95 protein-coding genes, 1 pseudogene and 1 riboswitch are annotated in these 112,402 nt (G+C 37.3%); of the genes and pseudogenes, 33 read left to right on the forward strand and 63 right to left on the reverse strand.

Features of this window, described 5'->3' with window-relative positions; all coding sequences use genetic code 11:
* Positions 1-1,206: 1,206 nt before the first annotated feature.
* Entirely contained in the window at positions 1,207-2,460 is a 1,254-nt protein-coding gene (locus NAT51_RS14255) for an ABC transporter permease (protein WP_250599770.1), read from the reverse strand.
* 6 nt (positions 2,461-2,466) lie between these two features.
* Between NAT51_RS14255 and NAT51_RS14260 the strand changes: the two genes are divergently transcribed.
* Complete coding sequence (locus NAT51_RS14260; protein ID WP_250599772.1) at positions 2,467-3,702, forward strand: exo-beta-N-acetylmuramidase NamZ family protein; 1,236 nt, start codon at positions 2,467-2,469, stop codon at positions 3,700-3,702.
* 14 nt (positions 3,703-3,716) lie between these two features.
* Here the strand turns inward: NAT51_RS14260 and NAT51_RS14265 are convergent, their stop codons facing one another.
* Positions 3,717-4,214, reverse strand: coding sequence for a YkgJ family cysteine cluster protein (locus tag NAT51_RS14265; RefSeq protein WP_394799704.1), 498 nt, complete (start codon positions 4,212-4,214; stop codon positions 3,717-3,719).
* Between the two features lie 70 nt (positions 4,215-4,284).
* Here NAT51_RS14265 and NAT51_RS14270 point away from each other — a divergent pair, with 70 nt between their 5' ends.
* Positions 4,285-4,986, forward strand: a complete 702-nt coding sequence (locus tag NAT51_RS14270; RefSeq protein WP_250599774.1) for a class I SAM-dependent methyltransferase — start codon at positions 4,285-4,287, stop codon at positions 4,984-4,986.
* A 95-nt stretch (positions 4,987-5,081) separates the two neighbouring features.
* On the opposite strand, the gene NAT51_RS14275 is transcribed toward NAT51_RS14270, so the two are convergent.
* The 11 genes from NAT51_RS14275 to NAT51_RS14330 form a co-directional block, all read right to left on the reverse strand.
* Positions 5,082-6,239: an aminotransferase class V-fold PLP-dependent enzyme gene (locus NAT51_RS14275; RefSeq protein WP_250599776.1), complete on the reverse strand. Its 1,158-nt coding sequence runs from the start codon at positions 6,237-6,239 to the stop codon at positions 5,082-5,084.
* A 52-nt stretch (positions 6,240-6,291) separates the two neighbouring features.
* Positions 6,292-6,684, reverse strand: a complete 393-nt coding sequence (locus NAT51_RS14280; RefSeq protein ID WP_250599778.1) for an energy transducer TonB — start codon at positions 6,682-6,684, stop codon at positions 6,292-6,294.
* A 186-nt stretch (positions 6,685-6,870) separates the two neighbouring features.
* Positions 6,871-7,266: an energy transducer TonB gene (locus NAT51_RS14285; RefSeq protein ID WP_250599780.1), complete on the reverse strand. Its 396-nt coding sequence runs from the start codon at positions 7,264-7,266 to the stop codon at positions 6,871-6,873.
* A gap of 387 nt (positions 7,267-7,653) precedes the next feature.
* A complete protein-coding gene (locus NAT51_RS14290) occupies positions 7,654-7,959 on the reverse strand; it encodes an energy transducer TonB (protein ID WP_250599782.1) in 306 nt (101 codons plus the stop codon).
* Positions 7,959-8,591 (reverse strand): 7-carboxy-7-deazaguanine synthase QueE, encoded by a 633-nt coding sequence (locus tag NAT51_RS14295; protein ID WP_250599784.1) that lies wholly within the window; start codon positions 8,589-8,591, stop codon positions 7,959-7,961. Before NAT51_RS14295 ends, NAT51_RS14290 begins: the two co-directional genes overlap by 1 nt.
* Positions 8,592-8,722: 131 nt before the next feature.
* Positions 8,723-10,411, reverse strand: a complete 1,689-nt coding sequence (locus tag NAT51_RS14300) for a tetratricopeptide repeat protein (RefSeq protein ID WP_250599786.1) — start codon at positions 10,409-10,411, stop codon at positions 8,723-8,725.
* Positions 10,412-10,428: 17 nt separating this feature from the next.
* Positions 10,429-11,340 carry a PstS family phosphate ABC transporter substrate-binding protein gene (locus NAT51_RS14305; protein ID WP_250599788.1) on the reverse strand — a complete coding sequence of 304 codons (912 nt, stop codon included), beginning with the start codon at positions 11,338-11,340 and terminating at the stop codon, positions 10,429-10,431.
* A 223-nt stretch (positions 11,341-11,563) separates the two neighbouring features.
* On the reverse strand, positions 11,564-12,385 hold the full coding sequence (locus tag NAT51_RS14315; RefSeq protein WP_250599792.1) for an energy transducer TonB: 822 nt from the start codon (positions 12,383-12,385) through the stop codon (positions 11,564-11,566).
* Positions 12,386-12,405: 20 nt separating this feature from the next.
* On the reverse strand, positions 12,406-12,951 hold the full coding sequence (locus NAT51_RS14320) for an ExbD/TolR family protein (RefSeq protein ID WP_250599793.1): 546 nt from the start codon (positions 12,949-12,951) through the stop codon (positions 12,406-12,408).
* Between the two features lie 18 nt (positions 12,952-12,969).
* Positions 12,970-13,590, reverse strand: coding sequence for an ExbD/TolR family protein (locus NAT51_RS14325; protein ID WP_250599794.1), 621 nt, complete (start codon positions 13,588-13,590; stop codon positions 12,970-12,972).
* Between the two features lie 53 nt (positions 13,591-13,643).
* Positions 13,644-14,477: a MotA/TolQ/ExbB proton channel family protein gene (locus tag NAT51_RS14330; RefSeq protein WP_250599795.1), complete on the reverse strand. Its 834-nt coding sequence runs from the start codon at positions 14,475-14,477 to the stop codon at positions 13,644-13,646.
* A gap of 365 nt (positions 14,478-14,842) precedes the next feature.
* Here NAT51_RS14330 and NAT51_RS14335 point away from each other — a divergent pair, with 365 nt between their 5' ends.
* From NAT51_RS14335 to NAT51_RS14350, 4 genes are read left to right on the forward strand one after another with little or no spacing between them, the layout of a single operon-like run.
* On the forward strand, positions 14,843-16,348 hold the full coding sequence (locus NAT51_RS14335) for a helicase HerA-like domain-containing protein (protein WP_250599797.1): 1,506 nt from the start codon (positions 14,843-14,845) through the stop codon (positions 16,346-16,348).
* Positions 16,349-16,351: 3 nt separating this feature from the next.
* Complete coding sequence (locus NAT51_RS14340) at positions 16,352-16,720, forward strand: DMT family protein (protein WP_250599800.1); 369 nt, start codon at positions 16,352-16,354, stop codon at positions 16,718-16,720.
* A gap of 4 nt (positions 16,721-16,724) precedes the next feature.
* Positions 16,725-17,159, forward strand: coding sequence for a YybH family protein (locus NAT51_RS14345; protein WP_250599802.1), 435 nt, complete (start codon positions 16,725-16,727; stop codon positions 17,157-17,159).
* A gap of 11 nt (positions 17,160-17,170) precedes the next feature.
* On the forward strand, positions 17,171-17,536 hold the full coding sequence (locus NAT51_RS14350; protein WP_250599804.1) for a cupin domain-containing protein: 366 nt from the start codon (positions 17,171-17,173) through the stop codon (positions 17,534-17,536).
* Here NAT51_RS14350 and NAT51_RS14355 read toward each other — a convergent pair.
* From NAT51_RS14355 to NAT51_RS14450, 21 genes and pseudogenes are all read right to left on the reverse strand, one after another.
* The gene (locus NAT51_RS14355) at positions 17,533-18,756 is read right to left on the reverse strand and encodes a hypothetical protein (RefSeq protein WP_250599806.1); all 1,224 of its coding nucleotides are present in this window, start codon (positions 18,754-18,756) and stop codon (positions 17,533-17,535) included. The two genes, NAT51_RS14350 and NAT51_RS14355, sit on opposite strands and share 4 nt — an antisense overlap.
* Positions 18,740-21,244: a DUF2339 domain-containing protein gene (locus NAT51_RS14360; protein WP_250599808.1), complete on the reverse strand. Its 2,505-nt coding sequence runs from the start codon at positions 21,242-21,244 to the stop codon at positions 18,740-18,742. The genes NAT51_RS14355 and NAT51_RS14360 overlap by 17 nt, the downstream gene beginning before the upstream one ends.
* A gap of 112 nt (positions 21,245-21,356) precedes the next feature.
* Positions 21,357-22,703 (reverse strand): FAD-dependent oxidoreductase, encoded by a 1,347-nt coding sequence (locus NAT51_RS14365; protein WP_250599810.1) that lies wholly within the window; start codon positions 22,701-22,703, stop codon positions 21,357-21,359.
* 62 nt (positions 22,704-22,765) lie between these two features.
* Positions 22,766-25,153: a penicillin acylase family protein gene (locus NAT51_RS14370; protein WP_250599812.1), complete on the reverse strand. Its 2,388-nt coding sequence runs from the start codon at positions 25,151-25,153 to the stop codon at positions 22,766-22,768.
* Between the two features lie 103 nt (positions 25,154-25,256).
* Positions 25,257-25,667, reverse strand: a complete 411-nt coding sequence (locus tag NAT51_RS14375; protein WP_250599814.1) for a glycine zipper family protein — start codon at positions 25,665-25,667, stop codon at positions 25,257-25,259.
* A 146-nt stretch (positions 25,668-25,813) separates the two neighbouring features.
* On the reverse strand, positions 25,814-26,905 hold the full coding sequence (locus NAT51_RS14380; protein ID WP_250599816.1) for an agmatinase family protein: 1,092 nt from the start codon (positions 26,903-26,905) through the stop codon (positions 25,814-25,816).
* Positions 26,906-26,986: 81 nt separating this feature from the next.
* The gene (gene kynU / locus NAT51_RS14385) at positions 26,987-28,273 is read right to left on the reverse strand and encodes a kynureninase (protein ID WP_250599818.1); all 1,287 of its coding nucleotides are present in this window, start codon (positions 28,271-28,273) and stop codon (positions 26,987-26,989) included.
* A 376-nt stretch (positions 28,274-28,649) separates the two neighbouring features.
* Positions 28,650-28,844, reverse strand: a pseudogene (locus NAT51_RS19815) (hypothetical protein); the annotation flags it as partial.
* A gap of 269 nt (positions 28,845-29,113) precedes the next feature.
* A complete protein-coding gene (queA, locus tag NAT51_RS14390; protein ID WP_250599820.1) occupies positions 29,114-30,163 on the reverse strand; it encodes a tRNA preQ1(34) S-adenosylmethionine ribosyltransferase-isomerase QueA in 1,050 nt (349 codons plus the stop codon).
* 176 nt (positions 30,164-30,339) lie between these two features.
* Positions 30,340-31,569 (reverse strand): 3-phosphoshikimate 1-carboxyvinyltransferase, encoded by a 1,230-nt coding sequence (locus NAT51_RS14395; protein ID WP_250599822.1) that lies wholly within the window; start codon positions 31,567-31,569, stop codon positions 30,340-30,342.
* Entirely contained in the window at positions 31,569-31,895 is a 327-nt protein-coding gene (locus NAT51_RS14400) for a DMT family transporter (RefSeq protein ID WP_250599824.1), read from the reverse strand. The genes NAT51_RS14395 and NAT51_RS14400 overlap by 1 nt, the downstream gene beginning before the upstream one ends.
* A gap of 1 nt (position 31,896) precedes the next feature.
* The gene (locus NAT51_RS14405; RefSeq protein ID WP_250599826.1) at positions 31,897-32,223 is read right to left on the reverse strand and encodes a nucleotide pyrophosphohydrolase; all 327 of its coding nucleotides are present in this window, start codon (positions 32,221-32,223) and stop codon (positions 31,897-31,899) included.
* Positions 32,224-32,225: 2 nt separating this feature from the next.
* Positions 32,226-34,208 (reverse strand): DUF3857 domain-containing protein, encoded by a 1,983-nt coding sequence (locus tag NAT51_RS14410; RefSeq protein WP_250599828.1) that lies wholly within the window; start codon positions 34,206-34,208, stop codon positions 32,226-32,228.
* A 1-nt stretch (position 34,209) separates the two neighbouring features.
* Positions 34,210-36,213, reverse strand: coding sequence for a DUF3857 domain-containing protein (locus NAT51_RS14415; protein ID WP_250599830.1), 2,004 nt, complete (start codon positions 36,211-36,213; stop codon positions 34,210-34,212).
* A gap of 1 nt (position 36,214) precedes the next feature.
* Positions 36,215-38,116, reverse strand: a complete 1,902-nt coding sequence (locus NAT51_RS14420) for a DUF3857 domain-containing protein (protein WP_250599832.1) — start codon at positions 38,114-38,116, stop codon at positions 36,215-36,217.
* Between the two features lie 3 nt (positions 38,117-38,119).
* Positions 38,120-38,572, reverse strand: coding sequence for a D-aminoacyl-tRNA deacylase (dtd, locus tag NAT51_RS14425; RefSeq protein WP_250599834.1), 453 nt, complete (start codon positions 38,570-38,572; stop codon positions 38,120-38,122).
* Positions 38,569-39,540 carry a ribosome small subunit-dependent GTPase A gene (gene rsgA, locus NAT51_RS14430; RefSeq protein ID WP_250599836.1) on the reverse strand — a complete coding sequence of 324 codons (972 nt, stop codon included), beginning with the start codon at positions 39,538-39,540 and terminating at the stop codon, positions 38,569-38,571. Before rsgA ends, dtd begins: the two co-directional genes overlap by 4 nt.
* A 58-nt stretch (positions 39,541-39,598) precedes the next feature.
* Positions 39,599-41,242, reverse strand: a complete 1,644-nt coding sequence (locus NAT51_RS14435; RefSeq protein WP_250599838.1) for a hypothetical protein — start codon at positions 41,240-41,242, stop codon at positions 39,599-39,601.
* Positions 41,243-41,300: 58 nt separating this feature from the next.
* Positions 41,301-42,383, reverse strand: a complete 1,083-nt coding sequence (locus NAT51_RS14440) for a bifunctional 3-deoxy-7-phosphoheptulonate synthase/chorismate mutase type II (protein WP_250599840.1) — start codon at positions 42,381-42,383, stop codon at positions 41,301-41,303.
* 32 nt (positions 42,384-42,415) lie between these two features.
* On the reverse strand, positions 42,416-43,561 hold the full coding sequence (locus tag NAT51_RS14445) for a pyridoxal phosphate-dependent aminotransferase (RefSeq protein ID WP_250599842.1): 1,146 nt from the start codon (positions 43,559-43,561) through the stop codon (positions 42,416-42,418).
* Positions 43,558-44,385: a prephenate dehydratase gene (locus NAT51_RS14450; RefSeq protein WP_250599844.1), complete on the reverse strand. Its 828-nt coding sequence runs from the start codon at positions 44,383-44,385 to the stop codon at positions 43,558-43,560. The genes NAT51_RS14445 and NAT51_RS14450 overlap by 4 nt, the downstream gene beginning before the upstream one ends.
* Before the next feature lie 255 nt (positions 44,386-44,640).
* On the opposite strand from NAT51_RS14450, the gene gldA reads away from it, so the two are divergent.
* The gene (gene gldA, locus NAT51_RS14455) at positions 44,641-45,537 is read left to right on the forward strand and encodes a gliding motility-associated ABC transporter ATP-binding subunit GldA (protein ID WP_250599845.1); all 897 of its coding nucleotides are present in this window, start codon (positions 44,641-44,643) and stop codon (positions 45,535-45,537) included.
* A gap of 40 nt (positions 45,538-45,577) precedes the next feature.
* Here gldA and NAT51_RS14460 read toward each other — a convergent pair whose 3' ends face one another.
* The 7 genes from NAT51_RS14460 to NAT51_RS14490 all read right to left on the reverse strand — a co-directional run bounded on the left by NAT51_RS14460 (position 45,578) and on the right by NAT51_RS14490 (position 55,995).
* Positions 45,578-46,057 carry a CHRD domain-containing protein gene (locus NAT51_RS14460; protein ID WP_250599846.1) on the reverse strand — a complete coding sequence of 160 codons (480 nt, stop codon included), beginning with the start codon at positions 46,055-46,057 and terminating at the stop codon, positions 45,578-45,580.
* 211 nt (positions 46,058-46,268) lie between these two features.
* Positions 46,269-47,225 carry a methylenetetrahydrofolate reductase [NAD(P)H] gene (gene metF / locus NAT51_RS14465; protein ID WP_250599847.1) on the reverse strand — a complete coding sequence of 319 codons (957 nt, stop codon included), beginning with the start codon at positions 47,223-47,225 and terminating at the stop codon, positions 46,269-46,271.
* Between the two features lie 68 nt (positions 47,226-47,293).
* Complete coding sequence (gene metH, locus NAT51_RS14470) at positions 47,294-49,966, reverse strand: methionine synthase (protein WP_250599848.1); 2,673 nt, start codon at positions 49,964-49,966, stop codon at positions 47,294-47,296.
* Between the two features lie 4 nt (positions 49,967-49,970).
* Positions 49,971-50,960 (reverse strand): homocysteine S-methyltransferase family protein, encoded by a 990-nt coding sequence (locus NAT51_RS14475; protein ID WP_250599850.1) that lies wholly within the window; start codon positions 50,958-50,960, stop codon positions 49,971-49,973.
* Between the two features lie 82 nt (positions 50,961-51,042).
* Positions 51,043-51,168, reverse strand: a riboswitch (SAM riboswitch).
* A gap of 124 nt (positions 51,169-51,292) precedes the next feature.
* Positions 51,293-52,513: a sterol desaturase family protein gene (locus NAT51_RS14480; RefSeq protein WP_250599852.1), complete on the reverse strand. Its 1,221-nt coding sequence runs from the start codon at positions 52,511-52,513 to the stop codon at positions 51,293-51,295.
* 33 nt (positions 52,514-52,546) lie between these two features.
* Entirely contained in the window at positions 52,547-54,955 is a 2,409-nt protein-coding gene (gene thrA / locus NAT51_RS14485) for a bifunctional aspartate kinase/homoserine dehydrogenase I (RefSeq protein ID WP_250599854.1), read from the reverse strand.
* 65 nt (positions 54,956-55,020) lie between these two features.
* Positions 55,021-55,995 (reverse strand): alpha/beta fold hydrolase, encoded by a 975-nt coding sequence (locus tag NAT51_RS14490; RefSeq protein WP_250599856.1) that lies wholly within the window; start codon positions 55,993-55,995, stop codon positions 55,021-55,023.
* A 707-nt stretch (positions 55,996-56,702) separates the two neighbouring features.
* Between NAT51_RS14490 and NAT51_RS14495 the strand changes: the two genes are divergently transcribed.
* Complete coding sequence (locus NAT51_RS14495; RefSeq protein ID WP_250599858.1) at positions 56,703-57,650, forward strand: hypothetical protein; 948 nt, start codon at positions 56,703-56,705, stop codon at positions 57,648-57,650.
* Between the two features lie 94 nt (positions 57,651-57,744).
* Here NAT51_RS14495 and NAT51_RS14500 read toward each other — a convergent pair whose 3' ends face one another.
* The 12 genes from NAT51_RS14500 to NAT51_RS14555 form a co-directional block, all read right to left on the reverse strand.
* Entirely contained in the window at positions 57,745-59,208 is a 1,464-nt protein-coding gene (locus NAT51_RS14500; protein WP_250599860.1) for a TSUP family transporter, read from the reverse strand.
* A 37-nt stretch (positions 59,209-59,245) separates the two neighbouring features.
* Complete coding sequence (locus NAT51_RS14505; protein ID WP_250599862.1) at positions 59,246-61,819, reverse strand: TonB-dependent receptor; 2,574 nt, start codon at positions 61,817-61,819, stop codon at positions 59,246-59,248.
* A gap of 129 nt (positions 61,820-61,948) precedes the next feature.
* Positions 61,949-63,595, reverse strand: a complete 1,647-nt coding sequence (locus tag NAT51_RS14510) for an NADPH-dependent assimilatory sulfite reductase hemoprotein subunit (RefSeq protein ID WP_250599864.1) — start codon at positions 63,593-63,595, stop codon at positions 61,949-61,951.
* A 78-nt stretch (positions 63,596-63,673) separates the two neighbouring features.
* The gene (locus tag NAT51_RS14515) at positions 63,674-65,368 is read right to left on the reverse strand and encodes a diflavin oxidoreductase (RefSeq protein WP_250599867.1); all 1,695 of its coding nucleotides are present in this window, start codon (positions 65,366-65,368) and stop codon (positions 63,674-63,676) included.
* A complete protein-coding gene (gene cobA, locus NAT51_RS14520; protein WP_250599869.1) occupies positions 65,358-66,179 on the reverse strand; it encodes a uroporphyrinogen-III C-methyltransferase in 822 nt (273 codons plus the stop codon). Before cobA ends, NAT51_RS14515 begins: the two co-directional genes overlap by 11 nt.
* A gap of 113 nt (positions 66,180-66,292) precedes the next feature.
* On the reverse strand, positions 66,293-67,204 hold the full coding sequence (cysK, locus tag NAT51_RS14525; RefSeq protein ID WP_250599871.1) for a cysteine synthase A: 912 nt from the start codon (positions 67,202-67,204) through the stop codon (positions 66,293-66,295).
* A 39-nt stretch (positions 67,205-67,243) separates the two neighbouring features.
* Entirely contained in the window at positions 67,244-68,059 is an 816-nt protein-coding gene (epsC, locus tag NAT51_RS14530) for a serine O-acetyltransferase EpsC (protein WP_250599872.1), read from the reverse strand.
* Between the two features lie 2 nt (positions 68,060-68,061).
* The gene (locus NAT51_RS14535; protein ID WP_250599874.1) at positions 68,062-69,294 is read right to left on the reverse strand and encodes a sulfate adenylyltransferase subunit 1; all 1,233 of its coding nucleotides are present in this window, start codon (positions 69,292-69,294) and stop codon (positions 68,062-68,064) included.
* A 23-nt stretch (positions 69,295-69,317) separates the two neighbouring features.
* Positions 69,318-70,223, reverse strand: coding sequence for a sulfate adenylyltransferase subunit CysD (gene cysD, locus NAT51_RS14540; protein ID WP_250599876.1), 906 nt, complete (start codon positions 70,221-70,223; stop codon positions 69,318-69,320).
* Between the two features lie 27 nt (positions 70,224-70,250).
* Positions 70,251-70,946, reverse strand: coding sequence for a phosphoadenylyl-sulfate reductase (locus NAT51_RS14545; RefSeq protein WP_250599878.1), 696 nt, complete (start codon positions 70,944-70,946; stop codon positions 70,251-70,253).
* Positions 70,947-71,541: 595 nt separating this feature from the next.
* Positions 71,542-73,029, reverse strand: coding sequence for a PLP-dependent transferase (locus tag NAT51_RS14550; protein WP_250599880.1), 1,488 nt, complete (start codon positions 73,027-73,029; stop codon positions 71,542-71,544).
* The gene (locus NAT51_RS14555; RefSeq protein WP_250599882.1) at positions 73,029-74,201 is read right to left on the reverse strand and encodes a trans-sulfuration enzyme family protein; all 1,173 of its coding nucleotides are present in this window, start codon (positions 74,199-74,201) and stop codon (positions 73,029-73,031) included. The genes NAT51_RS14550 and NAT51_RS14555 overlap by 1 nt, the downstream gene beginning before the upstream one ends.
* A 514-nt stretch (positions 74,202-74,715) precedes the next feature.
* Between NAT51_RS14555 and metK the strand changes: the two genes are divergently transcribed.
* The 4 genes from metK (at position 74,716) to NAT51_RS14575 (ending at position 77,971) form a co-directional block, all read left to right on the forward strand.
* Positions 74,716-75,990, forward strand: a complete 1,275-nt coding sequence (gene metK, locus NAT51_RS14560; protein ID WP_250599884.1) for a methionine adenosyltransferase — start codon at positions 74,716-74,718, stop codon at positions 75,988-75,990.
* A gap of 93 nt (positions 75,991-76,083) precedes the next feature.
* A complete protein-coding gene (locus tag NAT51_RS14565; protein ID WP_250599886.1) occupies positions 76,084-76,875 on the forward strand; it encodes a hypothetical protein in 792 nt (263 codons plus the stop codon).
* The gene (locus NAT51_RS14570; RefSeq protein ID WP_250599888.1) at positions 76,875-77,489 is read left to right on the forward strand and encodes a deoxynucleoside kinase; all 615 of its coding nucleotides are present in this window, start codon (positions 76,875-76,877) and stop codon (positions 77,487-77,489) included. Before NAT51_RS14565 ends, NAT51_RS14570 begins: the two co-directional genes overlap by 1 nt.
* A 32-nt stretch (positions 77,490-77,521) precedes the next feature.
* Positions 77,522-77,971, forward strand: coding sequence for a hypothetical protein (locus tag NAT51_RS14575; RefSeq protein ID WP_250599890.1), 450 nt, complete (start codon positions 77,522-77,524; stop codon positions 77,969-77,971).
* A gap of 62 nt (positions 77,972-78,033) precedes the next feature.
* On the opposite strand, the gene NAT51_RS14580 is transcribed toward NAT51_RS14575, so the two are convergent.
* The 7 genes from NAT51_RS14580 to NAT51_RS14610 all read right to left on the reverse strand — a co-directional run bounded on the left by NAT51_RS14580 (position 78,034) and on the right by NAT51_RS14610 (position 87,057).
* The gene (locus NAT51_RS14580) at positions 78,034-80,625 is read right to left on the reverse strand and encodes a sodium-translocating pyrophosphatase (protein WP_250599892.1); all 2,592 of its coding nucleotides are present in this window, start codon (positions 80,623-80,625) and stop codon (positions 78,034-78,036) included.
* A 113-nt stretch (positions 80,626-80,738) separates the two neighbouring features.
* Entirely contained in the window at positions 80,739-81,269 is a 531-nt protein-coding gene (locus NAT51_RS14585) for an inorganic diphosphatase (protein WP_250599893.1), read from the reverse strand.
* Positions 81,270-81,366: 97 nt separating this feature from the next.
* Positions 81,367-81,978 (reverse strand): DNA-3-methyladenine glycosylase family protein, encoded by a 612-nt coding sequence (locus NAT51_RS14590; protein ID WP_250599895.1) that lies wholly within the window; start codon positions 81,976-81,978, stop codon positions 81,367-81,369.
* Positions 81,978-84,446: a DUF5686 family protein gene (locus NAT51_RS14595; RefSeq protein WP_250599897.1), complete on the reverse strand. Its 2,469-nt coding sequence runs from the start codon at positions 84,444-84,446 to the stop codon at positions 81,978-81,980. The genes NAT51_RS14590 and NAT51_RS14595 overlap by 1 nt, the downstream gene beginning before the upstream one ends.
* Positions 84,447-84,590: 144 nt before the next feature.
* Positions 84,591-85,568, reverse strand: coding sequence for a pyruvate dehydrogenase complex E1 component subunit beta (locus NAT51_RS14600; RefSeq protein WP_250599899.1), 978 nt, complete (start codon positions 85,566-85,568; stop codon positions 84,591-84,593).
* Between the two features lie 273 nt (positions 85,569-85,841).
* Positions 85,842-86,576, reverse strand: a complete 735-nt coding sequence (locus tag NAT51_RS14605) for a tetratricopeptide repeat protein (RefSeq protein ID WP_250599901.1) — start codon at positions 86,574-86,576, stop codon at positions 85,842-85,844.
* A complete protein-coding gene (locus NAT51_RS14610) occupies positions 86,542-87,057 on the reverse strand; it encodes an alpha/beta hydrolase (RefSeq protein WP_250599903.1) in 516 nt (171 codons plus the stop codon). The genes NAT51_RS14605 and NAT51_RS14610 overlap by 35 nt, the downstream gene beginning before the upstream one ends.
* A 612-nt stretch (positions 87,058-87,669) precedes the next feature.
* Here NAT51_RS14610 and NAT51_RS14615 point away from each other — a divergent pair.
* From NAT51_RS14615 to porT, 9 genes are all read left to right on the forward strand, one after another.
* Positions 87,670-88,416, forward strand: a complete 747-nt coding sequence (locus NAT51_RS14615) for an electron transfer flavoprotein subunit beta/FixA family protein (RefSeq protein ID WP_250599905.1) — start codon at positions 87,670-87,672, stop codon at positions 88,414-88,416.
* A gap of 94 nt (positions 88,417-88,510) precedes the next feature.
* A complete protein-coding gene (locus NAT51_RS14620) occupies positions 88,511-89,479 on the forward strand; it encodes an electron transfer flavoprotein subunit alpha/FixB family protein (RefSeq protein WP_250599907.1) in 969 nt (322 codons plus the stop codon).
* Positions 89,480-89,583: 104 nt separating this feature from the next.
* The gene (locus tag NAT51_RS14625) at positions 89,584-90,207 is read left to right on the forward strand and encodes a bifunctional nuclease family protein (RefSeq protein WP_250599909.1); all 624 of its coding nucleotides are present in this window, start codon (positions 89,584-89,586) and stop codon (positions 90,205-90,207) included.
* Between the two features lie 84 nt (positions 90,208-90,291).
* On the forward strand, positions 90,292-91,116 hold the full coding sequence (locus NAT51_RS14630) for a thymidylate synthase (protein ID WP_250599911.1): 825 nt from the start codon (positions 90,292-90,294) through the stop codon (positions 91,114-91,116).
* Positions 91,117-91,134: 18 nt separating this feature from the next.
* Positions 91,135-92,154: an energy transducer TonB gene (locus tag NAT51_RS14635; RefSeq protein WP_250599913.1), complete on the forward strand. Its 1,020-nt coding sequence runs from the start codon at positions 91,135-91,137 to the stop codon at positions 92,152-92,154.
* Positions 92,155-92,196: 42 nt separating this feature from the next.
* On the forward strand, positions 92,197-92,520 hold the full coding sequence (locus NAT51_RS14640) for a 2TM domain-containing protein (RefSeq protein WP_250599915.1): 324 nt from the start codon (positions 92,197-92,199) through the stop codon (positions 92,518-92,520).
* 3 nt (positions 92,521-92,523) lie between these two features.
* Positions 92,524-93,009, forward strand: a complete 486-nt coding sequence (locus NAT51_RS14645) for a dihydrofolate reductase (protein ID WP_250599917.1) — start codon at positions 92,524-92,526, stop codon at positions 93,007-93,009.
* 507 nt (positions 93,010-93,516) lie between these two features.
* Positions 93,517-94,248, forward strand: a complete 732-nt coding sequence (ubiE, locus tag NAT51_RS14650) for a bifunctional demethylmenaquinone methyltransferase/2-methoxy-6-polyprenyl-1,4-benzoquinol methylase UbiE (protein WP_250599919.1) — start codon at positions 93,517-93,519, stop codon at positions 94,246-94,248.
* Positions 94,249-94,253: 5 nt separating this feature from the next.
* Positions 94,254-94,964 carry a type IX secretion/gliding motility protein PorT/SprT gene (porT, locus tag NAT51_RS14655; RefSeq protein WP_250599921.1) on the forward strand — a complete coding sequence of 237 codons (711 nt, stop codon included), beginning with the start codon at positions 94,254-94,256 and terminating at the stop codon, positions 94,962-94,964.
* Here the strand turns inward: porT and NAT51_RS14660 are convergent.
* On the reverse strand, positions 94,961-95,689 hold the full coding sequence (locus NAT51_RS14660; protein ID WP_250599923.1) for a TrmH family RNA methyltransferase: 729 nt from the start codon (positions 95,687-95,689) through the stop codon (positions 94,961-94,963). The two genes, porT and NAT51_RS14660, sit on opposite strands and share 4 nt — an antisense overlap.
* Positions 95,690-95,725: 36 nt before the next feature.
* On the opposite strand from NAT51_RS14660, the gene tamL reads away from it, so the two are divergent.
* The 4 genes from tamL (at position 95,726) to NAT51_RS14680 (ending at position 101,475) form a co-directional block, all read left to right on the forward strand.
* Positions 95,726-98,260 carry a translocation and assembly module lipoprotein TamL gene (gene tamL / locus NAT51_RS14665; protein WP_250599925.1) on the forward strand — a complete coding sequence of 845 codons (2,535 nt, stop codon included), beginning with the start codon at positions 95,726-95,728 and terminating at the stop codon, positions 98,258-98,260.
* A 43-nt stretch (positions 98,261-98,303) separates the two neighbouring features.
* Positions 98,304-99,371: a class II fructose-bisphosphate aldolase gene (gene fbaA / locus NAT51_RS14670; protein ID WP_250599927.1), complete on the forward strand. Its 1,068-nt coding sequence runs from the start codon at positions 98,304-98,306 to the stop codon at positions 99,369-99,371.
* A 69-nt stretch (positions 99,372-99,440) separates the two neighbouring features.
* Positions 99,441-100,295 carry an acetyl-CoA carboxylase, carboxyltransferase subunit beta gene (accD, locus tag NAT51_RS14675; protein WP_250599929.1) on the forward strand — a complete coding sequence of 285 codons (855 nt, stop codon included), beginning with the start codon at positions 99,441-99,443 and terminating at the stop codon, positions 100,293-100,295.
* A gap of 73 nt (positions 100,296-100,368) precedes the next feature.
* Complete coding sequence (locus tag NAT51_RS14680) at positions 100,369-101,475, forward strand: M23 family metallopeptidase (protein ID WP_250599931.1); 1,107 nt, start codon at positions 100,369-100,371, stop codon at positions 101,473-101,475.
* A gap of 43 nt (positions 101,476-101,518) precedes the next feature.
* Here the strand turns inward: NAT51_RS14680 and NAT51_RS14685 are convergent, their stop codons facing one another.
* Positions 101,519-102,769, reverse strand: coding sequence for an ABC transporter permease (locus NAT51_RS14685; protein ID WP_250599933.1), 1,251 nt, complete (start codon positions 102,767-102,769; stop codon positions 101,519-101,521).
* A gap of 121 nt (positions 102,770-102,890) precedes the next feature.
* Here NAT51_RS14685 and purH point away from each other — a divergent pair, with 121 nt between their 5' ends.
* The 6 genes from purH to rodA all read left to right on the forward strand — a co-directional run bounded on the left by purH (position 102,891) and on the right by rodA (position 110,208).
* Positions 102,891-104,423: a bifunctional phosphoribosylaminoimidazolecarboxamide formyltransferase/IMP cyclohydrolase gene (gene purH / locus NAT51_RS14690; RefSeq protein WP_250599935.1), complete on the forward strand. Its 1,533-nt coding sequence runs from the start codon at positions 102,891-102,893 to the stop codon at positions 104,421-104,423.
* 143 nt (positions 104,424-104,566) lie between these two features.
* Positions 104,567-105,595, forward strand: coding sequence for a rod shape-determining protein (locus NAT51_RS14695; protein WP_073308847.1), 1,029 nt, complete (start codon positions 104,567-104,569; stop codon positions 105,593-105,595).
* Between the two features lie 80 nt (positions 105,596-105,675).
* A complete protein-coding gene (gene mreC / locus NAT51_RS14700; RefSeq protein WP_250599937.1) occupies positions 105,676-106,500 on the forward strand; it encodes a rod shape-determining protein MreC in 825 nt (274 codons plus the stop codon).
* On the forward strand, positions 106,500-107,006 hold the full coding sequence (locus NAT51_RS14705; RefSeq protein WP_250599939.1) for a rod shape-determining protein MreD: 507 nt from the start codon (positions 106,500-106,502) through the stop codon (positions 107,004-107,006). The genes mreC and NAT51_RS14705 overlap by 1 nt, the downstream gene beginning before the upstream one ends.
* Positions 107,003-108,952: a penicillin-binding protein 2 gene (gene mrdA / locus NAT51_RS14710; protein ID WP_250599941.1), complete on the forward strand. Its 1,950-nt coding sequence runs from the start codon at positions 107,003-107,005 to the stop codon at positions 108,950-108,952. Before NAT51_RS14705 ends, mrdA begins: the two co-directional genes overlap by 4 nt.
* On the forward strand, positions 108,952-110,208 hold the full coding sequence (rodA, locus tag NAT51_RS14715) for a rod shape-determining protein RodA (RefSeq protein WP_250599943.1): 1,257 nt from the start codon (positions 108,952-108,954) through the stop codon (positions 110,206-110,208). Before mrdA ends, rodA begins: the two co-directional genes overlap by 1 nt.
* 3 nt (positions 110,209-110,211) lie before the next feature.
* Here rodA and NAT51_RS14720 read toward each other — a convergent pair whose 3' ends face one another.
* The gene (locus tag NAT51_RS14720) at positions 110,212-111,027 is read right to left on the reverse strand and encodes a DNA/RNA non-specific endonuclease (protein WP_394799705.1); all 816 of its coding nucleotides are present in this window, start codon (positions 111,025-111,027) and stop codon (positions 110,212-110,214) included.
* Between the two features lie 74 nt (positions 111,028-111,101).
* On the opposite strand from NAT51_RS14720, the gene NAT51_RS14725 reads away from it, so the two are divergent.
* Together NAT51_RS14725 and NAT51_RS14730 are read left to right on the forward strand one after the other, a co-directional pair.
* Positions 111,102-111,782, forward strand: coding sequence for a hypothetical protein (locus NAT51_RS14725; protein WP_250599945.1), 681 nt, complete (start codon positions 111,102-111,104; stop codon positions 111,780-111,782).
* A gap of 118 nt (positions 111,783-111,900) precedes the next feature.
* Positions 111,901-112,402 (forward strand): transposase (locus NAT51_RS14730; RefSeq protein ID WP_250599947.1); only part of this gene is annotated, 502 nt, incomplete at its 3' end.

Raw genomic sequence — 112,402 nt, forward strand, 5'->3', positions numbered from 1 at the left:
GCGGGGTGCAAAGATAACATCTTTATTTTCTTCTTTCCAAATCTTTTCGCGATTATTTTTTAAGTTTTTTACTTTCGTTTCAAACCCAATCACTTAGACTTTTTAAGAACATTATGTTAAAGAACTCTGCTTGTTTCACATCTCACTTGTTGTTCAATGCGGGTGCAAAAGTACCACTTATTTTCACTTTTCCTAACCTTTTCTTAATCTTTTTTACCCCTTTTTTACACTTCAACTGAGCCTCAGTAAGTTAGACAGGAAAGTTTTTCCAGAAGAATGCAAGCATGGTCTAAAACAGCTCTCTCCTACTCTTATATATATTGTATAAGCATACCTTCTCTCCTTTACTATATATAAGTATAGACTGAGAAAGCAAGCACACCCGTTGCGGAAGGAAGTGCACACATAGCAGTAACGAGTGTACACTTAGCAGTAACGAGTGCACACTTGGCAGTAACGAGTGTACACTTAGCAGTAACGAGTGTACACTTAGCAGTAACGAGTGTACACATAGCAGTAACAAGTGCACACTTAGCAGTAACGAGTGTACACATAGCAGTAACAAGTGCACACATAGCAGTAACGAGTGCACACATAGCAGTAACGTGTGCGCTTGTTACGAAAGCAAGACTAAACATATACAGGGAAAAATTGAAATATTACTCAATGAATATACTTGCCGGAGCCTGAGAACTACTATGGTAAGCCTCTAGTCACTAAGTACTATGGACTAAGTACTCTCACTAATCACTAGTTACTAATCACTAGTTACTAATCACTAGTTACTAATCACTAGTTACTAATTAACCGCTGTCAGGGTTTGATACTTCGACAAGCTCAGCAACCGCCACTGAAAGGGTTGCTAACAAATAAAGACTTTACTCCTATATATAAGGTATACTATCTTTTGGAGATGTACGCCCGCGTGAGCGGGTGAAGCGGCATCCTTTTATGCAGCGCAGCGGAATAAAAGATATAGCAAAGAGCCCGACCCGGAGGGGCACGCCATTATTTAGACTACTTAGACTACTTAGACTACTTAGACTACTTAGACTACTTAGACTACTTAGACTACTTAGACTACTTAGACTACTTAGACTACTTAGACTACTTAGACTACTTAGATTACTTAGACTCTAATCGCCGGTTGCACTCACTAAGGACTAAGAACTCTTCACTAATCACTAGTTACTAATCACTCATCTATCAAGTGAACTTAATCGCTTTTACCGGCGATATCCTTGTAATAAGGTATGACGGGATTAACAATACCAGCAGACATATCAAGATTGTACCGAGATTGAGTCCTATTATATATAAAGGATTTATTTCGACCGGTGCGGTGGTTACATAATAATTTTCGGGGTTGAGTTTGATGATGCCGTATTGCTTTTGGATAAGCAGCATCCCAATTCCGATGACATTTCCCCAAAGCAGGCCTTTTGCAATGAGATGAAAAGCGTTGTACAAAAAGATTTTGCGGACGGACCAATTCGTTGCACCCATTGATTTGAGTATACCTATTAATTGTGTGCGTTCCAAAATGAGTACCAACAAAGCCACTACCATATTAATGGTGGCCACGATAATCATGACAAACAATATCACCACAATATTAAAATCAAATAATTTTAACCATTCGAAGATGTAGAAATACTTTTCGGCAATGGTTTGTGTGTTGAGCGTTTTTGTTGGGTCCGGTTTGTTTTGTGTGTTATTATACACTTCCGCGCCTTTTTGTTCTATTTGGTCAAAATCATCGAGAAACACTTCGAAAGAGCCCACTTCATCTGCTTTCCATTTATTGATGCGTTGGACATGGCGGATGTCACCAATTAAAAATGTGGCATCGAATTCCTGAAATCCGGAATTGTAAATCCCTACGATTTTAAAAACACGGAGATTGGGCAACTGGTTTCCTCCTTCTTTCATAAAAAAAGTATTGCATTTATCGCCAACTTTCAGTTCGAGTCGGTTTGCCAGGTATTCAGAGATGATGATTTCGTTGTTGAGATCAGCTTTCAGGTCAGGAATTCTTCCTTCCTTAATATATTCCTGCAGATTTTCCCAGTCATAATCCTTACCCACTCCTTTAAAAGCGATTCCTTCGAATGACTTTTCGGTGCGGATAATACCTGCTTTACCGGCTACGGCCTGAATATGTTTGATTCCTTCTACTGAATTGAACTTCGGATAAAAGTCCTGGTTAGTGGAAATAGGCTGGATACTTGCCTGCGATTGATTGTCTTCGAAATTAGAAATGATGATGTGCCCGTTAAAAGCTGAGACTTTCTGGCGTATTTTTTGCTGTAATCCGATACCGGTAGCCACAGAAACTATCATCATCGTGAGTCCGATTGCAATGGCCGCAATAGCGATTTTTATAATTGGCGAAGATATGTTACTTTTATGGTCTTTAGCCTTGGTTAACCGGCTAGCAATAAAATACTCTAAATTCAAAAGACAATGATTTATAAATTGGCCCTCAAAAATACGTTTTTATTCTTGTTTCTGACGATAGTGTCGTGTGGAAATTCTGTTAAGAAAATGGAACAGACAGAAAAGAGCAAAGACAAATCTGAAAAAAACACCATTAAAAACGATGAAATTGTCCCAATACAAACCGGAGCCGATAATCATAAAGCTTATTTACCTTTATTAAAAGGAAAGAAAGTGGGGATTGTAACCAATCAAACAGGAATTTTAACCAACAAAACCCACTTAGTTGATTTCTTATTGGAACAAAAAGTTGACTTACAGAAAATATACGCACCGGAACATGGCTTCAGGGGAACCGCTGATGCCGGTGAACTGATCAAAGACGGAAAAGACACTAAAACAGGTCTACCCATTGTTTCCTTATATGGTAATAACAAAAAGCCAAAACCCGAACAGTTAGTTGGCATAGACGTCATGATTTTTGACCTTCAGGATGTGGGAGCTCGTTTTTACACCTATATATCTTCGTTACATTATGTGATGGAAGCCTGTGCCGAGAACAATATTCCATTATTGGTTTTGGACAGACCTAATCCGAATGGTGGCATTGTTGACGGTCCGGTATTGGAAAAAGAACACAGCAGTTTTGTGGGCATGCACCAGATTCCGGTATTGCATGGAATGACGATTGGAGAATATGCCAAAATGACTAATGGGGAGAAATGGTTAAAAAACGGAGTGCAATGCAAACTGGAAGTGATTCCTTGTTTGAATTACAACCGTAACATGCCCTACAGTTTATTAGCAAAACCTTCTCCGAATTTACCGAATGACCAGTCTATTAATTTATATGCGAGTTTGTGCTTTTTTGAAGGAACCAATGTGAGCGTGGGCCGGGGAACCGAAAAACAGTTCCAAATTTATGGCTCACCTTATTTAGAAAATCATGGTTTTTCGTTTACCCCGAAACCAAATTTAGGAGCTAAAGATCCGGTTTGGAACGGAAAAGAATGCTTTGGAGAAGATTTGACTCAAATCCAAAAGGTGAAACGACTGGAATTACAATGGTTAATTAAGGCGTATCAGGAAAACAGTAAAACGAAAAACGTCTTCTTTAATGACTTTTTTACCAAATTAGCCGGTACCAAAAAACTACAGCAACAAATTGAAAGTGGCGTTTCTGAAACTGAAATCAGAAATTCCTGGACGAAAGGACTGGAAGATTTTAAAACGATGCGAAAGAAATATCTATTATACCAATAACAAAAAATGCCTTTTCACAAAGGCATTTTCTTTTTCATTTCTTCTACTATATTGTAAGCAGCCGGACAGATGGCTACATTTTTTAAGGTCAGATTCGAGATTTGCTGAAACTTCTTTCTGTCGGTGTGCGGAAATTCGCGGCAGGCTTTTGGACGGACATCGTAAATCATACAGTAATTTTCATGGTCCAGAAACGTACACGGAACACTTTTTAACACATAATCATTATCTTCATCAATACGCAGATACTGATCGATGAATTGCTGTGGCTTTTGGCGGAAGTGTTTGGCTATGCGTTCAATATCGGCAGTTGTGAATAACGGTCCGGTTGTTTTACAGCAATTAGCACATTGCAAACAGTCGGTTCTTTTGAATTCGGCATCATGCAATTCCTGCATAACATAATCAATATTCTTCGGAGCTTTCTTTTTCAGCTTGTCGAAATACTTTTTGTTTTCGTTATGCTTATCTTTGGCTAATCTTTGTATTTCTTGTAGTGAAGGCTTCAGCATTTCATTCAGTTTCAGAATGCAAAATTACTCAAATCACATCAAAAAACAATCTAAATAACACATCGTCCCAATGAAAGATCTTTTCGGAAAAGCCATATTAGATTATCAAACCAATAATTCTCCTGAGGATTTAATTACTGAAACCAATATATCGGAAGCCGATGTTATGAGTGTTTCGTATTTGTTCCGTGATTTTTCAGAAATGCCCAAACTGGAACAAAAAGCCTTGCAACTTTGCAAAGGGAAAGTATTGGATGTGGGTTGCGGAGCAGGAAGCCATGCTTTACACCTTCAAAACACAAAACAATTAGAGGTTCAGGCGATCGATATTTCAGCCAATGCTGTTGAAGCCTGTAAATTGAGAGGTGTTAAAAATGTACATGTCCGGAATATTCTGGATGTCCAGGATGAAAAATTCGACACGGTCGTATTATTGATGAACGGTACGGGAATATTCGGTACATTGAAAGAAACCACAAAATACCTTCAGAAGTTAAAATCATTATTGAATCCGGGCGGACAGATTTTAATTGATTCTTCCGATATCATTTATATGTTTGATGAAGATGAAGACGGTGCTTATTTAATTCCGGCCGGTGGCTATTATGGCGAACTTGTTTTTACCGTTTCCTATAAAAACGAAACCGAAAATAGTTTTCCTTGGCTATATTTAGATTACAACACATTGCAAAATGCAGCACATGTCAATGGCTTACAATGTGAGTTAGTCACCGAAGGAGAGCATTTTGATTATTTGGCCCGATTGTTTTAGGAGCTAATCCGGCTATCCGCTACATCTTTTTGGGATGGTTTCGATATCCTCAACCATCCCAAAAAGGATACCGCTTCTATCCGGGCTAGTGTGATTTACTTCCGGATCAAATCAGTCGTAGCAATAATTTCTTCCAGCGCTTTATACAATACATCCAAATCTTCCTGTGAATTATAACCATTAATCGAATAACGGATATAATATTTATCATTCAAAGGCATCACCGGAATCTGGATTTTATATTTATTGTAAAGCATTTCTTTTAATTCCAATGGCTTTTCGGTATGAATAGGTATACTGGCCATCTGTCCCAGAAATTCTAAATTGACCGGACATATCGGTTGTGTATCCACCAAGTCACAAAATTTTTGGTAATTATCCAATACAATCTGTTTCGAAGTGGCTGAAATTTCTTCCCATTTATTTATTTTCAGGAAGTCGATTACTTTTGGCGTACACAGGTAGGCAGAGATCTCATTGGTTCCCTGGTATTCGTGATAATCCAAAAACTGACTTTCTCCCGGCGCCACACTTTCGTAACCCCATGAAACCACTAAAGGTTCAAGATCATTTTGAAATTCTTTTTTTACATATAGAAAAGAACTGCCTTTGGGCGCCAACATCCATTTGTGAAGTGTTCCTGTATAGTAATCCGGATTTAATTCCGCAATATTCAAATCTATATGCCCCGGAACATGCGCACCGTCGATAATGGTAATCAATCCTAATTCCTGTGCTTTGTCGCAAATTTCCTTAACCGGAAAGATTAAAGCGGTAGCACTTGAAATGTGGTTCAGGAAAATCACTTTGGTTTTTGAAGTGTATCCTTTCCAAAATTCGTTTAATAATTCTTCTTTAGATACAATCGGAAGGGTTATTTCCTGACGGATATATTTGGCTCCGGTTTTTTTACAGTAAAAATTCCAGGTTCTGTCCATCGCACCATACTCATGATTGGTACTTAAAATTTCGTCCCCTGGTTGCAGATTCAAACTCCGCATGATAGTATTCACTGCAAAAGTGGGATTTGGGGTAAAATAAATATCCTGTGCTTCACATCCAACAAACTTTGCCAAATGCTCACGGGCCGTTTTTAAATATAAAGGTTGTTTCTTTTGAATAAAAGTTACGGGTTCGTATTCCAATTCATGTTGGAATTTATGGTATTCCTCAAAAATTGGTTTAGGACAGGATCCGAATGAGCCGTGGTTTAGAAAAGTTAGTGAAGGGTCTAACTGGAATAATAATTTCATAGTGTGTAATTTCCCGTAAAAATAAAAAATCCCAACTTACGTTGGGATTAATTTATTTTATAATAATCGGAAAATTGTATTCAACCGAGACATTTTGACCTTTCATCCGGCCGGGTGTCCATTTTGGACATTTAGCCAGAATTCTTTTGATTTCTTTTCCGGCATTGCCCACATCTCTTAAAATATTAATTTGGCTAACGGCACCTTCTGCATTAATGATGATACTTACGTGAACAGTTCCTGTTGGGATGTTTCCTTCTTCATCTTCCTGAATCTGGAAATTCTTCATCACAAACTGCATAAATTCAGACATACCACCCGGGAACAATGGCTTCACTTCAACTGTTTCATATTGAACAGGAACGTCGATACCGTTAATTATAGCTTTTGAAAAACTTAAATTAACACATAACATACTTAAAAGTACTGCAATAATCTTTTTCATAATAATCTCTTTTATGTGTTACTAATTGTGGACAAGTCAAATAGGAAGACAATATTACGAAAACACCGATTAAACAGGTAAAAAATTCGATAAAGTGTTAAAAAAAACACAAAATATAAACAATTACGCACAAAAAAAGCCTTTGAAGAAAATTCAAAGGCTTGATTATCAATTTATTATGCGTGCCTAATAATTTCTAATTGTAATAGGCAAAGTATATGTAACCCTTACAGCTTTACCGTCCTGATCACCAGGTGTCCATTTTGGAGATAACAGCACAACTCTCTTGGCTTCTGCTCCTGTACCGTGACCTAAATCGTTTAAAACTTTCACATCGGTTACAACACCGTTTGTTTCAATTACGAAACTAACTTTGATTACACCACTTACGCCTTCTACATCCGGCATTTGAAAGTTTTTTCCAACGAATTTAATGAACTCATTAATCCCTCCGGGATACATGGGTCTGTTTTCAACTTCTTCATATGGAATTGGTAAATTTTTATTTGCAACGTTGATAGGTGCTTGTGCAAACCCGTATTGGGCCACAAAAAATACTGCGATTAGTAGAATTCTTTTCATATCACTGTGGTATTTTAAAGTTAGTAAAACCAGCCAGTACAGTATCTAAGTTATCTGTTTGGGACAAAAATGCTTTTGAAACTTGGGTAAAAATATATAATTAATTATTTATTAGCAAAATATTAACATTTTAATTTCAAGCTTGTTACATTTTCGAACAAATTTCCTACTATTAGTTATTATTTAAGATCAAAAGCATGATTTTTGTAAATAAATACAGTATTGGAATTGTTTACAGAGTTTTACAGTTTAAAAATATCCAACAAAAAAGGCTGAATTCAACAATTCAACCTTTTGTTTATTTTACATCGACATTGATAGGCAAAGAATACCTGACTCTCACCACTTTTCCATTATGCATTGCGGGTTGCCATAACGGACATTCTTTTAATATTCGTACGCTTCTTCACCTGTACCAAAACCAATATCTCTTATTACCTTAATAAGACCAAGACTCCCGTCTTTTTCCACAACAAACTCAACAATTACTTTACCCTTTAATCCTTTTACATTCGGCAGATTATAGTTTTCACTTATATATAATCCGAATTTTTGCAATCCTCCCGGAAATTCAGGCTGATAATCTAAACCAGCCGAACTATATACGGTATTATCCTCAACAAAAGTATTTTTCTGTGCATAAAAAATTACCGTAAAAAGCAGACAGGAAATAATAAAAACAAATCTCTTCATTATGGTATATTCAGGTATTTATGGGTTTGAAGTGATACTCTCCATTTTGGATTATTCATTACATAATCTACAATTAAAGGAGTCATTTCTTCTTTCTTACTCCATTCAGGCTGCAAAAAAAGTATAGCGTTTGAATTAACTTTTGCAGCTTGTTCTTCTGCGAAAATAAAATCATGCTTGTTATAAATAATAACTTTTAGCTCACTTGCAATATCGTATGCTTCCTGAACTGGTAATTTATTTTTTTTTGGTGAAAGGCAAAACCAATCCCACGAACCTGAAACAGGATATGCTCCCGAAGTTTCGATATGAACCTTAAGGTCTTGAGCTTTCAATCTGCCTGTAAGTTGGCTCATATCCCATGTTAGCGGTTCTCCACCGGTTACAACAACTGTTTCAGCATATTTCTTAGCATTATCAACAATTTTATCAATCCCTGTTGGCGGGTGTAATTCGGCATTCCAGCTTTCTTTCACATCACACCAATGACATCCAACATCGCATCCTCCTATACGGATAAAGTAAGCCGCTGTTCCTGTATGGTAACCTTCCCCCTGAATGGTGTAAAATTCTTCCATCAACGGAAGCATTTCACCTTTCTCAACCGCAATTTGTGTTTCTTTTGTAAGCATAATAATAAAATAGTCTGCAAAGATAATCAAATGATTTTAGTTTTTAGGTCACAGCTAATTGCAAACATGTCTGAAAATAAAAAAGCCGCTCCAAATGAAGCGGCTCCTGAAGTATTCTTGAAATTCAATTATTATTTCAAAGCTTTTTGAAGTGTTAGAGCATCTGCATCTGCAGGATCTAAAAGTAAAGCTTTAGAAACAAAATCCATTGCTTTAACTTTATCCGCTTTACCGAAGTATCTTGCTAACTCATTGTACGCTTCAATCATTTTTCCTTTGTTCTTCTCAATAGTTTCAGGTCCTTTAGTCGTAACAACTTTAGTGAACTCCTCGTAACTTTTTGCCATTTGCTCTTTAGCAGTTGGTTCAGTCAACAAACTATTTACCCTTGCACGGTATAAATGTGCATCCTGTGTTGTTGGTGATGCAGTTGCAACATTCTCAAATGCTTTATCCGCTTTTTGCAATTCAACAACATTCATATCCTTTGGACTCTTCTCAACATTGTTGAAATACAATGAGTATCCTAAGAAGAAATTATCATACAATTTATTTTTCGAATCAGGATTCAACAAGGCAACTTCAATTACAGCTGCAGTTTCAGCATATAATTTCTTTTCGAATAAAGCCTTACCGTTGTCACTTAATTCACCAATTTGGTATTTATCCAAAGTTGAAGCTTTCTTGAAGTTCTCCAAACTCGTTGCGAATAAAGTCTGGTCTACAACCGGCTTATCAGTTTCTTTCGCTCCTGGTTTGATTGCTAACTTTTGCTGTGCGAATCCTAAGTACATGAATGGACGTGGGAATGCTTTAGCAGCAGGATTGGAAATATATTTTTCTAAATCGGCAATTGCTTCCTGATATTTTCCTTTTTCATAAGCAACGTATCCTGAGAACAAATATACTTTAGGATCTGGATTAGCTGATTTTTTTAATTCAGCTGTTTCTTTTTCCAAAGCGTCAAATTCTTTGGTCACATATAAAAAGTCTAACTGACGAAGTTTTGAAGATACTGAATAATCTGTAAGACTCATATACTTTTCATAATTCTCCAAAGCTTTTTTCTTGAATGCAACACTATTTGCCTTGTCAAATGTTGACCAACCAAAATAAGTTTCAGCTAATTCTCTGTAAACCGGACCATAAGAAGGATTTGTCTTAGCAATTTCTTCTAAAGCATTTTTTGCTTCGTTGAATGCTTTTGATTTTTTCAACAAAACACCTTGCTGCATTTTTGCTCTTACGAAAGCGTTATTTGCATCGAAAGAGTTTCTGTAAGAAGCATATGCCTCATTATTATTATTGTCTGCAGCAAAAGCATCTCCCAAAGCAAGTAATGTAGCAGCATCATTCAAGTTAACTGCTTTAGCTTTGTTTAGGACCTCAATTGCCTTTTTATAATTAGGTTTTGAGGAATTAGTGTAAGCTTGACCGATATAAACAAACTGTTCAATATCTTTCTTCTTCATTCCGGCAGTTGCCTGATCGAAATTGAATTGTGCTCCTTGTGCGTTACCATTGTCCAAATCAATTTGACCTAATCCGATATAATTGAAAACTCCACCGTCTTTTGCAGTTATTCCCTTTTGGAAAACCATCTTAGCAGAATCCTGAACACTTTGTTTTAAGTATACGTTACCTAACAGGAAAGCAGCTTTTCCGTTATCCGGTGTATTTTTAACAATCCCTTTTAAAATTGATTTAGCTTTTTCATATTGCTCAGCATCAATTGCTTTTTTTGCCGACTCAACATCTTGTGCAAAAGCAGTATAACCTAACGCTAAAAAAGCGACACTGAAAAATTTTACTTTATTCATTTTTATACTTATTAATTTTATTTATTCTTTTTTTCTATCTCTTTTCGGATGATTATGTTCCGTCCAGGCATTCTTACAGGAACCAAGCCAGACTTAAGAATAATCCGCTGACCAATCTCTCCTGCAACAAAAGAAGCAAATCCCATGCCTAAACCGGAATATCCCTGATAATTTAACATTTTTATTTCCCTTGTCGCCGGATAAATCCCTGATGCAATAAGGTCTTGTGTTGGTTTTGCAAATGTACCATTATTTGCTTTTACATCCAATACACTTACTCTGTCTACGGTTTCCTCAAAATCCGGCATTGGCTGAGTTAACCAATTGACACCTACCACACCGATAGTACCCGGGTTATCAGCAACAAATTTGATAACTTCATTATTTGTATTGAACGAGTAGATATTCTTTGTTGGTAACTTATCAACTTTAGCCAAATCTTTAAAATACTTTACAGTACTGGAATTACCATTATCGAAAACCAAACCGCTAAATTTGTTGCTTTCACCTTTCATAAAAGCAACAACATCTTTCAGATCAATTTTAATATCAGCATCAGATTTGCTTGAAATAAATGCGATACCATCTGTGGCAAACGTAGTTACTTTAGGATTTATTTTCTTCTTAACAAAAAAATAACCTTCTCCTTTCGTTAATTCACGTGTCAGTATAGCTAAATCATTTTTTCCTTCGGAAAGTAGTTTAACGATTTCGGTTTCAGATTTACCGACCAATTTTATTTTTGCATTGTACTGACTTTCGAAAACCATTACCTGATCTTCAATTACCGGCAAAATGGTTTCATCAACCAAAATGGTAACTTTTCCGGTCAAAATAGTATCTGTATTGCTTGCAGTATCTTTTTTATTGCAGCTAAAAACACCAACAAAAAGGGCAATAACGGCAATTACTAAATAAACTTTTTTCATTTTAAGATTTTTGGAAAAAACGGATGAATCTCAGAAAAGCATATACGATTATAACAATTCCCAGACCCATGCGGTAGTTATATGGCATTTTCAAGGGTAGCTTCTCCCAGAATATAATTGCCAATCCCATAGAGAGATAAACTAAAAAAAACAATATACCTATAACGAGAAGAAATCGCTCTTTAAGCGATTTCTTCTCTAATTTATTTGAATAATTATTCATTTATTCAGCTGTAATAGTAACAGAAATTGGTAAGCTAAATCTAGCACGTACTTTCTTTCCGTTTTGTTCTCCCGGTTTTAACTTAGGCATACTTTTCAAAACTCTGATAGCCTCATCACCAGTACCGTAACCTAAATCACGGATTACTTTGATATCTGTTAAACTTCCGTCCTTTTCAACAACGAATTCAACTATTACTCTACCTTTAAGATCTTGACCGGCTCTTTCGGAAATTTCGTCAACTCTATATTTTTGAGCAACATATTGTCCGAATTTACCCCATCCTCCAGGGAATTCAGGTTGAACCTCTAGTCCTGCAGTGCTGTATACTGTATTGTCTTCAACTTCAGCAGGTTTATCAGAGTTTCCTGTTGGCTGATCGATAGAAACTTTTGCATTTTCATCACCTTTTTGGTCTTTCTCTGCAATGTTTTTATCTTTCAATTCATCCATTGTTTTAATCTCTTCGGTAACCTTAGCTGCTTCAACAACTTTCGGTTTTACGAATTTAACCTCGTCCACTTTTGGTTTAGGCGGTTCAGGTTTTTTTTCAGGCGGCGGCGGCGGAACATTTTCTTTTGGTTTATCCAAGTTCATCAATACTACCTTCTCATCAATCGAGTTATCAGCATTATTTCCAGATGGTAATAATTCAATCAATTTAGGCGAACTCACTGCAAAAGCGAAAACAAATCCTCCCAACAACAACGATCTTAACGCCGTTTTAGGATTCTCTTTACGCAATTGGTAAGCTCCGTATTTTTTGTTACGCCCTTCAAATACTAAATCCAACCACTGTGTTCTAAACAAATCTAATTTCATTTCTTTTTCTATTTAGTGGTTTACTTAGACAATAAAGCTTTTTCTTCAGGAGTGATATCAACTAATGCATAAGTAGGCACTTTTGCAATAGCCATCTCATCAAGGATATCAACCATGTTTTTATAATTGGTTTTTTTATCCATTTTAAGGATTACAATCAATCCTTTTTTAGGGTCACCCGTAGCCACTGGAACAGATTGCACTTTTGATAAAATTTCCTGTCTGATACCTGCTTTACCATAAGAAGAATCACTAGGTCCTTCAAGAGGTGTTGCGAACTGTCCCATATACCATTTTACTTTATTGTTTTCTCCCAATAAAATAGTCATGGTACGGTTATCAGCTACTTCAATATCTTCCTCTGGTTTATTTTTATCTTCTTTATCTGGCAACCCCAAATCCATAGACTGAGGCTTTGATAACGAGGTGGTTAACATAAAGAACGTAATCAAAAGGAAAGCTAAGTCAACCATCGCCGTTAAGTCTACCTTAGCGTTCGATTTTTTACTTCTTACCTTCTTTTCGCCTTTTTTGCCACCACCGGCGTCGGTATTTAATTCTGCCATTTCTTAATTTTTATACTGTTAGAAATCTTTACCGCGTAAACCTGTTACTAAATTGAAACTGTTTACGTCCTGTTTCTGTAAAACATCCATCACTCTTTTGATTGCCGGATATTCTAATTTTGCATCACCTTTGATTGCAAATTTCAAGTCATTGTTTGTTAACTCTGCACTTGCAGCACGGGCGTTATAAATCCATCTTGACAATTCGTCTTTCTTTTCATCGATAGAATCCATTGGAATACCTGGCTGAAGACCTTCTTTGTTTCTGTCTGAACTCGTCATTGCAATAACCTGCTTAAGTCCTCCTACCGGAACACCAAAACCATCGATTAATGAGAAACGTGTTTTTTCTTCTTCAGAGAAAGTAATTCCATATTCCTGACCCATTAGTTCAAGAGTTCTCTTTCTAATTGGTCTATCTACCATTCCGAAAAACACTTTACCTTTGCCTACTGTTAAAGTAGCCAGTCCAGCTTCAGGCAATTTTGTCTGAACAGTTGAGCTAGGTGTATCAACAGCTAAAGGCTCCGGTTGTTTTGCTGTAGCAGTCAAGATAAAGAACGTAAGCAATAGGAAAGCTACGTCACACATAGCAGTCATGTCGATTGCACCTGCTTTTTTTTGCGTTTTTACTGCCATATTATTTTTTTTATATCACCGCTATATTACTAACGGTAAAAACTTGTTAATTATTATTTTAAGCTTCCTTTGAAACGTCTGTAAGTATTTACAATCGTGTTTGCTGCCTCATCGATTGAATACGTTAATGTATCAATTTTAGAAGTAAAGAAGTTATAAACAATAATAGCTAAAGCTGAAGTTGAGATACCTGTTGCAGTATTGATAAGTGCTTCAGAGATACCGTTTGCTAACGCTGCCTGGTCAGGAGTACCAGAAGTTGCTAACGCACCGAACGCCTTGATCATACCTGTTACAGTACCTAATAATCCAGCTAACGTTCCTAAAGAAACCATTGTAGAGATGATAGTTAAGTTTTTCTCTAACATTGGCATTTCCAATGAAGTTGCTTCTTCGATTTCTTTGTGGATAGTTTCAGTAGCTTCTTCAGAAGAGAAACCTTCCGCTTTTACTTGGTTATATTTTACTAAACCAGCTTTAATAGCGTTTGCTACTGAACCTTGTTGTTTATCACAAGCTTCAATAGCTGCATCGATATCACCACCGTTAACACTAGCCTGAACTTTTTTCATGAAACCATCTAAATTACCTTTACCAGCTGCTTTATTGATTACAAAGAAACGCTCAAAAGAGAAAACTACTACCATTAATAATAATCCCATTAACACAGGTACGATGATTCCTCCTTTGTAAACCATCCCTAAATAGTTCCCTGGTAGTGGGTGTCCTTCTGGATTACCGCCTTCAAAGTTTGACGGAGCACCCATGATGTATTTCCATACAAGAGCTCCTACAATGATACATGCTACAATTACAACACCAGAGAAAATATCTCCTCCATTTGAACCTTGTTCTTTTTTCTTTTGAACTTTAACGTTGTTTGCCATTTTTACTAAAATTTAATTTTTTTTAATTGATTAATTCTATTGTTAGAAATAGTATAATGGGCAAATTTAACCTAATACTTGTAATAAAAAAATCTTTTTTAAACTTTTATAACACTTCAAATTTTGAATTATTAAACAAAACATACTGCTTTGTTGAGAATAATTAAATTTTTACACTACAAAACAGAGAAAAATAGATTTTTTTACTTTACAAAAACACTATCGCTGAAAATTATTCAACAAAATGTTATTTAAAAACAATACAAATTAAATTTGTTTTATTTCTAAAAACCCGCAATAATCAGGCCATTAAACGCTTGGAAAACAAGAAAAACGCTATATTGCATTCAATATTTATACTATTTATGGAAAGGTTAGAACAATTTAAAGAAGAAATAACAAAAGGCTATACCTGCAAAGGAACATCCATTAATTTAGGCGGTGCTATATTAGACGGTGAAGCCCACAAAATACAAGTAACCATACCCCTAAAAACCATGAACAGACACGGTCTGGTTGCCGGTGCGACAGGAACCGGAAAAACCAAGACGATTCAAGTTCTTTCCGAACAACTTTCACAAAACGGCATACCGGTATTGATGATGGACATAAAAGGCGATTTCTCCGGAATTGCAGCTGCCGGTGAAGAGAAGGATTTCATCACGGAAAGACATTCAAAAATTGACATTCCCTTTTCCCCTAAATCATTCCCGGTAGAATTACTCACATTATCAGAACAAAACGGTGTGCGTTTACGTGCAACAGTTTCTGAATTCGGACCGGTGCTTTTTTCAAGAATTTTAGATTTAAATGAAACCCAGGCTGGTGTTATCGCAGTTATCTTTAAATATTGTGACGATAAGAAAATGCCGCTTCTGGATTTGAAAGACATCAAAAAAGTAATGAATTACATTACCGAAGAAGGAAAAGAAGAAATATCAGAATTATACGGAAAAATATCCACTGCAACCACAGGAACCATTCTGCGCAAGATAATCGAACTGGAACAACAGGGAGCCGACATCTTTTTTGGTGAAAAATCATTCGAAATTGAAGACCTGATGCGCATCGATGAAAACGGTTATGGTTATGTAAACATCGTACGTTTGAATGACATTCAGGACAGACCAAAATTATTTTCAACATTTATGCTGAACCTACTGGCTGAAATCTACAATCAGATGCCTGAAAAAGGAGATATTGAACAACCGGAATTGGTTATATTCATAGATGAAGCCCATTTAATCTTCAACGAAGCAAGCAAAGCTTTACTGGAACAGATTGAAACAATTATCAAATTAATCCGTTCAAAAGGAATTGGCGTTTATTTTATCACCCAAAACCCAATGGATGTTCCGAAAGAAGTTTTAGCTCAATTAGGTCTAAAAATCCAACATGCCTTACGTGCCTTTACAGCAAATGACCGTCAGGCCATCAAACAAACTTCTGAAAACTACCCAATTTCAGAATTTTATGATACAGACGAAATCATCACATCCTTAGGAATAGGCGAAGCTTTAGTAACAGCCTTGAACGAAAAAGGGGTTCCAACTCCATTAGTTGCCTGCATGATGCGCGCACCGGAAAGCAGGATGGATATTTTGACTGAAGATGAAATTTCGAAAATCAATTCCCAATCAAAATTAGTTGAGAAATATGAAGAAGAAATTGACCGCGAAAGTGCTTATGAGATTTTGACCAAAAAAATAGAAGAAATCTCAGAAGAGGTTGCAGAAAAAGAAGAAGAGAAAAGCGCCAGTAAAGGTCCCAGCACAGGAGAAGTTATCGGCAAATCGGTTTTAAAAGTCGTAACCAGCGCCAGCTTCATCCGCGGAGCCTTTAATGTATTAATGAAAGTATTGAAAAAATAACAGATGAAAGGATATTTAACCATAGGCTTATTGATTCTTTCAAACATATTCATGACATTAGCCTGGTACGGCCATTTAAAGTTCAAGGACTTAAAATGGTTTGAAAATGCCGGATTGATAACAATTATTTTAATCAGTTGGGGGCTTGCTTTATTTGAATATTGCTTTCAGGTTCCCGCCAATAAAATTGGTTTCAATGGAAATGGCGGTCCGTTTTCACTATTGGAACTAAAAGTAATCCAGGAAGTAATCACACTCGTCATTTTTGTGATTTTTTCGTTACTTTTTTTCAAGAATGAAAGCCTGAGATGGAATCATTTTGTTGGGATGTGTTTTCTGGTTTTGGCAGTATATTTTATTTTTAAAAAATAAGCATATGAAAAAAGTGATGATAATTTTAAGTTCCTTTTTATTGCTCAGTTGCACCAAACAAAAGGACAAAACGGTTTTACAGGAAGAAATCAGAAAGACCGAACAGGATTTTAACGACAGTACTTCGAAAGATGGAATTGCCAATGCATTTTACACTTTTGCATCTGAAGACGCCGTTATAAAAAGAGAAAACGATACCTTAATCAAAGGTAAGAAAGCAATTAAAGTATATTACAGTAATCCAAAATTCGCCAAAGCAACCGTTACCTGGAAACCGGATTTCATAGATGTATCAGAAGACGGAACCATGGGTTACACTTATGGAAAATATGTATGGACAGCAACCGATTCAATCGGAAATAAAAAGGAATTCAAAGGAGTTTTTCATACCGTTTGGAGCAAACAAAGTGATGGAAGCTGGAAATATGTCTGGGACTAAAAATTATAAAAATGAAAAAATATTTTATACAAAAAGAACCGTTTATCGTTCCAACTACGGACGGCAAATTGATTGAAGAACATCACGGATTGGCCACCACCAATAACAACGAAATATCAATTGCCCATATGGTGGCTCCTCCGGGCTGGAGTGAACCTTTCCAAACTCCTGAATTTGATGAATACACTTATATTATTTCAGGTAAAAAACAGTTCATTATCGAAGATGAAATTATCATCCTTGAAGCCGGACAATCCATTAAAATCAACAAAAACACAAGAGTTCAATACTCAAACCCTTTTGATGAATCTTGTGAATACATTGCAATTTGCAAACCTGCTTTTTCAATGGATTTGGTACATAGAGAAGAAAATTAATTTTTCTTCTCTAAATCTTTCAGCAATCCAAAAGCAAAATAAGCGATCAACATCCCTCCAACAATTATTGAACCCCATAAAAACCAGGCGCTTTGCCAAAAACGTCCTTCCTTTTCCGAACTCTTTGAAGAATTCAATTTTTCAAAACTTTCAATTTCCACTGGAGCCAGTTGTTTTTCAGGGTTCAAATCAAAATTGACTATGTCATAATTTGGTTTGCTGTAATTAGAATCAATCACAACCCTGTAAGCTTCATTTTTCTTCAGATCAGCAACAATACTTAAAGGTCTTTGCAGCAACTCTACCGATTTAATATCTAAGGCCGGATTATCCTGATTGTCGATCTCTACAATTAATTCCTTCTCGAAAATATCCGAAAATTCGAAGTGATTGTTTCCTCCGGAATTCAATTGAAAAACACTAAGGGTTTCCTGATATTCTTCTTTTTGGCGTTTCACGGTTTGGGTTTTGGCAACCAAAATTCTTGCTTCACGCAAAAACATATTTGGCTTTTTTATATTAAAACGAATACCGTTAATAACCTGCGGACTATCGAATTTTATCCGGATACGTGTCACTTTTTCTTTTGAATCATTTTCTACGGAAAAATCAAAATCTGTTAAGCTTACTGAAGGAGCAATTTCAGTTTTGGTCATTTCAAAGTAAGAAGCCAAAAGCACATTCAGCGGCGATGAATTCTTATCATTGAACTCAAACCGGATATATTTGTAATTATTCAGCGGAAAAAGAAACTCTTTATCTATACTAGTTTGCCCATCTTCATACAAACCGTCAACTTGTTGATTATACACCAGTCCAAACCATTGTTTGTTATCATTACTACCACTGATATTATATTGTTTGGTAACCGATGAATTTGCAATTTTCAGGAGCAGCCTGTCTAATTTAGAGGCATCCGGATTCTCAACTACAATATAGGTCTGCTTATTTAGAATCGCATTCCGTTCTATTATTTTAAAGGTTTTCAGATTAAGCACATCAGAACTGGCCGAATATTCAGCGTAAGGAACTTCATTCTTTTTCGAATCAAGTATACGTATGTGATCCAGATTTCCATTACTTGCCGAACGTACATTTGCCGGTATTTTTATCACATGCAAACCATCATTTCTTACTTTGGTCAAGACACCGCTATACTGTTGACTAATAGACACATTTGTCAAAAGCAAAAAAAGAAAACAATTAATTATTCTTTTCATCTGAAACCGTATTTGCATTTTCATCAACAACTAATTTTTTTATTTTCTGATACACAAATGATATGATCAGTATCAACACCCCAAGTAAAATAAAGGCTATAATCTTACCGGTTTCTGACACATTGTTAATATCATAAACAAACAATTTCACAATTGTAAGTCCCAAAAGAGATAAAGCAATGATACGCAAATCTTTCCATTGCTTTTTTATTCCGAAGATCAACAAAATAAAAGACAAAACACCCCATAAAACAGGATATCCAATCTTAACAACCTGCACTTTTATCAAACTCAAGGCATCATCAATATAAAAATCGTACATATAATTATCTTTCCCGGCCTTTTTAACAACTTCCGAATAAATGGCTTTTGTATCAGCAAAATGGTAACAGTGGACAATCAGTTCGTTACTCAATATCAAAACCCCGCTAAAAACCAAAATCCATAAAAAAACCTTAGTTTTCACAAAATCAAATGCAGCAACTTCCAAAATCTGACGGACCAAAATCGACATAAAATAAATAACACATGCCAGAATGATATAATGAAAATAGAAAGCCGTGCTATAATCCAATTTCTCAAGGATATTCTGCTGCACTTCATCAGAAGGAATTCTATATAAATAGGTTATATAAACAAATAGGTTCAAAGTAATCAATAAAGTAATCCATTTGAAAAACCTGACTTTGTCCCATTTCAATCCAAGGAAGAACAAAACTGCACAAAACACAAAATGATACGTTACCGGAAGAGAAAGCGATGAAACCGCATTACTCAAAAACACATCGGCTTGGTAAGCAACTTCTAAAAATCCAACAAGATAACCAACACATAAAGCTACCCACAGAATTGCATTTCTATAAAAAACCGGATTGAACTCCAAAGAAAAAAATACAGTTTCATCTGTTTCCTTTTTAAGCAATAAATAAGTTACCACAAAAGAACCCAAAACTACAATACCAGCTAAACAGGCAGGATTGAAAATGACAGACAAAATAGTTCCCGAGATCTGATAATGATTGTTCCAATCCAAGATCAAACTGATAACTGTCAAAATCTGAACAGCAACAGCTCCTAATTTAAACAACCCAATGCCTGATTTTTGTGACAGCCAGAACAACAGAACAGCTTCACACGCCCAGAATAATGTAATTTGGTTTCCTTCAAATTGAACCGGAATTGTTATCGTGACAAAAGTAAACACAAAACCAATCAACAAATAAACTGCATTCTTATCCAAACCAAACCGTTTGTATAAAAAGCCGGCATATATAAGGTTATAAACTGCCAGCGAAAGTGTAAACAAACCTTTCATTTCCATTCCCCAATTATGGATAATTCCCAATCCTAATCCAAAATAAGCAAATGTATTGGCCACAACAATGAAATAATCCATAGTAGAAAACAATCCTTTACTTCTCAAATTGTTTAAAACAGCTGTAATACTGAACAAAAAGTAAAACAATGTTGCAAATAGCAGTGCTCCTTTGTGCGGAAGTGTATTTTTATCCAATTCTGTCACATACCAAGAAAGAAACAATATCGTAGAAAAAAGGAAAGACAATAGGGTTAAAACATTCCATTTTTTGAAATATGCAATAGCAAGGATTCCAATATTCAATATGGCTATGTAAATGAATAAAACAATGTAATTCCCTTGTCCGGTACTAACCATGAACGGAACAGCAAAACCACCAATCAAAGACAATATAGCTAATTCCTGACGGTCATAAGCCAAAGAAACAAACGTACTGAAAGCCGTAATCACCACCATAATTGAAAAAGCAACAGTCTGGCTGAATAAGTGATAATCATGAAAAGCGATTCCGATGGTAAAATAAAAAATACTGATTGCACCCGCTACCATGACCGAACTGAATGCTTTATAGTTTGCTTTCAGTTTGTGTGCAACACCCATAACCAGTGAACCTGCCAAAATACCGATACCCACTCGCGCCGTTTCATTGATCCAGTTTTTATCAATGGCAAATTTTACAAAAAAACTAATTCCCAGAACCAGAATCAGAATTCCAATCTTATTGATTAAATTCTCACCGACGAATTTCTCTAAGTCAGGATTATTTTCCCTGAACTTCTCGAACCACGACTTTTGAGGCTCAATATATTTTGGTTTTACCATTGCAGCCGGTGTCGTAAATGTTGGTATATTCTCAGGAACAGGTTTAACCTCCGGTTTCATGACTTTTGGTTTATCTTCTTCTTTTACCTCTTCAATTTGTGTTTTTTCATCAATTTTTTCAAATACCGGCGGTTTGGTTTCTGCTTTATTGATATGGAAAGTAACATCCGGTTTTTTTTCCTCACCTGTTACAGCCTTTTCTCCTGAGCCTTCCAGGCGTTTATTAAGTATATTAATTTTTTGATGCAATTTGGAAACAGAATCTTCCAGATTTTGAAACTTGGAATTAACCTTATTCAGTACAAGGATTACAATAACCAATACGATTAACAGTAAAAAAATTTCCATAGAATGATTTTCGTTAGAATATCAAATATAAGGGTTCTGAAAGAATTTCCTGTATAAATAAAAAACCCCAAATCATTTTAACGAATTGGAGTTCTTCCTTATAAAAAATATTTTATTTCGATTTTAACAAACTGATGATTTTATCTTCCACTTCCTGACTGTCCCATTTGTTTTCAATATCAGGAATTCTCATAATTTCTTCCATAATTTTATTTTGGAAATCACCAATTGCCAGTGCTTCGGTGTAAGGCTGTGTACTAAAAGTTACCCGGCTATACAATGGCAACCATTTATCAGGATGCTTATCTGAGAATTTTTTTTCAATTTTCTTCTGGAGTAAGAATGCCGAATCAGCTGTTTTAGTACTCATTTCGATAAAATTCCGAAGTGACAATTCTGCAATAGCATCAGCATTTGGTTTTCGGGATTTTTCATATTCATGGAAAATTGTATCCCAGTCTTCACCATATTTGGCAATCATCTGCATTAATATGGTAATATCTTCAAAGCCTACATTCATACCATGCCCGTAAAAAGGAACAATGGCGTGTGCGGCATCTCCAATCAAAGCTACTTTATCGCCAAATGTCCATGGATAGCATTTCATCATAACCAGATAACTTGTCGGATTCTTGAAGAAATCATCCACAAGATCAGGAATAACATCGGCAGTATCCGGAAAATATTCAGCAAAGAATTTAACCAGTGTAGCCTCATCTTTTAACTCAGCGAAGGAATTTTCTCCTTCAAACGGCATGAATAAAGTGCAGGTAAAACTTCCGTCCAGATTAGCGAGTGCCATCAGCATAAACTTACCTCTAGGCCAGATATGCAGGGAATTTTTATCTATTTTATGTGTTTTATCGGGGTTTGCAGGAATATGTAACTCTTTGTAACCAATTTTCATAAACTCCTGCGAATAATCAAACATACTCTGACGTTGCATACGGTGTCTGATTCTTGAAAAAGCGCCGTCAGCACCAAAGACTTTGTCGTATTTCAATTCTGTCCACTCTCCTCTTTCAGAATCACCTATATGCAGTGTAGCATCAGCTAAAGTAACATCCCAAATTTTATGTTCAAACTTGAATTCAACTCCGGCAGCTTCGGCCAAGTCAATCACTTTTCTATTTAAAACACCTCTTGAAAGTGAAAAAATAGCCTCACCTTCTTTTCCGTAATATTGATAGTTTAACTGACCGTCTTTTAAATGAATGGCTCTTTTATCAACCGGGATTCCTATTTTTCGGATTTCATCATCCAAACCAATATCTGCCAATGCCTTCCAACCTCTGTTTGACATCACCAGATTAATGGAACGCCCTGAAAACTCTACTGTTCTGATATCAGGACTACGGTCAAACACGTGTACGGTATGACCCATTTTTTTTAAATAGATTGCTAATAAAGTCCCAACCAATCCGGAACCAACTATAGCAATTTTTTGAGGAGTTTGCATTGGATTTTTTATAGCGGTTTTGCAAATTTATGGTTTCACAATGAATACGCACATGATTTTAATCATTTTTTTGGGTGAAAAACCAATTTAGTTGAAGATGTTTCAATTTCTTTCCTGTTCATCTTCATTTTTCTGAATTTTCCGTTGACATACATTTCGGCCTGATCATTATAATGCGGACTCATTGGATTCCCTGACTGACCCGAAGGCAAAATGCTCCATGAATTCTCCACATCTGAAAAATCAATTACGCGACGTGTAGAAGGTCCGGATTTAGCCATATGAACTTCTTCATCGGAAGGCTCAAAATTGGTATTATTGATCACTTCATTTCCGCCGGGAATTTCAAAAACACCTACATTAAAAAATGGTTTAAGCAAAGCGACACTTCCCAATGGATGCTTGTATTCAATTTTATGCACCCGGTTCCATGTCCAGGATGTTACATCACTTCCTAATTGATTATCCAAGTTTTGGATTGCTTCTTTAAATGATTTAACCAAAATATCACCACGGCCTTCTTTTTTATTTTTCGTATTGATATCATCCCACCACAATGAATTCTGGTTTTTAGACTGATGCGCAATGGTTTGTTTCATGACATAGGTTTTCATGAACTGTTTAAAAGCTACATCTCCCATCTCATCACTGAAGGTGTTTTTCAGGTAGAAATACATCAGTTTATTGTAGATTGTTGGCGCCACATCAGTAAGTCCGTTGCTTCCTTTCCATGATTTTAAAAATGACAAAGCCTCATTTTCTTCACCAGTCAGTTCTGCAGCACTTAATATCGAAACAAAGTTTTTAGCCACATCTGCCGATTCCATTGAAGTATCATCATTGATCATTTTACCAATTGACTCTTTACTCCAGTCATTTTTACTATCCAACAAATGCGTAATTCTTCTGGCTCTGTCTTTTGGAAGGTAATAACCCTGATAATTGTATCCGTCAATGGCTTCCGGCATATTGTTGGCAGAATACACATAACCCCAACTTGGATTTTGCGCATGAGGGTTTTTACTGAAATCCAAAAACGTTTTCTTATCATCTTTACCGTTTGTGCCACTTAAAATAAAATTGGGATTAACGTCTTTTTCCAATTTGTACAACTTACCAGAAGTAAACCATCCAATATTATTTTTAGCATCACCGTACATAATATTCAATCCCGGTGCGGCAATCAATTCGATGTTTTTATGAAAATCTTCAATACCGTTTGCATGACTTAAACTGTAAACGGCATCTAAAATGTGATTAGGCTGTTGGGTATAAATCCAATGAAAAGCAATCGGTTTTTGCGGATTAAAATCTTTCAGAATTCCATTCATTACCGGACCGTGACTGGTTTCCTTTATAGCTAATTTCACATCGGAACTATCTTTTACTTTTATAACCTTATTACGGATTTTAAAATTGGAATATCCCGGACCGTTTTTATACTGCGTATCATTTGATGGATTACTTTCTTCTTCAAAGAAATCGGCGTCATCGTTTTCAAACATCGTTAAACCGTAAGCATATTGACGGTTATGACCTAATAACGGAAATGGTGTTCCGGCCAGATAATATCCGTAGATTTCGTAGTCCGGGCAATTGATATGAGCCTCGTACCATGTTCCGGGTTGCGAAAATTCAATATGGGGATCATTAGCAAAAATGACACGACCGTTTTGGGTTTTCTGAGGACCAACCACCCAACTGTTACTTCCGATAAAAGGAGCAACGGGTGAACTTTCCATTAAGGCTGTTACCGCTTTAGAAGCTTCAATATATTGATCAGTTTTTTTATCAGTCACTTTAATTTTAACGGTGTTGAACGAATAATCAACACCCAGTTCTTTCAGATAATCATCTCCCAACTTATTCCGCAAATCAGTCATTAACGGATCTGTACGTTGTGCCATAGCAAAGCTGAAAGCCATATAACCGAATGTATTGTAAACATCTTTCAAAGTGAAAGGTTTCTTTTCAATTCCTAGTAAGGAAAATTCAATAGGTGTTTTACCGTTTTCAACATATTGGTTAATTCCGTCCAAATAAGCCATCGCCATTTGATAGGAAGGACTGCTTTTGTCTAATTTCTTAATTGCTTCTTCCGAATGCTCGTCAATCCCCAATGCGATAAACAATTTATCATTCTGCAATGCTCTTGTACCGAAGATTTCCGAAAGTTTTCCGGGAGCTATTCTTCTCAACAATTCCATTTGCCACAAACGGTCTTGGGCATGCACATATCCCAATGCTGTCATGGCATCTTTCTGGTTTTTGGCATAAATATGCGGAACCCCGAATTCGTCAAAATACACATCAGTTTCGGCGGAAATGTTTTTGAGTCCCAACTCACCTTCATACTCAGGTTTTGTAGTGAGCAGATAACCATAAATACCAATCACGGCAAGCACAATCAGAATAAATAAAGACAGAAGAAATTGTTTAATTCTTTTCATTTAGAAGATTTTAATCAAATTTAAAGAAATAACCGTTTCTTCATAAAAAAAGTGCATCTATTTTCGAGATGCACTTTCTAATTTGGGTTAAAATTTGTGGCGATTATTTCTTTTTCGATTCGTCTATAATTGCTCCGGTTCCTGCACCTACTCCAGCACCTGCCAAACCACCAATTACAGCTCCTTCTCCTTTCTTCTTACTAATTGCAGCTCCGGTTATAGCACCTACTCCGGCACCAATCACCGCACCTTTGGCGGCTCCGCTCCATTTTTTTCTTGCCGGAGCCGCCTGATTAACCACAACTACTTCTTTATTAGAAGATTGTGCCTGAGCTGCACCCACGGCTTTCATTGAGTCAATGATCCGTTGCTTTTCCATTTCCATTTTCATTGAGTCGATCGTAGCCTGTTTGATTTCGGCTTCAAGATTTTTATCAGTTACGCCTTCTTTATTGGAATCTTTACATGAATTCAATGTTAATACACTTATAATGATTATAGCTAAATTTCTCATGACTTATCATTTTAAATTATACAGACAAAGTAAAAGCGAAATGACTACTTAGTTGTTACATAATTTCGGGCAATAGTTACAGAATTCCCTTAAAACCAGAAAAGACGGGCTATTCACCCGTCTTTTCTTCTATATTATACTATCAATTACTTTCTTGGAAAGCTAATTTTATTGCCGGTATTTAATCCGTTGTTTTTTGCCAGAACGCCACACATGTGGAATAACATTCTTGCGCCCACGTTTCCGTCCCAGTCGCTTCCGTCTTCACCAGGAGCCACTTCAACCAAATCGAAACCGATAATTTCTTTACCGCTTTCTGCTAACTTATTAAACAAATATGTAGCCTGCTCAAACGAGAAACCACCAGGTACCGGAGTACCCGTGTTAGGGCAATACCAAGGATACATACCGTCGATATCGAAAGAAATACATACTTTTTGCGGCAATGACGCGATGATTGCCTCACATTGCTGCTCCCATGTTTTCCCTTGGAAAGATTCCGCTTTTAAGTCGGCGTCAGTATTAACCAAAACCCTGCCGTTTGATTTTTGTACCACATCCACTTCCTGTTCGCAGAAATCACGGATTCCCACCTGAACGATTTTTGAAACCTGTGGAATCTGCAATGTATTGTACATGATTGAAGCATGGGAATATGTAAATCCTTCATAAGCGATACGCAAATCCATGTGTGCATCCAAATGTAAGATTCCGTAGTTATCATGTTTTGAAGCCAAAGCTTCATAATAACCAAGCGGCGTTGAATGGTCACCACCCAATAAAACCACTTTCTTTCCATTATTCATCCAGTACAACACCTTCTCTTTTACCTCAGTGTGTAATTCACGGCACACTTTGTTGATTTTATCCAAATCAGCCTGTAGAGCAGGGAAATTCCCGATATCTTCACCACCTTCAAGGGCTTCGATAATAGGTTGCGCTAACGATTTGTATTTATCAGAGTTTGTTTTCCAGTGTTTAGGAGCTTCCTCCATATAAATACCCAACTTCCATAATTCAGGAAAGTCCTGATGGTTCAAATCCACCTGAAAAGAAGCATCCATGATGGCATCAGGTCCTTCTGATGCACCGGCACCATAACTTACGGTTACTTCCCATGGCACAGGGATTACTATAATTTCAGAATCTTCTGCCGAAAACGGTAATCCGAAAACGGTAGCATCTGCCAAACCCGGTTGTGACGGGTCGAAGCTTTCTATAATTTGTTGTTTTGTCATTACTATTTGCATTTTTTTGTCATTTCGACGAAGGAGAAATCTCATTACTTTATGCGACTTCTCCTGCGTCGAAGTGACAACTTAATTATTATTTAATTTTAAAATTCCCTGTTTCAGGATTTGTCCGAAGTTGTACATATCTTCAAACGAGCAATATAAAGCAACGGGGGCCAGACGGATTACATTTGGTTCGCGCCAATCTGTTATCACGCCGTTTACCATTAAGTAGTCAAACAGGTTTCTTCCTTGACCGTGAAGGAAAACCGATAATTGACAAGCCCTTTCCTTTTGCTCTTTCGGAGTAATGATTTCGAATTCGGTGCCGGGGATTTCACTGTCGATTTCATGCAGGATGAATTCCAGGTATGCAGTTATTTGATCACGCTTTGCGATTAATTTATCCATACCGACTTCGGCAAACATTTCGGCGGAAGCCAAATAAGGAGCCAAAGACAGAATTGGAAGGTTACTCACCTGCCAACCGTCGGCGCCATGAACCGGATCGAAAGAAGGTTCCATTTTAAAACGACGCTCTTTGTTATGTCCCCACCAACCTGCAAAACGCGGCAAGTTAGCATGATGGTGTTTTTCGTGCACGAAACAACCCGAAGCATTTCCGGGACCGGAATTCATGTACTTATAACTACACCATGCAGCAAAGTCAACATTCCAGTCATGCAGTTCCAGTTTGATGTTTCCGGCGGCATGTGCCAAATCGAATCCAACGATTGCTCCTTGTTTGTGACCTGCTTCGGTGATGGCTTTCATGTCGAAAACCTGTCCGGTGTAATAATTCACACCTCCGAAAAGGACAAGAGCCAGTTCGTCGCCGACTTCTTCAATTTTTGACAAAATATCTTCCAAACGGATATTGTGTTCGCCGTCGCGGCGTTTGATTTCGACAATGGCATCTTTAGGATCGAAGCCGTGGTGTCTTACCTGACTTTGGAACATATATTGATCAGACGGGAATGCTTTTTCCTCGCAAATGATTTTGTAACGCTTGCCTTCCGGGCGGTAAAACGAAACCATCAACAAGTGAAGATTCACTGTTAAGGTATTCATTACGGTAATTTCGGAAGGTTTTGCCCCTACGATCGAACTCAACGGAGCCGCAAAACGCTCCTGGTAATCCCACCAAGGCTTTTCGGCGTAGAAATGTCCTTCAACAGCGAGATTTGCCCAGTCATTCATGACATCATCGACATACTTTTTAGTCCGTTTAGGTTGTAATCCCAAAGAGTTCCCGGTGAAGTAGATCACGTTTTGGCCGTTATGTTGCGGGAATATGAATTCATTCCGGTAGTTTTTTAATTCGTCTTGTGCATCAAGTTGTTGCGCGAAAGCGAGTGTATTTTGAAATGTCATTTTGGTTGTAATTAGTGGTGTAAAAGTATTGAAAAGTTGGTAAGTAGCAAAGAGTGATTAGTAATTAGTGACTAGTGAAGAGTCCTTAGCACTTAGTCCTTAGTACCGTTTGAAGAGTGACTAGTAACTAGTGACTAGTGATTAGTCCTTAGCACTTAGTCCTTAGTACCTTTTAAAGAGTGACTAGTAATTAGTGATTAGTAACTAGAACCAGTTAAAGAATACAAAGTACCAGTTAAAAAGTGTTCGGTACCACCTAAAAACGAGCAGTACCACTTAAAAACGAACAGTACCATCTAAAAATCATCAGTACCACTTAAAAACTATCGGTACCACTTAAAAATTACCAGTACCACCTAAAAACTATCGGTACCACTTAAAAACGAGCAGTACCACTTAAAAAGTCTTTGGTACCACTTACATAATCATCTGTACCACTTAAAAAGTTATCTGTACCAGCTAAATAACGACTGGTACCAGTTAAAAAGTCTTCGGTACCACTTACAAAATCATCGGTACCACTTAAATAACGATCAGTACCACTTACATAATCATCAGTACCAGTTAAAGTGCGACCGGTACCATGTTTAGACTTCTTAGATTGCTAGATTGTTGGATTGAGTATTATTGCTTACGTCACTTCGTCCCGATAGCTATCGGGATTATGTAGTGTAACGGAATAAAAATGTATCGAGAAGTTCTCCCTTCATGAGGTTCTCGATACATTTTGCTCCACGATGTTACGCAAAACACTCGAACTGACGAAACCTTCTGTAAAATGACAAACAAAAAAATCCCAACCGTGATGATTGGGATTTTGGATAGTATGTTTTTGACGGATTAAAGAATCAACATTGCGTCTCCGTATGAATAGAAACGGTATTTTTCTTTGATTGCTTCGTCGTATGCTTTGCGCATTAAATCGTGTCCGCAGAAAGCAGAAATCATCATTAATAAAGTTGATTTCGGTGTGTGGAAATTTGTTACCATACAATCGGCTACACTGAAATCGTAAGGAGGGAAAATGAATTTGTTTGTCCATCCTTCGTAAGGGTTCAATGTTTTGTTTGAAGAAACAGAGCTTTCCATGGCACGCATTGTTGTAGTACCGATAGCACAAACGCGTTTTTTGTTTGCTTTGGCTTTGTTCACTGTATCACAAGCTTCCTGAGAGATACGAACCTCTTCAGAATCCATTTTGTGTTTTGATAAATCTTCCACTTCCACCGGATTGAACGTACCCAAACCAACGTGAAGTGTTACTTCAGCGAAATCGACACCTTTGATTTCAAGGCGCTTCATTAAATGTTTAGAGAAGTGTAAACCGGCAGTTGGTGCAGCTACAGCTCCTTCTTCCTTAGCATAGATCGTTTGGTAACGGTCAGCATCTTCAGGAGTTACCTCACGGTTGATGTATTTCGGGATTGGCGTTTCACCCAAATCCACTAATTTCTGACGGAATTCTTCGTAAGAACCATCGTATAAGAAACGTAAAGTTCTCCCGCGTGAAGTTGTGTTATCGATAACTTCAGCTACCAATGAATCATCGTCACCAAAGTATAATTTATTACCGATACGGATTTTACGTGCAGGATCTACCAAAACATCCCAAAGACGTTGTTCTGCATTTAATTCTCTCAATAAGAAAACCTCAATACGTGCTCCTGTTTTCTCCTTATTACCGTATAAACGTGCCGGGAAAACTTTAGTATTGTTGACTACCATCACATCACCTTCATCGAAATAATCCAAAATATCTTTGAATAATTTGTGTTCGATAGTTCCTTTTTTACGGTCAACAACCATTAAACGAGACTCGTCACGATTTTCTGCCGGGAACTCTGCAAGTAATTCTACCGGTAGATTGAAATTGAAATTAGATAACTTCATTCTTTACTATTTAGAAGATTAAAGTTTAAAAGTTTTGCGGTTGAACCACTTGCTTTTAAACAAGGTGCAAATATACTATCGCGGAATAGGCCTTGTCAAGTGTTTTGCTGTTTATTTATTTTAAAGTTGGAAAGTTGCAAAGTTGCAAAGCTGTAAAGTCAGTGTTTATGGCACTTTCAGGCTTCTGACATAATAAAACCCACATGTTGTAAATCCTTCCAAAAATCAGGATATGATTTAGAAACTACTTCCGCTTCATTGATAACCAAATTTGTTTTCAGGGCCAAAGGAGCAAAAGCCATAGCCATGCGATGGTCCTGATAGGTTTTGACAGCAACACCGGCAATAATATTTGTGGTCGGTTCCAAAGTCAGCGTTTCATCTGTAATAGTTACCGATGCACCGAATTTTTCCAGTTCTGCCTTTAATGCTTCCAATCGGTCAGTTTCCTTGATTTTCAATGTATGCAAACCCGTGAGATGACATCCCATACCCAGACCGAAGCAAGTAACCGCAATGGTTTGAGCTATATCAGGACAATTGTTCAATTGATAATTAACAATTGATAAATGATTATAATTTATTTTACGAAGTATGATTTTAGTATCTCCGAATACAGTCTCCACTCCGAAGTCTTTATAAATAGTTGCAAGGGCCGAATCACCTTGTAAACTGTTTTCTTTATAGCTTGACAGTTCGACTTCAGTCCCGGTTTCAGACAACGCAATGATGGAGTACCAGTAAGAAGCCGAAGACCAGTCGGATTCAACAGTTAAGAGTTGGCTACTTGCCAGCATTGGTTTTGGGGCAACAGAGATTACATTCCCTGCAAACGATGTTTCCACACCGATTTCATTTAATAACGCCAACGTCATTTTGATGTATGGGATGGAAGTAATTTCGCCTTCGAGTGTAAGTTCCAGACCGTTTTCCAGTTTAGGTGCCACCAGTAATAATGCAGAAATATACTGACTGCTCACGTTAGCCGGAAGCGACACTCTATTTTGGGTGATTTTTCTTCCTGTGATTTTCAAAGGTGGGAATCCGTCATTTTCAGTGTATTCGATGACAGCTCCCAGTTGACGTAATGCATCGACCAAAATACTGATGGGACGTTCCTTCATACGGGACGAACCGGTAAGCACAACCTCTTTGTCTTCCTGCGTGGAAAAGTAAGCCGTTAAGAAACGCATGGCAGTACCGGCGTGGTGAATATCCTTAATGGGATCATCACTAAGCAAAGCCTTTGTCATTACTTCTGAATCATCAGAATTTGAGACATTAGCCAATATTATATTTGGGTACAGTGCCTGAAGTAATAATAAGCGGTTTGTTTCCGATTTACTACCCGAGACTGCAATGACAGATTTAGTATTCGTTTTTGATTTTTGAAGAGAAAGATTCATTATTTGGATACAAATTTTAACCCTACCAAAGACAGGATTAAGGTTGACAAAAAGAAAACCCGCCAGAAAGTGGCCGGTTCTTTAAATACGAGGATTCCTACCAGTACACTACCCACGGCACCAATACCGGTCCAGACTGCATAAGCCGTTCCGATGGGTAATTCCTTAGTTACTTTAACCAGCAGAATCATGCTAAAAGTGAGGCACACCAAAAAACCGGCATACCATAAAACAGCAACGTTACCGGTAGTTTCTTTAGCCTTTCCGAGGCAGGCCGCAAAAGCAACCTCAAAAAGACCAGCTATGATTAAAAGAATCCAGTTCAATTTATTTTAATTTTTCATTATTGTGATGACGGTCGTGATCACGTTTCGTTTTCAAATCCATTTTTTTATCGAAAGAAGCCTGTAGATCGACACCGGTTTGATTAGCAAGACACAGGACCACGAAAAGCACATCGGCCAGTTCTTCGCCAAGATCCTTCCCTTTATCGCTTTCTTTTTCTGATTGTTCACCGTAACGGCGTGCAATGATTCTGGCTACTTCGCCTACTTCCTCTGTAAGCTGTGCCATGTTTGTTAATTCGTTGAAGTAACGCACTCCGTGGTTTTTAATCCAGTTGTCTACGTCAACCTGGGCATTTCTTATATCCATTATTAAGCTTTTTTAAGTACTACTTTTTCGGTTTGTTTTTTGATTACTTCAGAGAAGAATTTTTTTAGTTCTTCGTAGTCTTCAGGTGCGATTATACTGGTATTGGTATCAAAAACAGAAGTTAGCTGAATTTGTTTACCGTTTGAGTTGATATTAAATTTATAAGCCAACAAACTATTTGGGAATACAATAGAAACCGGCTCCGGCATCGACTCCACCACATAACCTTCCGGGATATTGATAATTGTCAGATACTTCTTTTGGTTCGGATAAACAAAATCAACCGGATATTCTCTTTTTTCCTGTTTGAACGGATTTTCGGTCATTGCGAAAAACAACAAAGGCTGAAAATACATTTTATCACCCATGATCTCAACAGCATTATGGTTCTTGAAAGACAATGTCTCAACAACCGGTTTTTCCAAATCCGTTTTATTTTCAACTTTATATTCGGAGATTTCAGAACCTTTAAATTCTTTTTCGAGACGTTCCAGATAGGGTTCTTGGGCTAATTTTCCTTCATCATCCCTAAAAACCACTGCTTCATAATCTGATTTCTGCACTTTCATCATTCCGGTTATTTCACCCGAAGCATTGATACTTCCCATGACATTGGTACTTTCTTTCGAAATAACATCTGTAAACAACTTAATTTGATTTGTCGTTCCGTCTTTTTTAACTTCTGTACCTGACCAATTTAAGGCACGCACAGGAGGTAAATTAACCGCACTCATTTTATCGGTAGCATCAAGAATATAATTTTTACCGTCAATTACCGCATTCACCAAAACATAATTCAGCTTTGATTTATTTGGGTAATTCGCATAACCGAAGTCTTTTGTCGACATGAAAACCGGGTTCGCATCAACTCCCGACAGTTTCAGCATTGACAGTAAGATGAAATTGATTTCCGCTGCATTTCCGGTTTTTTGGCTATAAGCCTGTTCAATGGGATTGTTCAGAAAAAAGCCGTTTTTACCGTTCCATGACATTCGCTTTTTAACGAAATCAAAAACCAGATTCATATTTACCTGCTGATCTTTTGATTCTTTGAGCAATGCTTTTAAATCGTTGATGAAATAGCTGTTTTTGCTTAATTCGGTTTTGTATTCTTTATTGTTGACGATAAGTTTCCCTATATCATCCCATGTTTTACTAATATTTTTGGCCTTCTGATCCTCAAAAGTAACCGATTCCAGTTCCTGTTCAATTTTCCCGTAATAATTATCTATGTTTCCGGCATAATCTTCCTCAATCAGAGCCGGAATATCTTTGAATTTAAATACCGACTTAAGTTGAGTATAGACAATCGATTTAGGTTGTGCCAATTCAACATAATTTTGACTGCCAGGTTCATAATTTTGATCCAAAGTAAATGGCACTTCGCTCTTTTTCACAATTTTATATTTATAAAACTCAGGAATGGCAGTAACAAACTCAGCCTGGTTTACCGGTATGTCATACTGAAACTGAAACGACGGTAGCACGTCAAAATCCCATGACTTATGCGTATACTTCAATTCGATTATCGAACCTTCCCTGACATTTGGAAAAATAACGGTTTTAGTATCCCAGTAATCGTTTATTGACTTTTCTACTTTAGCATCAGCTGATGGCTTGGATTTTACGATTTTACCGTTTTCCAGATTGTAAACGACAGCTTTATTGACTTCAATATTTTCTTCATCTGACTTAACAGTTCCGGTATAATAAGGGATCACGAAATTAGCCCAGTTTAAGCCATCTTTCCTATAGATTTTTATCTTATACTCAAATTCTGTTTTGGTAAAAAAACCCCTGTCTGCATTATAATAAAATCGGGTTACCGCATTCTTGAACAGAATTGCAGCAGCTGCCGAACTGTCTTTAGGGTGTCTTTTTTCTTTCAATTCATTAACCGTCACATCACCCAGATCCATTTTCTGGGAAAACAAAGGATTGGCCGCTAAGAAAAAAAATACCGTTACAAATACGGACAGTTTCATTTTATGCTTTTTTAAGTACTACTTTTTCGGTTTGCTTTTTGATTACCGCAATGAAGAAGTTTTTCAACTCTTCATATTCCTCCGGAGCTACCACACTGGTATTGATATCAAACACTGATGTCGCCTGGATTTGTTTGCCGTTTGAACTGATGTTGAATTTGTATGTCAACATTTGTTCAGTAAATACAATTGAAATGGGTTCCGGCATTGACTCTACCGCATAACCTTCCGGCATATTAATAATCGTCAGGTATTTTTCCTGGTTAGGAAATACGAAATCAACCGGATATTCTCTTTTTTCCTGCTTGAACGGACTTTCGGCCATACTGAAAAACAATAACGGTGAGAAGAATATTTTATCTCCGATAACTTCGGCCGAATTGGTATTTTTGAAAGAATATGTTTCAACAACAGGCTTGCTTAAATCTGATTTATTATCGATAACATAGCTGCTTACTTCCGAATTATTCAAATCTTTTTCCAAATCTTCCAGATAAGCTTCCTGCGCTAATTTCCCGTCTCTCTCCCTGAACAGGAAAGCATTGTAATCCATTTGCTGTTTTTTCACCATTCCGTTTATCTCTCCTGTTGCTGTAAGCGTACCCATTACATTTGTAATTTCTTTTGACAGGATACCCGAAGCTAAGTCAATTTGTGCGGAAGTTCCATCTTTACGGATAATTCTTCCTACCCAGTTCAAGTCATTTATCGGCAAAATATTAGGCAATGCATTTTTGCTTGTAGCATCTAACAACGTGATACTTTCAACCCCTTCAATACCGGCAATAACGTAGTTAAACGCTGTACGGCTAGGGTATAGTGCAATTCCGTTAGAACGTGTACTCAGGATAATAGGGCTGGCGTCGATACCGGCATAACGCAACATTGAGATCAGCATTAAATTAATTTCGGCCGAATTCCCTGTTTTGTCTTTATAGGCAGCAACCACTCCTTTATCACAAGCATACGAATTGTATTTATCCCAGTTCATTCTTGATTTCACATAATTGAAAATGATTCCGATTTTTTCGTTTTTATCTGAAATACCGGCAAGCAATGCTTTTAAATCATCTTCGAAATATCCGTTTTTATTCAATTGAGGACCAAAATCCCCATTTTCATAAATTTTCTTGGTCACATCATCCCAATCGGTAGCAAATAATCTGTATGGCTCCTGCGGATATTGGATACTTTGCAATTCGTGCAAAACACTTGCTGTATAGTTAGCTATATTATTAACAAAAGACTCATCTCTGAGTGCCGGAACATTTTCGGCTTTATAAATTGTTTGGTTATCTATGTAAGTAAAATCATTTGCACTTCTTAAAGAAGTATTCGCTTTTACTGCCGAACTGGCCGAAGCCATGGCAACCTTCTTATCAAACTTATTTTTAGTTTCAACGATAGGAAAAGCTCCTTTTCTGAAAACGCCATAATTAAAGTATTCAGGAATATTCACTTTGAATTCTGAAAAAGCAACAGGTATTTCCTTCTGAAAATCCCATTTCGGCAATGAACTGCTCACATAAGGAGATCTCAAAAGATATCTGTATTCAATTATGGATCCTTCTTTCACATTAGGCATCTGGATTTTTTTAGTATTCCAGTACTTATTGCTTTTCTCAATAAACTCCCCTTCCGATTTCAATTTTGTCTTTTCAATTTTACCGTCAACAAGATTGTAAGTAACCGCTTTGGAAATCATTACCGACTGATCACCTTGTCCGCCGATATAATATGAAATTTCTTTATTAGCCCAATCATAACCTTCTTTCTTGTAAATTTTGATTTTTACGTCAACTTCCGTAGCCATATCAAAACCTTCACCCATTTTATAATCAAAATAAGTTTTCCCTTTTTCAAAAATAACAGCCGCAACCGCAGATGTATCCAGAGGATGTCTTTTCTCCTTCAATTCTTCAATTGTCACTTCTCCTAATTCTCTTTTTTGGGAGAATCCGGCAAGTGAAGCAAATACCAATAATAAAGTAGTAATGTTTTTCATATCAATTTGGTTGTAATAAGATTTTCGAATTATCGTTTTTGGCAATTTGTTCTTTAAATTTTCTGAATTCATCATATTCAGCAGCGGTATAAATTCCTTTTTTAATCAGTAAATTTCTTTTGTACTCGATTTTACCATTATCCAGCACTGAAATTTCGGTATGGTAGGTCCCGAATTTTGTATCCAAGCTTACCGGTTCCGGTTTTGCCCCAACTTTATAGGCTGAAGGAATTTCAATTTCAATCGTATCCTCATCGTAATATCCTTTTTCAATTTCGAAACCGCTTTTACGGGTTCTGTAACGTTGTGGTATTGAAACATTCTGATTCAAAACATTAGGCACAATCATTTTGTCTGTTCCCAAATCCTTGATATAGCCAGGCACATTCAATTTAATTTCTTCGGTATACTGAACATTTGCTTTATCATTATAACGTTTTACTTCGTTAACTGACAATTCGTTCAGATTAGACCATCTTTCTTTATAATTTTCTTTGGTTTTATCCAATGGCAGGGTTTCTAACATTACAATTCCGTCATACTGAATTCCGGTGTATTGTAATTTTACATCCAATTTTGCCGAACCGTCTTCCCCGACAATAATTTTCCCTTTGGTAACCTGGGCATTATCCTTATCGATATATTTTTTGGTACGGATGATTTCACCACCTTCGGGTTTAATCAACAAGGCAAATCTGTCATCTGTAAAATCTCCTTCAAAACCAAAAGCCTTTGTCTGGCTGGTACACTCAAGAAAAAACAGTTTATTGTCTTTATCCGGAACAGCTAAAACAGCATGGTTACCTTGCATGGATACAAAATCTTCCATGATATCCTTGCGGTTATCTCCGCCGTAGATTATGGCATAATAAGAAGGAACGCTGACAACTTCCAACAATGACTTAGTATAATTACTCAACGCCTTACAATCGCCATATCCCAAACGGTCGACATCTTTTGCCAACATGGGTTTCCATCCGCCAATCCCCAACTGAATACTCACATAGCGTGTTTTATCCTGCATGTACTGATATACGATTCTCGCTTTTTTGATTGGATCAGATTCATTCCCTATCAGATTTTTGATCTTAGTCTGGGTATCAACCGGAATCTCAGAAGTACCTTTTAAAAGTTTTTCATTCATCCATTTTCCGAAATCCTTCCAGTTTTTAGCGTCACCTTCCACACCTTCCAACATAAATTTATCCAATCCGAAAATCACATGTGATGGTTTATAAGGCGCTAATTCTTCCGGTTTTTCTGCAGGGAAATTTTCAACGGTATAGTGTAAAAAATTCTCCTTTTCTTCTTTCAGGATTTTTTTATCCCCAAAATCGATTTCTTTATATTTAAAACCCAGACCAGACGGAAAGCTTATTGTAAATACTGATTTTTGGACACTTTCACTGAAATCATCCACAGGATACCATTTCGGGATAAAAGCGGTATTTGGGGTTTGGACTTCACTTTGATAGATAATTGTAAATGGATATTCGGTTGGCACATAATTTAATGCAACCACACGGGTTTCCGAAATATCAGCAGCATCACCGGCTACACTGTAATCCTGAAAATCTTTCCTTTTCAGCTTCTTTAATTCCTTTCCTAAAGAATTATAGACAACGGCTTCGATGGAATTGATACTTAATGTTTTATTATAATGCTCATTCGCATCGATATTCCGTAACCCTTTTTCATTAAAAACAGTAATTACTTTTTTTGTTTTTATGATCATATTGGAAATCGATTTGATCTCAACCGAAACTTCCTGATTACGGACAACACTGTTTGCGCTTTCCTTTAATTCGGCCGGAATACCCAAAACAGACAAATCACTTGTCTGGGCAAAAATTTTCCCCGTAAAGAATAAACACACAAGTAACAAAAACCTAAATAGCTTCATATTTTATTCTTTATTTTTTGTATCGATTATAATGGTTACCGGTCCGTCATTTACAAGAGCCACTTTCATATCGGCTCCAAATTGACCGGTTTTCACTTTTCTTCCCGACTCAACTTCCATTTGCTTTACAAAAGATTCATACATCGGTATGGCAATATCCGGCTTTGATGCTTTGACATAAGAAGGGCGGTTTCCTTTTTTTGTTTGCGCATGAAGGGTAAACTGACTTACCACAATTACTTCACCTTCACAATCTTTAACCGACAAATTCATTACTCCCTCACTATCAGCAAATATTCTCAGATTAGCAATTTTTGACGCCAGCCAGTTGATATCCTCCTGATTAGAAGCATCTTCAATGCCAACTAAAATTAGCAAACCTTTATTAATTTCCGCTACTTTTTCCCCTAAAATTGTAACCGATGCTTCAGAAACTCTTTGAATTACTGCTCTCATTCTTCTACAGGCGCTTTTCCTTCACCATAAATATCAGTTCTGTAATGCTGCTCTTCATCACCTTCTAAAATCTGTATGTAACTCTTATACCTTGACCAGGCAATTTCATCATTATCCAAAGCTTCTTTTACAGCGCAATGTGGCTCTTCTTTATGGAGGCAGTTGTTGAATTTACATTCCTGCTTCAATGCAAAAAATTCGGGAAAATAATCCCCAATTTCCTGCTTTTCCATATCAACAACACCAAATCCCCTGATTCCGGGTGTGTCTATAATTTTAGCATCAAAACTCAGGTCAAACATTTCGGCAAAAGTGGTTGTATGCTGACCTTGTGAATGCGAATCGGATATTTCTTTTGTTTTCAGGTTCAATGTTGGTTCCAAAGCATTGACAAGAGTTGATTTCCCAACTCCCGAATGTCCTGAGAACATGGAAACTTTCCCTGTCATCAAATCTTTCAGTTCATCCAAACCTTTCCCTTCTTTTGCAGAAACGCGCAGACAGGTATAGCCGATGTTTGAATAAACGTATTGTAAGTACAATTGTTCATCCAATGTGGCTTCATCATACGTATCGATTTTATTAAAAACCAAAACTGCTTTAATTCCGTAAGCTTCGGCAGTAACTAGAAAACGGTCAATAAAACTCGTTGTGGTTACCGGATTATTGATGGTAATCAACAGAAAAACTACATCGATGTTAGACGCAATGATGTGGGTTTGCTTTGATAAATTCACCGATTTCCGGACAATATAATTTTTACGGTCGTGGATTTCATTGATTACACCAATAGTCACATCAGCTGAAGTATCCAACTCATAATTTACCCGATCGCCCACGGCAATCGGATTTGTACTTTTTATTCCTTTAATACGAAATTTACCCTTAATGCGGCACTCCAAAAACTCATTGTTTTCGGTTTTAACCGTGTACCAGCTTCCGGTAGATTTATACACAATTCCTGTCATGCAGCAAAGATATTGAAAACCTTGAAATAAAAAAGGTTGCCATCTGGCAACCTTTTGATTATAATGTCATTCTTCCTAATCTGTCCTGAGATTTTCTCGAAGCATAAATGATATACTCCTTTGGATTTTTTCTATAGAAAACTCCCGGTCTGATTACCAATTCATTTTTGATTACTTCTTCAGGATCTTTTCTTGTGATTTCACCTTTTCCATCAAAAACAAATAAAGTAGGAACTGCATTGTTATAGTTGCCTAACGATTTAATATCGTCCATATTTGTAATACCCTTATTCTTTTTGTTATCATTAAAAAGAACATTTAATTGTCCGTCTTTATAGATAGGAATAGCACTTAAATACTCAGGTCCTTTTCCTAAAACACCTAATTGAAATGACACACCAACTGCAACAGTAAAATTACCGCCACCTGCAAAAGCACCTAAACCTAAAGAAGTTACGGTTGCAGTTGCATTTTGGTCTTTTGCCACAACATTACTCCACTCTGCAGATCCGTCAGGTCTTAACGAAGTCACGATAATTTCATTAGTGTAGTAAGTAACAGGAGTTAAACCAATTGGCCCAATTCCCTGTGTTTTACCAACATATGTAAATCTTTCTTCAGACAAAACGATTAAACCACCATCATTTTTCTCAATGATTGTATGAATTTTATAGTATGGTTTTAGATCTTTTCCTTTTTTAGCTTTACGTTCTCCCAATAATTTAACCTTTGTAGCGTAATCAAACTCATTAAATTTTAAATTATCATTTTGGTTTGTATTGATATTGATCGTAGCGTTATAAATTCCTTTTAATTCTTTATTCGCTTTACCGTTTTCTCTTACACTTGAGTAAAATCCAACTAACTGAACTTTATCATTACTTGTTGAAAGCAAAGAACAGTTGATGATTTCTTTCCCTTTGATATTGATATCAACTACTTCTTTTTTATAACCGTTTGATTTTTTGAAAGCATGTACCTGAAACTTTTCAATTTGCTCTTTTTTCTTGCTGTCTCTGTAACTTTCGTTCACTACAAGGAATGCATCACCTTTGTAATTTACATCGAAATCAGAAATTGTAAACTCGAAATCTTTTTTTGAATCATCAAAAGATACTTTTTCAGAATTTGCAAAAAGCTGGTTTAAGCCGGCATCAAATAATTTCAAATCATATTTCATTGCATCTTCTTTGTTAAACAAAGAGGCATGCATTGCGATTACCTGAGTTTCATCAGCAGATTTTTTGAAATAAAAATCACCTCTTGCCGATTTTTTAGCAACTTCAGCTTCGAACATAGGAAGCATTTTGTTGCTTAATTTTCCGTCTTCAGAAATTTCAATACCAACAAGTTTGAATATTTTTTCTTTGCTTTGGTAAACACTTCCGATAACATACAAATGATTACCTAGCATTATAATTTCTTCAAAATCAATTTCCTTATCTTTGATTTCAGGTAAAACGATAGGCTTATTTGAAATCAATTTCATTTCTTTCGAAGTGAAAATTTTAAGGTAATAATCATTCCCTTTCAATCCCAATGCATAGACTTTATCATTAGCTTCTCCAATGATTTTTACAATTTTAGCTTTTTCATCGGTAATTTCCTCACCGTAGTTAAAGCTCAAATTTTCAATTTTGTATTGAGCAAACGTCATCTGACTGCTGACCAATGCCAGCAGCAATAGTAAAAATTTCTTCATAGATGTAAATGGGTTAAATTTTTCGAGTGCGATATTACGAAAAAGAAAACCATTTTAACTATTCTTTGTAAACTTTTTCCTGATGATTAATACTTTCCTGGTGAATGGCCTTAAATATCTTTAAAACAAACTCTTCACTCAGTCCTTTACTCTCACCATCCAAAATCATACGGCCCAAAATTTCGTTCCAGCGGTTGTTTTGCAAAATAGCTACATTCTTTTCTTTTTTCAATGCTCCAATCTGATCAGCCACTTTCATACGTTTTGCCAAAATCTCAAGTAACTTTCCATCAAATTCATCGATCTGGGTTCTGAACTTAGACAGTCGGCTACTGTAATCATCAGCAGAATCTGTCTCTTTACGCACTCTCAAATCCACAAACATTTGCTTTAATCTGTCCGGTGTCACCTGTTGTGCAGCATCGCTCCAGGCTTCATCAGGAGTACAATGTGTTTCAATCATTAAACCATCATAATTCAAATCCAATGCCTGTTGGGAAACTTCTTCAATCATATCACGGCGTCCGGCAATATGGGAAGGATCACAAATAATAGGCAAATCAGGAAATTTATTCTGTAAATCGATAGCAATCTGCCATTCCGGGTTGTTTCTGTATTTTGTCTTATCGTAAGTTGAAAATCCCCGGTGAATCACGCCCAATTTTTTAATTCCGGCATTGTGTAAACGCTCCAGTCCTCCCAACCACAAAGAAAGATCAGGATTGACTGGGTTTTTAAGCAGGACAATTTTATCCGTATTCTGTAAAACATCGGCAATTTCCTGAACTGCAAAAGGATTCACGGTAGTTCGTGCTCCAATCCATAAAACATCAATATCATGCTCTAAAGCCAATTTCACGTGCTCAGCAGTTGCAACTTCTGTCGCCACAAGCATTCCGGTTTCTTTTTTTACGCGTTGCAACCAGGGTAATCCTACCACTCCGATTCCTTCAAAACCTCCGGGACGTGTTCTCGGTTTCCAGATTCCGGCCCTGAAGACTGAAACATCAGACCCTTTCAGTTCATTGGCAACAGCCATTACCTGCTCTTCGGTTTCGGCGCTGCATGGTCCTGCAATTACCAGTGGATGGGTTAAATTAAATTTATCTAACCAAGTATGTAGTTCTTTTTTATTTTCCATAAAATCAAATGATTACACAAAGGTAATCGGTATTAAAATCTATTTATAACTTCTTTTATTTTTTCTTCTTCAACACAAAGTGAGAAACGGATATACCCTTCTCCTTTACTCCCAAAAACAGTTCCCGGAACGATAAAAAGGTCATTTTCTTTTAAAATTTTATCCACAAAAGCTTCTGATGAATTTTCTGTTTCCGGAATTTTAGCCCAAACAAACATTCCGACACTTTCCTCATCACATTGGCATCCCAGTTTTTTAACCAACTCAAAAATCAAATCACGTCTTTTCCTATAAATCCGGTTTTGTGATGTGAACCAATTTTTACCAAGTTTCAAAGCTTCAACAGCTCCCTTCTGGATGCCGTAAAACATACCGCTGTCCATATTACTTTTGACTTTCAAAACAGCGTCAATCAGTTTTGTACTTCCCGACACCATTCCGACACGCCAACCGGCCATATTGAATGTTTTACTTAATGAGTTCAGTTCCAAAGCCACCTCTTTTGCACCTTCAATTTGTAAAATCGAAATCGGAGTTTCATTCAATACAAAACTGTACGGATTATCATTTACTATCAGAATATCATGCTTTTTAGCAAACTCAATTAATCTTTCGAATAACTCTTTACTCCCTTTTGCTCCCGTAGGCATGTGCGGATAACTCACCCACATCAATTTCACTTTTGACAAATCAGCTTGTTCCAAAGCTTCAAAATCAGGTTCCCAGTTATTTTCTTCCGACAAATCATATAAAACTGCTTTGGCTCCCACTAAATTTGAAACCGAATGATAGGTTGGATAACCGGGATTCGGAATTAACACTTCATCTCCTTCATTTAAAAAAGCCATGGAAATGTGCATAATTCCTTCTTTGGAACCCATTAAAGGCAAAATTTCCAGGTTTGGATTCAAGCAGATTCCAAAATGGGTTTCATAAAAATCGGCCATACCTTTCCGTAGTTCAGGCAAGCCCTGATAACTCTGGTATTGGTGTGCTTTTTCATCAAACAATGCTTTCTGAATGGCTAAAATAACCTTATCAGACGGAGCCAGATCCGGACTCCCGATACCCATGTTCACTATGGGTTTACCTTGATCAATAAGCAATCGTACTTCTTTCAGTTTTTGGGAGAAGTAGTACTCATTGACACTTTTCAATCGGTTTGCTGTTGCAATCATACCCTACCGTTTTTATATTCACCTAATATTTTAAATTCCCTGGTTTTTAACTCCAGTATTTCTTTTGCTTTTCGATACTTTTTATAATCGTCAAATGTCACATCAACAAAAAAAGAATACGTCCATGGTTTTTGGATAATGGGCATCGACTGTATTTTAGTCAGATTGAGTCCGCTCTGATTCATCTCGTTTAAAATCAAAGCCAGATTTCCTTGTTCATCTTCCAGTTCAAATTTGAGGGAAGCTTTGTTGATTTCATTTTCGGGAATAACTTTATTCGTAGTTTTCACGATGACAAAACGGGTTGTATTATTCTTAATCGTGTGGATATCCGAAGCCAAAACCTCTAAATCATATAGAGATGCTGCAACCGGACTGGCAACCGCAGCGATTCCTTTTAACTGTTCTCTCTGGATACGCTGTGCAGTTTCGGCAGTATCAGGGCTTTCCACCAATTTAATATGTGGATACTGACTGAAGAAAACACCGCACTGCAACAACGCGATCGGATGTGAATGAACCTCTTTTATATCTTCGATTTTCTGGCCTTTCAACGCCATCAAAGTCATATTGATACCCAGATAATATTCCCCGATAATGTGCAGATTATTTTGATCAATCAAGGCATAATTCGGAATAATTGAACCGGCTATTGAGTTTTCCAAAGCCATAATCCCCTTACCTGATTCTTTCCGCAACAAACTCTTAACCAAATCACTAAAAGACATACATTCATCTAAAACCACATCGCTATTGAAGTAACTTTGTGCCACCTGATGATGAAATGAACCTTTAATTCCCTGTATTGCAATTTTCGTTTCCATAGGACAAAAAAAAATCCCGATGAGATTCACCGGGATTGACTTTATATAATTTAATTTATTGACTACACATTAAACAATACTATAACAACCCCTGGTCTTGCTCCAGAAGAAAAAATAAAAGCTGTTATAATATGTTGCGAAATTTTTCACTTGTTGATTTTGTATTCGGCTAAAGTAAATAAATAATTTTTAAACACAAAACAATTCAAAAAAATTTAGCTTAAATTATTACTTTTGCGGTAAATACAAAGCATCATGTCAATCGAAGTTCAGAATATTTCCAAAAATTACGGAACGCAAAAAGCGTTAGACAACATTTCTTTTAAAGTAAACAAAGGTGAAATCGTAGGATTTCTTGGACCGAACGGTGCAGGAAAATCAACTTTAATGAAAATCCTGACTACGTATATTAATGCAGATGAAGGAGTTGCCAAGGTGAATGATTTTGATGTAAAAAGCAATCCGATCAATGTTCAAAAATCGGTTGGCTATCTTCCGGAACACAACCCTTTGTATTTGGATTTATATGTAAAAGAATATCTGGCTTTTAATGCTGATGTATACAAAGTAGCCAAATCACGTATTGACGAAGTAATTTCATTAACAGGACTTACGCCCGAATCACATAAAAAAATCGGGCAACTGTCAAAAGGATACCGTCAGCGCGTTGGATTGGCGACAGCCTTACTGCACAATCCGGACGTTTTAATCTTAGATGAGCCCACAACAGGATTGGACCCTAACCAATTGGCAGAAATCCGTGATTTGATTAAAAACATCGGAAAAGACAAAACGGTTTTTCTTTCCACGCACATCATGCAGGAAGTAGAAGCCATTTGCGACCGCGTGATCATCATCAACAAAGGAAAAATAGTTACTGATAATACGATAGAAAACCTGGTTCAGGAAGTTGTTGAACAGATCATTGAAGTTGAATTTGACCAAAACGTTTCTGAAACATTAATCAATCTGTTACCCAACTTAAATTCTTATTCAAATACCAATGGCAATAACTGGGAATTGAATTTCAATACCGAAACCGATATGCGCCCGGCTATTTTTGATTTTGCCCAACACAATGGATTGAAAACACTACAACTTTCACTTAAGAACAGAAATCTGGAAAGTATTTTCAGGGAGAAAACAAAATAATTACAAAAGGCTGCAATTGCAGCCTTTTGTAATTATTCATTCAATATCCTCCTCCTCCTCCGCCTGAGGTTTGTTTTACAAGTTGACCTCTTATTTCACCATCTGGATAAGCGGCGCTGTGAATATTCACATAATACAGATTCGCTTTTAAATCGGCTTCCTGTTCAGTCGTAAGTGCAGTACTTGTCAAATACATTGGCGAAGCCGTAACAGTTATCGGAAAAACCGGACCGCCGGAAACTCCAACAGCACCTTTATGAACATGAGCTGCAGTAGCTGTCATACCTGAATAGGTCACGGTCAGGTTAAAAATTTTGGTTGTATTATTAAAAGTAAGGGTTGCGTTACCTGTTGCAGAGGAAGCATTCGAAGGTACTTCACTCATTCCTGTCATCATTCCCCTATAAGTGGTAGTTCCGGATGACCCACCTCCACCACCATTATCATCATCATTTGAAGAGCATGAAACCATGCCCAAAACAAAAAAAGGAATTACTAAAAATTGAACTAATCGTTTCATCTTTATATTTTTAGATTACTCTTTTAAAACCTCAAAAAATATCAAACATATAACCAATAAATATTGGTCATTAAGCGACCTATAAAGTTAGTGATTAATATACTAGAACGTAAAAACCAACTTCAATATTTTGATTTACAGATTTTTAATAAAATTTAAAGCATAAAAAAAACATCCTAATGGATGTTTTTTATTTTTTTTTAGAAAACACTTAAAAAATCTCTTTAGCGATAGCTTTGATATTTTCTGCTTTTCCCATCGAGTAGTAATGCAATACAGGAATTCCGGCTTTCACCAATTCTTTACTTTGACTGATACACCATTCAATCCCGATTTGTTTTACGGCATCATTGTCTTTTGCTTTTACCACAGCCATAATTAAATCATCCGGTAAATCCACTTTGAACCGGTGCGGAATTAAGTTCAGTTGTTTTTTAGTCGCAATTGGCTTCAATCCCGGTATAATTGGAACTGTAATTCCGGCCGTCCTGCATTTTTCTACATATTCGAAAAACTTCTGATTATCGAAAAACATTTGGGTAATAATATAATCGGCACCATTTTTAATTTTCTGTTTCATGAAATAAATATCACTGTCCATGCTTGGTGCTTCCATGTGTTTTTCAGGATAACCGGCCACTCCGATACAAAAATCCGTTTGATTGGTATTCTGTAAATCGGCATCAAGATAAATTCCGTTATTCAGATTATTGATTTGGGTAACCAATTCGGTAGCATAAGCATTACCGTCTTTTTCAGGTTTGAAATAAATTTCGCTTTTCACGGCATCACCACGAAGTGCCACAACATTGTCGATTCCGAGAAAATCCATATCGATCAGGAAATTTTCGGTATCTTCTTTGGTAAAACCACCACACAAAATATGTGGAATGGCATCAACTCCATATTTATTTTGGATAGCCGAACAGATTCCAACCGTTCCCGGGCGCTTTTTCACAATTTTCTTTTCCAGTAATCCGTTTGGCAATTCCTTGAATTCATATTCCTCACGATGGTATGTCACATCAATAAATGGCGGATTAAATTCCATTAACGGATCGATCCCATCAAAAATACATTGGATATTCTGACCTTTCAAAGGCGGTAAAATTTCAAACGAAAATTGCGTTTTCCCGTTGGCTCTTTCTATATGTTGCGTTACTTTCATTCGTATTGGTTTGTGGTTATTTGTTTATTGTTTCCTGTTGGGACCACCAACAATAAACCATTAACATTTTAATCTGCTATATTTGGCGCTAACCATTTTGTTGCTTGTTCTAAACTTATATTACGGCGACTGGCATAATCCGCTACCTGATCCTCTTTTATTTTCCCGAGCCCGAAGTATTTACTTTGCGGATTGGCAAAATAATATCCCGAAACCGAAGCAGCCGGCCACATGGCCATACTTTCAGTCAATGTTACACCGATTTCCTCCTCCACATTCAGTAATTTCCAAATCGTTGGTTTTTCCAAATGATCAGGACAAGCCGGATAACCAGGAGCCGGACGGATTCCTTTGTAATTTTCTTTAATCAATTCTTCGTTCGTCAGGTTTTCATCAGCGGCATAACCCCAGATTTCCTTTCTTACTTTCAGGTGCAGATATTCGGCAAAAGCTTCTGCAAAGCGGTCGCCCAAAGCTTTTACTAAAATGGAATTGTAATCATCCAGTTCTTTTTCAAATTCGGCAGCTTTTTCATCCACACCAAAACCGGTCGTCACACAAAAACATCCCATATAATCCTGAACTTCTTCAACCGGCGCCACAAAATCTGCCAAGGCAATATTTGGCGCTCCGGCCGTTTTTTGCGATTGCTGACGAAGTGTTAAGAAACGGACTAATTCTTTTCCGCTTTCATCACTCACTAAAACATCGTCATCATTGATCTGATTCGCCGGATAAATTCCCAGAATACCTTTGGCCTTAAACCATTTTTCAGTGATAATCTGCGAAAGCATTTTTTGAGCATCGGCAAACAAAGCAGTTGCCTGTTCACCCACGATTTCATCGGTCAAAATAGCCGGAAACTTACCGTACAATTCCCAAGATTGAAAAAAAGGAGTCCAGTCGATAAAATCAACCAGTTCGGACAAATCGATTTCAACTTTTTTAGCACCGATAAAATTTGGCTTTACCGGTTCATAAGCATTCCAGTCAATTTTAAATTTATTCTTGCGTGCTTCAGCAACTGACAGGAAATTTTTCTCACGGCTTCTGTTCAGATAACCTTCACGTAATGTATCATATTCATCGCGCAACGACTTGGCATAACCTGATTTTGTGTCTTTTTGCAATAAATTAGTTGCAACCGTAACCGCACGTGAGGCATCATTCACATGTACGACAGTTTCTTTATACTCTGGCGCAATTTTCACGGCCGTATGTGCACGTGAAGTCGTTGCTCCACCAATCATTACAGGAATTTTAATATTGAGTTTATCTAATTCTTTGGCCAAATACACCATTTCGTCCAACGAAGGCGTAATCAAACCGCTCAATCCGATAATATCCACATTTTCTTTTACTGCCGTTTCAATGATTTTTTCCGGCGGCACCATCACTCCCAAATCGATGATTTCAAAATTATTACAGGCCAAAACCACCGAGACAATATTTTTCCCGATATCGTGCACATCACCTTTAACCGTAGCCATTAGCACACGGCCGGCACTCGATGATTTCCCATCTTTCTGCTCTTCAATAAACGGTAGCAGGTATGCAACCGCTTTTTTCATCACACGGGCAGATTTCACTACTTGAGGTAAGAACATTTTTCCACTTCCGAATAAATCACCCACAACGTTCATTCCGTTCATCAAATGATTTTCGATTACTTCAATCGGGCGGTTAACTGACAAACGTGCTTCTTCCACGTCGGCTTCGATAAATTCATCGACTCCCTTCACCAACGAATGTGTCAAACGTTCCTGTACAGAACCGTTACGCCATTCCTGAACAGCCTTCTCGGTATTTTTTACGTCACCTTTAACACTTTCGGCAAAATCCAAAAGTCTTTCGGTTGCATCATCCCTCCGGTCTAAAATAACATCTTCAACATGTTCCAGTAAATCCTTTGGTATATCATCATAGATCGTCAACATTTCAGGATTCACAATTCCCATGGTCATCCCGTTCTGAATGGCATGATATAAGAAAACCGAATGCATCGCTTCACGAACAGTGTCATTTCCCCTGAACGAAAACGAAACATTACTCACACCACCGCTGATGTGGGCGTGTGGTAAGTTTTCCCTAACCCATTTGGTTCCCCTGAAGAAATCCAATGCGTTCAATCGGTGCTCCTCCATTCCGGTAGCTACCGGGAATATATTCAAATCGAAAATGATATCCTGTGGCGCAAAATTTACTTCGTTTACCAAAATATCGTATGATCTTTGGCAGATTTCGATACGGCGTTCATAATTATCGGCCTGACCCACTTCGTCAAAAGCCATCACGATAACCGCTGCACCATAACGCTTGATTAGTTTAGCATGCTCAACAAAAGTCGCTTTTCCTTCCTTCAAAGAAATCGAATTCACGACACACTTTCCCTGAACCACTTTCAATCCCGCTTCAATGATCTCCCATTTTGAACTGTCAATCATGATCGGAACCCTTGAAATATCAGGTTCGGCAGCAATAAGATTCAAGAATCTGGTCATGGCGTGTACACCATCCAACATTCCTTCATCCATATTAATATCAATAATCTGGGCACCGCCTTCAACCTGCTGTCTTGCAATATCAAGTGCCTCATCGTATTTTTCCTCTTTTATTAATCGCAGGAATTTCCTTGAACCCGTTACATTAGTACGCTCACCAACGTTAACAAAAACACTGGTTGGCATAATAATCAAAGGCTCTAAACCTGACAATAGTAAATTTCTTCTTTCCTGACTCATTATATCAAACTAGTTCTTGTGGATTTCTTGGCTTATAGTTTTTAGCAATTTCTGCCATCAGCCTGATATGATCCGGAGTAGTACCACAGCATCCTCCAATAATATTCACTAAATTTTCTTCAAGGTATTCTTTAATAAGTGCCTGTGTTTGCTCAGGAGTCTCATCATATTCTCCAAAAGCATTAGGCAATCCGGCATTGGGATGCGCCGAGACATTAAAAGCTGTATTATGTGCCAAAGTCTTCAAGTATGGCTTAAGCAAATCGGCACCTAACGCACAATTAAAACCTACACTCAACAACGGAATATGCGACACCGAAATCAAAAAAGCTTCAACTGTCTGACCCGACAAGGTACGACCCGATGCATCGGTAATTGTTCCCGAAACCATGATAGGCACATCGATGTTTCTTTCTTCTTTTACTTCTTCAATAGCAAAAAGAGCTGCTTTAGCATTTAAAGTATCAAAAATAGTTTCAACCAATAAAACATCACACCCTCCATCTAACAAAGCTTCAACCTGTTGTTTATAAGCAATGCGCAAATCATCAAATGTAACGGCTCTGAACCCCGGATCATTCACATCCGGTGACATCGATGCCGTTCTGTTTGTAGGCCCGATGGAACCCGCCACGAATCTTGGCCTATCAGTAAATTCATCAGCAACCTCACGGGCAATTTTAGCCGATTCGTAATTTAGCTCATACACTAAATCTTCCATATGATAATCGGCCATACCGATGGTAGTTCCTGAGAAAGTATTAGTTTCTACGATATCGGCTCCCGCCTGATAATACAAACGGTGTACTTCCTTCACAGCTTCCGGCTGGGTTAAGGAAAGTAAATCATTATTTCCTTTTAACGGATGCGGAAAATCTTTGAAACGCTCACCGCGAAAATCTTCTTCTTCGAATTTATAGCGTTGTAACATGGTCCCCATCGCTCCATCGAGAACAAGGATTCTATTTTTAATTTCGGATTGAATTTTTGACATAAAGTGTAACATATTAGGCATTGCTGCCTGTTTTGGGGCGCAAAATTTTATATGTTATCTAAAAAGAGAGAGAAAATCACTCCGGTTATCTTTGCCTTTACAACAACTGAAAAAAAATCAGTTTAAAAGCTAGAATGCAGCACCTTCTACAAGTGTAGGGTTGCTAAGCGTTCATTGGGTCTATTCCCTCCCGCTTTCTTGATAACGATACTAAAATTATGAACGTTGCAAAATTAGGAATAAAAAACATAAAAAGAAATATTTTCCGTTTTTTACTAACAATAAAATATATTTTAGATTTTCAATCTATTTAATTTGATTTTTATAGAATTTTACTTGCGTATTTTTTCATATTCCAAAAAATGATAGAAATACCATTTCTTCAAATCATTACTTATACAAATCATAATTAACGCATTAAACATCAGAAAAACAGGAAGCCAACCTTCCACTTTATGACCAAACAGCAATAAAAAGAAAAACAACCTGAAAATTTCAAGATAATAAATCCATTTCTTCTGTTCCAGCAATGCACCAATGTTAATCAACGTAACGATCAAAATTCCTGAGAAATTAAATTTCTCATAACCATCCAGATCGGCAAAACCGAAAGTAACAAACGTAAGCAACAAAAACACAAAAACCAGTTGGCAGTTCACATATTTCTTCAAATTATCACTCAACCCAGTTTCTCTTCTGTTCTCCAAAAAAACCTTTTCAATGTAAGGCCGGATATTTTGATCCATAACTTCCGGACTACCAAAGATTATCCTGAATTTCCCTTTAACTGTTACTTCTCTCCTTACACCTTCAATTATTTCCAGATAATAATGGAAATGTTGCCAAAGAAAACTATACCGGTTTAGCGGATGGGTAATCCCATAGACCGGCTTTTCTTCTTCCTGCTGAAAAGTACCAAAGATTTTATCCCAGAAAACAAAAACATCACCAAAATTTTTATCCAGGTATTTTTCATTGGAAGCATGATGAACACCGTGTAAGGAAGGCGTAATCAAAATAAATTCAAGCCATTTTGGAGCATTAATCACTTGAGTATGTGTAAAAAAAGAATACATTCCATGCAAAACCAAAACCAGCATTACCTGATCCGGATGAAACCCAAGTAAAGGCAATGCGCACCAAAAAGGCGTTCTGATAAAAGCCTGGATTGTTGTAATTCGGGTAGCTGCCGTAAAATTAAACTCATCACTGTGATGATGAACAATATGGGCAGCCCAAAAAAGATTAATCTGATGACCTAATCTGTGATACCAATACCACACGAGATCGGCAACCACAAGCAACAAGAGGCAAACATACCATTCTTTCGGAATTTCAAACCAAGCGTAGTTTTCATAGACATATACAAAAACAGTATAAAAAATTCCGCCCACAAACAAGTTGATAAAACGCTCAGCTATACCAATGGAAATATTGGAAACTGAACTTCCGTATTTATAAACTTCCTGATTTTTTTTCCTCGAAATATAATATTCCAGTAACAGAAAAAACAAAAACAACGGCGCTGCCAATACTACCAATTTTGAACCCATTTAATAACGACTACTTAGTTTAAATTTTATTAATTATCCTTTATCGGCTATTCTTAGAATATCACCAAAAACGCCACGTGCTGTTACTGATGCACCGGCACCGGCTCCTTGAATAACAATCGGACGCTCACCATATGACTCGGTATAGATTTCGAAAATTGAATCCGAACCTTTCAATTGTCCCAAAGCTGAACTTTCCGGTACTGAAACCAATTTCACTTCCAGATTTCCTTTGTCCTGTTGCAAATCACCCGAAAGTTCTCCAACGTATCGCAATACGTTTCCTTTTTCTTGATTCTCTTTTACTTTTTCATAGAAACTATCCAACTTCTGTAAACTACTCAGGAATTCATCTGTTGGAATTTCCCGCAACTCTTCAGGAATTAAATTTTGAATCTGAATTTCATCAAACTCATTCTGCAAATCCAGTTCCCTTGCCAGAATCAACAATTTTCTTGCCACATCGTTTCCACACAAATCCTCACGTGGATCTGGCTCAGTATAACCATTCGAAATGGCACCTTTCAACACCTCACTGAAAGCCTTTTCCTCCACCGAAAAATGATTGAAAATAAAGCTCAGTGAACCCGAAAACACACCTTTTATTTTCGTAATATTCTCTCCCGACAAGTGCAACAGCTTAATGGTATCAATAAGCGGCAATCCGGCACCCACGTTGGTTTCATATAAATAATTCTTTTGGTTGTCATTTAATGCTTTGCGCAGTTTTTTATAAAAATCATAACTCAGCGTATTCGCAACTTTATTGGAAGAAACCACATCAAAACTATTCTCAATCAGTTGAATGTAATTTTGTACAAAATCCTTGCTCGCCGTATTATCGACTGCGATTAAATTCTCAAGATGGTTTTCATTGGCAAACTTCACGATATCCTGAATTGTGTAAGCATTACCCTTTTCGCTGATTTCTGCTTTCCAGTTTTCGGAAACCCCGTTTTTATCCAAAAGAATTTTTGAAGAATTGGCTATGGCAAAAACATTCAGTTTGACACCTTTTTTTTCTTCAATCGTTTTAGCAGAAGATAAAATCTGGTCAATTAATGTTCCGCCAACTAATCCGTGACCAAAAATGGCTAGGTTAATTTTTTTGGAAACACCGAAAATCTCACCATGAATTACATTCAATGCTCTTTTCAGATCCGGCTTTTTAATCACCAAACTGATATTTCTTCCAGTGCTGGTATTGTTAAAAAGAATGGGAACAATCTTATTGCGGATTAAAGCAGTATAAGGTTTATGGAACGTACTTAAATCCTGACCGATGATTGAAATAACCGAAATATTATCATCAACAGTGATTTGATTCACATCCCGTGTATAAAAATCGGTTTCAAATTCTTTCTCCAAACCGGTTAAAGCATCCGAAGCTCTTTCGGCATTTACTACAATCCCAATTCCTCTTTCGGAAGAACCTTGCGAAATGATACTCACACTTATATTGTTATCGGCCATCACTTTGAAGATCCTGGCATCCACACCTGTTTTCCCGAGTAATCCTCTACCTTCGAGATTAATCAATGAAACGTTATCCAAAATGGAAAGTGATTTGATTCCTTCATTTGTTTGCTCCGATGTAATTAGTGTTCCTTTATTTTCAGGATTAAAAACGTTAAGGATACGCAGCGGAATATTCTTTTCCACCAACGGAATGATCGTTTTGGCATGCAAAATATTCGCTCCGAAATTAGCCAGCTCATTTGCTTCATTGAAAGACAAGCGTTCAATTTTTTTAGCATCTGAAACCAAATCCGGATTAGCCGTATAAATTCCGTCCACATGGGTAAAATTCTGAAATTCCTCAGCGTCAAGGTAATTGGCCAAAAGTGACGCTGTATAATTACTTCCGTTTCTTCCCAAAGTCGTGGTTTCACCTTGTAATGTTGAAGCTATGAATCCGGTTACAATGGATATTCCGTCATAATTCTCAAAAGCTTTCTTAATATTTTTATCAGTTTCCGATTCTATAGGCTGGGCATTTCCGAAATTACTATCCGTCTTAATTAACTCCCTTGCATCTACAAAACGGGCCTTCAATCCTTTTCCGTTCAAAACCGAAGTTACATATTTAGCCGAAAGAATCTCTCCGAAAGACACCACCTGATCTTTTATTTTCTCACTGTAATCTCCAAGAAGCTTTACACCTTCAAACAGTTTCTCCAGCGTTGAAAATTCAGATTCAAACAAAATTGCGTCGGCAGCATTAGATTGATACTCTTTAAATCCGGTCAAAGTTTTGGCAAAGTCTTTCCCGTTTTTAGCATCGTCAAGAATTCCCAAAAGCTCATCGGTCGCATTGCCTCTTGCCGAAACAACCACGGAAATAGTTTCGCTGTCAAAATATTTTTTTGCTATGATTGAAATCACCTGATCAATCCCTTTTCCGTTAGCCAGGGATTTGCCTCCAAATTTTAAAACCTTCATTTTCTTTGATTTTTTTAATACCGGCAAATTTTAAAATCACCTGCCGGTAATGTTGTGTGTTATGTTTAGTTATTGTGTTTTTTAAAAACAGGCTCTAAAATTGTGTTAAGCTGTTTATATTCTATCAGAAAAGCATCATGCCCATGAATGGAATCAATTTCAGAATATTGCATTCGTTCATTTACCGATACTAATTTTTGATAAACCGTTCTGTTTTCTTGCGGTGTAAAAAAATAATCGGTATTAATAGCTACTTGTATAATCTGGGCGTTGGTTTTTTTTCCAAATCCAATCAGATCATCTTCGGAAATTTCTTCACCAATCGTTTTCAGGAGATGATTCATCAGTTTGTAGGATTTCAACAAAAATCGCTGTTCCAATTTTTCTCCGTGATGCAATAGCCACGATTCAATATCATACAAGCGTCCTTTTTTTTGAGTTTTAAATTTATATTGAAATGATTGGGGTGTTCGGTATAACAGCATGGCATGTAAACGTGCGTTGTGTATGGGTTGTACCGAATTATTCAAGATTTGATCCTGTACCAGCACGTTCCCAATCAGCCAATCTGTTGCTTTATAATTTGTCGCAATCGGAATGATATACTGAATAGCATTAGGTTTTAAAAACCCCATCTCCCAGGTAATTCCACCGCCTAAACTTCCGCCAATAACAGCAAAAAGCTTATTTATCCCGATTTTCTCCAATCCTTTCCAGAAAATTACTGCAATATTTTTAGTGGTGTAATCTTTATAATTATCAATCAGGTTCTCCGGATTTCCACAATAACCATTTCCCGGAATATTAAAACAAACAACAGTGAAACGGTCAAGATCAATGACTTCATCAAAACCAACCAGACTTTTCCACCAGCCGTTTTCTCCGGCTACATTTGAATTCCCTGTTAATGCATGATTGACCAAAACAACCTCAGCTGTACCCAAAGGCTTTCCGAATAGCTGATATGACAGATTGATATTACCGGCCGGAAATTCTTCCGGCAATAAATCGTCAAGCGTTATGGTATATAAATTTCTCATCTTCTTTTAAAAAAGACTGCCTCCGAATAAACCAGAGACAGCCTTAACAAACAAAAAACAAATTTTAAAGCTGTAATCCCAGATTACGTTTCAATAAATCATAAAAAAAACCTCTGTTTAGGCAGAGGTTTTTATTGTTCTTTTATATTTTAAAATTACACAATAGTATCCCCTGCGTCATATTGACACATCATCATTACTATATAGCACATTGTTGTTTTCACATCATTTATTAACGAGGCAAATTTAGAATCTTTTTCTAATTAAAAAAATATTATAGATTATTTTTCTAAATTTTATTCTTTCATAATAATTTATTAGTTATTTTTTCTATTTAACTCTTTTTTAAATTGAAATAATTCTAGAATTATTCATTATCGCATTAAATTATCATCATTAACATTCTATCACTAGACATGATCACCTTAAACATCGTCACTAAAGGCTATTTTTTTTTACAAAAAACATACCGGCAAGTCACACCATTAAAAGAACTAAAATTGATCTCTTCAAATTCTAACCTACCATATACAATGACGGGTAACAGCTATAATTCATTAGAAAACTAAATATTTAAAGAGTCGGCAAATCTATTGAAAACCAAAATTAATGTTATGTAACAAAAAAGTTAATTAATTAATTTTTAGTTATTTATTAATTTTTTGTACTATTTTTATTACAATATCAACTTTAAAACTAATAATGAAATGAAAACAAAATTTGCAAATGCCTTAAAGGCTTTATTAGTGCTTTCTGCGCTGATCATGAACAGTTGTCAGGATGACACTACCGATTCCGTAAAGGAAAATTCAATTGAAACACAATTAATTGAAAATTTAAAAAAGGAATTAACTACACCTACTTCTCAAGAATTACCACAAGCAGTTCAAAATCAGTTAAATCTTTCGAAAGCCAACCTTTCTAACTACCTAAATGATGAATTAAAAATCACCGAAGTGGAAGTTTTGGGTAAACTTTCAACAAACAAAGGGATTATAACTGCACAAAATGTCGTTTCAAATGAAGAAAGTACTTTAGCATTTGGAAATATAAAAGACAAAAAAACAGTTGTCATTGGAAAAATGAAAAAAATCTACTCAGGCAACGCATTAGCTACAACTAAAAAAAATATTAGTGAAATAGCTGTAAAAGAAATACAACTAGAAGACAACTTATTGAAAATTACATGGGTAAATAAAGGACAAAAATTCACCTCATTATGTTTTTACAGAAATTCCGGAATTGTTTGGGATAATGTTTTAAGCGGATTAATTATGATGGATCCCAAAGGAAAAACAGAATCTTCAAATGAACAGCAATCAAAAATACTTTCTAAATGGTACAAGCAATGGTGGACAGCTAGTTGGTTATGGGGCTCAGATCGGGGAGAAATTGGTTACCAGATAACTATCTATTATAGTGGATCAACAGTGTCCAATACTGACGTTAGTGACTGGGGACACATGTCTTTGGGATCAGCCAGAAGTGAAAGCAAAATAACCAAAGAAACAGGAAGTTACGGTCAATGTAGATATGCTCTGGGATTATGCACACCAACCGGTTCTTTAAGCTTCAGCTACAGTTCTTTTTCCGTATCTTTTTCAGGACTTGGAAGTAACATTGTAAGCAACGGATACAAATCACTTTATCCTTGATTCATCTAATAAAAAACTCCTGTGCCTCAAAAACACAGGAGTTTTATAAAAATAACGATCAGCTTCCTTACTTATGCAAACAATTGCAATTCCATTATATAATCTTAAACAACATCCTTACACTGAAAACAATTACCAGAAATGCCACTAAAAGAATTGCTGTTTTTTGAGGCAGCTTTCCAGCCAATCTTGCAGCAAAAGGTGCCGCAAGCGAACCACCCAAAATAAGTCCGGCCACTATGTACCAGTGACTGACTCCCAAAGAAGCAAAAAAAGTAATTGATGCTGCCAATGTCACAAAGAATTCAGCTAGACTAACCGTGCCCACCACATAACTCGATTTCCTGCCTTTTCCTAGAAGTGTCGAAGTAACAATTGGTCCCCAGCCGCCGCCGCCGAAAGCATCTAAAAATCCTCCTGCAAATCCTAATGTCCCGGCATTGTTAAGCTTTTGTTTTTCAATTTTTTTCCGGAATGCAATCGCCATCAAACGGATACCCAAAAACATTGTATAAGTGGCCAAAACCGTATAAGTTATCTTTTCATATTTACTCCCGAAATAAACCAACAACAAAGCTCCGCTAACTGCACCGACAACACCCGGAACCGCAAGCCACAGCAATAATTTTTTATTGACATTGCCAAATTTGTAATGGGAAAAACCGGTAATTCCGCTGGAAAACATCTCAGCTGTATGAATACTTCCGCTGATAGCCGGCAATTTCACCCCAAACAACATCATACTCGTCGCACAGGTAACCCCGTACCCCAATCCCAGGGCACCGTCGACAAGTTGGGCAAAGAAGCCTACCAGTATCATAATAAAAAAAGCGGAAGGTATCGCACTCACAAAAGCACTTACATCTTGAAAAGAAACAACAGTAGCCAATCCATACCCAAAAAAAACAGAAAGAAATATGGCTGCAATGTCAAATGTTAGTCTTTTATATTTTTTTGTAGCCTTTTTTGCTTCCTTCTTGTTTGATTTAGTAACTAATCCTTCCGTAACCGAATTCAATGAATCCAGTTTCGCTTTCAAATCACCTTTATGCTGCTCGCGGAAAGCATTCAGATTCACGATGCTGTCATTGATGTTTTCCGGAATTGATTCTTCCAGATGCTCACGTAAACGTCTTGCCAACACCGGCGACTTCCCATTGGTTGAAATGGCAATTTTCAAATGGCCTTTCTTAACAATTGAACCCAAATAAAAATCACACAAATCAGGCTGATCAGCAGCATTGACCAATATCCCGCGTTCATTTGCCCTATCCCTGATTTCTGTATTCAAAACTGTATTTTCAGTAGCTATGATTACAAAATCGGCAAATTCCAGATCATCGTGGGAATAAGATCTCTCCGCCCACTCAACATGTGAATTATTCTCCAACACCTTTCGCAATTCAGCATTGATTTCTTTAGCCACAACTTTAATCGGTGTAAGCGGATTTTGTTTTAAAAGTGTATTTGTCTTCTCTAAACCAACATTTCCGCCCCCAACAATAAGGAAGCGGAAAGTATCTGTTTTTAAGAAAATCGGAAAAAGTGTATTTCCCATTTTTAATTTGTTTTTGTTTGTTGATAATTACTCGGTTTTATTCCAAAACATATTTCAATGTAATCCCATACGTTCTCGGATCACCTAAAACTGCGGCATAATGACCTGCATTCCCGGCACCCGGAAGTAACTGCTCGTAATAGTCTTTATTAAACAGATTTCGTCCCCATACCGAAACAGACAATCCGTTTGATGTTCTGAATCCGAAACGTCCGTTGAATAGCGTATACCCTTCAACATTCAAATACTTTGACGGCGACGGACTGGATGAAAATTCTGATCTGAAATAAGAATCCAAAGCGGCAAAAAACTGCCCTTCTCTTTTTAAGAATTTTGCCGCAGTTGCATATTCAGAACCAAAAGCGCCTGTCCATTTTGAAATTCCCGGCAATCTTCCCCCGGAAACATCTTTGAATGCCTGAGCAGATCCGGTTTCTTCCAATGGAACCGGTGCATTTTTAAATGACACATATTTTCCGTCTGTATAAGACAAACTACCGTTAAAATTCAAAACGTCAAGCACTCTTATATTTCCTTCCAACTCAATTCCCCTTACCCTTACTTTTTCAGCATTGGAAAGATAACCTCTGTTCACACCCAACTCAGCCGTTTGAACCTGAGTCTGGTAATCTTTAATATCCGTATTGTAAAGTGTTACGTTGAAACGCGAATTAGAGGTTGGATTACTTTTGAAACCTACTTCAAAATGTTCAACTTCTTCCGGTTTGATGATTGCAAGTTCTGTTAATGGCGCTCCATTTGCAGTTGGCAACCCACCTAGATTTACCCCGACCGGTTTAAAGTTTCGGGCATAGGTTACAAACGAATTGGCTTTCTCCGAAAATTTATAACTGGCTGTTAATTGTCCTGAATAATTGTTGTCAGAAACATTGGCTTTAAAAGCCTGGTCTGAATATACCAACTTCTTCAAAGCGATCAAGTCAGGATCATTGGTCTCAAGTCCACCATAGGTTTTACGATCAAAATCCACTTCTTTTTCATCATAATTATAGCGTAAGCCCGGCAATAAGTGAAATTTTGGTGTTACAGCCCAATCTAACTGACCGAAAATTGCCCCACTGAACGTTTTTAAATCTGATTTCGTTTTTATCCCATAGCCTTCAAATAATCCTGGCGTTTGCCAGTCAGAACTTGTTGTACTTTGAGAAAATCGCCATTGTGCATTTCCGGATTCTTCTATATGATACGGATCAGAATTCAGGTTTTGATTAATTGCATAAACTCCGAAAACCGCTGATACCTTTTCCGAAAAATTACCGGCATAACGTAATTCCTGCGATAATTGTTGGTGAACCGAAGTTGCCTGTGACTTTCTCAACACTGACAGCCCTGTAAAATCCCTGTCATTCGAAGGATCCCAGTTCCAATAACGCCACGCTGTGGTCGATGTTAATTTCCCATCACCGATTTCACGTTCCACATTTAAAGAAACACCACCAAGATCATTATTCGAACGCCAAGGTGTGTCATGATCAATTTTTCGGTCAAAAGCATTTGTTGAAGGCAATTCATACCCTAAATCGGCGATAATCTGATTGAATTGTCGGTAAGCAGCACGCTTTGTCGTAACCACACCCGCGATCACCTGAGCATAACCATCAGGACGCTGGCGTGAAAAATCAGCTGATAAAAGCAATTCCGTTTTTTCATCAGGAGTAAACAACAACTGTCCTTTAACTCCCAAATTATTGATATCATTAATATATTTTCCGGTTCTCACATTCTCAATAACCCCGTCTCTTTGCGTTCCGGAAAAAGATAATCTTCCGGCGAAATTTTTGAACAATTCACCATTCACCGAACTTTTGGCCTGCAAATAACCGTAATTCCCAAAGCTTACCTCAGCAGTCGAAGAAGCAGTAAAATTCGGCTTTCTGGTTGTTATATTGAAAGCTCCGGCAGTGGTGTTTTTTCCGAAAAGCGTTCCTTGCGGACCACGCAACACTTCAATACGCTCAATATCGATAAAATCCAAAGTAGTGGCTGCCGGACGGGCAAAATAAACGCCATCCACATAAAAACCGACACCCGGATCGATACCATCATTCGTCAACCCGAAAGTAGAACCCAATCCACGGATATTTAAAGTCGTATTTCTCGGATTCGAAGAATACAACTGTACCGAAGGCACCAATTCTTTAACGCGGTTCACATTAAAAGAACCGGATTCTTCCACTTGTTTACCACTCACTACAGCAATTGGGATTGGTACTTTCTGTACTACTTCTTTTCTTCTTCTTGATGTAACCATTACCTCAACCAAATGATTGGCTTCGGACTCCAACTCAATTATCAAACTGGCCTGATAAGACAAGACTTCAACTTCTTTAGCCTGATAACCTACATTGGATACGATTAAGACAACCGGAAATTGCAATTCCGGATTAATACTGAATTTCCCTTCTGCATCAGCAATTACAGAAACATTGGTTCCTTTGATTGCTATGTTCGCATCAGGAATAATGGTTTGACTTGCTTTATCCAAAACAACACCTGAAATTTGGTTTAAATTATCCTGGGCATAAGACAACTGACTGAACACAATCAGAAAAAAAACAACTAATTTTATATACTTTTTACTATTTTTCATTTTTATTATTTTATGTGATTTATATGTTTTAATTGATTTACTGCTAGCAACAGCAGCAACTACACAAAACCATTTTCACATAATTCTGACTCAAAAAATATGTCCTTCGTCCTTCGTTAGTATTTATTCTCATTTTTCTAAAATTACCCGGTAAGCATAATCACCGAAAGTTTCTGTTTCCAGTCTTTCTTCAACATATCTTCCCAATAAGACATCAACTTCTTCCAGAATCTGGCTTTCCGTTTGCTTTTCTTTATAAATTCTATTCAATCTTTCTCCGAAACGGTCGCCACCCAACATGAAATTGTATTGCTCAGGTCCTGTTCCGACGAAGCCTAATTCGGCTACATACGGACGGCCACATCCATTAGGACACCCAGTCATACGGATCGTGATTTCATCGTTAGACAAACTGTGTTTCTCTAACAATGGCTCAATTTTAGTTACCAATTCCGGCAAGTAACGTTGTGCTTCTGCTAATGCTAACGGACAGGTAGGCAATGCCACACACGCCATCGAATTTTTACGCAAAGCACTTACCTGTTTTTCGATATCATGTTCCGCTAATAATGCTTCAATTTTAGCTTTGTCCTTATCTTCAATTTCACCCAAAATCAGGTTTTGGTTACCTGAAAAAATGAAATTATTGATTTTCAATTGTGCCAATTCATACAGGAATTGTTTCTGATAAGGCTTCACCACACCATGCTCTACAAAAAGCGTGTAAAACCATTTCCCTTGGTGGTTTTGTTCCCAACCATAACGGTCACTTCTCTCTGTAAATTTGTATGGTCTTTCTTCTTCCAGCCCAAATCCGATGCGGCTTTCCAGCTCTTTCTTGAAGCCTTCCACAGTCAGTTTATCCACCGTATACTTCAATCGGGATAATTTCCGGTCCACACGATTTCCAAAATCACGTTGTACCGTCAAAATTTCATAAACAGCTTTCAAAGTCCTCTCTTCCGTATCCGTAAAACCGATGATACTTCCCAAGCGGGAATACGTATTCGGGTTACCGTGTGTTGTAGCCAATCCGCCACCTATGGCGATGTTAAATCCTTTCAATTCATCATTTTCGACAATCGCAATTAATCCGATATCGTTGGTAAATACATCCACATCATTACTTGGCGGAATAGCAATACCGATTTTGAACTTTCTTGGCAGGTATCGGTCTTCATACAATGGATCAGCCTCTGAAGAACGCTCATAAATTTTTTCCCCATCAATAAAGACTTCGTAGTACGATTGTGTTTTAGGCAACAGCAACGTCGAAATCTTATCGGCATACTCATAAATCTGTTGGTGGATAGGTGAAATTTGCGGATGCGAACTCACAATCACATTCCGGTTCACGTCACCACATGCAGCGATCGAATCCAGTTTGGCGGTATTGAATGCCTGAATAGTCGGTCGCAACTGATGTTTTAACAAACCATGTAACTGAACCGTTTGTCTGGTTGTGATTTTCAGAGTTCCGGTTCCATATTGTTCCGAAATTTCGTGTGTGGCAATCCATTGATCGGCACTGATCACACCGCCCGGAATACGCAAACGTATCATAAACGAATACAGTTTATCCAATTTTTTAGCGGCTCTTTCGGCACGTCTGTCTCGATCATCCTGTACATACATCCCATGGAATTTCACCAGGGTTTCATCATCCGGACGCACATTACCCGTATGATTATCTAAATCGATACTTTCTTTCAAAGTACCGCGAAGACCGTCGCTTTTGGTCTTTATATATTCTACTGCTGATAATTTCTCGCTCATATTTTTATAAGAAATAGTCATTAATGATTAATGGACAGTTCATTTCTAATTACTATTCACTAATTACTAATTACTTCATTAATACACGTCTTTTTGATATTTCCCTTGGTTTTCCAATGTTTCCAGAACTTGTTTTGCTTCTTCAACTGAAATATTGCGTTCTTTTGCAATCACTTCCAGAATAGCCTGTTCCACATCCTGGCTCATCGGATTTTTCTGTCCGCAGATGTAAATTCCCGCACCGTTTTCCAACCAGTTATTGAATTCTTGTGCTTTTTCACGGATGCGGTCCTGCACATAAATCTTGCGTTCCTGATCTCTTGAGAAAGCCGTATCCAGTTTGGTTAAAACACCGGTTGTCAGCCATTCCTGAATTTCAGTCTGGTAGTAAAAATCCAATACGAAATGCTGCTCCCCGAAGAATAACCAGTTTTTTCCTTCAGCTCCGGTTACATCACGGTGTGCCAGGAAACTTCTGAACGGTGCGATGCCTGTTCCCGGCCCGATAAGGATAATATCCGTTTCATCATCCGGCAATCTGAAATTCTGGTTTTTGTGGATATAGAATTCCAATGCTGAATCCAAAGGAAAATCAGCCAAGAACTGAGAAGCCAATCCTGTTTTAGTTGTTGAACCAACCTGGAATGTATTCAAGTTCACCGTTAAATGCACTTGCCCGTCATGCGCTTCAGCAGAAGACGAAATCGAATACAAACGCGGCGCAATCGGTAATAAAACTTCAATCAAAGATTCAATTTCTAGTCCCGCTGGTTTTGGATATTGCTTCAAAACATCAATCAAATCAGCTTTTTCAGATGCAATTTCAGCTTCTAACAAATTCCCGATTTGTTCCAAAGAACGCTTGCTTAATCCTTTGATATTTCTTTCATGCAACCATTTTTCGGCTGTTGCTTTCTGCTCTTTAATTGTAATTTCTTTTGCCGAATCAGTTCCGAAATAATTCAAAATGAATTGTACCTCATCCTGATTATTCTTTGGTACAATCCCCAAAGCATCTCCAGGCTCATACGCCACTTCGTCATCTGAAGTAATCTCGATATGATACGTTTGCTTATTCGAACCGGTATCGTTCAGAATCACTCTGTGACTGATAACACCTGTATAATTCTTTTTGTGGGAAACTGTCGGCACTGATTTAGCTACAACCGGTTCAGCATTTTGATTTTGGAAAACTTTCTTCAAATCAGCCTCCCAATTTGTAACCGCATCAGCAAAATCCACATCCGCTTTTACCAATGGCAACAAACGTTTTGCTCCTTTTTCAGCCAAAACCTCGTCCAATAAAAGTCCGGCATTACAAAATAAAGGATACGATGAATCACCCAAACCTAACACAGCGAATGAAACTTTACTTAAATTCACTTCTGAAGCTTTCAATTTTTCATAAAAAGCCACGGCATTTTGGGGAAATTCACCTTCGCCCTGTGTGCTCATCACAAAAAGCACCAAACTTTCCTTTTCAAGTTTTGAAGCATCAAATTGGAATACATCAACAGCTTTTGCCTGGATTTTATCTTTTTTGAATGACGCCAGTAAGCCGGACGCCACTTTTTTAGAATTCCCGGTTTCGGTACCATAGATAATCAATGGTTTCAATGCCACCGGAACGGCAGTTGGAACAGCAGGGATACTAACACCCAAACGGCTTTGATCCAGGAAACCGGCCAAATAGCCTTTAGTCCAGATGATTTCTTCGCTTGATGCATTTTGCACCAATTGCTGTAATAAACTTAATTTAGTATCAGATAGCATTTTGATAAATTATTTTATGGTTATCGAAATAAGATTCTGTTGCATTTTTCTCAGTGAACCAATTAAATTGATGATGTAAATTGACCACCTTACCAATAATCAATAAAGTCGGTACATACTCAAATTCAGGTAAAGACTGCTGCTGGATTTCCTCAAAAGAGAATACTCTCGTTTTTTGGTCCGGAGTTGTAGCCTGTTGCACCACCGCAATTCCTTTTGTCACATCAATGCTGTGATCTAAAAGCTGCTGGGTTAAAGCATCCAGACGCTGACCGCTCATGTAAAAAACCAAAGTATCTTCGGTAGTAGCCCAATCGTTCCACTGATGTGGAGCAACTGTATTCAAATCATACAAAGTCAGAAAACGGACACCTCTGGAATATTCCCTTGCAGTTAACGGAATTCCGGTGTAAGCCGCCGCTCCGAAAGCTGCTGAAATACCCGGCACTATTTCATACTGGATTTCATTCGCAACCAAAACACGCAACTCATCCAGAACATTTGAAAACAAGGAGGCATCTCCTCCTTTTAACCGAAGCACCAGTTTCCCCTGCAACGCAAACTCGACCATTAAGTCGTTGATATCCTTTTGCGGCGTATGAATTCCTTTGGAACATTGTTTTCCCACATAGATAACCTCAGCATCTTTATTTGCATATTCTTCAATCAATACCGGTGAAACCAAACGGTCCGTTAAGACCACATCGGCAGTTTGCAGGTATTTGAGTGCTTTCAGACTGATCAAATCCGGATCACCCGGACCGGCTCCCGCCAGTATCACTTTTCCTGTATTTTTAAGTATCTTTTTCATTCGTCATTATTCTTTTTAATCGGGGCATTTCATTTCAAAAAGGCATAGAATCCCCCAGCCCCGTTCAAAAAAACAAGGTAAAATCCTATTTATTAAACAATTAGATTATTTCTTTAGAAGAGTCCTTCTATAGAAAGATAGCGTTCACCAGTATCATAATTAAACGTCAGAATCGTAGCATCATCCGGTAAGCTTGCAGCCTTTTTTGCCACAGCTGCCAAAGCCGCTCCGGTAGATATTCCAACCAAAATTCCTTCTTGTTTGGCAATCGCCCTTGTATATTCAAAAGCTTCATCCTTACCAACCTGAATTACTTCATCGATTAAATTCCCTTGGTAAATTTCAGGAATGAATCCGGCACCAATTCCCTGTATTGGATGTGGAGACGGAGCACCACCACTCAAAACTGGAGACAATTCAGGTTCAACAGCAATGACTTTTACGTTTGGAAACTTTTCCTTGATTACCGAAGCAACACCCGTTATATGTCCGCCTGTACCCACACCGGTAATGATGTAATCCAATCCATCAGGAAAATCAGCCAGAATTTCCTGTGCTGTTGTTCTTTGGTGCACTTCTACATTTGCCTGATTGGCAAACTGAGACGGTGACCAGGCATTCGGTGTCTGGCTTACTAATTCGTTGGCACGCTCAATAGCACCTTTCATTCCTTTTTCGCGTGGTGTAAGGTCAAATTCGGCGCCATAAATCTGCATCAACTTTCTGCGTTCAACACTCATCGATTCCGGCATCACCAAAACCACTTTGTATCCCTTAACGGCAGCCACCAAAGCCAATCCGATTCCTGTATTACCTGAAGTCGGTTCAATAATTACACTCTCCGGTTTTAAAATTCCTTTGACTTCTGCATCTTCAATCATGGACAAAGCAATTCGGTCCTTGATACTATTTCCGGGATTATTTCTTTCGAGTTTAATCCAGATATTTTTATTGGCGCCATACAAACTGTTGATTTTCACAACAGGTGTATTACCAATGGTTTCTAATATACTATTTGCTCTCATAATGTGTTGTGTGTTATTTATATTTATACTTGTTTTTTATTAAATCACGTAATTCAGTGCTTCCGGGAATTCACTTTTTTGCTTTATTTCAATTTCACTTTTATGATACACAAGCGAACTTTGTGGAACCGAATGGGTTAACCAGACATTACCGCCGATCACCGAATTTTCACCAATTGTGGTATTCCCTCCCAGAATTGTGGCATTGGCATAAATCGTCACATTACTTTCAATGGTAGGATGGCGTTTCACCGAAACATTGTCTTTTGAAACAGACAGGGCACCTAACGTAACACCTTGGTAAATCTTTACATTGTTCCCGATTTTTGCCGTTTCACCAATTACGATTCCGGTTCCGTGGTCGATGAAGAAATTCTCACCTATTTCGGCACCCGGATGAATATCAATTCCGGTACGGCCATGTACATATTCTGATATTACTCTTGGGATTGTTGGAATATTCAGTTTCCAAAACACATTGGCTATTCTATAAGCCGTGATGGCAAAAAATCCCGGATAAGCAATCAGTACTTCTTCTTTCGATTTGGCCGCCGGGTCAAAATTGACGATAGTTTCCAAATCGTTGGACAACACATAATGCAAAGATTCGATCTGATCGAAAAAATAATTGGAATACACCACAATCTGATTGGTATCATCCGTTATTTTGGCCAAAATATCCTGAAGTTTTAACTGAATCAGTTTTTCCCTGTTCTGAAAAAAACGATAGCTGTTGTATTCCTGGTTGATATCGAATAACCAGTTAAAAAGTTCGTCAACCCAGTTTTCGATCTGGATTTTATTGATTGGACTCTTCGCCCGCTCTTGATTTCTGGAATATATTGTGTATGACATGATTATAAAAACATTAAAGCTCCAACAGTAGTATAACTTGTTTCATCGATCAGGATGGCATTTCCTGATTTAGGATTTTTACCAAAGGCATCGTAAAACAATGGCTGATTGGTTTTCAGGCTGATTTGTGCGATGTCATTCAATCCTATTTCCGTCTCTTTTGTAAATTCCCAGTCGTTCACGTTCCATTTCTGGTCAACCGACTGGATTTTTACCCGTACATTTTTGAACCGGTGTTGCAGCAGATAGGTTTTTCCTAATTGGAAAGGCTGCGTATCCAACCATGAAACCCATGATTTGATTTCATTCGATTCTATTGGCAATTCACCAGACAATACAATGCTGTCACCACGGCTAATGTCCACATCCTTTTCAAAATGCAATACCACATTATCACCGGCTGATGCTGCTGTAACTACCTCAAGATTGCGTTCTATTTTTACAATTTTAGTTTCGATTCTGGCCGGAAGAATAGTAACCGCATCTCCCACTTTATACGTTCCGCTCAATACCAAACCGGCATATCCTCTGTAATCATGGTTTTCCTCATCTTTTGGACGGATGACCCATTGTACCTGAAAGCGTGATTCTAATTTGGACGTTGTGGCCAATTCGATAGACTCTAATGTTTCCAATAAGGCTTTCCCTTTGTACCATGGCGTGTTTTCTGATTTTCTCACAATATTATCACCTACCAAAGCACTCACCGGAATGTAAATCACCTCATCATAATTCAGTTCTTTTTTGATCGCTTCAAAATCGGATTGAATCTCATTGAACGTATTCTCCGAATAATTCAGTAAATCAATTTTATTCACCGCAATGATCGCTTTTTTGATTCCCATTAATGAACCTACACTGGCATGACGTTTGGTTTGTTCGGTAATTCCTTTCCGGGCATCCACTAAAATGATGATCAGATCAGAATTGGACGCACCGGTAATCATGTTTCTTGTATATTGCTCATGTCCGGGGGCATCGGCAATAATGAATTTTCTTTTCTTGGTCGAAAAATATTTATACGCCACATCGATGGTAATCCCTTGCTCACGTTCGGCTCTTAATCCATCAGTGATTAATGACAAATCGATGTCTACTCCTTCCTGTTTGGTTTGTTTTTGTAAAACACCTAATTGGTCTGTATGTATGCTGTCGGAATCGTAAAGTAACCGTCCTATCAAAGTACTTTTACCGTCATCTACGTTTCCTGCTGTTATAAATCGTAATGTATTCATCTGAGTTATTTGTTGTCTTGTTTTTAAAAATACCCTTGTTTTTTTCGGTCTTCCATGGCTGCTTCCGATAATTGATCATCCAATCGGGTTTGTCCTCTTTCACTGATTCTCGTTTGCACAATATCATCGATGATATCCTGTATTGTTGATGCTTCCGAAGGAACTGCCGCTGTACAGGTCATATCTCCAACGGTTCTGTAGCGTACTTTCACGACCACAACCGTATCATTTTCCTGTGGCAGGATAAACTGTGAAGTCGCTACTAATTTATCCTGATGCACTATACACTGTCTTTCATGGGCAAAATACAGACTCGGCAATTCGATGTTGTATTTTTGGATATAGTTCCACACATCTAATTCGGTCCAGTTACTAATCGGGAACACACGAACGTTATGGCCTTTTTGCACTTTACCGTTTAAGATATCCCATAACTCGGGACGTTGCAATTTTGGATCCCATTGCCCGAAGTCATCACGTACTGAAAAGATTCGCTCTTTGGCTCTTGCCTTTTCTTCATCACGGCGTGCTCCACCAATACAGGCATCAAACTCGTTTTCCTGAATAGTATCCAATAAGGTGTAAGTCTGCAACGCATTACGGGATGGAAATCGTCCGGCTGTTTCTTTTAAATTGTATTTTTTTATACTATCTTCTACATTACCAACAATTAGCTTTTCTCCAATCTGATTCACCAGTTTATCCCTGAATTCAATTGCTTCCGGGAAATTGTGCCCGGTATCGATGTGCACTAACGGAAACGGAAATTTCCCCGGACGGAATGCCTTCAATGCTAAATGCACCAACACAATCGAATCTTTTCCGCCTGAAAATAACAAGGCTGGCTTTTCAAACTGGGCCGCAGTTTCACGAAGGATATAAATCGCTTCGTTTTCTAATTGTTCTAAATAATTATTTGATATTGACATACTTTGTTTTTTGTTATGTTGTAATTTTTATTGATGTAATCCACATTCTTTTTTTGACTGATCTTCCCACCACCATCTTCCGGCTCTGAAATCTTCTCCTTTTTTCACCGCTCTGGTACAGGGTGCACAGCCTATACTGATAAAATTCTGATCGTGTAAGGTATTGTAAGGCACTCCGTTTCGCTTTAAATAATGAACCACATCATCGGTCGACCAATGTAAAAGTGGGTTGTATTTATACAATTGATATTGCTCATCCCACTGAATAATCTCCAAATTGTTACGGTTATCCGATTGTTGTGCCCTTAAACCCGTGATCCATACTTTTGCTCCTTTTACTGCTTTTTGGAGCGGAATCACTTTCCGGATATGGCAGCATTCTTTCCGCAACTCAACCGAATTATAAAAACCGTTGATACCATTCTTGTTCACATAGGTTTCCAGTTCATCGGTATCCGGATAATAAACCCGTATGGGCTGATTGTACTGCAATAATGTTTTATCCCAAACGGCATAGGTTTCGGGAAACAACCGACCGGTATCCAATGTGAATGCCTCAATGTTTTTTAATTTCTGGCCAAAAACCCCATGACTGATTACCTGGTCTTCAATTCCGAAACTGGTCGAGAATACAATTTTACCTTCTGTATTTTCAGACAGAAAGCGCAATCCTTCTTCCGGATTTTCTATTTGTGATAATTGATTTAAAAAATTACTATTCATATGCAGGTAATATTTGCTTTTAATTGGTCATATGCAATCTCCTTATTTTCATTCGTATTTGTTTTCAACAAACCCGTTGTTAGTGTCGATTTCATTTGTTTTTGTTTGTTGTGTAAAAAAAAAGTCCTTTTGGATCTATTACCAAAAGGACTTTACAGTTGAACTATAACTAAATTAAGTCTTTTACATACGGCAATAGAGAATCCGGGCGCTTTTACAGCACTTGTAGCAACAGCAAACTGACATTGTATTTGTAATTTTAGTTGACATTTGTAATTTCTCTTTTGTACTTATTTTTTTAAATAAAAAAACCCCTGCTTTCGGCAGAGGTCTCAGATATGTATTGTTGTTCAAATTTATGCAATACCAGCCTCTGCGGAAGTCTTCCACATAAAACAACAAGTATTGCAAATAGTCTGATTCATTTTTCTCTTAATTTCTTCTGCAAATGTAGATTAATTTTCTTTAAACACAAATTTAAAAGATTATTTTTCTGTATTTTATTATAAAAAACACTCAATTTAGTTTTTTATTCTCATTTATTCTCTTCTGATAGAATGGATTTTTACAAAAACCCAACAACCCAATTCATTTTTTAATCCGGAAAAACCTCATCAAAAACCTTGATAATATCTTCAATGGCTTCATTCCCGACCGAGACCCTCAAAATATCCGGACTCATTCCTTTTTCATTTAATATCCTGACACCTTCTTCTGTTTTGGTCAGATCATAATGGGCCAGATAAACATAAGGCATCACCAGTGTAAAATCGGTACCCAGGCTTGGCCCTTTGGCCGTTTTCAACAAGTCATAATATTTTGAAATATTCTCTTTCACCTCGATAGTCAGCAATCCCGGGATTATTCCTGAATTATTGATTTTCCTGTAATTCTTCTCAGAATCATCTTCCAAAACACTCCAGACTTTCTTTACGGCTTTTTTCCGGCTCAGCACTTCAATCAGCCGTTTCGTATTTTCTGATGATTTCAAGACTCTTTTCTCATAATCACTAATCTGAAAACCCAAACGGTCTACTTCTGCTTTATAAGGCGGAACTACAAATCTTTCAAAAATTTCTTTGTCAATTCCCGATGTTTCCGATACAATAACCGCTCCCATTAAAACGTCGCCTTTACCGCAGGCAAACTTCGACAAGCTCTCCACTGCGACATCACAATATTTTAAAATCGGCGCATTAAAAGGCGTGATTAATGTTGTATCCAAAACCAGCTTGACTTTGTATTTTTCACAAATTGCATGCAAACCAATAATATCAACACATTGGATTTTAGGATTGGAAACCACTTCCGTTATAACGACTGATACGCTGGCATGATTATCCTTCAGCCAGTCTTCCAGTTGCCCTAAATCATGAACATTAACCTGCAAATGTGTTAGCTGGCTTCTTTTTTGGATGACTTCCATCGTATCCACATAAAGCCAACCCAATTGCACCACTACATTTTTTTCATTAGACTTTTCTGCAGAAACCAAAGCTTCACAAACCGCAAAAAAAGCATTCGCTCCGGAATTTGTCAAAATCACATTCTCAGGCTTGGCATTATAAGCATCGGATAATACCGAAATTATTGCCGTACTCCCTCCACTCACTTTAACTCTTTCCTCAACGAAAGATTCCGACAGAAATCCTATTTTTAATAATGTCGATTCTGCTTGGCGCGAACTGATAATCAACCCGGCATTACGGATAAAATCTTTTATTTGCTGTATCCGTTCATCATCATGACTGAACAGTAAAAAAACATTTCCGTCTTCTTCAATATAAACCGGCCTCTCGTTTATCAAATAAACCAAAACCTCATAAGCTTGAAGGGACGTAATGGGAAGAACAACCAGATCAGGAGAAATATCATGCAACTCTGTCACATAATCAACCAAACGTTGTACCCATTTATTTCTGAAAAACCGCGGATAACCGGATTGCATTTTCCCCACAACCGAATCATCACCTTCTTCATAAGCAATTACATCATCCAATGTTGGCAGACTAACAGACACGGCATGCGGATTATTAAACGGAACAGCTGCACCACAAGGGATATGACAAAGATACTCGCTCATCAATTCACACATTTCAAAGCCACCGCCTGAATTGCCTGCTTTAAGTCCTGAATCAAATCTTCAGTATCTTCCAAGCCAACAGAAATACGCACAGTTGCTTTCGTTAAACCAATTTTCTTCAAATCTTCTTCTGAATAGGTTGCATGGCTCATCCTCGCCGGAATTTCCAAACGGGAATCAGCTGTACCAAACGATACTTTTTCACCGAAAAGCTTCGAATTTTTAATCAAAGCTTCAGCCAATTCTTCGCTTTCCAGTTGCACAGTCAACACAGACGGAACAATTTTCATCTGTTTTTTAACCAATTCATATTGCGGATGGGAAGGCAATCCCGGGAATTTAACATCTATAACTTCTGGAATTTCCAATAAATAGTTCGCTAAACGCAGGGCACTTTGTTCCTGTGTTTTCATTCTGTACACCAATGTTGGTAAACCCAATGACACCAGAAAAACATCAAACGGACTTTGGGCTCTTCCCTGTGCGTTTGAAAAATAACCAAGCTTCTCAGCCCATTCCGGCGTTTTGGCCACAATGGCTCCTGCAACCACACTTCCATGTCCTGATATAAATTTAGTAGCCGAGAATAAAGAAAAATCAGCACCTAAATCCAAAGGACGTTGCGAAGCAAAAGTCGCCATACTGTTATCAACCGCAAAAAGTGAATTATATTTTTTCACCAGTTTTCCAATACTTTCAAGATCAATAATCTTCAAACCCGGATTAGTTGGTGATTCACACAAAACCAATCGTATGCTATTCTTATTCAATATTTTTTCAACCTCATCCTCATCGGTAAAATCAGCATAAAATGTCTGAATGTTATTCTTCTCAAACAACACATTCAGTAAACGGTAAGTCCCTCCATAACAATCTTTCTCCACCAAAACCAAATCACCCGATTTCAAAACTGTTTCAAACAACAATGAAATAGCCGCAATGCCTGTGTTCGTACACACACATCCTGCTCCGTTCTCAGCCTGGGTGAAAATTTCCTCCAAAGCATTTCTGGTTGGGTTATCAGTCCGGGAATAATCATACACTTTATCACAACCCAATTGACGTTTCAAATCAAAAGTCGCCGTGTTGTAAATAGGCAGATGTGTCGCACCGTATGCATCAATGGTGTTGCAGTGTTGCGTGATGTTTGCTAATAATGTTTCCAGTTGCATTGTTGTGTTGTTTTAGGTATTGTTAAAAAAAAACCTCTGCAAAAGCAGAGGTGACTATTTATGTTTTCTTCAATTTATGAAATAGCGTCCTCTGCGGAATTCCTCCACATCATCATATACGCCATCATCTTTTTGAATGTTGTTTTCATCATTATTATTTCGACAAGGCAAAATTAGAAATATTTTCTTTTTAAAAAAGATATATAGATTATTTTTCTATTTTTTGTTATTCAAATCAATTTAATCGGAATTAATTTCTAAAATTTTACTTTTAAACAAATTATAATTCAGCAGAAACAGGTATTTACCGACTTAAATTTCAGCCGTTTAGAAAAAATAAAGTTAATATTGATTTGCAATTCAAAATCCTTTCATACATTTGCACTCGAAAATCAAGAGGAAAAATTTGAACTGATTGCAACCTCATTAAAAAAATGCTAAAGCAGTAAACACTACTCTTTAGGCAATCCCTGCAATTATTTCCTCACTTATTAAATTTAAAAAATAAATTTTTATGGCTTATTTATTTACGTCAGAATCAGTGAGTGAAGGACATCCGGACAAAGTGGCTGACCAAATCAGTGATGCACTAATCGATAACTTTTTAGCATTTGACCCTGAGTCAAAAGTAGCTTGCGAAACCTTAGTAACCACAGGACAGGTTATTCTGGCAGGCGAAGTAAAATCAAAAACCTATTTAGACGTTCAGAACATTGCACGTGAAGTAATCAAAAAAATCGGTTACACCAAAAGCGAGTATATGTTTGAAGCAAACTCTTGTGGGGTTTTATCAGCTATTCATGAACAATCTGACGACATCAACCGCGGGGTTGACCGTATTACAGCAGTAACTGATTTCGAAACCAAAGCAAACGCTCAAGGTGCCGGTGACCAGGGGATCATGTTTGGTTATGCAACCAACGAAACTCAGGACTACATGCCGCTAGCACTTGATTTAGCTCATAAATTACTTCAGGAATTAGCTGATTTAAGAAGAGAGAATGCTGCTATCACTTATTTACGTCCTGACGCAAAATCACAGGTAACCTTAGAGTACGACAACAACAATAAACCGGTTAGAATTGACGCTATCGTTATTTCAACCCAACATGATGACTTCGCAGAAGAAACTGAAATGTTGGCTAAAATCAAAAAAGACATCATAGAAATTTTAATCCCGAGAATTATTGCAAAATACCCTCAGTATGCGCATTTATTCAACGATAAAATCGAATACCACATTAACCCTACCGGTAAATTCGTAATTGGAGGACCACACGGGGATACAGGATTAACAGGAAGAAAAATCATCGTAGATACTTACGGCGGTAAAGGAGCACACGGTGGTGGTGCATTCTCAGGAAAAGACCCATCAAAAGTTGACCGTTCTGCTGCATATGCAACACGTCACATCGCTAAAAACTTAGTAGCTGCAGGTGTAGCTGATGAAGTTTTGGTACAGGTATCATACGCAATCGGTGTTGCCAAACCTTGTAACGTATACATCAATACTTACGGAACAGCTAAAAATGGTTTAACCGATATTCAGATTTCTGAAAAAGTAAATGAATTATTCGATTTAAGACCTTACGCTATCGAACAACGTTTAAAATTAAGAACTCCTATCTACAGCGAAACTGCTGCTTACGGACACATGGGACGTAAAAACGAAGTGGTAACCAAAACTTTCGTTTCACCAACAGGAGAGAAAAAAGAAATCGAAGTAGAATTATTCACTTGGGAAAAATTAGACTTCGTAGATAAAATCAAAGCTGCTTTCGGAATTTAATCACCGGAATAAGCAAACTCTTTAAAATCCCGTCTCGCCTAACAACGAGCGGGATTTTTTATTTTAAGCAAATTAAATCGTAAATTAGCAAATATGAAAACAGCTCTTTACTTCATTTTCGTCTTGCTTTCAACGATTGGCTTTGCCCAATATACAAATCCGGTCGCTTCAAAAATGGGCACCGAATTCATCCAGGCCGACACTTACCTGGGTGAAGACGCCTACAGTTTTCAGTATTTTACCAAAAATAACGTCCTTTTCAAAAAAAGCAACAACGTCTTTTTCCAGTATAAAAATCTTTCTTTGGGAAAAATCACAAGGGTTGACTTACAAAACCCACTACGGATCCTTGTATTCTACCAGGACTTCAATACGGTTCTGGCTCTCGACAGCCAATTGAACGAAATACAACGAATCAATTTTTCAGAAAACCAGTCCGGACTTACAGCCTCATCAGTTGGTCTGGCCTCCCAAAACAATTACTGGGTTTTTGACATGCCCACACAACAGCTTTACCTTTACAATTATGTAAAAAACACAACACAATTGGTGGGTAACCCATTTCCCAAAAACATTAAAAATTACAGTTGCAACTTCAACCTTTTTTACTGGACAGACGAAGACAACAAATATTACACCTCTGATATTTTCGGAAAGAAAGAACTTTTGGGAACCATACCCGGATATGACCAGATTTTTATGTACGACGAAAGAATGATTCTTTACAAAAAAGAGGAAAAACTTTATTTTTTCGACTTGATCCAAAACAAATCAATACCGGTTAAAGAAGTTGAAAATTCCTTTAAAAGTTTCTACTATAAAAACCAAAATTTAGCTATTTTTACCCCCGAAGGAATCACAAACTATAAAATCAATTTACCATAATGCATATAGCAGTTGCAGGAAACATCGGCGCAGGAAAAACCACATTAACCAAACTTTTATCCAAACATTTTAAGTGGGAACCACATTTTGAAGACGTGGTAGACAATCCGTACCTTGATGACTTTTACCACTCAATGGAACGCTGGAGTTTCAACCTTCAGATTTACTTCCTGAACAGCCGCTTCCGCCAGATTTTACAAATCCGTCAAAGTGGTAAAAAAATAATCCAGGACAGGACTATCTACGAAGATTCACACATCTTCGCCCCCAACCTTCATGCAATGGGATTAATGACCAATAGGGATTTTGAAAACTACAAATCGCTGTTCGAATTAATGGAAACCATGGTGGAAGCACCGGATTTATTGATTTATCTAAGAAGCTCTATCCCGAATTTAGTAAAACAAATCCACATGCGCGGGCGCGATTACGAGAACACCATCTCAATCGATTATTTAAGCCGCCTGAACGAACGCTACGAAGCCTGGATTCAAAGTTATACCAAAGGAAAATTATTAATCATCGACGTTGACAATATTGACTTCGTTAATAATCCGGAAGACCTGGGAATGATCATCAACCGTATCGATGCTGAAATAAACGGACTTTTTTAACACAGGAACACTATCGTATCCAAAGTGGGAATATGAAGAAAATTATACTGCACTTCATCCTCATCTGCATAGTTGTCATTCTGCCTGTTATCATTTTCGAATACATGTCGAATCATGAATACCATGATTTTGCATTTATCGGAGGCATTACCTATTTCATCTATGCTTTGTACTGGATTTTGAAAATTAAAAACCATACCGCAAAAATTATATTCGGAAGCATATTGCAATTCCTCTTTATAATGGTTGTAGGGCTATTTTTTATTGAAGTTGAAAATTTTGAGTTTACCTCACCGGTATTACTGGCAATTAATTTAATGATTTACCCATACCTACTCATCAAAAACCCAAGATCAAAAGACAAAAAGAAATGGAAAGCATTCTTATTAAGCTTTATCATAATTTTCATCTTATCCCTTTTAGGTTCGTTATTCTGGTTCTATGTTTTAGCCATGAGCGGTATGCAAAATATGCGTTATTAATTCATTACATAAAAAAAGCCCCGTTTTCCGGGGCTTTTTCTATATAATCCAAAACAACAAAATTATTGCTTTTCGATCGAATCAATCTTGGCCTGAACCTCAGCTTCCGTTCCTTCAAAAACATCTGACGTTTCATACGTCTTACCGTTTTCTGTAGTTCTGATCATCACGGTAGCTTTAACCTTCCCGTTCACCATTTCTTTTTTCACCTGAATTTTACGGTCCATTTCTTTCACCGTATGCCCTGACGGAGTACAACAAACCATCTTACAGCCTTCTACGTTTTTGAACTTACCGTCCACACCATAATGCGCCATGCAAACTGCTTTTTCTTCAGCCGAACAACCCATTTCATCACACATTTTGGCACATTCATCCTTAGTCATCATGGCCATACCGGCAGGATCACATTTCATGCTTTTCGCTTCGCATTTCTCCATGGCACTGCAACAACTTCCTTTTGCTGCCGAACCGTGCGAACCATTACCTAAAATCGGAGCAATTACCAACCCGATCAGACAGGTTAACTTAATCAAAATATTCATGGAAGGCCCTGAAGTATCTTTAAAAGGATCACCAACCGTATCTCCGGTTACCGCCGCTTTATGCGCATCAGAACCTTTATAGGTCATTTCACCGTTGATCATAACACCGGCTTCAAACGATTTTTTTGCATTATCCCAAGAACCTCCTGCGTTATTCTGGAATACAGCCCAAAGCACTCCCGAAACAGTAACCCCGGCCATATAACCTCCCAGCATTTCAGCAATCAACTGGTGATTATCTCTGTATACTACCAATCCTAATAAAACAATAGCAATAGGAAAACCAATAGTCAAAATTCCCGGCAGCATCATTTCACGTAATGCCGCTTTTGTAGAAATCTCAACACACTTACCGTATTCTGGTTTTCCGGTTCCTTCCATGATGCCCGGAATTTCTTTAAACTGACGGCGTACTTCATACACCATATCCATAGCTGCTTTTCCTACCGAATTCATAGCCAAAGCCGAGAAAACCACCGGAATCATACCACCCACAAATAACATAGCTAAAACCGGCGCTTTAAAGATATTGATACCGTCAATTCCGGTAAACGTAACATAAGCCGCAAATAAAGCCAATGAGGTCAACGCTGCAGATGCAATCGCAAAACCTTTCCCGGTCGCAGCCGTAGTATTACCAACAGAATCCAGAATATCAGTCCGTGTACGTACTTCTTTAGGCAATTCGCTCATTTCAGCAATTCCTCCGGCATTATCAGAGATAGGACCAAACGCATCAATCGCCAATTGCATCGCAGTTGTAGCCATCATAGCCGAAGCCGCCAATGCCACTCCGTAGAATCCAGCCAATGCATACGAAACCCAAATTGCTGCCGCAAACAATAAAACTGTGGGGAATGTTGAAATCATACCTGTTGCCAAACCGGCAATAACATTAGTTCCTGCTCCCGTTGAGGATTTCTGCACAATAGCCATAACCGGTTTCGTACCCAAACCTGTATAGTATTCCGTTACCGAAGAAATAACACCACCCACAACCAAACCAACAATAGTAGCATAAAACACACGCATTGATGATATTTGTTGCGAACCTTCTCCGAAGAATTCCATAGTCATAACTTCAGGCAACATATGTTGCACCAAAAAGAAACACGATACGGCCGTTAAAACAATCGAAACCCAGTTACCGATATTCAACGCTTTTTGAACCTGCGCTTCTTTAGCATCGTCGCTTGTGATTTTTACCAACATGGTTCCGATGATCGAGAATAAAATCCCGAAACCGGCAATCGCCATCGGTAACAAAATAGGACCAATACCATTAAATGCATCGTCAATTTTACCGCCCATGTCTTTGATAACATAATTACCCAAAACCATGGCAGCCAATACTGTCGCCACGTACGAACCAAACAAGTCGGCCCCCATACCGGCAACATCTCCCACATTGTCCCCAACGTTATCAGCAATAGTAGCCGGGTTACGCGGATCATCTTCCGGAATACCTGCCTCTACCTTACCTACCAAGTCAGCTCCCACGTCAGCAGCTTTAGTATATATACCTCCACCTACACGGGCAAACAACGCAATAGATTCGGCTCCAAGCGAAAAACCGGCCAATGTCTCCAAAACCACGGTCATATCATCAGTAGAAGTCCACGAACCGCCCATAAAAAAATTAAAGAAAAATATAAAGAAGGACGTCAGACCCAAAACAGCCAGACCGGCCACACCCAATCCCATTACGGTACCACCACCGAAAGAAACCTTAAGTGCCTGCGGCAAACTGCTTCGCGCTGCCTGTGTTGTTCTTACGTTTGTTTTGGTAGCAATCTTCATCCCCATATTTCCCGCCAGGGCAGAAAAAAAGGCACCGAAAATAAATGCCACTACTATCAACAAATGTGTTTTCACACCCGGTAAATACGTTATTCCTGCAAGAACCAAACTTGCCCCGATAACAAAGAAAGCCAATAATCTGTACTCTGCTTTCAGGAATGCCAGGGCGCCTTCGTAAATATAATCTGAAATCTCTTTCATCTTACCGTCTCCGGCATCCTGTTTGAGCACCCAAGCTCTTTTGACCGCCATAAAAGCCAGCCCAATTAATGCCATAATTATAGGCACATAAATCATCATTGAATTCATAAAATTGTTTTTGGTTAGTTAATCATATTCGTAAATATATGAAAATCAATACAAATAAAAAAGGCAACATTCTATAAAAAAACGTTGCCTTTTCACTAACCAAAAACAAAAAACTATCTTATACTGAATAAACCTTCCGGCTTATTTTCGATTGCATTAAAACGGTCAATACACTCTTTAAGGATTCTTTGGGCTTCATTCACATCACCCCATCCCTGTACATCAACTTGTTTGTTCTCCAAGTCTTTGTAAACTTCAAAGAAGTGCTCGATTTCTTTCAATAAATGCGGATTCATATCCGACAAATCATTCAACTTATTCCAGATTGGATCTGAAACAGGAACACAGATTACTTTTTCATCCGGTCCTTTATCATCTGCCATATGGAAAACACCAATTGGCTTCACCTCGATAACACATCCTGGAAATGTTGGCTTGGTAACCAATACCAAAACATCCAATGGATCACCGTCCAAAGCTAAAGTTTCAGGAATGAACCCATAGTCAGCCGGGTACATCATTGAAGAAAATAACATACGGTCGAAACGCATTCTTTTCATTTCGAAATCGTACTCATATTTATTACGGCTTCCACGTGGAATTTCAACTAAAACGTCGAAAGTTTTTATTTTATCTGCAGTCATATCGCAATCCTTTTTTATTTTGAGGGTGCAAAAGTACGCAAAAAGTTAGAAGTTAAAAGAGTGAAAATGGAACTTTTTTTAAAAATTTATCCTTTTCTTAATATTGGTAGGTAATTTTCCTTCCTCTTTTCTGTAAATAGTAGTGCCACAGCAAGAAAGCAGCATACGTTTTATACGGAGACCAACGCTCTGCATACGTATCCATCTCGGTTTTATCGTGAATATCCAGCAATTCTTTCATCGTATTCACAACTGCAACGTCGCCTAAAGGAAGTACATCCTCTTTTTTCAGACAGAACATGAGGTAAATATCAATGGTCCAGTTACCGATTCCTTTCAATTGGATCAGTTCTTCCCGTACATGATCGGATGGTTTTGAAGAAAGGGAAGCCAGGTCGATGGAATTATCCAAAACCGCCTCCGCAAGGCATTTGATGTATTTTGCCTTCTGGCGGCTGACACCAAAAGCACGGAATTCTTCTTCCGTCAAATGAACCAGGTTTTCCGGTTTGATTTCAATAACACTTTCCCGAATCCGCAAAAAAGTAGCCTTTGCCGAATCAATCGACACCTGTTGCTCCAAAATCAGCAATACCAGCGTTTCAAAACCTTCCGGTCTGGACGGAATGATTTCCGGCAGACCGTAAGTATTGATGATATGCTGAAAGACCGAATCATTTTCAGCCAAATATTGAAATGCTTTTTCCATTAGAAATAGAAACCAAATCCTGCTTTAACCGTAAATTTCTTGGCATCGGGCAATTCCAGGTAATTTCCTCTCCAGGCAAAATCAACACGGAACACCTTAAAGATATTCGCAACACCGGCATGGTATTCCCAGTATCCTTTAGTAGGTGCCAGATAATTAATACCGGAAGCATTGATCGCTTTGTTTTCATCGGAAACACTACCATAAACTGCCTTAACCCCAACAATCTCTCTCCAGTTCAGTTTTTTCATGAATGGAATTCTGGAAAAAATCCTTCCGTTGAAATGATGCTCCAAATGCAAAGATGTATACTGATCGGTTACAAATTCGTAATAGTTCATCAAATTATAGGTATTATCAATCACAAAGTACGACTGGTTACCCGGCACAACGGCCATTAAACCAAGCGGCACCTGACCAAATATCTTTCCGGTTTCGAATGTAGTGAACAACCTTCCCATACCGCCCAGATAAATAGGCTGACGGTAGTACAACTGAATTTTACTGTAATTGAAATCACTGTTAAACAACCCTCTCACTCCCTGACTGTAATTCACAAAGATGCGGGAGTAATTATTATCGACTTCCAACCGTTCAACACCATACCCTACTGTTTTACGTTTTGGCGTATAATCAAATCCGAAAGACAATTCTGACTGGTTGATTTCTGACACTATATTCCCGTTTTGCAGGTAATCCAAACTAAAAGTAGGCGAAGCCGATTTCAAAGACCTGTGCGTAAACCCGGTTTTAATAATAAAGCTTTTTAAGGGCTCAATTTCTGCCGCAACTGAGGTCAGCTTCACATTGGTCAGCTTACTGTTATCACCACTGGCAAACACTGAAGACGAAGCAAAACTACGCCCCAACACATCATTGGATGTCGTTAAACTCACCCCGATCTGCTCAACATCCCTGCGGTTACCTATCGTCAAAATCAAACGGTTCTTTTTATTGACCATCCATTTTCCTGAAATACCGTATTTGAATTTGTTATCCCTGAATCCATAGGCGGTATACCCCTCTATCCTCCATAAGTCATTGGCACCAAAATAGGTTCTGGCCCCGAAACGCAAACGCTGTCCTTCCACATCGTTATTTCCGAAGATGGAATAAATCGGCCCTAAATCAAAGTTTCCTTTCTGAATATAACCACTGGCCAAAATAGTCGTCAGATTATACATCTGCTTGAACTTCTTGACGGTTTTCAGGGTATCGAGCATTTTATACACACCCATTTCATCCTTGCTCAGGTTTTCCATCCGGTTTTCTTCCCAAAAGGCCTCATCCCGCTTATAGGCTTTCGGATCAAAATCATTTACACTTTCCTTGTAAAACTTATCGTCTTTTTCCTCGTTGAATTTATGGTCACTGAAAATAGTGGTACGTTTTCCATACACTCCCTTGGATGTTTCTTTCTTGCTCAACGCAAAATCAGACATCATATAATCTCTTTTCAGTAAGAAAACAGAATCATTCAACACATCAAACTCCTGCTCAATATAAATATCTTTTACCCAGTTGATATTGGCGCTCTTGGAAGCTGCCATTTTGATCTGTTTGATCGCAAAAGTGGTATCGTTAACCCAAAAATCCCCTTTAAAAGTCAACTCGTTTTTACGGCGGGGATAAAACACAATGTTATAACACCATTTCTTATCGATCATCGTACTGTCGGTCAGGACATAATTATAAGTATTGATTCCGGTTCTTGACAACGGACTCACAAAATTCTTATCAAAGAAATTCAGGTAGTTGTTGTAAATATCATAATCGGAATACAAGTCTTTGATAAAAGTTTCAACCCCGGCTCCTTCTCCTAATCCGGAGTTTTTGTTACCCACCAAAACTTCTTTCCGCTTCTTTTTAGGATTATCACCATACACATCGTAAAGTGACTCATTGATAAAAATAGGCAAATAGGTCTTCCCGGTAACTTTGGATGTATCCACTTGCTTGAATATAAACTCCAAACCTTTGAAAACTCTGTTTTTCATAAAAGCCGAATCAATGGAATTCATATCAAACTCCACTTTTTCATACTTCTTCATGGCATACTGGTCAAACATATACAATCCGTTTGAACGTTTCTTTTCCCATATTTTCCGAAGGATATCAAGCGCAGGATTATTCTTCTTGGAGGTTTTCCCTCCATAAACTTTCACCTCATCCAATTGGTTTGTCCCGCCAAAAACAACTTTCAGCCCATAAGTAACCTGCTTATCCAGCTTGACTTCAACGGTTTGAAAACCCACATAGGAAACCACCAATATAGCATGGTCGTTTTCAGATTGGATATAAAATTTACCATTTTCATCAGCAGTCACGCATTCGCGGGTTCCTTTGAAACAAATATTGGCATATGGAATAGTTTGCTTGGTATCATCATAAACCACACCGCCCACTTTGGTCTGGGCAACCGAGGCTAAGGTAAACAATAGCAATAATAGGGCATAAATTCTTTTCATAGCAATAAAAAACTCCGTCTGAATGACGGAGTTCCAAATATAATTATTTTTTAGATTAATGGTTTTTCCGACGCTTGATTTTTTAGCCTGTAGATTCCTAAAATCCAGTCCACTAAAAATCGAACTATCTAACAATCCAACAACCTATTTATACATTACTTTTTTAACAGCTTTCACTACATCCTGAGCATTTGGCAACCATTCTTTCAACAATGTCGGAGAATAAGGGGCCGGAGCATCAGCTGTTGTGATTCTTTGTACCGGAGCATCTAAATAATCGAAAGCTCTTTCCTGAACCATATAAGTAATTTCAGAAGCAACCGAAGCAAATGGCCAAGCTTCTTCCAATACCACTAAACGGTTGGTTTTCTTTACTGAATTGATGATACAGTCATAATCCATAGGACGAACGGTACGCAAATCGATTACCTCAGCAGAAATTCCTTCTTTTGCTAATTCTTCAGCAGCAGTTAAAGCTTCTTTGATAATCTTACCGAAAGAAACAATTGTCACATCACTTCCTTCTCTTTTGATATCAGCGACACCAAGCGGAATGATATATTCTCCGTCAGGCACTTCTCCTTTATCACCATACATTTGCTCTGATTCCATGAAGATAACCGGATCATTGTCACGGATTGCCGCTTTCAATAAACCTTTAGCATCATAAGGAGTAGAAGGAACTACTACTTTTAGTCCCGGAGTATTGGCAAACCAGTTTTCAAAAGCCTGTGAGTGTGTTGCACCTAACTGACCTGCAGAAGCTGTCGGACCACGGAATACCATCGGCATTGAGAACTGACCTGCAGACATCTGGCGCATTTTAGCAGCATTGTTGATAATTTGATCAATACCTACCAATGAGAAGTTGAACGTCATGAATTCAACAATCGGACGGCAACCGTTCATGGCAGAACCTACCGCAATACCGGCAAAACCTAATTCAGCAATCGGCGTATCGATAACTCTTTTCGGTCCAAACTCATCAAGCATACCCTTTGAAGCTTTATAAGCTCCATTGTATTCTGCTACTTCCTCACCCATTAAATATACTGATTCGTCACGACGCATTTCTTCGCTCATCGCTTCACAAACCGCTTCTCTAAATTGTATAGTTCTCATATAATATATGTATCTCTGTAAAATTGAAACGCAAAAATAAAAAATTAAAATGAGTTAGAAGGTTAGATTATTAGAATTTTAGATTTTTAGCCAAAGTCCTTTTCAGGCATTTTATACCTGACGGGTAATTTCACCACACTTTTCAATTACAGCAACACTATTTTAACAAAGGAAAATTCCAAATTCCAATTACTAAATTCCAAAAGTTGCACCTCGATATTACCGAATGCATCTAAATTTCCAAGAAATCCAATAATCATTCAATCAAAAAAATTACGCTTTTTTTTCCTTCAGCAACATCTCCAGTTTTTCCCTCGTTTCAGCTACTTCTTTAAGTGTTAATGCTTTTTTGAAATTGGATATCGCTTTTGCCTTGTCTTCTTTCGCTAAATAGTAATCGCCCATGGAATCATAACAGTTGGCACTTTCCGGATAATTGGTAATATTGAGCTTAAACAGGGCTTCAGCCTTGGCAAATTGTTTTTTCCCAAGCATCTTATACCCAAAATTGTTGATTTGACTTTCATTCGGTTTAACAGTATACCCCATTTGTTCAGAGGCTTTTTTATAGTGCGACACAATGACTTCCTCTAATTTAAAAGCAGGATTATCTAATTCACTGTCGTAGATTTTAAGCTTGTAAAAATAAAAAATAAAACGAAGCGCATCATATTCACCTATCAGCCTAACAGAATTATGATCGTCATTCTCATAAAAAACATGCTTGAAACGCAATTGGTTCTTCCTGTTTTTGGAAAGGTTTTTAACAAATTCCAGATTACTGCGTAGAAGTCGTGTAGCACCACTGGTCTCTTTCTGAACACTAAGCGTGTCAACTCCTTTCTCCATTCTGTTTACCAAAGCCATAAACAACGTTTTGCCTTTGTATTTTTTAACCGGCAAAATGGCCTTCGCTTCTTTTACGGTTTTCTGATTGTCCCACCATAACGCACCGTCAAGTGAAACATAGGAATTAAAAAGGTTGGATTGATGTAAAAGCGTCCGCACAACAGTCAACCCCCCCCAAAGAATGCCCTATAAGTGTTTTATAAGAAGTGGTTGGATAAGTCGAATTAACATACGGAATAAGCTCCTTTTCAACATAAGACATGAATTTCTCTCCGCCTCCCACAACATCAGGCAATTCTTTATCGGTACCCACAGTCAAATCAATCAATCGGTCGGGATGAAGTATTCCCACAACAATCATGGGCGGACAAAGTCCTGATTCGCTCATATGCTCCGTAATACTGACCACAGTTTTGAAATTTTCATTGCCGTCCAGCAGGTAAATTACCGGATAACGTTCTTTGGATACAACTTTATCTCCTCCGTTGCTATTGGGCACATGAATCCAGACTTTGCGCTGCTCTCCTAATATTTTGGAAAACATACTTTTCTCAGACCCAACAGTAAACAGATTACTTTCCTGGGCTTTGGCAGAAACAACGGATAGTAATAATGCTAAACAATAAAAAAATGATTTCATAACGTTTTAAAGAATTTCAGAATCTTGTCAATAACACGCAACACAACAGTACTTATTCTCTTAAGCTACCTATTGATTTTCACATTCCGCTTCTATTACAAGATATTTTTTGTACGATTTTACACGCAAATATAAAACATTATTTAAGTTATCAACCTATTTACCCAATGCCTTAAAAACTATCAACTACCTAAACCATCAATATGCACACAATCTTTAAATTCTTCAATCTTTAAATTTTTAAATCTTCCGATATATGGCGTACTTATAGCGTACTTATAGCGTACTTATAGCGTACTTATAGCGTATTTATAGCGTGTATAAGTGCACACCAAAAGCTATACTATAAGAATACCCCAAATCCAAACCATCAGTTTTCCCCTACCCCAACTAGAGCAATTCACCCTTCCCCACTGATTATTAATTACATATACACAAAAACCCGTTAAACCAACAAATACAACACCTCAGTTAATACCGGAATAAACCGCGCCGGTATAAAAAAATGCGAAAACGAAATAGTTTGAAAAAAAATATTATGCACGCATAGTATTATTTCGTTTTTTTAATTAAATTTGTCATTCAATTTTGTAAAAACCAATTTATTAAACGATGAAAATATTAGTTTGCATCAGCCATGTGCCTGATACTACTTCAAAAATTAACTTTACCAATGGTGATTCAGAATTTGACACTAACGGTGTACAATATGTAATTAATCCAAATGACGAATTTGGTTTAACAAGAGCGATCTGGTTCCAGGAACAACAAGGCGCAAACGTAACGGTTGTGAATGTGGGAGGTCCTGATACTGAGCCAACTTTAAGAAAAGCATTGGCAATTGGTGCAAACGAAGCAATCCGCGTAAATGCTAACCCTACTGACGGTTTATTTGTAGCAAAACAATTAGCGGAAGTAATCAAAAACGGCGGGTACGATTTAGTAATCGCAGGAAGAGAATCATTAGACTACAACGGCGGAATGGTTCCGGGTATGATTGCAGGAATTTTAGGTTCTAACTTCGTAAACTCTTGTATCGATTTAAAAGTAGACGGTAATAATGCTACAGCTGTCCGTGAAATTGACGGTGGAAAAGAAACCGTTACTACAACTTTACCATTGATCGTTGGTGGTCAAAAAGGATTGGTTGAAGAGAAAGATCTACGCATTCCAAACATGCGCGGCATCATGACGGCAAGAACAAAAGCTTTACAGGTATTGGAACCTGTTGGTGCTGATGTTGCAACTAAAGCAGTTAAATTTGAAAAACCGGCTCCTAAATCAGCTGTGAAATTAGTAAGCCCTGATAATTTAGATGAATTAATCAACTTATTACACAACGAAGCTAAAGTTATCTAATTTCAGTCTAAAGTCTAAAGCCAAAAGTCTTAAAGTTATTTAACTCCTGACTTTCAACTTTCGACCTTCGACTTTTAAACTAAAAAAAATAATCATGTCTATATTAATATACGCAGAATCAGCAGAAGGAAAATTCAAGAAGGTAGCTTTTGAATTAGCTTCTTACGCAAAAAAAATCGCCGAATCTACAGGCACAACCGTAACCGCTTTAACTATCAATGCAGGTGACGTTTCCGAATTAGGAAAATACGGTGTAGATAAAGTATTAAAAGTAACAAATGATAAATTAGCTAACTTCACTGCAAAAGCATACGCTGATGCCATCAAACAGGCAGCAGAAAAAGAAAGCGCTAAAATCGTCATCTTATCATCAACTACAGACAGTTTATATGTTGCTCCGCTTGTAGCCGTTAACTTAAACGCAGGTTACGCATCAAACGTTGTGGCATTACCAATAAGCACCGCTCCTTTCCAGGTGAAGAGAAATGCTTTCTCTAACAAAGCGTTCAACATCACTGAAATCACTACTGATGTTAAAGTATTGGCTATCGGTAAAAACAGCTACGGATTAGTAGAATCAACAGGTGCTGCTGCAGCTGAAGATTTCGCTCCGTCAATCTCTGATGCTGACTTTGGCGTAAAAGTACAATCAGTTGAAAAAGGATCCGGAAAAGTAACAATCGCCGATGCTGATGTAGTGGTATCAGGAGGACGTGGATTAAAAGGTCCTGAAAACTGGGGTATGATCGAAGAATTAGCTTCTGTTTTAGGCGCTGCTACTGCTTGTTCAAAACCGGTATCCGATTTAGGATGGAGACCTCACAGTGAGCACGTAGGACAAACAGGAAAACCGGTAGCGACTAATTTATACATCGCAGTAGGTATTTCAGGTGCTATCCAACACATTGCAGGTATCAACTCATCTAAAGTAAAAGTTGCCATCAATTCTGACCCAGATGCTCCTTTCTTCAAAGTAGCCGATTACGGTGTAGTAGGTGATGCTTTTGATGTATTACCAAAATTAATTGAAAAATTAAAAGCGTTCAAAGCGCAAAATTCATAAAGGTTTTCTTAACCCTGCTTAAAGAGTCACAAATTGTGGCTCTTTTTTATTTCTACAACCCAAAGTTTTTTGTTACTTTGCAATGATATATTCACAGCCATAAAATGAGTTTAGTAAAGCTATCCATAAAAGGAATATCCTATAGTCAAACCCAAAACGGGGCATACGCATTAATTTTGAATGAAGTCGACGGCGACCGTAAATTACCGATTGTTATCGGAGCTTTCGAAGCACAGTCGATTGCCATTGCTCTGGAGAAAGAAATAAAACCTCCGAGACCATTGACACATGATTTGTTTAAAAACTTTGCCGAGCGTTTTGACATCGTCATCAAACAAGTCATCATCCACAAGTTGGTAGACGGGGTATTTTACTCCAGTATGATTTGTGAGCGCGACAAAATTGAGGAAATCATCGATGCAAGAACATCGGATGCCATTGCTTTGGCCCTGCGTTTTAATGCACCTATTTTTACTTACAAAAACATTTTGGACAAAGCCGGTATTTATCTGAAGGTAAACCCTGAAACAGACAATCCGGAGGAGAATATTGACGACGTGCTTTCAGCTCCCGAAACATTCGGCCTGGAAGAAAGCACAGACACCCAAAATACTTACGCTAAATTCAGCCTGTCGGAATTACACGAAATGCTTGAGCAGGCCGTACAGGAAGAAGACTATGAAAAGGCAGCTAAAGTCAGGGACGAAATTTCAAAAAGAGAATCTTAAATTGCTTTATGCAATAAGCCGTAAGCCACAGGCATTCAAAAACGCAAGCTTACTGCCTAAAGCCTAAAGTCACAGCAATACAGAATGAAACAATATTTAGATTTAGTTAAGCACGTTTTAGATAACGGAAATCAGAAGGGAGACAGAACCGGAACCGGAACCATTAGCGTTTTCGGCTATCAGATGCGTTTTGACTTAAATGAAGGCTTCCCGATGGTAACCACTAAAAAGCTTCACATGAAATCGATTGTTCATGAATTGCTATGGTTTTTAAAAGGCGAAACCAACATTGCCTATTTAAAAGAAAACGGCGTCCGCATCTGGGATGAATGGGCCGATGAAAACGGAGACCTAGGTCCTGTTTACGGTCATCAGTGGCGCAACTGGAACAGTGAGGAAATTGATCAGATTACAGAACTGATCGAGACCTTAAAAACCAATCCAAACAGCAGAAGAATGCTGGTATCCGCATGGAACCCTTCGGTATTACCCGATACCACAACTTCTTTTGCCGAAAATGTTGCCAACGGAAAAGCTGCCTTGCCTCCGTGCCACGCTTTTTTCCAATTCTACGTTGCCGACGGTAAATTATCATGTCAATTATACCAAAGAAGCGCCGACATCTTTTTAGGTGTACCTTTCAACATTGCATCTTACGCCTTGTTCACTTTAATGGTAGCACAAGTTTGTGGTTTACAACCTGGAGAATTCATCCATACCTTCGGAGATGCCCACATATACAACAACCACATTGAACAATTGGAATTACAACTAAGCCGTGATCCAAAACCGTTACCGAAAATGGTTCTGAACCCTGAGGTAAAAAACATCTTTGATTTCAAATTCGAAGATTTCACATTGGTTGACTACGATCCGCATCCGCATATCAAGGGACAGGTTGCAATTTAACAAACACTAACATCCTATATGAAAAACATACTGCGTGTAGCACTCTTATTAGCTACGAATATCTTATTGGCACAAAATGAAAATGATAAAAAAATATTTCTGGATTCACTTAGCATCCCAACAACCGAAGAAGGCCATCATTATATAAGAATCATTAAAGATTTTGCTACCGATAAAGAAAAATACGAAGTAACCGATTACTACCGCTCCGGACAAAAAAAGAAAGAGTTCACCGTAAAAGACAAAGAAGGACCATTATCACCTGTTGGAGACTTCACGGAATACAACGAAAACGGAAACAAAGAACTGGAATTCAAATCTTCAAATTCCGAAAAAGGAATCGACATATCAACTAAATGGCATAAAAACGGAAAACTTAAAGAAGAAGTACATTCTGACAAATCGACTAAGAAGTCATTGTTGCGTCTATACTACGAAAACGGAAACAAACAATCTGTCGAAATCAGGGATTTTGACAGTCAGGATAACAGCAACAATAAAATTGCACAAGCCTGGAGTAAAGACAACATCCAAACTGTAAAAGACGGAAAAGGAATTTATAACATTGAAAATGCTTCTGTTAAAATATACGGAACCGTCGCAGACAGTTTAAAACAAGGAGAATGGACAGAACTCAACAAAGAGAACAATGAAAAATATCATGAAACTTTTGACAAAGGAAAATTCATAAAAGGTGAATTCACAGATTCAAATGGCGAGAAAACCATATACACTGAACTTTGGATACAGGCTAAACCGGAAAAAGGCATTCAGGATTTCGGACAGTTTATTGCCAAAAATTTTATTTACACCGCCGAAGCAAGAAGAATGAATATCGAAGGAAAGATCATTGTGGAATTTATAGTAGAAAAAGACGGAAACATAGACAATATCAGGATCTTCAAAGGCCTTAACCACGGATTAGACCAACAAGCCATTAAAGCAGTTTCCCTGTATGAAAAATGGATTCCCGGAAAAGTAAGAGGTAAAAATGCCCGGTTCAGGTTTGCACTCCCAATTATGGCCAAACTGCAATAATTACAAAAAAACTCTTATCTTTAAATCGTAAACCTAACTCTTATGGACACTAACCAACACGAATTGTATGAGTACGCCCGTTTGCGTCTGAAACAGAAAAAACACCTCTATTTTCATTTTGTTCTCTTTGTATTAGGCAGTATCTTTTGCGTTGTTGCCAATAAATTCTTAGGAGTCATGCCTGAAACCCATTGGTCATTATGGGCTATTACTATTTGGGCCTTTATTTTTGTATTGCACTTCATCAGGGTTTTTATAACCGACAGCTTCATGAACAAAAAATGGGAGCGTGAGCAAATCGACAAACTAATCGCAAAACAGGAGCGTAAAATCGAACAATTACAAAAAGACTTAGACAAACAATAACCAATGATTATACTGATTGCTGCTGCAGGTCAAAACAATGAATTAGGAAAAGACAATGACTTACTCTGGCATTTACCGGATGATTTCAAGCGTTTTAAAACACTAACCACCGGACATTATATCATCATGGGAAGAAAAACCTTTGAAAGCTTCCCTAAACCTCTTCCTAACCGCACCCATGTGATTATAACAAGAAGGATGGATTATATTGCTCCGGAAGGATGTATTGTTGTCAATTCATTTAAAAAAGCCATTGAAGCCTGCCCAAAAGATCAGGACATTTTTGTCATTGGTGGTGGAGAAATTTACAAACAGTCTATCGAAACAGCCGACTGCATAGAACTTACACGCGTTCACGCTGCATTTGATGCCGACACTTTCTTCCCCGAAATCAATCTACAGAACTGGAAGTTGAAATCCAGTGATTTTCATGATAAAGATGAAAAACACGCCTACCCTTTTACATTCGAAACGTATTATAAAACTTAAGTTAATTCCAAAAAAAAACATCTCCTAAGAGATGTTTTTTCTAATAATATCGTTTTCGGCATTATCCAATCAAAGAAAAAAGTTTTTAATGTTCCACCAATATTGTATTGGCCAAAAAAAACCGAGATTAGAATCTCTATGTTATATCACCAAATACCACTAAAGTAATACAACAAAAACTAAAATTTCCAAAAACAAATTTAACCCAAAGAACGTTTGTGACACTTTTTAAGCAATTGGGTAACAATTGCCAAAGCTCGATTGAAATAATTACAATTAACCGTGTCTGTTAATTCTTTTTTTCTGCCACTAAATGTTTGAACATTTTAACGAGATTATCAGATTATAAATTTAAAACATTTTTTTAAATGTCACAATACCAAATAGTTAGTATTTTAAAAAATACCAGATTTTAGTTAGAAAAACGATAAAAAACATAAATTATTCGCCCAAATACACACTTTTAGCTATTAAAAATTTAATTCTATATTTGTTGAAAATTATTTTATGTCAATCAGTACCAAACCATATAAAAATTCCGACTCAACAAAGAAGGAACAGGTCGCTAAAATGTTCGATACAATCTCATCAGAATACGACAATCTGAATCGGGTAATTTCATTTGGCGTTGATGTTTCATGGCGAAAAAAAATTGTCAAAATGGTAGCTTCCAAAAATCCGAAGATGATTTTGGATGTTGCTACGGGAACTGGTGATTTAGCCATATTACTTTCACAGATTGATACAGACAAAATTGTTGGCTTGGATATTTCGGCAGGAATGCTGGAAATTGGCAAACAGAAAATAGCAGCCAAAAACCTTTCGAACCGTATTGAAATGGTTTTGGGAGACGGAGAAAAAATTCCTTTTGAAGACAATACCTTTGACGCCATAACCGTTGCTTTCGGTATCCGTAACTTTGAAAACCTTGACGCCGGACTATCTGAAATACTTCGCGTTTTAAAGTCCGGAGGACAATTTGTGATTTTGGAAACTTCGGTTCCTGAAAAGTTCCCTTTTAAACAAGGATATAATCTTTACACTAAAAACATTATGCCACTAATAGGTCGTTTATTTTCAAAAGATAAAGTTGCCTATAAATATTTATCCGATTCGGCTTCAATATTCCCACATGGTGAGCGTTTAAACAATATTTTACGTAATATTGGGTTTATAGATGTTAGAAACCTACCCCAAACATTCGGAGTGGCAACAATTTACAGCGCATCAAAAAAATAACCGGAATGACTAAAAAAATTTTCTTCATATTACTGATTATCGTTTCAGCTTCGGCAAATGCGCAAATTTTTAAAAAAAGCATGTTTGCCAAAAAACCACTTATCAATTTAGAAAACTTTGACAAACAAAGAATTCATTTTGGTTTTTACCTTGGTTTTAACAATTACGACTTCAAGTTTGACAAGAGATTTGACGACAAGGACATTTTGGTTGACAGCCAAACCGGTTTCAATGTTGGTTTAATTGCGAATTTAAGAATCAATGACTACATCGATTTGCGTTTTGAACCCGGATTAAATTACGGACAACGAAATTTAACCTTTCCCAACATGACAGATCCGGTTGACCGTTTAAGAGAAGTAAAATCGACTTATATCCACTTGCCATTATTAGCTAAGTTTTCTTCTAAAAGAATGGGTAATGTAAAACCTTATATCATAGGTGGCTTATCAAGCTCATTGAATTTATCCAGTAATGCAAACTCTCCTGACGACAACTCGGCTAATCGTTTCAGAATGGTAAAAAATTCGAACAACTATGAACTGGGATTAGGCATTGACATGTATTTTGAATATTTCAAATTTTCACCTTCCATCCGTGGTGTTTTTGGTTTAAAAAATGAAATTATTCCCGATGCAGACCCAAACAGCCCATGGACTGGAAATGTAGCAAGCATGTCGACACGCGGAATCTTCATCAATTTCGCATTCCACTAAAAATTACGTTTAAATTCACTCAGAACGATAGCGGTTGCTGTTGCGACGTTAAGGCTTTCCGTTTGCTGTAAATCCCCAAAGCGCGGAATTGAGATTTTACGTGTAACTAATTTTTCTATTGATTTAGAAATTCCATTGGCTTCATTACCTAAAACGATAATTCCATCTTGAGGCAATTCACTTTTGTAGATGTTATTTCCTTCCATGAAGGTGCCAAAAATTTCTTTTGATGATTGCTGCAAATACGCATCCAGATCAACATAGGAAACATTCACACGCGAAATGGATCCCATTGTGGCCTGAACCACTTTCGGATTGTAAACATCAACAGTTTGCATCGAACAAACTATCTGTTTAACACCAAACCAATCGCACAAACGGATGATAGTCCCAAGGTTTCCCGGATCACGAATATCGTCAAGTGCAACTACTAACCCTTCGCCATTTATTTTACCTTCAGCCGGAATCTTAAACAAAGCCAGGCAATCATTTGCAGTGCTCAAAGCTGAAATCTTTTTCAATTCTGCTTCGGAAATTATTGATCTTTTATAATCCGGCACATTTAAAAACAGATTATCCGTCACGAAAAGGTGTTCAAGCTCAAAATCGGAATTCAGTAATTCCTCAATCCCTTTTACACCTTCAACTATAAATAATTGATGTTCTTTTCTATATTTTTTTTGCTGTAAGCCCGTTATAAGTTTTATTTGATTTTTACTAACCATAAAAAAGTGTATTTTTGAAATAAATTTCCGATTCTTTTGAATAATTTCTCTACAAAAATAGTATTAATTCTTCTAATTGCAGTACTTATCTCCGCATGTGACGCTGTAAAAAAAGTTCCTGCGGACAAACATCTTTTGATCAAAAACAAATTAGAAGTAGACGGCAAGATTGTTAAAGATGAAGTAATCACCACTCAGATTGTCCAACAACCCAATTCCGGCATTTTTGGTTTTAACCTCAGGCTGCACATGTATAATTTGGCTAAAAAGAATACAGATTCAATATTCAGGGCCAAGTATACCAAAGATCCAGAAAAATACTACCGTAAATCAAAATGGCTATCCAAAAAACAAGTTGACCGTTTAGGAAAATCATTCTGGTATTCCGGATGGCATAAATTTTTAATGAAAACCGGGGAACCTCCTGTAATCATAGACACACTGAAAGCCAAACATTCAATTAAAAGATTAGAAGCACATTATTTCAACGAAGGCTATTTTAGTGCTTCCGCAAAATACAAAGTCAATTATTTAGCTGATAAAAGAGGAACAATTGATTATTCCGTCATCAAAGGCGAACCCACTTTCTTAGATACCATTTCCAGAAAAGTACAATCAAAAGTAATTGATTCGCTGTATCTTAAAATCAAAAACAGATCAAAGATTAAAACCGGTCAACAATACAAAACTGAAAATTTTGATTTGGAAAGAGCCCGCTTAACTTCTTATTTCAGAAATCATGGCATATATCATTTCCAACAGCAAAATATCTTATTTGAAATTGATACCACTTCAAAAAAAGCACCCGTAATCGTACATATTACCGACCGTGAATACAAAAACGGCGACAGTATTAAAAGCAGGCCATATCATATTTATAAAATAGGCGAAGTCAATATTTTTACTGATGGTTTGAAAACAGAAAACCAAACCAGCACAAAATACAAAAACTCTAACATTTACAGCATAAACAAGCTTCGCTATAGACCGAAAGCTATTACTAATGCAGTCTTTTTACAAAAGGACAGTGTTTACAGCGACGACAACAGAACCCTAACTCTCAGATCATTAAGCAATTTAAGAGTTTTCAATTATCCTAATATCCAGTACGTAGAAGACACAGTCACCAAAACATTGAAAGCAAACATTGTCCTTATACCAAAAGACAAATACAGCTTTAGGGCAAATGCAGATTTTACCCATTCAAACATCATGGATTTTGGTATTGCCGGAAGTGCTGCATTTTCAATACGCAATATTTTCAGAGGAGCGGAAATTTTAGAATTCGGATTGAGAGGCAATATCGGTTCATCAAAAGATTTAGCAAATCCCGACGACCGTTTCTTTAATCTTTCGGAAGTCGGAGCCGATTTAAGACTGACTTTCCCACGTCTTTTTTCACCTTTTAATACCGAGAAAATCATTCCTAAAAGAATGTTCCCCAATTCATTGATAACTCTTGGTTTTTCCAAACAAACCAACATTGGTCTTGACAAAGAAAACCTGACTTCAACCGTAAGTTACAATTGGACACCGTCCAAAAATACCGATATCAAATTTGATTTGGTTAATTTACAGTATGTAAAAAATGTAAACATTGACAATTATTTCAATGTTTATAATTCTTCTTACAACAGGCTGAATGATTTAGCACAAACCTACAACACAACACATCCCGAATACATGAATGCTGATGGAAACTTAAGGATTCCGGATGGTGCAAATGATTTCATCACAGAAGCTTTAACCAACGGCTTTCCGGGATTAGACCCTTTAAGCGGTGATTTTCGTAACATCAAAAGCATCAAGGAACGTAAAGACCGCTTAACGGAAAACAACTTGATATTTGCTTCTAATTTCAGCTATAGCAAAAACAACAAGAGTGATTTTTTTGACAAACAATTTTACAGTTTCAGGGGAAAAATTGAAACTGCCGGAAATTTCCTAACATTGGTTTCTGATTTGGCCAAGCAGCAAAAAAACGAAGACGGAACACGTAATATTTTCGGACTTACCTATTCCCAATATGTAAAAACCGATTTGGAATTCATCAGGCACTGGGATTTAAAACATGACAAATCGATTGCTTTCAGAAGCTTTTTTGGAATCGCTATTCCATACGGAAATTCAAAATCAATTCCTTTTTCACGAAGTTATTTTGCAGGAGGAACAAACGACAACCGCGCCTGGCAATCCTATAGTCTTGGACCTGGAAGTTCAGGCGGATTGAATGATTTCAACGAAGCCAACATGAAAATCTCCCTTAACGCAGAGTTCAGATTCAAATATTTCGGCGACCTAAACGGAGCCATTTTTGCCGATTGCGGTAACATCTGGAATGTTTTTGACAACGAAACCGATGAAACTAAAGTTTTTTCAGGCTTCAAATCACTTGAAAGTTTAGCTTTAGGAACAGGAACCGGATTCCGTTATGATTTTAAATTTTTCATTATCCGCTTCGATTTCGGTTTCAAAACCTATAATCCAGCCTTACAACCTGGAGAAAGATGGTTTAAGGAAATGCGTTTTGATAAAGGCGTTTTAAATATTGGTATTAACTATCCATTCTAAAACTAAATTTGTAATTTTGTCAATCTTAAAAAAAATTAAATACATGGCACACAACATAAAACCAGGAGTTGCAACTGGCGATCAAGTTCAGGAAATTTTTAAATACGCTAAAGAAAAAGGCTTCGCCTTACCAGCGGTAAATGTAGTAGGTTCAAGTACTATTAACGGTGTCCTTGAAACTGCTGCAAAATTAAAAGCTCCTGTAATCATTCAATTTTCAAATGGTGGCGCTCAGTTCAATGCTGGTAAAGGTTTATCAAATGCTAATGAAAAAGCAGCTATTGCAGGTGCAGTAGCCGGGGCTAAACACATTCACACTTTGGCAGAAGCTTATGGAGCAACAGTTATTTTACACACTGACCACTGCGCAAAAAACTTATTACCTTGGATCGACGGATTGTTAGATGCTTCTGAAAAACATTTTGCTGAAACAGGAAAGCCACTATATTCTTCCCACATGATTGATTTATCAGAAGAACCAATCGAAGAAAACATCCACATCTGCAAAGAATATTTGGCCCGTATGAGCAAAATGGGCATGACCCTTGAAATCGAATTGGGAATCACCGGAGGAGAAGAAGACGGAGTAGATAATAGTGATGTTGACAGTTCTAAATTATACACCCAACCTGAAGAAGTAGCCTATGCTTATGAGGAATTAATGAAAATTTCACCTCGCTTTACAGTTGCAGCTGCTTTTGGAAATGTACACGGTGTTTACAAACCGGGTAACGTTAAACTAACTCCAAAAATCCTAAAAAATTCACAGGAGTATGTACAGAACAAATACAACACAGATGCGAATCCGGTTGACTTCGTATTCCACGGAGGTTCAGGTTCAACTTTGGAAGAAATCAGAGAGGCTATTTCTTACGGTGTAATCAAAATGAATATCGATACAGATTTACAATTTGCCTTTACAGAAGGTATCCGCGATTATATGACTTCAAAAATTGACTACTTAAAAACTCAGATTGGTAGTCCGGATGGAATAGATTCACCAAATAAAAAACATTACGATCCAAGAAAATGGGCTCGTGAAGGTGAATTAACATTCAACAAAAGATTAGAACAGGCATTTGCCGATTTAAATAACGTAAATACACTTTAATTGTAGTTTTAAATTATAAATCAAAATACAGTTTATAATTAAAAACTTTAAACTCATAACTATAAAATTATGGCTTGGTTTAAAAGAAAAGAGAAAGGAATTACAACTCCTACTGAAGATAAAAGAGATGTACCAAAAGGTTTGTGGTATAAATCCCCAACAGGTAAAATTGTAGATGCTGATGAATTAGCCAGAAACCTATGGGTTAGCCCGGAAGATGATTTCCACGTACGTATTGGAAGTAAAGAATATTTTGAAATTTTATTCGACAATAATGAATTCTCTGAATTAGATGCTAATATTACATCTAAAGACCCTCTTGGATTTGTGGATACCAAAAAATATTCTGATCGTTTGGTAGACGCAATTGGCAAAACAAAATTGAAAGATGCTGTAAGAACCGGTGTTGGAAAATCAAAAGGAAAAGATTTAGTGGTTTGCTGCATGGACTTTGCTTTCATTGGCGGTTCAATGGGAGCAGTAGTAGGTGAAAAAATCGCACGCGGTATTGACCATTCCATCAAAAACAACATTCCATTTGTGATGATATCAAAGTCAGGTGGGGCCCGTATGATGGAAGCCGCTTATTCTTTAATGCAATTAGCCAAAACATCTGCTAAATTAGCACAATTGGCAGAAGCTAAAATTCCTTACATTTCATTATGTACAGATCCAACAACAGGAGGAACAACAGCTTCTTATGCCATGTTAGGCGACATCAATATCGCCGAGCCGGGAGCATTAATTGGATTCGCAGGACCACGTGTTGTAAAAGACACAACCGGGAAAGATCTACCGGAAGGATTCCAGACTGCCGAGTTCGTATTGGATCATGGTTTCCTTGATTTCATTGCTCACAGAAAGGAATTGAAGAACAAAATTAATCTTTACATTGACTTGATCCTTAATCAGGAAATCAGATAAAAACAAAACCCGTCTCAACAACAAGACGGGTTTTTACATTTTAATTAAACATCATTAATCAAAAAATCAATCAATGAAAAAACATTTAATTTTAATCCTAACCTTATCACAGTCGCTTTGGTCACAAAACAACAACATTACCATTTCTGTAAAACCCGAAAAAGTATACTATGAAAAAGACCAAAGCAATCAATATCTGAATTTCGATTTCCTTATTGAAAACAAAAGCAGCAGCAACATAATTTTAAATACAGTTGAAATTGCTGTTTATGATCAAAATAACAAGCTTGCAAGAAGAGATTTAGTTAATTTATACAGCAGAGAATCATTGGAATTAAGTGGAGCAAAGCCCATAGAATCCGGAAAAGGAAAATTATTTTTTAATCCCTTTCCTATTTTCACCAATGTTATTCCATTAAATAAGATACATTACGAGTTTTCATTCAATTCAGAAGACTGGAAAGAAAATTACTTTGTTTCTCTGGACGTTTTCCCGGAATTATACAAAACTAAAACCAATTTGATTCCACCTGTAAAAGGAAGAGTATTAGTTTGGAATGGCCATGACAGCAATTCACATCACCGACGTTTTGACTACACAGACCCATTGTTTGTAAAAAGAGGAACCACAATAAATTTTCAACGTTTTGGCTATGATTTTGTTGTCGTGAATGAAGAAGGTATTATGTACAAAGGTAAACCCAAAACGAATATTGAATGGTATGACGATATTGCTGATGACAACAATGACTATTATGGTTTTGGCGTACCTATTTATGCTGCAGGCGACGGTATTGTAATTGACGTTCGTGATGAAGTTGCAGACAATCGCCAGGTAAGTGAAGAAGAAATTGCCAAAAATGAAAAAGCATACGGTGGGAACTATGTAATTATTGACCACCAAAATGGGGAATTCAGTTGGTTTGGACACTTAAAACAAGGCAGCATTACAGTAAAAAAAGGACAAACTGTAAAGCAAGGAGAAGTCATTGGAGCGATGGGTGCTTCAGGAGGTTCTCTGTTTCCTCATTTACATTATGAATTGAGAAATGGTGATGGAGCTAAACGAGTGGAAGGACTTCCCTCCTATTTCAACAATTACTCCAGAGTACTTGGAAATAAAAAGACCTCCATGACAAACGGACTAATTAACTCCGGTGATATTATAGAAAGCAAATAAAGCAAAAACCCTGAGGTTCTCAGGGTTTTTGCTTTATATTTATTTACATCCCACTTCGGATTGCCTCAACCGGATCAAGCCTAGAAGCAACAAAAGCCGGTATAACTCCTGCTATTAGTCCAATTATACCTGCCAGGAAAGTTCCAAACATAATATTACCCACACTTAACACAAATTCGAAATCCAAAGCATTAGTCAGTACTATTGATATAATATAAACCAAAAGAATTCCGATCAGACCTCCAATTACACACAAAATAATAGCTTCAAACAAAAACTGCAAAAGGATAAATTTGTTTTTAGCACCTAAAGACTTCTGAATACCGATCAGATTAGTACGCTCCTTCACGGATACAAACATAATATTAGCTATACCAAAACCACCAACCAGCAGAGAGAATCCCGCAATAAGCCATCCAACAAAGTTCATCTGCTGAATCAATCCATCCAATAAATCTGTGAATCCAGACAATACATTAACAAAGAAATTATCAATTTCCCCTTCTTTCAATCCTCTGAAATGACGCAATTTCTGTTTCAATTCTTCTTTAAAAGCATCAATGTCAACTCCATCAACTGGCTTAATCAAAATGGCCGGAGTAATCATATCATTATTATCACCATACATCTGTCTCAGAAAATTAACCGGAATATACACCGTTGTATCTTCATTCTCGTCAAAAATTCCTGCTCCTTTTTTGGTCATCACACCGATAACCGTGAATTTCTGACCATATAAACGCACCTTCTTGCCTAACGGATCCTGACCATCAAAAAGGTTTTTGGCAATTTGATAACCTAAAACAATAACCGGTGCTCCAGAATTTGATTCTGATTCATTAAAAAACCTTCCTTCTTTAAATTCTAACTTCTGTACATCTTCCTGCTCATATGTTGTAGGCCCAATATTTACAGAACTTACTGTTTTTCCTTCATACTTAATATTCTCTTTCCGTGTGAATAGTTGAAAACACATCGCTTCCATATCATTCAAGGATTTTTTTAAATATTCATATTCTTCATAAGTCACATCCGGAAACTGTTCTCTTTTCCATTCCGGAATTTCTGAAGGACCAAATGAAAAACGCATTAAGTAAATTGAATTTTTATCCAATGTACTTAAATCTTTTTTAATTTTTCGGTCCAACGAATCAACCGCCGTTAACACAGCTATGATTGAAAAAATACCGATTGTCACACCAAGTAACGACAATAAAGTCCTCAGTTTATTATTCCGTAATGCGTTGATTGCAAAACCAAAACTTTCTTTTAATAATCGTACATATATCATCATAACGTGGGAATTGTATGAACATTAGTGTAAAAGTAACCACAAATGTTACATTTTTTTAATCCAATCTGAATCAAATTCGGAATGAAAAAACTACTTTTGCAATACAAATTACAACAACACAATGAATACTACAAAAACAATTAAATCGGCACTGATTTCAGTGTTTGACAAAACCGGCTTAGAACCTATTGTTACCAAACTTCACGAACAAGGCGTTACCTTTTATTCAACAGGTGGCACCGAAGAATTCATTTTAAACCTTGGTATTCCGGTAGTTCCGGTTGAAGACGTTACTTCATACCCATCAATTCTCGGAGGAAGAGTTAAAACATTACACCCTAAAATTTTTGGAGGTATTTTAAACCGCCAGGATAATGAAACCGATGTTTTACAGATGAGAGAATTTGAAATTCCGCAAATTGATGTCGTAATTGTCGATTTATATCCGTTTGAAAAAACTGTTGCATCAGGAGCAAGTGACGCTGACATCATTGAAAAAATTGATATCGGAGGGATATCATTAATCCGCGCTGCAGCCAAAAACTTCAAAGACACGGTTATAGTTCCATCTGTAAACGAATACGCATCATTTTTAGATATCATTTCTTCCCAAAACGGAGAAACCACTTTGGAACAGCGAAAAACTTTTGCAGCAAAAGCCTTCAATGTCTCATCACATTATGATTCGGCTATTTTCAATTATTTCAACAGAAATCAGGAAGAAACCGCATTAAAAATCAGCGAAACAAAAGGAAACGTATTACGCTACGGAGAAAATCCACACCAAAAAGGATTTTTCTTTGGGGAGTTTGACAAAATGTTCACAAAACTTCACGGAAAAGAATTATCATATAATAATTTATTAGACGTTGATGCTGCTGTAAATTTAATGGGTGAATTCAGAAATGACGATCCTACTTTTGCAATCCTTAAACACAACAATGCTTGTGGCATTGCAACAAGAAACTCAATGAAATCAGCATATCTTGATGCTTTGGCTGGAGATCCAACTTCAGCTTTCGGAGGTGTATTGATTGCAAACGGAAATATCGATTTAGCTACAGCCGAAGAAATCAACAAATTATTCTGCGAAGTAATTATTGCTCCAAGCTATGATTCGACTGCGATTGATCTTCTTGAAGAAAAGAAAAACAGAATTATTCTAGTACAAAAAGAAGTTGCTTTATCCGAAACATCCGTACGCACTTGCTTAAACGGATATTTGGTTCAGGACAAAGACTTGGCAACCGATTCAAAAGATATTTTAAAAACAGTTACCAACACTGCTCCATCTGAAGCTGAAATTGAAGATTTACTGTTTGCTTCAAAAATCTGTAAGCATACAAAGTCAAACACAATTGTACTAGCTAAAGACAAGCAGCTTTGTGCTTCAGGAACTGGACAAACCTCTAGAGTTGATGCATTAAGACAAGCTGTGGAAAAAGCAAAATCATTTGAATTTGATTTAACAGGTGCCGTAATGGCCAGCGATGCATTTTTCCCATTCCCTGACTGTGTGGAAATTGCCAATAAAGCAGGAATTACAGCCGTTATCCAACCAGGAGGTTCAATCAAAGATGAATTGAGCATTAATTATTGCAATAACAATAAAGTATCAATGGTATTTACCGGAATAAGACATTTCAAACACTAAGAAAAAAGCATATTTTTAGCTTAATCATAAATGCATCAATAAATTCGTATTGATGCATTTTTATTTTGAATTAAACCAAATAATTTTTATACTTTTGCTCTTGGATTAAACTATATTAAATACATTAACCCTCAAGTAAGAGTATGGGATTTTTTGATTTCATGACCGAGGACATCGCAATTGACCTTGGAACCGCAAATACACTAATAATTCATAACGATAAAGTTGTCATAGATAGCCCTTCAATTGTTGCCCGCGACCGCATTAGCGGAAAAATCATCGCAGTTGGAAAAGAAGCCAACATGATGCAGGGAAAAACACACGAAAATATCAAAACAATCCGTCCTTTGAAAGACGGTGTTATTGCTGATTTTGATGCTTCGGAGCAAATGATAAAAATGCTTATCCGTAGCATTCCTGCTTTACAAAAGCGATTATTCACACCGGCTTTACGCATGGTAATTTGTATTCCTTCAGGAATTACAGAAGTGGAAATGCGTGCGGTAAAAGAATCAGCAGAACGTGTAAACGGTAAAGAAGTTTACCTAATTCACGAACCAATGGCAGCTTCTATTGGTATTGGTATCGACATTATGCAGCCAAAAGGAAACATGATCGTTGACATTGGTGGTGGTACAACTGAAATCGCAGTCATTGCACTAGGTGGTATCGTATGTGACAAATCGGTTAAAATTGCTGGTGACGTTTTCACAAATGACATTATTTACTACATGCGTACGCAACACAATTTATTTGTTGGAGAAACAACTGCAGAAAAAATCAAGATTGAAATTGGTGCTGCCATAGAAGATTTAGACTCACCACCGGATGATATGTCAGTACAAGGACGTGATTTATTAACCGGCAAACCAAAACAGGTTGAAGTTTCTTCGAGAGAGATTGCAAAAGCTTTGGATAAATCCATCCAACGCATTGAAGATGCCATCATGGAAACTCTTTCACAAACACCTCCTGAATTAGCTGCCGACATCTACAACACCGGTATTTACCTTGCTGGTGGAGGATCAATGTTAAGAGGTTTGGACAAACGTATTTCACAAAAAACAGACTTACCAGTATTTATTGCAGAAGATCCTTTGAGAGCAGTTGTAAGAGGAACCGGAATGGCCTTGAAAAACCTGAATAAATACAGAAGTATCCTTATTAAGTAATATCACTTAACGCAAATTCCAAAAACAAAATTGGAGTTTTAAAATTTAGACATTGAATTTTAAATTTGTAATTATATCCGATGCAGCAAATATTTAACTTTATATTTAAAAACAGTAATCGCTTACTGTTTTTGCTGCTTTTGATAACTTCGTTAACATTAGCCATACAATCTCACTCCTACCACAGAAGTCAGATGGTAAACTCGGCAAATGCCATGACAGGAACTGTTTATGAAAAAATCAACGAAGTTAAAACCTATTTCAGTCTCAAAGACCAAAATGACAAATTAGCACAGGAAAATGCCAATTTGCGTAAATTACTATTCAACCAAAAAGACAGTACTACCAGCTTACTTAAAGATTCTGTAAAAGGTTATGACAAATTAGATGTAATTCAGTCTAAGATCATCAACAATTCTTACAACACACCTGAGAATTACCTAACCATAAATACCGGAACTTTAAAAGGTGTTCATCCAGATATGGGAGTTATAAGCAGTCAGGGAATTGTAGGAGTTATTGAAAAAGTTTCTCCAAATTATGCAACTGTCATCAGTGTATTGAATATCAAATCAAAAATTAATGCCAAAGTAAAACGTACAAATCACTTTGGTTCATTAATCTGGAAAGCTAAAAATGCAGGATATGTGCAATTAGTTGAGATTCCGAGATTGGCTTCTGTTAAAAAAGGAGACACTATTGTAACAGGAGGGATTTCAAAAATTTTCCCTGAAAACATCCCTGTTGGCGTTATTGATAAGATTTACATGGATACCGAAACCAACTATTATACAGTTAACGTACGTCTGTTCAATGATATGACAAACTTAAACCACGTCTATATCATTAAAAACAAAGACATTGGTGAAATTAACAAATTAGAAGCCGAAACCAAACCAAACTAATGAATAGCACAATTTTATTCAATACCATTCGTTTTGTTTTGCTTATCGCAGCACAGGTTATTATTTTCAATAATATCAACCTGTTCGGCTTTGCAAATCCTTTACCTTATGTTTTATTTATCCTGTTATATCCCGTAAACACAAACAAATCAGGATTACTTATTGCCAGTTTTTTTCTGGGACTGATTATTGACATGTTTGAAAACTCAGGTGGAGTTCATGCAACTGCCTGTTTAGTACTTGCATATATCAGACCTGCTTTTTTCAGATTTGCATTCGGTTTAAGTTACGAATACCAAACCATTAAAATAAACGACCGTTTATCACCTGAACGCTTTACTTTCATTTTCATTTCGATCATCACACATCATTTGATTTTATTCCTTTTGGAATTCTTTAAGTTCACGTTCATTTTAGATGCACTTTTAAGAACAATTACAACAACACTTTTTACGTTAATTGTTAGTATCATCATTATTTATTTATTCAAGCCAAGTAAGAAATGAGAAAGCTCCTACTCCCAGGTATGATAATAGTGGCTGCTATTTTAATCATAGCAAGGCTTTTTTATTTACAGATTATCGACGAAGAATTAAAACTTAAGTCGGAGAATATTTCCATAAAGATCAAGTACGAATATCCCGAACGTGGCTACATCTATGACCGTAACGGAGAACTTTTGGTTGCCAATCAACCTTCATACGATATCATGGTCGTTCCGAGGGAGATAAAAGAATTGGACACCATTGAATTTTGTAAGCTTTTAAATATTTCAAAGGAAGAATTCCATAAAAGACTGGACAAAGCCGTCGTCTATAGTCCGTTATTACCTTCAGTTTTCTTAGGTCAATTGAACAAAGCCGAATATGCTGCCTTTCAGGAAAAAGAACGGAAATTTGAAGGCTTTTACATTCAAAAGCGTTCACTCCGTGATTACCAAGTTCATGAAGGCGGAAATGTTTTCGGTTTCATCACACAGGTAAACGAAGCCATTATTGCCAAAAATCCATACTATAAAAGTGGGGATTTAATTGGAAAACAAGGTGTCGAAGAAATGTATGAAGACATGTTACGCGGACAAAAGGGAGTTAAACATATCCAGCGTGACCGCTTTAACCGCGAAATGGGTCCTTATAAGGAAGGAAAATACGATACAATTGCTATTCAGGGAAAAGACATTACACTTACAATTGATGCCGAATTACAGAAATACGGTGAAGCCTTAATGAAAAACAAGAGAGGTGGTATTATTGCCATTGAACCGAAAACCGGTGAAATTTTATGCTTAGTTTCGGCTCCGTCATATGATCCAGGTATCTTAGTAGGGCGTCAGCGTTCACGTAATTACACCCGTCTATACAACGATTCATTGGCAAAACCATTATATGACAGGAGTTTATTAGCCGAATATCCTCCCGGATCACCATTTAAAATATTAACTGCATTAGTAGGATTACAGGAAAGTGTGATTGATACTTCTACAGCTTTCACCTGTCGTGGCGGTTTCAGTTATGGCCGGGGAAGATTCATGCGTTGTCACTGTGGCGGCGGAGTTCGTAAATTACATATGGGTATAGCCAAATCGTGTAATGCATATTTTGGCAACACCTACATGAATACTATCAATCATTTCAATACTCCTTCGATTGGAGTTGATGTATGGAGCAACCACTTAAAATCATTTGGCCTGGGACAATTCATGGGTTATGACCTCCCAACCGGAAGAAGAGGAAATATTCCAACCTCGAAAACCTATGAAAGATTATATCCAAACGGAGGATGGAGAGCATCGGCAATAGTTTCAAATTCAATTGGACAGGGAGAAGTTCTGATGACCCCTATCCAATTAGCCAATATGATGGCAACTATTGCAAATAGAGGCTATTATTACACTCCTCATATTATTAAAAAAATCAAAGGACAACCTATTGATGAAAAATTCAGGACTAAACATGTCACCACTATTGACCCGAAACATTACAAACCGGTAATAGAAGGTCTCGCTGAAGTATTTAAAACAGGTACGGCTTATTTTTTAGGTGTTGACGGAATTGAAATATGCGGAAAAACTGGTACCGCGGAAAATTTTGCCAAAATAAACGGAAGAAAAGTCCAACTTGAAGACCACTCTATTTTTGTTGCATTTGCCCCAAAAGATGACCCGAAGATTGCTATTGCAGTATTTGTGGAAAACGGTGGCTACGGAGCTACCATTGCAGGACCGATTACATCTTTAATGCTGGAAAAATACATCAAGAAAAAAGTAACAAACAAATTCAGGGAAGAAAATATGATGAACCGTAGTTTACAGCACGAGTACAACAAATTTTCTAAAAAATATATCGATTCCATGTACAGAATTAAATTAAAAAAAGATTCTGCAACAAGAGTTAAAAACCAAAAGAAACTAGACTCAATTAAAAAAGCACAAGGAGTACAAATTAAGCCGTAATGAAAAATCAAAGTGTTAAAAATAACATCGACTGGATTACTGTAATTATCTATACAGCACTTGTTGTATTGGGCTGGATGAATATTTATTCGGCAGACATCACAGCTGATTCCAATTATATTTTTGACATTACCCAAAACTATGGAAAACAATTGGTTTTTATTGGCTGTAACATTGTCCTAGTCTTTCTGATACTTTCAATAGACGCCAAAATATACGAACGTTTTGCCAGTGTATTTTTTGGAGCCTCACTATTTTTTCTTGCCGGTCTGTTTGTAGCAGGAAAAGTAGTTGCGGGACAGCGTTGTTGGTATGCCATCGGAAGTTTCACCATACAGCCTTCGGAGTTTGCAAAAGCTGCAACTGCTTTGGCTTTGGCAAAATACCTGAGTGACTCACAAGTCAATTTAAAAAACTTTAATCACCAACTTATCGGGCTTTTAATTATTGCCTTACCAATTTTATTGATTTTGCCACAACCCGATCCCGGAAGCGCATTAATTTTCACCATGTTTATTCTGGTACTCAACCGTGAAGGATTACCATCTTGGTATCTATGGTCAGGCTTCCTGGCTATTATACTATTCTTAATGGCATTATTGATCAAACCTCAATACGTAGTTTTAATTACTTTCCTTGGAGTTGCCATACACTATCTCAAATCAAGACAAATACACAGAAATATCATTGCAAGTGCGGTTGTATTTATCATGATGATAGGCTTTGCTTTATCGGTTGATTATGTTTTCGAAAACGTATTCAAACAACATCACCGTGACCGTTTTAATGTTTTATTCGGACGAGAGGTCGACATGGCCGGAGTGGGATACAATACGAATCAATCCAAAATCGCGATTGGTTCCGGAGGTTGGCTTGGAAAAGGGTATCTGGAAGGAACCCAAACCAAAGGAAATTTCGTTCCTGAACAACATACTGACTACATTTTCACTACTGTTGGTGAAGAATGGGGATTTGTAGGTTCAACTGTAATGATTTTATTATATGTAGGTCTCTTACTCCGCATTTTATATCTGGCCGAAAATCAAAAAACCAAATTCAGCAGGATTTACGGTTATGGCGTTGCCTCAGTACTTTTCACTCACTTTGCCGTAAACATATCAATGGTTATTGGAATATTTCCTACTATTGGTGTTCCTTTGCCTTTCTTATCATATGGAGGATCGAGTTTATGGGCTTTTACCATTCTGCTCTTTATCTTCGTTAAAATGGATGCTAACAAGGTGAATGAGTGGTAGTTTTTATTTAAAACTCCAATCTTTATAATCCACAGATTTTTCTATTTTATTTTCAATTCCATCCGGTAACTTGGAAAAGAAATCAATACCGGTCATTTTTTCGATAGTATCAATAGAAACAACAAAACTGTAAAGCGGCTTGTCTGATTCCTTATGAGGCACCAAAAAACCTATCGCTTTATATTCACCGTTGAAACGATCGATTAAGATTTTATAAAAATACTTAGGCACAGACACTTCTTCATTACCAATGGCATCAAGATCAGGAGTTAAAACACCACCGGTTACAACATACAACCCATCATATTTTTTTGCCCAATATCTGGTTTTCTGTTCCAAACGATTCCAAAGACCTGCATTGAAATCATTTCTTTGTGGGGAAATATTAGAGGTATAAAAAGTTTCATTAAATGCTTCTTTTGAAAACCTACGATCACCGGCCGGGCACAAATGTCCTCTGTCATATCCGGATCGGATATAGTTTTTCCAACTTGCAGAGCCGCTTTTCACCTCAGGATCATCTATAAAGTAAGGACGCTTACGGTTAAAATATACAATGTCATCTTTTTTTAATTCATAAGCCACCCACTCGGCCTGTTCATGCTTTTCAACATACGAAAGTGTATAATATTTATGTCGGATTACAACCCCATTATTTATTTTAGGAAGAAAAAAATCTGTATCATGCATTGATTTATCAGCAAAAGTCACCGCTTTTGAATCATTGACATTATCCTTTCGACTTTCTTTTTTCCCTTCGCAACCCACTATAACTAATCCAAATACACACAACTGTAAAATTTTATCTGCAAACTTCATATAACAAGTGAATTATTGTAAATTTATAATGTAAATATAAAGAAGAACATGTACAATCCTAAAAATTAAACACTATGAAAACTAAATTACTGTTAGCCGGAGCTTCCTTATTTTTTGGATTTTCAGGTATAGCACAAGAAAAAGTTGTGTCTGAAGCAGAAAAACTAACCGCACAAAAGCGCCAGGACTCGATTGTAAAAATAAAAGAAGCCAAAGAAGCAGAAAAAAAAGCACATTTAGCAGAAGTTGAAGCTCAGAAAGCAGCCAAAGAAGCAGAGAAAAAAAGTCAAAAAGCTGCAGCCGAAGCCGAAAAAGAAGCCAAAAATGCAGCTAAAGAAACTGAGATGGCTGCCAAAGAAAAAGAACGTGCTGCAAAAATGGAGGAAAGAAGAGTTGAAGCCGAAGAAAAAAGAGTTAAAGCAGAAGAGAAAAGGCTAAAGGAAATGGAGAAAGAAAGGGACAGAATGGAGAAAGAGAGAGACAAAGCTGAAAAAGCCCGCAAAAAAGCAGAAAAAGAGAGAGAAAAGGCTGCTGATGCACGTGAAAAAGTAAGAGATGCCAAAGAAAAGCAAGATGACATAAACAAAGACATCGACAAAGAAATTAAAAAGCTGGAAAAGCAAGAGAAAAAAGGAAATCTATCCCCAAATGAAATTGACAAAAGAAGAGAAAAAATAGATAAAATGAGGGAAAAAGCTGATAAGCAAAAAGAAAAAATAAGAAAGGCCGAAAAAGCTGCTGACAAGTTAAATTAAAAAATAATCCAAATAAAAAGGGTTGCGGTAGTATCTCACTAACTGTGTAAGTATAAAAAATAATGGGGTTTTAAAACCCCATTATTTTTTTGTTTAATTTTAAATATTACACAGTCTTATGAAAAAAGAAGATTTATTATCAGATGATTTTTTGAAGCAGTTCAAAACCGGTGAAGACCTAAATGGTTTTCTTGCCCAACTACAAAAGCGTGGATTAGAGGCTATTCTTAATGGCGAATTGGATTCTCATTTAGGGTATGACAAGCATGAGAAATCCCCTTCTTCGAACTCTCGTAATGGTTTTTCCAACAAGAAAATAAAAACCTCTTTTGGAGAATCAGAAATTCAGGTTCCAAGAGACAGAGAAGCTTCTTTCAATCCCATGATAATCCCTAAAAGGCAAAGTATGGCTGACGGATTGGAAAATGTCATCATATCGCTTTATGCCAAAGGGATGAGTGTTAGCGATATTGAAGAACAGATAAGAGAAGTCTATAATTTTGATGTATCTACCTCTACTATATCCAGGATTACAGAATCAGTATCCAATGACATTGTTGCTTGGCAAAACCGTCCATTAGAGCCTGTTTACTTAATCGTTTGGATGGATGGTATCGTGT

Origin of the sequence: Flavobacterium amniphilum (assembly GCF_023634845.1) — a bacterium.
Lineage (GTDB): Bacteria > Bacteroidota > Bacteroidia > Flavobacteriales > Flavobacteriaceae > Flavobacterium > Flavobacterium amniphilum.

Coding starts and splice junctions, on each gene's coding strand:
- NAT51_RS14405 (WP_250599826.1), bottom strand. CDS start 32,223: ATGGATATAAGAAATGCCCAGGTTGACGTAGACAACTGGATTAAAAAC.
- NAT51_RS14590 (WP_250599895.1), bottom strand. CDS start 81,978: ATGGAAAAAGCATTTCAATATTTGGCTGAAAATGATTCGGTCTTTCAG.
- NAT51_RS14260 (WP_250599772.1), top strand. CDS start 2,467: ATGATTTATAAATTGGCCCTCAAAAATACGTTTTTATTCTTGTTTCTG.
- thrA (WP_250599854.1), bottom strand. CDS start 54,955: ATGAAGGTTTTAAAATTTGGAGGCAAATCCCTGGCTAACGGAAAAGGG.
- NAT51_RS14510 (WP_250599864.1), bottom strand. CDS start 63,595: ATGAGCGAGAAATTATCAGCAGTAGAATATATAAAGACCAAAAGCGAC.
- NAT51_RS14350 (WP_250599804.1), top strand. CDS start 17,171: ATGAAAAAATATTTTATACAAAAAGAACCGTTTATCGTTCCAACTACG.
- NAT51_RS14495 (WP_250599858.1), top strand. CDS start 56,703: ATGAAAACAAAATTTGCAAATGCCTTAAAGGCTTTATTAGTGCTTTCT.
- epsC (WP_250599872.1), bottom strand. CDS start 68,059: ATGTCATACACAATATATTCCAGAAATCAAGAGCGGGCGAAGAGTCCA.
- NAT51_RS14340 (WP_250599800.1), top strand. CDS start 16,352: ATGAAAGGATATTTAACCATAGGCTTATTGATTCTTTCAAACATATTC.
- NAT51_RS14305 (WP_250599788.1), bottom strand. CDS start 11,340: ATGAAAAAAGTTTATTTAGTAATTGCCGTTATTGCCCTTTTTGTTGGT.
- NAT51_RS14595 (WP_250599897.1), bottom strand. CDS start 84,446: ATGAAAAGAATTTATGCCCTATTATTGCTATTGTTTACCTTAGCCTCG.
- ubiE (WP_250599919.1), top strand. CDS start 93,517: ATGTCAATCAGTACCAAACCATATAAAAATTCCGACTCAACAAAGAAG.
- NAT51_RS14705 (WP_250599939.1), top strand. CDS start 106,500: ATGAATAGCACAATTTTATTCAATACCATTCGTTTTGTTTTGCTTATC.
- cysD (WP_250599876.1), bottom strand. CDS start 70,223: ATGTCAATATCAAATAATTATTTAGAACAATTAGAAAACGAAGCGATT.
- NAT51_RS14315 (WP_250599792.1), bottom strand. CDS start 12,385: ATGAAATTAGATTTGTTTAGAACACAGTGGTTGGATTTAGTATTTGAA.
- NAT51_RS14725 (WP_250599945.1), top strand. CDS start 111,102: ATGAAAACTAAATTACTGTTAGCCGGAGCTTCCTTATTTTTTGGATTT.
- cysK (WP_250599871.1), bottom strand. CDS start 67,204: ATGAGAGCAAATAGTATATTAGAAACCATTGGTAATACACCTGTTGTG.
- NAT51_RS14555 (WP_250599882.1), bottom strand. CDS start 74,201: ATGCAACTGGAAACATTATTAGCAAACATCACGCAACACTGCAACACC.
- NAT51_RS14415 (WP_250599830.1), bottom strand. CDS start 36,213: ATGAAAAACATTACTACTTTATTATTGGTATTTGCTTCACTTGCCGGA.
- NAT51_RS14600 (WP_250599899.1), bottom strand. CDS start 85,568: ATGAGAACTATACAATTTAGAGAAGCGGTTTGTGAAGCGATGAGCGAA.
- NAT51_RS14480 (WP_250599852.1), bottom strand. CDS start 52,513: ATGGGTTCAAAATTGGTAGTATTGGCAGCGCCGTTGTTTTTGTTTTTT.
- NAT51_RS14445 (WP_250599842.1), bottom strand. CDS start 43,561: ATGATTGCAACAGCAAACCGATTGAAAAGTGTCAATGAGTACTACTTC.
- NAT51_RS14265 (WP_394799704.1), bottom strand. CDS start 4,214: ATGCTGAAGCCTTCACTACAAGAAATACAAAGATTAGCCAAAGATAAG.
- NAT51_RS14535 (WP_250599874.1), bottom strand. CDS start 69,294: ATGAATACATTACGATTTATAACAGCAGGAAACGTAGATGACGGTAAA.
- metK (WP_250599884.1), top strand. CDS start 74,716: ATGGCTTATTTATTTACGTCAGAATCAGTGAGTGAAGGACATCCGGAC.
- NAT51_RS14505 (WP_250599862.1), bottom strand. CDS start 61,819: ATGAAAAATAGTAAAAAGTATATAAAATTAGTTGTTTTTTTTCTGATT.
- NAT51_RS14275 (WP_250599776.1), bottom strand. CDS start 6,239: ATGAAATTATTATTCCAGTTAGACCCTTCACTAACTTTTCTAAACCAC.
- NAT51_RS14280 (WP_250599778.1), bottom strand. CDS start 6,684: ATGAAAAAGATTATTGCAGTACTTTTAAGTATGTTATGTGTTAATTTA.
- NAT51_RS14420 (WP_250599832.1), bottom strand. CDS start 38,116: ATGAAGCTATTTAGGTTTTTGTTACTTGTGTGTTTATTCTTTACGGGG.
- rodA (WP_250599943.1), top strand. CDS start 108,952: ATGAAAAATCAAAGTGTTAAAAATAACATCGACTGGATTACTGTAATT.
- NAT51_RS14500 (WP_250599860.1), bottom strand. CDS start 59,208: ATGGGAAATACACTTTTTCCGATTTTCTTAAAAACAGATACTTTCCGC.
- NAT51_RS14475 (WP_250599850.1), bottom strand. CDS start 50,960: ATGTCAAAAATTCAATCCGAAATTAAAAATAGAATCCTTGTTCTCGAT.
- NAT51_RS14550 (WP_250599880.1), bottom strand. CDS start 73,029: ATGAGCGAGTATCTTTGTCATATCCCTTGTGGTGCAGCTGTTCCGTTT.
- NAT51_RS14515 (WP_250599867.1), bottom strand. CDS start 65,368: ATGCTATCTGATACTAAATTAAGTTTATTACAGCAATTGGTGCAAAAT.
- NAT51_RS14720 (WP_394799705.1), bottom strand. CDS start 111,027: ATGAAGTTTGCAGATAAAATTTTACAGTTGTGTGTATTTGGATTAGTT.
- purH (WP_250599935.1), top strand. CDS start 102,891: ATGAATACTACAAAAACAATTAAATCGGCACTGATTTCAGTGTTTGAC.
- NAT51_RS14440 (WP_250599840.1), bottom strand. CDS start 42,383: ATGGAAAATAAAAAAGAACTACATACTTGGTTAGATAAATTTAATTTA.
- metF (WP_250599847.1), bottom strand. CDS start 47,225: ATGAAAGTAACGCAACATATAGAAAGAGCCAACGGGAAAACGCAATTT.
- NAT51_RS14435 (WP_250599838.1), bottom strand. CDS start 41,242: ATGAAGAAATTTTTACTATTGCTGCTGGCATTGGTCAGCAGTCAGATG.
- dtd (WP_250599834.1), bottom strand. CDS start 38,572: ATGAGAGCAGTAATTCAAAGAGTTTCTGAAGCATCGGTTACAATTTTA.
- NAT51_RS14680 (WP_250599931.1), top strand. CDS start 100,369: ATGAAAAAACATTTAATTTTAATCCTAACCTTATCACAGTCGCTTTGG.
- NAT51_RS14355 (WP_250599806.1), bottom strand. CDS start 18,756: ATGAAAAGAATAATTAATTGTTTTCTTTTTTTGCTTTTGACAAATGTG.
- cobA (WP_250599869.1), bottom strand. CDS start 66,179: ATGAAAAAGATACTTAAAAATACAGGAAAAGTGATACTGGCGGGAGCC.
- mreC (WP_250599937.1), top strand. CDS start 105,676: ATGCAGCAAATATTTAACTTTATATTTAAAAACAGTAATCGCTTACTG.
- NAT51_RS14365 (WP_250599810.1), bottom strand. CDS start 22,703: ATGCAAACTCCTCAAAAAATTGCTATAGTTGGTTCCGGATTGGTTGGG.
- NAT51_RS14325 (WP_250599794.1), bottom strand. CDS start 13,590: ATGGCAGTAAAAACGCAAAAAAAAGCAGGTGCAATCGACATGACTGCT.
- NAT51_RS14285 (WP_250599780.1), bottom strand. CDS start 7,266: ATGAAAAGAATTCTACTAATCGCAGTATTTTTTGTGGCCCAATACGGG.
- NAT51_RS14370 (WP_250599812.1), bottom strand. CDS start 25,153: ATGAAAAGAATTAAACAATTTCTTCTGTCTTTATTTATTCTGATTGTG.
- NAT51_RS14660 (WP_250599923.1), bottom strand. CDS start 95,689: ATGGTTAGTAAAAATCAAATAAAACTTATAACGGGCTTACAGCAAAAA.
- NAT51_RS14585 (WP_250599893.1), bottom strand. CDS start 81,269: ATGACTGCAGATAAAATAAAAACTTTCGACGTTTTAGTTGAAATTCCA.
- NAT51_RS14545 (WP_250599878.1), bottom strand. CDS start 70,946: ATGAATAGTAATTTTTTAAATCAATTATCACAAATAGAAAATCCGGAA.
- NAT51_RS14450 (WP_250599844.1), bottom strand. CDS start 44,385: ATGGAAACGAAAATTGCAATACAGGGAATTAAAGGTTCATTTCATCAT.
- NAT51_RS14695 (WP_073308847.1), top strand. CDS start 104,567: ATGGGATTTTTTGATTTCATGACCGAGGACATCGCAATTGACCTTGGA.
- NAT51_RS14490 (WP_250599856.1), bottom strand. CDS start 55,995: ATGAGAAATTTATATACCATAACGCTTGACGATTTATTGCCGGAAGAA.
- queA (WP_250599820.1), bottom strand. CDS start 30,163: ATGAAGTTATCTAATTTCAATTTCAATCTACCGGTAGAATTACTTGCA.
- NAT51_RS14410 (WP_250599828.1), bottom strand. CDS start 34,208: ATGAAACTGTCCGTATTTGTAACGGTATTTTTTTTCTTAGCGGCCAAT.
- kynU (WP_250599818.1), bottom strand. CDS start 28,273: ATGACATTTCAAAATACACTCGCTTTCGCGCAACAACTTGATGCACAA.
- NAT51_RS14380 (WP_250599816.1), bottom strand. CDS start 26,905: ATGACAAAACAACAAATTATAGAAAGCTTCGACCCGTCACAACCGGGT.
- fbaA (WP_250599927.1), top strand. CDS start 98,304: ATGGCACACAACATAAAACCAGGAGTTGCAACTGGCGATCAAGTTCAG.
- mrdA (WP_250599941.1), top strand. CDS start 107,003: ATGAGAAAGCTCCTACTCCCAGGTATGATAATAGTGGCTGCTATTTTA.
- NAT51_RS14335 (WP_250599797.1), top strand. CDS start 14,843: ATGGAAAGGTTAGAACAATTTAAAGAAGAAATAACAAAAGGCTATACC.
- accD (WP_250599929.1), top strand. CDS start 99,441: ATGGCTTGGTTTAAAAGAAAAGAGAAAGGAATTACAACTCCTACTGAA.
- NAT51_RS14685 (WP_250599933.1), bottom strand. CDS start 102,769: ATGATGATATATGTACGATTATTAAAAGAAAGTTTTGGTTTTGCAATC.
- gldA (WP_250599845.1), top strand. CDS start 44,641: ATGTCAATCGAAGTTCAGAATATTTCCAAAAATTACGGAACGCAAAAA.
- NAT51_RS14610 (WP_250599903.1), bottom strand. CDS start 87,057: ATGAAATCATTTTTTTATTGTTTAGCATTATTACTATCCGTTGTTTCT.
- porT (WP_250599921.1), top strand. CDS start 94,254: ATGACTAAAAAAATTTTCTTCATATTACTGATTATCGTTTCAGCTTCG.
- NAT51_RS14630 (WP_250599911.1), top strand. CDS start 90,292: ATGAAACAATATTTAGATTTAGTTAAGCACGTTTTAGATAACGGAAAT.
- NAT51_RS14330 (WP_250599795.1), bottom strand. CDS start 14,477: ATGGCAAACAACGTTAAAGTTCAAAAGAAAAAAGAACAAGGTTCAAAT.
- NAT51_RS14375 (WP_250599814.1), bottom strand. CDS start 25,667: ATGAGAAATTTAGCTATAATCATTATAAGTGTATTAACATTGAATTCA.
- NAT51_RS14580 (WP_250599892.1), bottom strand. CDS start 80,625: ATGAATTCAATGATGATTTATGTGCCTATAATTATGGCATTAATTGGG.
- NAT51_RS14640 (WP_250599915.1), top strand. CDS start 92,197: ATGGACACTAACCAACACGAATTGTATGAGTACGCCCGTTTGCGTCTG.
- NAT51_RS14320 (WP_250599793.1), bottom strand. CDS start 12,951: ATGGCAGAATTAAATACCGACGCCGGTGGTGGCAAAAAAGGCGAAAAG.
- NAT51_RS14565 (WP_250599886.1), top strand. CDS start 76,084: ATGAAAACAGCTCTTTACTTCATTTTCGTCTTGCTTTCAACGATTGGC.
- NAT51_RS14360 (WP_250599808.1), bottom strand. CDS start 21,244: ATGGAAATTTTTTTACTGTTAATCGTATTGGTTATTGTAATCCTTGTA.
- NAT51_RS14300 (WP_250599786.1), bottom strand. CDS start 10,411: ATGAATAAAGTAAAATTTTTCAGTGTCGCTTTTTTAGCGTTAGGTTAT.
- NAT51_RS14270 (WP_250599774.1), top strand. CDS start 4,285: ATGAAAGATCTTTTCGGAAAAGCCATATTAGATTATCAAACCAATAAT.
- NAT51_RS14295 (WP_250599784.1), bottom strand. CDS start 8,591: ATGCTTACAAAAGAAACACAAATTGCGGTTGAGAAAGGTGAAATGCTT.
- NAT51_RS14345 (WP_250599802.1), top strand. CDS start 16,725: ATGAAAAAAGTGATGATAATTTTAAGTTCCTTTTTATTGCTCAGTTGC.
- metH (WP_250599848.1), bottom strand. CDS start 49,966: ATGAGTCAGGAAAGAAGAAATTTACTATTGTCAGGTTTAGAGCCTTTG.
- NAT51_RS14575 (WP_250599890.1), top strand. CDS start 77,522: ATGAAGAAAATTATACTGCACTTCATCCTCATCTGCATAGTTGTCATT.
- NAT51_RS14635 (WP_250599913.1), top strand. CDS start 91,135: ATGAAAAACATACTGCGTGTAGCACTCTTATTAGCTACGAATATCTTA.
- NAT51_RS14620 (WP_250599907.1), top strand. CDS start 88,511: ATGTCTATATTAATATACGCAGAATCAGCAGAAGGAAAATTCAAGAAG.
- NAT51_RS14290 (WP_250599782.1), bottom strand. CDS start 7,959: ATGAAGAGATTTGTTTTTATTATTTCCTGTCTGCTTTTTACGGTAATT.
- NAT51_RS14570 (WP_250599888.1), top strand. CDS start 76,875: ATGCATATAGCAGTTGCAGGAAACATCGGCGCAGGAAAAACCACATTA.
- NAT51_RS14625 (WP_250599909.1), top strand. CDS start 89,584: ATGAGTTTAGTAAAGCTATCCATAAAAGGAATATCCTATAGTCAAACC.
- NAT51_RS14460 (WP_250599846.1), bottom strand. CDS start 46,057: ATGAAACGATTAGTTCAATTTTTAGTAATTCCTTTTTTTGTTTTGGGC.
- NAT51_RS14395 (WP_250599822.1), bottom strand. CDS start 31,569: ATGAATCTTTCTCTTCAAAAATCAAAAACGAATACTAAATCTGTCATT.
- rsgA (WP_250599836.1), bottom strand. CDS start 39,540: ATGACAGGAATTGTGTATAAATCTACCGGAAGCTGGTACACGGTTAAA.
- NAT51_RS14645 (WP_250599917.1), top strand. CDS start 92,524: ATGATTATACTGATTGCTGCTGCAGGTCAAAACAATGAATTAGGAAAA.
- NAT51_RS14615 (WP_250599905.1), top strand. CDS start 87,670: ATGAAAATATTAGTTTGCATCAGCCATGTGCCTGATACTACTTCAAAA.